This window comes from Paenibacillus sp. UNC217MF, from assembly GCF_000686865.1.
Lineage (GTDB): Bacteria > Bacillota > Bacilli > Paenibacillales > Paenibacillaceae > Paenibacillus_B > Paenibacillus_B suaedae.
Window position 1 is genome coordinate 57,366 of record NZ_KK366030.1, and the last position, 115,343, is coordinate 172,708.

100 protein-coding genes and 2 riboswitches (2 of these 102 cut by a window edge) are annotated in these 115,343 nt (G+C 48.5%); of the genes, 73 read left to right on the top strand and 27 right to left on the bottom strand.

The annotated features are described in order from the left end of the window. The 22 genes from BP95_RS0127180 to BP95_RS0127290 all read left to right on the top strand — a co-directional run. Positions 1-283 carry the 3' end of a metal ABC transporter permease gene (locus BP95_RS0127180; RefSeq protein WP_028533703.1) on the top strand. Its footprint begins 599 nt before the window's first position, so 283 of the gene's 882 nt are visible here — the last part of the coding sequence; its start codon lies beyond the left edge, outside the window; it ends in the stop codon at positions 281-283. Between the two features lie 256 nt (positions 284-539). After that, positions 540-1,274 (top strand): Cof-type HAD-IIB family hydrolase, encoded by a 735-nt coding sequence (locus BP95_RS0127185; protein ID WP_028533704.1) that lies wholly within the window; start codon positions 540-542, stop codon positions 1,272-1,274. 45 nt (positions 1,275-1,319) lie between these two features. After that, a complete protein-coding gene (locus BP95_RS0127190; protein ID WP_028533705.1) occupies positions 1,320-1,796 on the top strand; it encodes a DUF456 domain-containing protein in 477 nt (158 codons plus the stop codon). Between the two features lie 134 nt (positions 1,797-1,930). After that, positions 1,931-3,601 carry a putative polysaccharide biosynthesis protein gene (locus BP95_RS0127195; protein WP_051240322.1) on the top strand — a complete coding sequence of 557 codons (1,671 nt, stop codon included), beginning with the start codon at positions 1,931-1,933 and terminating at the stop codon, positions 3,599-3,601. Positions 3,602-3,870: 269 nt separating this feature from the next. Further along, positions 3,871-5,850: a methyl-accepting chemotaxis protein gene (locus tag BP95_RS0127205; protein WP_028533706.1), complete on the top strand. Its 1,980-nt coding sequence runs from the start codon at positions 3,871-3,873 to the stop codon at positions 5,848-5,850. 340 nt (positions 5,851-6,190) lie between these two features. Beyond that, on the top strand, positions 6,191-7,372 hold the full coding sequence (locus tag BP95_RS0127210; RefSeq protein WP_028533707.1) for an acetyl-CoA C-acetyltransferase: 1,182 nt from the start codon (positions 6,191-6,193) through the stop codon (positions 7,370-7,372). Next, positions 7,341-9,005 carry a class I adenylate-forming enzyme family protein gene (locus BP95_RS0127215; protein WP_028533708.1) on the top strand — a complete coding sequence of 555 codons (1,665 nt, stop codon included), beginning with the start codon at positions 7,341-7,343 and terminating at the stop codon, positions 9,003-9,005. The genes BP95_RS0127210 and BP95_RS0127215 overlap by 32 nt, the downstream gene beginning before the upstream one ends. 103 nt (positions 9,006-9,108) lie before the next feature. Next, positions 9,109-12,465 carry an AfsR/SARP family transcriptional regulator gene (locus tag BP95_RS0127220; protein ID WP_028533709.1) on the top strand — a complete coding sequence of 1,119 codons (3,357 nt, stop codon included), beginning with the start codon at positions 9,109-9,111 and terminating at the stop codon, positions 12,463-12,465. A gap of 142 nt (positions 12,466-12,607) precedes the next feature. Further along, positions 12,608-13,987, top strand: a complete 1,380-nt coding sequence (locus tag BP95_RS0127225) for a substrate-binding domain-containing protein (protein ID WP_081819988.1) — start codon at positions 12,608-12,610, stop codon at positions 13,985-13,987. Positions 13,988-14,002: 15 nt separating this feature from the next. Beyond that, entirely contained in the window at positions 14,003-14,869 is an 867-nt protein-coding gene (locus BP95_RS0127230) for an ABC transporter ATP-binding protein (RefSeq protein WP_021252602.1), read from the top strand. Further along, complete coding sequence (locus BP95_RS0127235) at positions 14,847-15,551, top strand: ABC transporter ATP-binding protein (protein ID WP_028533712.1); 705 nt, start codon at positions 14,847-14,849, stop codon at positions 15,549-15,551. The genes BP95_RS0127230 and BP95_RS0127235 overlap by 23 nt, the downstream gene beginning before the upstream one ends. A 29-nt stretch (positions 15,552-15,580) precedes the next feature. Continuing rightward, positions 15,581-16,447: a branched-chain amino acid ABC transporter permease gene (locus BP95_RS0127240; protein WP_021252604.1), complete on the top strand. Its 867-nt coding sequence runs from the start codon at positions 15,581-15,583 to the stop codon at positions 16,445-16,447. Next, positions 16,447-17,463, top strand: a complete 1,017-nt coding sequence (locus BP95_RS0127245; protein ID WP_028533713.1) for a branched-chain amino acid ABC transporter permease — start codon at positions 16,447-16,449, stop codon at positions 17,461-17,463. The genes BP95_RS0127240 and BP95_RS0127245 overlap by 1 nt, the downstream gene beginning before the upstream one ends. Next, a complete protein-coding gene (locus BP95_RS0127250; protein WP_028533714.1) occupies positions 17,460-17,768 on the top strand; it encodes a hypothetical protein in 309 nt (102 codons plus the stop codon). Before BP95_RS0127245 ends, BP95_RS0127250 begins: the two co-directional genes overlap by 4 nt. Next, complete coding sequence (locus BP95_RS0127255; protein WP_081819989.1) at positions 17,746-18,807, top strand: 3-oxoacyl-ACP synthase; 1,062 nt, start codon at positions 17,746-17,748, stop codon at positions 18,805-18,807. Before BP95_RS0127250 ends, BP95_RS0127255 begins: the two co-directional genes overlap by 23 nt. Continuing rightward, the gene (gene phaZ, locus BP95_RS31500) at positions 18,804-19,748 is read left to right on the top strand and encodes an intracellular short-chain-length polyhydroxyalkanoate depolymerase (protein ID WP_036667647.1); all 945 of its coding nucleotides are present in this window, start codon (positions 18,804-18,806) and stop codon (positions 19,746-19,748) included. The genes BP95_RS0127255 and phaZ overlap by 4 nt, the downstream gene beginning before the upstream one ends. Positions 19,749-19,773: 25 nt before the next feature. Next, a complete protein-coding gene (gene fabG, locus BP95_RS0127265) occupies positions 19,774-20,517 on the top strand; it encodes a 3-oxoacyl-ACP reductase FabG (protein WP_028533716.1) in 744 nt (247 codons plus the stop codon). Continuing rightward, positions 20,514-22,121 carry an acyl CoA:acetate/3-ketoacid CoA transferase gene (locus tag BP95_RS0127270; protein WP_081819990.1) on the top strand — a complete coding sequence of 536 codons (1,608 nt, stop codon included), beginning with the start codon at positions 20,514-20,516 and terminating at the stop codon, positions 22,119-22,121. Before fabG ends, BP95_RS0127270 begins: the two co-directional genes overlap by 4 nt. Positions 22,122-22,364: 243 nt before the next feature. Continuing rightward, positions 22,365-23,354 (top strand): ABC transporter permease, encoded by a 990-nt coding sequence (locus BP95_RS0127275; protein ID WP_231515213.1) that lies wholly within the window; start codon positions 22,365-22,367, stop codon positions 23,352-23,354. Positions 23,355-23,365: 11 nt separating this feature from the next. Beyond that, the gene (locus BP95_RS0127280; RefSeq protein ID WP_021252612.1) at positions 23,366-24,274 is read left to right on the top strand and encodes a carbohydrate ABC transporter permease; all 909 of its coding nucleotides are present in this window, start codon (positions 23,366-23,368) and stop codon (positions 24,272-24,274) included. A gap of 196 nt (positions 24,275-24,470) precedes the next feature. After that, a complete protein-coding gene (locus BP95_RS0127285) occupies positions 24,471-26,120 on the top strand; it encodes an extracellular solute-binding protein (RefSeq protein ID WP_021252613.1) in 1,650 nt (549 codons plus the stop codon). A 118-nt stretch (positions 26,121-26,238) separates the two neighbouring features. Next, positions 26,239-28,476 carry a helix-turn-helix transcriptional regulator gene (locus BP95_RS0127290; protein ID WP_028533718.1) on the top strand — a complete coding sequence of 746 codons (2,238 nt, stop codon included), beginning with the start codon at positions 26,239-26,241 and terminating at the stop codon, positions 28,474-28,476. Positions 28,477-28,549: 73 nt separating this feature from the next. On the opposite strand, the gene BP95_RS0127295 is transcribed toward BP95_RS0127290, so the two are convergent. Next, complete coding sequence (locus BP95_RS0127295) at positions 28,550-29,821, bottom strand: DUF2515 family protein (RefSeq protein ID WP_021252615.1); 1,272 nt, start codon at positions 29,819-29,821, stop codon at positions 28,550-28,552. A 226-nt stretch (positions 29,822-30,047) separates the two neighbouring features. Between BP95_RS0127295 and BP95_RS0127300 the strand changes: the two genes are divergently transcribed. Next, entirely contained in the window at positions 30,048-30,386 is a 339-nt protein-coding gene (locus tag BP95_RS0127300) for a thioredoxin family protein (RefSeq protein WP_021252616.1), read from the top strand. Between the two features lie 281 nt (positions 30,387-30,667). After that, positions 30,668-31,594: a COX15/CtaA family protein gene (locus BP95_RS0127305; RefSeq protein ID WP_028533719.1), complete on the top strand. Its 927-nt coding sequence runs from the start codon at positions 30,668-30,670 to the stop codon at positions 31,592-31,594. A 176-nt stretch (positions 31,595-31,770) separates the two neighbouring features. Here the strand turns inward: BP95_RS0127305 and BP95_RS34365 are convergent, their stop codons facing one another. Then, entirely contained in the window at positions 31,771-31,905 is a 135-nt protein-coding gene (locus BP95_RS34365) for a hypothetical protein (protein WP_268633095.1), read from the bottom strand. A 306-nt stretch (positions 31,906-32,211) separates the two neighbouring features. On the opposite strand from BP95_RS34365, the gene BP95_RS0127315 reads away from it, so the two are divergent. From BP95_RS0127315 to BP95_RS0127360, 10 genes are all read left to right on the top strand, one after another. Further along, the gene (locus BP95_RS0127315; RefSeq protein ID WP_021252618.1) at positions 32,212-34,005 is read left to right on the top strand and encodes a UbiD family decarboxylase; all 1,794 of its coding nucleotides are present in this window, start codon (positions 32,212-32,214) and stop codon (positions 34,003-34,005) included. A 5-nt stretch (positions 34,006-34,010) separates the two neighbouring features. Then, complete coding sequence (locus tag BP95_RS0127320) at positions 34,011-34,706, top strand: Cthe_2314 family HEPN domain-containing protein (protein ID WP_028533720.1); 696 nt, start codon at positions 34,011-34,013, stop codon at positions 34,704-34,706. Between the two features lie 77 nt (positions 34,707-34,783). Next, positions 34,784-34,926, top strand: a riboswitch (SAM riboswitch). Positions 34,927-35,012: 86 nt separating this feature from the next. Continuing rightward, a complete protein-coding gene (locus tag BP95_RS33380; RefSeq protein WP_155987357.1) occupies positions 35,013-35,156 on the top strand; it encodes a hypothetical protein in 144 nt (47 codons plus the stop codon). 18 nt (positions 35,157-35,174) lie between these two features. Further along, a complete protein-coding gene (locus tag BP95_RS0127330) occupies positions 35,175-36,200 on the top strand; it encodes a methionine ABC transporter ATP-binding protein (RefSeq protein WP_021258552.1) in 1,026 nt (341 codons plus the stop codon). Next, positions 36,200-36,865, top strand: a complete 666-nt coding sequence (locus BP95_RS0127335) for a methionine ABC transporter permease (RefSeq protein ID WP_028533721.1) — start codon at positions 36,200-36,202, stop codon at positions 36,863-36,865. Before BP95_RS0127330 ends, BP95_RS0127335 begins: the two co-directional genes overlap by 1 nt. A 214-nt stretch (positions 36,866-37,079) precedes the next feature. After that, positions 37,080-37,925: a MetQ/NlpA family ABC transporter substrate-binding protein gene (locus BP95_RS0127340; protein ID WP_028533722.1), complete on the top strand. Its 846-nt coding sequence runs from the start codon at positions 37,080-37,082 to the stop codon at positions 37,923-37,925. A gap of 240 nt (positions 37,926-38,165) precedes the next feature. Beyond that, complete coding sequence (locus BP95_RS0127345) at positions 38,166-38,948, top strand: SDR family oxidoreductase (protein WP_028533723.1); 783 nt, start codon at positions 38,166-38,168, stop codon at positions 38,946-38,948. 148 nt (positions 38,949-39,096) lie between these two features. Beyond that, complete coding sequence (locus tag BP95_RS0127350; RefSeq protein WP_028533724.1) at positions 39,097-40,254, top strand: sugar diacid recognition domain-containing protein; 1,158 nt, start codon at positions 39,097-39,099, stop codon at positions 40,252-40,254. A 230-nt stretch (positions 40,255-40,484) separates the two neighbouring features. Continuing rightward, the gene (locus BP95_RS0127355) at positions 40,485-41,753 is read left to right on the top strand and encodes a GntP family permease (protein WP_028533725.1); all 1,269 of its coding nucleotides are present in this window, start codon (positions 40,485-40,487) and stop codon (positions 41,751-41,753) included. A 183-nt stretch (positions 41,754-41,936) separates the two neighbouring features. Next, positions 41,937-43,079, top strand: a complete 1,143-nt coding sequence (locus BP95_RS0127360) for a glycerate kinase (RefSeq protein WP_028533726.1) — start codon at positions 41,937-41,939, stop codon at positions 43,077-43,079. Positions 43,080-43,277: 198 nt separating this feature from the next. On the opposite strand, the gene BP95_RS0127365 is transcribed toward BP95_RS0127360, so the two are convergent. Next, positions 43,278-43,523, bottom strand: a complete 246-nt coding sequence (locus tag BP95_RS0127365; protein WP_021252627.1) for a NifU family protein — start codon at positions 43,521-43,523, stop codon at positions 43,278-43,280. Positions 43,524-43,614: 91 nt separating this feature from the next. Here BP95_RS0127365 and BP95_RS0127370 point away from each other — a divergent pair, with 91 nt between their 5' ends. Further along, positions 43,615-43,869, top strand: coding sequence for a YuzB family protein (locus BP95_RS0127370; RefSeq protein ID WP_021252628.1), 255 nt, complete (start codon positions 43,615-43,617; stop codon positions 43,867-43,869). A gap of 44 nt (positions 43,870-43,913) precedes the next feature. Here BP95_RS0127370 and BP95_RS0127375 read toward each other — a convergent pair whose 3' ends face one another. Both BP95_RS0127375 and mqnE read right to left on the bottom strand, forming a co-directional pair. Continuing rightward, positions 43,914-44,987, bottom strand: a complete 1,074-nt coding sequence (locus tag BP95_RS0127375; RefSeq protein WP_028533727.1) for an NAD(P)/FAD-dependent oxidoreductase — start codon at positions 44,985-44,987, stop codon at positions 43,914-43,916. Between the two features lie 239 nt (positions 44,988-45,226). Next, positions 45,227-46,333 carry an aminofutalosine synthase MqnE gene (gene mqnE / locus BP95_RS0127380; protein ID WP_021252630.1) on the bottom strand — a complete coding sequence of 369 codons (1,107 nt, stop codon included), beginning with the start codon at positions 46,331-46,333 and terminating at the stop codon, positions 45,227-45,229. Between the two features lie 267 nt (positions 46,334-46,600). On the opposite strand from mqnE, the gene BP95_RS0127385 reads away from it, so the two are divergent. Then, positions 46,601-46,960 (top strand): HesB/IscA family protein, encoded by a 360-nt coding sequence (locus tag BP95_RS0127385; RefSeq protein WP_021252631.1) that lies wholly within the window; start codon positions 46,601-46,603, stop codon positions 46,958-46,960. Positions 46,961-47,215: 255 nt separating this feature from the next. Further along, positions 47,216-47,437, top strand: a complete 222-nt coding sequence (locus tag BP95_RS0127390; protein WP_028533728.1) for a hypothetical protein — start codon at positions 47,216-47,218, stop codon at positions 47,435-47,437. 150 nt (positions 47,438-47,587) lie between these two features. On the opposite strand, the gene BP95_RS0127395 is transcribed toward BP95_RS0127390, so the two are convergent. From BP95_RS0127395 to BP95_RS0127410, 4 genes are all read right to left on the bottom strand, one after another. Next, the gene (locus tag BP95_RS0127395) at positions 47,588-47,986 is read right to left on the bottom strand and encodes a DUF2871 domain-containing protein (protein WP_021252633.1); all 399 of its coding nucleotides are present in this window, start codon (positions 47,984-47,986) and stop codon (positions 47,588-47,590) included. A 111-nt stretch (positions 47,987-48,097) separates the two neighbouring features. Further along, positions 48,098-49,492 carry a sensor histidine kinase gene (locus BP95_RS0127400; RefSeq protein ID WP_028533729.1) on the bottom strand — a complete coding sequence of 465 codons (1,395 nt, stop codon included), beginning with the start codon at positions 49,490-49,492 and terminating at the stop codon, positions 48,098-48,100. Beyond that, on the bottom strand, positions 49,489-50,169 hold the full coding sequence (locus BP95_RS0127405) for a response regulator transcription factor (protein ID WP_021252635.1): 681 nt from the start codon (positions 50,167-50,169) through the stop codon (positions 49,489-49,491). Before BP95_RS0127405 ends, BP95_RS0127400 begins: the two co-directional genes overlap by 4 nt. Positions 50,170-50,339: 170 nt before the next feature. Further along, positions 50,340-50,546 (bottom strand): hypothetical protein, encoded by a 207-nt coding sequence (locus BP95_RS0127410; RefSeq protein WP_028533730.1) that lies wholly within the window; start codon positions 50,544-50,546, stop codon positions 50,340-50,342. A 197-nt stretch (positions 50,547-50,743) separates the two neighbouring features. Between BP95_RS0127410 and BP95_RS0127415 the strand changes: the two genes are divergently transcribed. After that, positions 50,744-51,406, top strand: a complete 663-nt coding sequence (locus tag BP95_RS0127415; protein WP_021252637.1) for a YheC/YheD family protein — start codon at positions 50,744-50,746, stop codon at positions 51,404-51,406. A 271-nt stretch (positions 51,407-51,677) separates the two neighbouring features. Then, a complete protein-coding gene (locus BP95_RS0127420) occupies positions 51,678-51,827 on the top strand; it encodes a sporulation histidine kinase inhibitor Sda (protein WP_028533731.1) in 150 nt (49 codons plus the stop codon). A 20-nt stretch (positions 51,828-51,847) separates the two neighbouring features. Here the strand turns inward: BP95_RS0127420 and BP95_RS33385 are convergent, their stop codons facing one another. Together BP95_RS33385 and BP95_RS0127425 are read right to left on the bottom strand one after the other, a co-directional pair. Then, positions 51,848-52,123, bottom strand: a complete 276-nt coding sequence (locus BP95_RS33385; protein WP_139295397.1) for a hypothetical protein — start codon at positions 52,121-52,123, stop codon at positions 51,848-51,850. A 63-nt stretch (positions 52,124-52,186) separates the two neighbouring features. Further along, positions 52,187-53,194 carry an NAD(P)/FAD-dependent oxidoreductase gene (locus BP95_RS0127425; protein WP_028533732.1) on the bottom strand — a complete coding sequence of 336 codons (1,008 nt, stop codon included), beginning with the start codon at positions 53,192-53,194 and terminating at the stop codon, positions 52,187-52,189. A gap of 519 nt (positions 53,195-53,713) precedes the next feature. Between BP95_RS0127425 and BP95_RS0127430 the strand changes: the two genes are divergently transcribed. Beyond that, positions 53,714-54,910, top strand: a complete 1,197-nt coding sequence (locus tag BP95_RS0127430) for an NAD(P)/FAD-dependent oxidoreductase (RefSeq protein ID WP_021252640.1) — start codon at positions 53,714-53,716, stop codon at positions 54,908-54,910. Between the two features lie 206 nt (positions 54,911-55,116). Here the strand turns inward: BP95_RS0127430 and hemQ are convergent, their stop codons facing one another. Beyond that, positions 55,117-55,869, bottom strand: coding sequence for a hydrogen peroxide-dependent heme synthase (hemQ, locus tag BP95_RS0127435; RefSeq protein WP_021252641.1), 753 nt, complete (start codon positions 55,867-55,869; stop codon positions 55,117-55,119). Positions 55,870-56,119: 250 nt separating this feature from the next. On the opposite strand from hemQ, the gene BP95_RS0127440 reads away from it, so the two are divergent. The 6 genes from BP95_RS0127440 to dnaI all read left to right on the top strand — a co-directional run bounded on the left by BP95_RS0127440 (position 56,120) and on the right by dnaI (position 64,334). Then, positions 56,120-56,413, top strand: coding sequence for a YuiB family protein (locus BP95_RS0127440; protein ID WP_028533733.1), 294 nt, complete (start codon positions 56,120-56,122; stop codon positions 56,411-56,413). Positions 56,414-56,892: 479 nt separating this feature from the next. Beyond that, positions 56,893-58,632 carry a ribosomal protection-like ABC-F family protein gene (abc-f, locus tag BP95_RS0127445; RefSeq protein ID WP_036667648.1) on the top strand — a complete coding sequence of 580 codons (1,740 nt, stop codon included), beginning with the start codon at positions 56,893-56,895 and terminating at the stop codon, positions 58,630-58,632. A 198-nt stretch (positions 58,633-58,830) separates the two neighbouring features. Then, positions 58,831-60,675, top strand: coding sequence for a S9 family peptidase (locus BP95_RS31505; protein WP_051249847.1), 1,845 nt, complete (start codon positions 58,831-58,833; stop codon positions 60,673-60,675). 86 nt (positions 60,676-60,761) lie between these two features. After that, on the top strand, positions 60,762-61,568 hold the full coding sequence (locus BP95_RS0127455; protein ID WP_028533735.1) for a phosphotransferase: 807 nt from the start codon (positions 60,762-60,764) through the stop codon (positions 61,566-61,568). 273 nt (positions 61,569-61,841) lie between these two features. Then, positions 61,842-63,356, top strand: coding sequence for a DnaD domain protein (locus BP95_RS0127460; protein ID WP_021252646.1), 1,515 nt, complete (start codon positions 61,842-61,844; stop codon positions 63,354-63,356). 30 nt (positions 63,357-63,386) lie between these two features. Further along, on the top strand, positions 63,387-64,334 hold the full coding sequence (gene dnaI / locus BP95_RS0127465) for a primosomal protein DnaI (protein ID WP_021252647.1): 948 nt from the start codon (positions 63,387-63,389) through the stop codon (positions 64,332-64,334). A 158-nt stretch (positions 64,335-64,492) separates the two neighbouring features. On the opposite strand, the gene BP95_RS33390 is transcribed toward dnaI, so the two are convergent. Continuing rightward, a complete protein-coding gene (locus BP95_RS33390) occupies positions 64,493-64,642 on the bottom strand; it encodes a hypothetical protein (protein ID WP_005551050.1) in 150 nt (49 codons plus the stop codon). Positions 64,643-64,889: 247 nt separating this feature from the next. On the opposite strand from BP95_RS33390, the gene trxA reads away from it, so the two are divergent. Together trxA and uvrC are read left to right on the top strand one after the other, a co-directional pair. Further along, on the top strand, positions 64,890-65,210 hold the full coding sequence (trxA, locus tag BP95_RS0127475; RefSeq protein WP_005551049.1) for a thioredoxin: 321 nt from the start codon (positions 64,890-64,892) through the stop codon (positions 65,208-65,210). A gap of 190 nt (positions 65,211-65,400) precedes the next feature. Continuing rightward, a complete protein-coding gene (gene uvrC / locus BP95_RS31510; RefSeq protein ID WP_051614208.1) occupies positions 65,401-67,560 on the top strand; it encodes an excinuclease ABC subunit UvrC in 2,160 nt (719 codons plus the stop codon). Between the two features lie 137 nt (positions 67,561-67,697). Here the strand turns inward: uvrC and BP95_RS0127485 are convergent, their stop codons facing one another. After that, positions 67,698-68,099: a GNAT family N-acetyltransferase gene (locus BP95_RS0127485; protein ID WP_021252649.1), complete on the bottom strand. Its 402-nt coding sequence runs from the start codon at positions 68,097-68,099 to the stop codon at positions 67,698-67,700. A 402-nt stretch (positions 68,100-68,501) separates the two neighbouring features. Between BP95_RS0127485 and BP95_RS0127490 the strand changes: the two genes are divergently transcribed. From BP95_RS0127490 to BP95_RS0127530, 9 genes are all read left to right on the top strand, one after another. Next, positions 68,502-69,422 (top strand): carbohydrate ABC transporter permease, encoded by a 921-nt coding sequence (locus BP95_RS0127490; RefSeq protein ID WP_231515214.1) that lies wholly within the window; start codon positions 68,502-68,504, stop codon positions 69,420-69,422. 16 nt (positions 69,423-69,438) lie between these two features. Then, complete coding sequence (locus BP95_RS0127495; RefSeq protein WP_021252651.1) at positions 69,439-70,251, top strand: carbohydrate ABC transporter permease; 813 nt, start codon at positions 69,439-69,441, stop codon at positions 70,249-70,251. Positions 70,252-70,290: 39 nt separating this feature from the next. Continuing rightward, entirely contained in the window at positions 70,291-71,073 is a 783-nt protein-coding gene (locus tag BP95_RS0127500; RefSeq protein ID WP_028533737.1) for an SDR family NAD(P)-dependent oxidoreductase, read from the top strand. A 36-nt stretch (positions 71,074-71,109) separates the two neighbouring features. After that, positions 71,110-72,585 carry an aminomethyl-transferring glycine dehydrogenase subunit GcvPA gene (gene gcvPA / locus BP95_RS0127505; RefSeq protein ID WP_028533738.1) on the top strand — a complete coding sequence of 492 codons (1,476 nt, stop codon included), beginning with the start codon at positions 71,110-71,112 and terminating at the stop codon, positions 72,583-72,585. Positions 72,586-72,591: 6 nt separating this feature from the next. Next, on the top strand, positions 72,592-74,175 hold the full coding sequence (gene gcvPB, locus BP95_RS0127510) for an aminomethyl-transferring glycine dehydrogenase subunit GcvPB (RefSeq protein ID WP_028533739.1): 1,584 nt from the start codon (positions 72,592-72,594) through the stop codon (positions 74,173-74,175). 3 nt (positions 74,176-74,178) lie between these two features. Then, complete coding sequence (locus tag BP95_RS0127515; protein ID WP_175460813.1) at positions 74,179-75,933, top strand: amylo-alpha-1,6-glucosidase; 1,755 nt, start codon at positions 74,179-74,181, stop codon at positions 75,931-75,933. Between the two features lie 246 nt (positions 75,934-76,179). Next, a complete protein-coding gene (locus tag BP95_RS0127520; protein ID WP_231515215.1) occupies positions 76,180-77,934 on the top strand; it encodes a cache domain-containing sensor histidine kinase in 1,755 nt (584 codons plus the stop codon). Continuing rightward, the gene (locus BP95_RS0127525) at positions 77,915-79,159 is read left to right on the top strand and encodes a response regulator transcription factor (RefSeq protein WP_021252657.1); all 1,245 of its coding nucleotides are present in this window, start codon (positions 77,915-77,917) and stop codon (positions 79,157-79,159) included. Before BP95_RS0127520 ends, BP95_RS0127525 begins: the two co-directional genes overlap by 20 nt. A 138-nt stretch (positions 79,160-79,297) precedes the next feature. Continuing rightward, a complete protein-coding gene (locus BP95_RS0127530; protein ID WP_036667649.1) occupies positions 79,298-80,569 on the top strand; it encodes an ABC transporter substrate-binding protein in 1,272 nt (423 codons plus the stop codon). A 174-nt stretch (positions 80,570-80,743) separates the two neighbouring features. On the opposite strand, the gene BP95_RS0127535 is transcribed toward BP95_RS0127530, so the two are convergent. Then, complete coding sequence (locus BP95_RS0127535) at positions 80,744-82,444, bottom strand: CPBP family intramembrane glutamic endopeptidase (protein WP_028533743.1); 1,701 nt, start codon at positions 82,442-82,444, stop codon at positions 80,744-80,746. A gap of 248 nt (positions 82,445-82,692) precedes the next feature. Beyond that, positions 82,693-82,851: riboswitch (cyclic di-AMP (ydaO/yuaA leader) on the top strand. Positions 82,852-82,910: 59 nt separating this feature from the next. Here BP95_RS0127535 and BP95_RS0127540 point away from each other — a divergent pair. Both BP95_RS0127540 and BP95_RS0127545 read left to right on the top strand, forming a co-directional pair. Further along, complete coding sequence (locus BP95_RS0127540; RefSeq protein ID WP_028533744.1) at positions 82,911-84,269, top strand: TrkH family potassium uptake protein; 1,359 nt, start codon at positions 82,911-82,913, stop codon at positions 84,267-84,269. A 39-nt stretch (positions 84,270-84,308) separates the two neighbouring features. Then, on the top strand, positions 84,309-84,992 hold the full coding sequence (locus BP95_RS0127545) for a potassium channel family protein (protein WP_021252661.1): 684 nt from the start codon (positions 84,309-84,311) through the stop codon (positions 84,990-84,992). Positions 84,993-85,084: 92 nt separating this feature from the next. Here BP95_RS0127545 and BP95_RS0127550 read toward each other — a convergent pair whose 3' ends face one another. After that, positions 85,085-85,849, bottom strand: coding sequence for a hypothetical protein (locus tag BP95_RS0127550; RefSeq protein ID WP_021252662.1), 765 nt, complete (start codon positions 85,847-85,849; stop codon positions 85,085-85,087). Between the two features lie 108 nt (positions 85,850-85,957). Next, on the bottom strand, positions 85,958-86,863 hold the full coding sequence (locus BP95_RS0127555) for a LysR family transcriptional regulator (RefSeq protein WP_028533745.1): 906 nt from the start codon (positions 86,861-86,863) through the stop codon (positions 85,958-85,960). A 329-nt stretch (positions 86,864-87,192) separates the two neighbouring features. Between BP95_RS0127555 and BP95_RS0127560 the strand changes: the two genes are divergently transcribed. The 7 genes from BP95_RS0127560 to BP95_RS0127590 all read left to right on the top strand — a co-directional run bounded on the left by BP95_RS0127560 (position 87,193) and on the right by BP95_RS0127590 (position 94,242). After that, a complete protein-coding gene (locus BP95_RS0127560; RefSeq protein ID WP_021252664.1) occupies positions 87,193-87,864 on the top strand; it encodes a succinate dehydrogenase cytochrome b558 subunit in 672 nt (223 codons plus the stop codon). 16 nt (positions 87,865-87,880) lie between these two features. Then, positions 87,881-89,638, top strand: a complete 1,758-nt coding sequence (sdhA, locus tag BP95_RS0127565) for a succinate dehydrogenase flavoprotein subunit (RefSeq protein ID WP_021252665.1) — start codon at positions 87,881-87,883, stop codon at positions 89,636-89,638. Positions 89,639-89,640: 2 nt separating this feature from the next. Next, positions 89,641-90,405: a succinate dehydrogenase iron-sulfur subunit gene (sdhB, locus tag BP95_RS0127570; RefSeq protein ID WP_021252666.1), complete on the top strand. Its 765-nt coding sequence runs from the start codon at positions 89,641-89,643 to the stop codon at positions 90,403-90,405. 210 nt (positions 90,406-90,615) lie between these two features. Beyond that, on the top strand, positions 90,616-90,978 hold the full coding sequence (locus BP95_RS0127575; protein WP_021252667.1) for a hypothetical protein: 363 nt from the start codon (positions 90,616-90,618) through the stop codon (positions 90,976-90,978). Between the two features lie 305 nt (positions 90,979-91,283). After that, positions 91,284-92,174 carry a metallophosphoesterase gene (locus tag BP95_RS0127580; RefSeq protein ID WP_021252668.1) on the top strand — a complete coding sequence of 297 codons (891 nt, stop codon included), beginning with the start codon at positions 91,284-91,286 and terminating at the stop codon, positions 92,172-92,174. A 144-nt stretch (positions 92,175-92,318) separates the two neighbouring features. Next, positions 92,319-93,071 carry a metallophosphoesterase family protein gene (locus BP95_RS0127585; protein WP_028533748.1) on the top strand — a complete coding sequence of 251 codons (753 nt, stop codon included), beginning with the start codon at positions 92,319-92,321 and terminating at the stop codon, positions 93,069-93,071. An 88-nt stretch (positions 93,072-93,159) separates the two neighbouring features. Beyond that, positions 93,160-94,242 (top strand): DMT family transporter, encoded by a 1,083-nt coding sequence (locus BP95_RS0127590; protein ID WP_021252670.1) that lies wholly within the window; start codon positions 93,160-93,162, stop codon positions 94,240-94,242. Between the two features lie 294 nt (positions 94,243-94,536). Here the strand turns inward: BP95_RS0127590 and BP95_RS0127595 are convergent, their stop codons facing one another. Both BP95_RS0127595 and BP95_RS0127600 read right to left on the bottom strand, forming a co-directional pair. Further along, entirely contained in the window at positions 94,537-95,349 is an 813-nt protein-coding gene (locus tag BP95_RS0127595; protein ID WP_021252671.1) for a histidinol-phosphatase, read from the bottom strand. 57 nt (positions 95,350-95,406) lie between these two features. Then, positions 95,407-96,309: a LysR family transcriptional regulator gene (locus BP95_RS0127600; protein ID WP_021252672.1), complete on the bottom strand. Its 903-nt coding sequence runs from the start codon at positions 96,307-96,309 to the stop codon at positions 95,407-95,409. A gap of 324 nt (positions 96,310-96,633) precedes the next feature. Between BP95_RS0127600 and BP95_RS0127605 the strand changes: the two genes are divergently transcribed. Beyond that, a complete protein-coding gene (locus tag BP95_RS0127605) occupies positions 96,634-97,947 on the top strand; it encodes an MFS transporter (protein ID WP_021252673.1) in 1,314 nt (437 codons plus the stop codon). A 314-nt stretch (positions 97,948-98,261) separates the two neighbouring features. Here BP95_RS0127605 and BP95_RS31515 read toward each other — a convergent pair whose 3' ends face one another. Both BP95_RS31515 and BP95_RS0127615 read right to left on the bottom strand, forming a co-directional pair. Then, complete coding sequence (locus BP95_RS31515; protein ID WP_081819991.1) at positions 98,262-100,391, bottom strand: RNA degradosome polyphosphate kinase; 2,130 nt, start codon at positions 100,389-100,391, stop codon at positions 98,262-98,264. A gap of 78 nt (positions 100,392-100,469) precedes the next feature. Next, entirely contained in the window at positions 100,470-102,017 is a 1,548-nt protein-coding gene (locus tag BP95_RS0127615; RefSeq protein ID WP_028533750.1) for a Ppx/GppA phosphatase family protein, read from the bottom strand. 399 nt (positions 102,018-102,416) lie between these two features. Between BP95_RS0127615 and BP95_RS0127620 the strand changes: the two genes are divergently transcribed. Beyond that, complete coding sequence (locus BP95_RS0127620; RefSeq protein WP_028533751.1) at positions 102,417-103,985, top strand: Ppx/GppA phosphatase family protein; 1,569 nt, start codon at positions 102,417-102,419, stop codon at positions 103,983-103,985. A 62-nt stretch (positions 103,986-104,047) separates the two neighbouring features. On the opposite strand, the gene BP95_RS0127625 is transcribed toward BP95_RS0127620, so the two are convergent. Continuing rightward, positions 104,048-105,007 (bottom strand): zinc dependent phospholipase C family protein, encoded by a 960-nt coding sequence (locus BP95_RS0127625; protein WP_028533752.1) that lies wholly within the window; start codon positions 105,005-105,007, stop codon positions 104,048-104,050. A gap of 313 nt (positions 105,008-105,320) precedes the next feature. On the opposite strand from BP95_RS0127625, the gene BP95_RS0127630 reads away from it, so the two are divergent. Next, the gene (locus tag BP95_RS0127630) at positions 105,321-106,646 is read left to right on the top strand and encodes a glycoside hydrolase family 125 protein (protein WP_021252678.1); all 1,326 of its coding nucleotides are present in this window, start codon (positions 105,321-105,323) and stop codon (positions 106,644-106,646) included. A 103-nt stretch (positions 106,647-106,749) separates the two neighbouring features. On the opposite strand, the gene bluB is transcribed toward BP95_RS0127630, so the two are convergent. Both bluB and BP95_RS31520 read right to left on the bottom strand, forming a co-directional pair. After that, positions 106,750-107,412, bottom strand: a complete 663-nt coding sequence (bluB, locus tag BP95_RS0127635) for a 5,6-dimethylbenzimidazole synthase (protein WP_028533753.1) — start codon at positions 107,410-107,412, stop codon at positions 106,750-106,752. Between the two features lie 283 nt (positions 107,413-107,695). Beyond that, positions 107,696-109,801 carry an acyltransferase family protein gene (locus tag BP95_RS31520; RefSeq protein ID WP_081819992.1) on the bottom strand — a complete coding sequence of 702 codons (2,106 nt, stop codon included), beginning with the start codon at positions 109,799-109,801 and terminating at the stop codon, positions 107,696-107,698. A 466-nt stretch (positions 109,802-110,267) separates the two neighbouring features. On the opposite strand from BP95_RS31520, the gene BP95_RS0127645 reads away from it, so the two are divergent. From BP95_RS0127645 to BP95_RS0127655, 3 genes are all read left to right on the top strand, one after another. Continuing rightward, the gene (locus tag BP95_RS0127645) at positions 110,268-110,642 is read left to right on the top strand and encodes a zinc-binding dehydrogenase (protein ID WP_021252681.1); all 375 of its coding nucleotides are present in this window, start codon (positions 110,268-110,270) and stop codon (positions 110,640-110,642) included. 188 nt (positions 110,643-110,830) lie between these two features. Next, positions 110,831-111,283, top strand: coding sequence for a chemotaxis protein CheX (locus tag BP95_RS0127650; protein WP_021252682.1), 453 nt, complete (start codon positions 110,831-110,833; stop codon positions 111,281-111,283). 111 nt (positions 111,284-111,394) lie between these two features. Beyond that, complete coding sequence (locus tag BP95_RS0127655) at positions 111,395-112,171, top strand: SDR family NAD(P)-dependent oxidoreductase (RefSeq protein WP_028533754.1); 777 nt, start codon at positions 111,395-111,397, stop codon at positions 112,169-112,171. Between the two features lie 147 nt (positions 112,172-112,318). Here BP95_RS0127655 and BP95_RS0127660 read toward each other — a convergent pair whose 3' ends face one another. After that, positions 112,319-112,576 carry a DUF2573 family protein gene (locus BP95_RS0127660; RefSeq protein WP_021252684.1) on the bottom strand — a complete coding sequence of 86 codons (258 nt, stop codon included), beginning with the start codon at positions 112,574-112,576 and terminating at the stop codon, positions 112,319-112,321. 172 nt (positions 112,577-112,748) lie between these two features. Here BP95_RS0127660 and BP95_RS0127665 point away from each other — a divergent pair, with 172 nt between their 5' ends. After that, positions 112,749-114,035, top strand: coding sequence for a DEAD/DEAH box helicase (locus tag BP95_RS0127665; RefSeq protein ID WP_021252685.1), 1,287 nt, complete (start codon positions 112,749-112,751; stop codon positions 114,033-114,035). Between the two features lie 76 nt (positions 114,036-114,111). On the opposite strand, the gene BP95_RS0127670 is transcribed toward BP95_RS0127665, so the two are convergent. Together BP95_RS0127670 and BP95_RS0127675 are read right to left on the bottom strand one after the other, a co-directional pair. Then, entirely contained in the window at positions 114,112-115,110 is a 999-nt protein-coding gene (locus tag BP95_RS0127670; RefSeq protein WP_028533755.1) for an NADP-dependent oxidoreductase, read from the bottom strand. Positions 115,111-115,157: 47 nt separating this feature from the next. Then, a protein-coding gene (locus tag BP95_RS0127675; protein WP_021252687.1) for an ArsR/SmtB family transcription factor crosses the window boundary here: on the bottom strand, positions 115,158-115,343 show its 3' portion. 150 nt of this gene lie beyond the right edge of the window; 186 of the gene's 336 nt are visible here — the last part of the coding sequence; the start codon falls outside the window, past its right edge; its stop codon occupies positions 115,158-115,160.

Here is a 115,343-nt window from a genome sequence, read left to right on the forward strand (position 1 = left end):
AAGTGTAGGAGCTATCCTTGTCGTCGGCATGCTTATCGTTCCAGCTTCCACCGCCTACTTGCTAACGGAGCGCTTGAGTCTCATGATTGTGTACAGTGTGGCCATTGGAATTGGATGTGCAATAACTGGCTACTACCTGTCCTCCTTATTGGATGCGTCAATAGCGGGAATGATGGTCACGGTAGCGGGCGCATTGTTCATACTTGCCTTTCTGTTGTCCCCGACTCATGGAATGCTGGCACGCGTGTTGAAGCGTCGTCGGATTGCAGAGATGACTGCTTAGAAGCAGCTTAGGAACACCCTTTGCTCCTGATTATGGAGAGGGGTGTTTTTTTGTTATTGCCAGATAGGAACCATTGCGTAAGCGGCCTCTTTGTAAAGGAAAGGAATTCTTTGTTGTAAATGCCTGCATATGATACAATGGCGTTATGCAAATTTGTGCACGACAATGATTGACAATGAGTGTTACAAGCTTCGACAAATAACGAATCACAACTCGTCTGAAGCGGAACGCATCAGAGACAGGAGTGACGGATGAGATGAGTAAATATAAGTTGTTGGCTCTCGATATGGATGGAACGGTATTGGATGATGATCAGCGCATTTCCAAGGAAAATGCTGATGCCATCCGCAGTGCTTGCGATGAGGGAATTACGGTTATCTTCTCCACTGGCCGCGCGTTCGTCAATGCACTTCCTTATGCGGAAGAACTAGGATTGAATGCTCCAATGATAACAGTCAATGGGAGTGAAGTGTGGAAGAATACACGTGAGCTGCACTTGCGTCATCTCTTGGATCGCGAGGCAGTGAAGCGCATGCACGCGATGTCCGAGGAGCATAATGTGTGGTTCTGGGCTTATTCGACGGAACGATTGTACAACAAAGAGAATTGGGGAGCCGATATCGAGGCTGAGGAATGGCTGAAGTTCGGCTACTTTACGAAGGATGATCGTGTGCGCGAAATTCTGTGGCGCGAACTGCGCGCCATGGGCGGATTGGAATTGACCAATTCCTCGCCACATAATATTGAGATTAATCCTGGAGGAGTCAACAAGGCAACGGGAATACAAACTGTATGCGAGCTTATTGGCTGCGAGATGTCGCAAGTGGTTGCTGTAGGCGACAGCTTGAATGATATGGCCGCGATTCAAGCGGCAGGGCTTGGTGTAGCTATGGGGAATGCGCAGGACGAAGTGAAGCAGGTTGCGGACATCGTCGTACGAACGAACAACGAGCATGGTGTTGCCCAAGTCATTAGGGAGTATATGCTGTAATCGATTGTTCACGAGCGTTTATTCTCGTGCAAGGTGGTGGAACGGATGGTTATTTTCGGTTGGATTAGTGTGATAGTCCTGTTTCTTGTCGGTATGGCAGGGGCTATCTATCCGATTTTACCAGGTGCGTTGGCAATCTATGCAGCTTTCTTTGTGTATGGATTATGCATTAGCTTTGAACCCTTCGGGTTCTGGTTCTGGGCGATTCAGACGATTATTGTAGCTGTGCTGTTTATTGCCGATTACGTGGTCAATGCCTGGGGCGTCAAGCGATTCGGAGGCTCTAAGGCTTCGATTATCGGGAGTACAATAGGGGTCATCATCGGCCCGTTCGTCATTCCGGCGTTCGGTCTTATACTTGGGCCTCTCTTAGGCGCGTTTATCGGGGAACTTATGACAGGAGCGAGTATGGATAAATCGACAAAATCGGCCATTGGTGCGGTTGTCGGACTATTTACGAGCATTGTCGTAAAATTTGCGCTGCAAATCGTGATGATTGTCCTGTTCTTCCTTTGGTTGTAAATGTTTTAATAGAAAAGGTGTCCATAAGACGGTCTGACGGTCTGATATAGACTAGGGCTGTCTTATGGAGCGGCTTCCTGCTCTTTGGAGAAAATACGGTGGCTTTTGCCATGATGAATAGAATTGAATGTAGTATGTTCGGACGGGATATTAGGATACGGGCTAGCATACAGAAAGAAGGGAAACGTTTGGCAAAGGAATCATTTATTAAAGGAACGCTCATTATTGCAGCGGCTACCCTCGTCGCTCGCGTCTTAGGGCTCTTTCAGCGCGTTCCGCTTGAGCATATGCTCGGTTCTGTGGGTAATGCCTCTTTTGCTGCCTCACAGACAGTCTATTTGATGATACTTGCAATAGCGACAGCAGGTATTCCGAGTACATTAAGCAAGATGGTATCCGAACGCTACGCGCTGAATAAGGTGCGCGAAGCGGAGCGGGTCTATTATGCTGCGCTGCTGTTCGGACTCATATCCGGTGTGATTACAACCTTGCTGCTCATCGCGTTCGCAGGTGTGTATGCGGATATGATTCAGCTGCCTGAGGCTGCACTTGCTATTCGTGCATTAGCACCTGCGCTGCTGTTGTTCCCAGTCATTGCCATGATGCGCGGGTATACGCAAGGGCGCAATATGATGCAGGCAAGCGGTGTATCGCAGATCGTAGAGCAGGTTTTACGTGTTCTTACGGCGATCGGACTTGCCTATATCTTGATGAGCACGGGGCAGAACCAAGAGTGGATCGCAGCAGGTGCTTCCTTCGGCGGTGTGCTAGGGAGTGTCGGCGCATTCATTATTATGATCTATTACTTGCGCAAGCTGCGTCAGGCAGATCGGGAAGCTGGAGTACGCGCACGCCGCAGAGGTGCGAAGAAAGTACCGCTTAGCGATATTTTCCGTTCTATTTTCGCGATGTCCGTACCGATTGTATTGTCTTCACTTGCCGTACCGGCTGTTAACTTTATTGATACGTCCATCACGATTCCACTTCTCTCACCGGAAGTTGGGGTAGATGAGGCGAAGCATCTGTATGGTATCCTTGGTCAGCGTGCACAATCGATCGCTGGCATTCCGCCAATTCTGGCGATTGCGTTAAGCACGTCGCTCATCCCGGTCATTTCCGCTGCCTTTGCGAAGCGGGATATGGTTCACTTGAAGCGGCAGACTACAATGGCAATGCGTATTTCCGTATTGAGTGGCATGCCGATCGTATTGGCTCTAGCGGTTGCAGCATATTCCGTGAACGGTTTCTTGTTCAGTACGTTGGACGGTGCAGGCATTATTGCAGCGTTGACGCTCGGTACGATATTCCAAATTACGATGATGACGTCAAGCTCGATTCTAATTGGACTTGGCAAGCCTTATATTGCCATGATCAGTGTAACATTAGGTATTATTATTAAGCTTATTGCCAGCTTCTCGCTTGTTCACTTCTTTGGTATTTACGGCATTATTGGAGGAACAGCATTAAGCTTCCTGCTTATTACATGGCTCAATCTTCGTGTCATGAAGAAGGTTGTTCCGTTCTCGGTACTAGGCAATCGCTGGATAGGCTTCCTGATGACCATCGTGCTGTCGGGTGGCGTAGGATATGGCTGCGAATGGTTGGGCGAGCAATTAGTGGGCATCTTGCCGGCCAAGCTTGCCTTCATGTTCACGGCAGGTGTTGTAGGCGTGGGGGTAGTAGCTCTGTTCGTTGTTGGGCTGGTTGCTTTCCGCGTTATTCGATATGATGAGCTTTCGGGTTATCCGCGTGCGGTTCAGAAGGTACTGCGTCCATTGATGCGATTGCAGGGAGAACGTGGTTAATTCACATACGCGCTATTTATAGCGTAGTGAGAATAAAAAAATTGACAAGCTCCACGAAGGAAGCGCAAGCGATGCACTTCCTTCATGGAGCTTTTTTTGTCGTACACCAGGGTGCACAAGGGAAAGGAAGCGATACGGGAGGATACAAGGATGATATGGTGTTAATTACCATATGTTGATTTTGTAACAATGTATAAACTTTTACCGTTTTATACCGATATACCAAACGTATTTTGGCAACGAGACTTGGCAAGCAAAGGGGTGTCAACATGAAGAGGTTTATTCAGTGGACTACAGGAATACAACAATCCTTACAAAAGAAAATAATATGCTTACTTGCGTTATTTATTGTCGTTCCTACGATTATTCTTATCATTATCCTGACAGGTACGGCAGCAAGCAATACGAAAGACATGGTCTACAATCAAGTGAATGGGGCTACCCAATCCATTGTCGGTATGCTGGATGACATGTATGATTCAAATGCCTATACGGTAAACAGCCTGGCTGACAGCATTAGTAAGAATTCGCAACAAAAGGACTGGATCCATGATCGGATGCTGGAGATTGCCAAAGATATTGAGAATATATATGCGGCATATGTCTTTGTAGATAATCAATACATACACAGTTCTAATGACAGTGATGAGACGATTGATGCGATGAAGCGGGACTGGTATCAGCAGGCAAAGAAAAGTGCTGGGAAAGTAATTGTGACGAAGCCGTATCGCGATGCGATAACGAATGATTTGGTAGTTACGTTCGCTAAAGAGCTCCCAGGGAAGAATGGAGTTGTTGCCATTGATGTGGCAATCGATCGGATTAACAAGGCTGTAGAGAAATACAAAGTAGGGAAAAGCGGTTATATCAGCCTGGTTGACAAGGATAATCAGGTCGTAACGCATCCGGTGTACAAGCAGGGGACGGTTCTGGACGAAGCTACGTACGGAGAGCTTGCCACAGCGAAAGACAACGGCTCATATAAGTCGAATGCGGCAGGAAGAAATGAGTTCGTCAGTTACGACAAACGCAACAAAATGGGACTGAACATCGTCTCGGTCATCGCCTTGTCGGAAATCAACAGCCAAGCCAACTACATTTTTATTGTCGCATCCATCTTCCTAGTCGTTCTTATCGCATTAATGGGACTATTTTTATGGCGGTTTGTAAAGAGTATTATTCGTCCCGTTCTCCGCGTGCAGCAGCTGACGGAACGGATTGCTGCGGGTGACTTCACAGAACGGATTCCGGAGTCGGATCGCAGCGATGAGATTGGACGCTTGGAGAAAAACTCCAACACGATGGCACAGTCCTTGACTGATGTTCTGCTTCGCATTCGCGAAGTGTCCGAGACGGTTGCAGCTTCTGCTGAAGAGCTCTCCGCTAATACAGAAGAGAATGTAGCGTCCCTGCAGCAGGTTGCTGCCTCTTATCAGGAGGTGTCTGCACAATCATCCCTCCTTAATGATCGTCTCAAAGCGGTTCGCTCTGATGCGCATCAGTCAGGCCGCCAGTTGAAGGAAGTTACCGAACTGGTTAATCTGTCCTCTGAGGCTGCTAATGATATGAGTGAATGGGCAGTACGAGGAGAGCAGGCGTTGAGCAGTGTACGCTCGCAAATGAATGCAATTACAGAACATACAGAGTTGGCGACCAAGGAAACGGAGCAGTTGATTGAGCAGTCTCAGCATATTCGCCGTATTGTCGTATTCATTCAAGAGTTGTCTGCACAAACGAAGCTGCTTGCCCTGAATGCGGCGATTGAAGCTGCACATGCGGGCGAGCATGGCCGTGGATTCGCAGTTGTAGCTGATGAGGTTCGCAAGCTGGCAGAGCAGACGAATGAAGCGGCTGGGCAAATTACAGGCATGATTCAGCATATTCATGAACGTTCTGAAGCGGTATGGACAGCAATGCAGAACGGTTCAGCCTCGGTAGAGGAAGGTCAGCAGGTGACGAAGACGGTGACGAGCAGCTTCGCCGACATGTTCGCGGCAGTTGATGAAATGAACGTACAACTGAGTCATATTGCACAAATGAGCACTCAACTCACTAGTGCCAATGGTACGATGATCACTTCGTTCGATGAAGCGAGTGAAATGACTAATACAACGCTGCTTGAAATGGAAAATGTGGCGGCAGCGGGTGAACAGCAAAATGCAGCCATGCAGGAAATGGCTTCGTACGCGAACCACTTGGCTACCATTGCTGATGATTTGCAGCAGTTGTCTGCGAAGTTCAAGGCATAGCTTGCCTTGCTAGGTGCGGCGTTACGGATGCATATAGATATACAAATAACGGAGAGCACTTGAACCGCGCCGCGGTTCGAGTGCTTTTTTTGTTGTCCTATCGGTTCACTTCTTCCCAGCAGCATCCATTTCGAAATAGCCCATGTGCAGAGCAAGGTCATGGAGTGCGTTCATGTCTGTACCGTTATGCAACTGATTTGCAACTGTCATCGCGTTTACTGGAAATGGTGGATATACAGGCTTGCGGGTGAACGGGCATTTGGGGAGGGGGTTAGCCTCTGAACATTGCAGGACATATCTGCAAGCGGCAGCCATAAATCCTGAACGTGGGGTGGAATAGATGAATGAAGTGTGGATAATGGGTGCGGCACGCACGCCAATCGGTTCATTTCAAGGCAATTATCGGGATGTGACTGCAGTGGAACTGGGCACAGCTGCTATTCAAGAGGCCTGCAGCCGCGCTGGCATCATGGGAGAACATGTGGATCAAGTATGGATGGGACAGGTGCTGCAAGCTGGAGTTGGGCAAAATGGGGCACGACAAGCGGCTTTACAGGCGGGCATCCCTATCCATGCACCAGCGACGGGGGTCAACCTAGTCTGTGGATCAGGGCTGCAGGCTGTCATGCTGGGGACACAGAACATCAGGACGGGTGATGCAGATATCGTCGTATCTGGCGGAATGGAGAATATGACCCAATCTCCCTATATACTCAAGCAGGCAAGACAGGGATATAAGTACGGGCACGGGGAGCTGTTGGATACTGTACTGCATGATGGACTGACCTGTGCCTTTCTACAGCAGCCAATGGGCATTACCGCAGAGAAATTAGCGGAACGCTATCATATCACACGTGACATGCAGGACGCATTTGCACTAAAGAGCCAACAACGTGCGGAATCAGCGATGCGTGAAGGAAGATTCGAAGCTGAGCTCGTTCCAATCCGAGTACCTGAACGCAAGGGGGCATTCCGGACGGTGGATACGGATGAGCACCCTCGCCATGGCATGACCATGGACAATTTAAGCAAACTGAAACCTGCCTTCCTTAGCAATGGCACAGTTACAGCGGGCAATTCGTCCGGGATTAATGATGGGGCAGCTGCTGTTATCTTGTGCAGCTCGGAAGCAGCTGTGAAGCGTAATTTATCCCCCCTTGCGGTGGTGCGCGGTTATGCAGCAGTAGGCGTGGAGCCGGAATGGATGGGACTCGGACCTGTATCTGCGCTGCGGAAGGCTGCTGAGAAGGCAGGCCTGCGCATGCAGGATATTGAACTGTTCGAAATCAATGAAGCTTTTGCGGCACAGGCGCTGGCTGTTACCGAGGAACTGGGCATTGATACAGAGATCGTCAATGTGAACGGAGGCGCGATTGCGCTCGGACATCCGATTGGTGCCAGCGGGACAAGAGTGCTTGTGACACTGCTTCACGAGATGGAGCGAAGAAAGGTGAAATACGGCGCGGCTGCGCTCTGTGTAGGAGGCGGTCATGGTGTCGCTGTCATCGTCGAACGGAGCTGAATCGGAACGACAGCATTCATGGCGAAGCTTTGAAACGGTGGACAGTGCTGCATACTGGTTCGAGCATCGCTGCGAGAAGACGCCGGATAAAGTCGCGGTCGTAGACGCTCATACAGGGAATCGATACACGTATCGAGAGCTTGCATGCCGTGCAAGGCAGTTGGCGTTAGTACTGCAGCATCATGGTGTTAGCGCTGGGGATCGGGTTGCTGTACTGCTGCTAAATCAGGCTGAGATGCTGGATGCACTGCTTGCCTGCAGACTGTTGAGCGCGATTGCCGCCCCAATGAATTGGAGGCTCGCGGAAGCAGAGCTGCATGAAATTGTACGGGACTGTTCGCCGAAGGTGCTGCTCTATGATCGAACGGTTCCTTCGCTTGCTGCTCTATCTGAAGCATTACAAGAAAGAAGCGTAGAAGTATTGGATGTGTCTGCGCTGCTGCATGAACAGGCGGAGCTCCAATGTGAACAGCCGGGGAGTTCGACAGTCAATGCAATCGAGGATGCAGCTGCTGAGATTGCAGCCGGGGCAACGGCAGATGAGCTTGCACAACCTCGTGACATATTGGCACAGGAAGCAATCTGCCTCGATGATCCATGGCTCATGATCTATACCGGGGGAACGACAGGGAAACCGAAGGGGGTTGTCCTGTCGCATGGCTCTGTATTCTGGAATGCGGCGAACACGGTAATTAGCTGGCAGTTGAACGAATCGGACGTTACGCCGACGATCTTGCCTATGTTCCATACTGGAGGCATTAATGCACTGACATTCCCTGTACTTATGGCTGGGGGAACGGTCGTGCTCGTGCGCAATTTCCAAGCGGATGACATGATCCGACTCCTTCGGGAAGAACGTTGTACGATTGTGTTAATGGTGCCGACGATGTATCATCTGCTCGTTCAGTGCGATTTATTTAGAAATGATATGTTTCCGGATATGCGAACCTTTCTCTCGGGAGGTGCTCCGTGTCCATTATCCGTATATGAAGCATTTCATGTTAGAGGCTTGCCTTTCAAGGAAGGATACGGCGCGACAGAGTCTGGTCCAAACAATTTCGTAATCGAGCCGGAAGCGGCTAGAATGAAGCCCGGATCGGTAGGTGTGCCGATGCTGCTCGGAGAGGCAAGGATTATTGGATCTGACGGGCGCGTGCTGGCAGCAGGTCAAGTCGGAGAGCTGGTGCTTCGAGGAGGTCATTTGTTCTCTCATTATTGGAACAATCCGCAGGCAACGGAAGAGACGATGCAGGATGGATGGCTGTTGACGGGGGATCTGGCTCGAAGGGATGAGGACGGCTATTACTATATTGTAGGCCGGAAGAAAGATATGATTATTACCGGAGGAGAGAATGTATATCCGCTTGAAGTGGAGCATATTCTCGAGAGTCATCCGAAGGTAATGGAAGCAGCTGTGCTTGGCATAGCAGATTCGAAGTGGGGCGAAGTTGTCGTTGCTGCTGTCAGTACAGGAGAGATCTCCTCCTTGACGGAAGAAGAACTCAAGCAATACTGTCAAGCGAGGATTGGGAAGTATAAAGTGCCCAAGCGCTTTATTCTCACTGAAGAGCTTCCTAAGACAGTAGTGGGCAAGCTGGACAAAAAGGCAATGAAAGCATGGTTTGGCGGTTGACCGAGGTCAGCCGCTCATTTTTTTGTAAAAGTGCTTGAAGCAGGTATAACTGTGATACAATATACAGGACAACATTGGAAAATAGAGGAATTGGAGGTTCTGCATGAAAGAAGGCCGCGTGCTTAAAATGAAATTAATGCCGCCCCCTTTGAAGAAGCAGCTGCTCCACCGTCCTCGTCTTGCTAAAGTGCTAACCCGCATTACAGATTTCCCGCTCACCATATTGACCTCTGGTCCGGGATTCGGCAAGACGACGGCGCTGTCCGCCTATTTGCGCTCCTCGGACATGACGTATGCATGGTACGGAGCATCTCCCCAAGACAATGACTTTATCCCATTTGTATCCCATATCATTTATACGTTGCGGCAATCGGTTCCCGATTTTGGGGAATCGCTGCTTGCTGAGCTGCACAGCGGTGGAAATCGGAACAGCAGTGAAGATATCATTGCCTTGGCAGACTTATTTTTGAATGAGTTGGTATCGCTTTCAGAACGGACGATATTAATCATTGATGATTACCACCTCGTCGAACCGACTACAAGCATTGACGAATGGATGCAGTATGTTGTGTCCTATTTGCCTGATTGCGACAAGATGGGCATCGTCATTTCCTCACGCGCCAAGCCTCAATGGGATGGTCTAGCTGCATTGCGCATTCGAGGCCATGTACTGGAAATTGGCAAGGAAGAGCTTGCATTCAATGAAGAAGAAATTGAAGTGTTGTACAGCGATTATTACGGGTACCCGCTTACGAAGCAGCAGCTTGAGCGTATCTATAAGCAGACGGAAGGCTGGATTATTGCGGTACAGCTTATATGGCAGCGGCTGCTGTCCTCCAATGGCTCGCTAGAAGAACTTCTGCGGGCGCCAAGAGATACGATGGAGGAGTTATTTCAGTTTCTGGCATTGGAGCTGTTCCAGAAGCAATCTTTGTCGATGCGCTACTTCATGTTGGAGACGAGTATCTTTGACGAGCTTACCGGTGACTGGTGTGATGCCGTATGCGGGCGAAGCGGTTCACATGCGCTGTTGTTTGAGCTGTGCGGCAGCGGCTTCTTGTCAGCAGTCGATGACAAGCAGTTCCGCTATCATGCCCTGTTCCGTGAATTCCTGCTCGATCAGTTGAGAAGACAGCATGATCGTTACGTGTCTTTGGCGAAGCAGGCCATTCACATCTTCGCATCGCGCGGCCGCTATGATCTGGCGATGGCACAGGCGATGGTTCTGCAGGATGCCGAAGAGACGGCACTGCTGCTTCAGGATGGGGGCGAGGAGTTGATACAGGGCGGTCATTTGGAATTCGTCCATGCCTCCTTGCTGACGATTCCAGAGCGTACGATGCGCAGATACCCATATTTGCATGTGCTGCATGGGGATATTATGCGTTATCGCTGCCAGTATGAAGAGGCGTCGGCCCAATACCGCATAGCCGAATATGAAGCAGATAGTGCCAGCAATCGCATTGTTCAGATGATGGCCCTTGAAGGGCAAGCTCTCTTATTTCTGGATACGATACAACCTGGCAAGGCAGAGCCTCTGCTGGAGCGTGCGATTGCAATTGCAGAGTCGCTCTATGGAGGCCGGATCATTCATGTAGATCGAATTGAAAGCGTTCACTTGCGGCATTCAAGCTATGAATCAGGTGGAAGGGTTCGAACGGGCGAGCGTGAGCGTCTTGGCCGCTTATATACATTGATGGCTGAAAATATGCTTAATGCGGGCAGAGGAACAGAAGCGCAGCTCTGGTACGATCGGGCTATTCATATTCACGCAGAGGGAAGAGACTGGCTGCTTGAAGCGCGGTTGTTCCTCCGCACCGGCAGACTGCACAAGGCGAAGTCGAAGCTAATGCATGCCCAGATGATGGAACAGGAACAGGGTTCGCTCTTCCGCGGGCTTAGCTACCATTCCAAGACATTATCCCGCTCGCACCGCGAGATTGATCTGCTGCTCTCGCTTATCAGCAGTATGTGCGGAGAGCCAGTTGCGGCGAAGGAGGCGGCAGAAGCGGGAATGATGCAGGGCATTCGCCTCAAGGCGCCCTTCGTAGAGGCTTGCGGATGGATGCGAATGGGGCATGCTGCGCAGTTGACTGGGAAGTATGATGCGAAGGTTGCTGCTGATTGCTATCAGGCGGCGCTGTCAATCATGGAACGGCTGGAAGTGAAGCGCGGCAGCGCTGAGCCATATATGGGACTCTGCTTGCTCTTCGGCAGAGCTCGGTCAACGGATACGGCTCTACGATACGGGCATAGTGCTTGGGAGAAGACGCAATTCGCGAATGATGGCTGGCTCACCTCGCTAATTAGGCTGAGCATGGGCATTGCACTGTTCAACGCGAATCGGTATGCCGAAGCCGAGGATGTTTTCCGTGAATGTAGTGAACGTTTCCTCGCTTGCGGTGATGGCTTCGGCAGCGCTGCTGTTGAGATGTGGCTCGCATTATGCGCCTATCGGACAGAGCAGGACAGCAAGTTCGCGGTTGCGATGGAGCGCTTTTTGGCGCGGACGGAGCGGGAAGGCTACTCGTTCCTGATCACGCGGCGTACATTGTTCGGGCCGAGCGACACGCAGCAGCTCATTCCGCTGCTTATTGAAGCGGTACGACTTGATATTTGCCGTTCCTACGCATCGACGATGCTTACGGAATTAGGACTAGATCAGCTTACGTACCACCCTGGATATACCTTGTATATACATACGCTTGGGAATTTTGTCGTCCAGCTTGGCGATATTGAGTTGTCGGACAAAGACTGGCAGCGTGGCAAGGCAAAAGAGCTGTTCCAGCTTCTGGTGACTAGACGGACTCGTTCGTTGACGAAGGAAGAACTGCTGGATTCTCTGTTTCCTCAATCAGAGGAGAAGGCGGCCAATCGAGACTTCAAGGTGGCGCTAAATGCCTTGAATACGGCCTTGGAACCGCATCGTCGTGTTCGTTCGAACCCTTATTACATCATTAGACGGGGAACCACCTATCAATTGAATCCGACTGCGGGCTGGGTGCTCGACGCCAATCGCTTCGAGATGGCGATCGAACAAGGGCTTGAAGCTGGCGATGTGGAGCAGGCAATAAAACTGCTGGAAGAAGGGCTCCTTATCTATGAAGGCGACTATATGCCTGAACGGCGTTACGAGGATTGGTGCATTGAGGAACGGGAACGCTTGCAAGTGTTGTTCATGCGTGGAGCAGAGAGATTGTCTTGCCACTATGCGGCTATGAATACCTTCGACAAGGCGATCCGCTGGGCGGAATCGATTGTAGCGAAAGATCGCTGCTGGGAAGAGGCGTACCGAATTCTGATTGCTTGTCATCTTCAAATGAACAATCGCAATCAAGCTTTGCGCTGGTACAACAAATGCCGAAAGGCGTTGGAGGAAGAGCTAGGGATCGAGCCGATGAAGGATATCCGAGAACTTGTTCGGGACATATCGAGTGTAATACTGAGTGATGACGAGTAAGAGGGTACTGCTGCGGAATGTTGCTTGCTTATCTGTTGATTAAGCTGGCAGTATGTCGTGCTGCGGTTTCCTAACCGATGCAACTCATTTGTAACTATACCCTCTTATGATGAATGGGAAATGATTCGTAGGGGGGTTTTTGGTGTCTATGACACAGTTATTTATTCGTGAAACAAGCAATCAGAAGCAACAATTGCATCGCAGCCATGATAAGCAACAGGCGGTTCGCATACAGATGTCAAGACTATTGCTGCTCAGCTTCATGTCCTTGCTCCTGCTGCTGATAGCTGCTTGTGGAAGCAGTGGAAGTGATGCGGGAGGGAACTCCGCGAAGCAAGAGAACAATGGTGCAGCATTGACAGAGAACAAGAATAATCAAACGGAAGAGAAGAAATCGTCCGATGGAGATAAGACGCCAATCAAGATCGGAGTGCTTGCTTCCATGTCGGGGGCGCTTGAAAGTTACGGCAAACAGACGGTTCGCGGATTCGAGCTTGGCATCGACTATGCCACACAAGGTACGAAGACGATTGATGGACGGCCAGTTGAGTTCATTGTAGAAGATACAGAAACGAAGCCGGACGTAGCTGTTAAGAAGGCAACCAAGCTGCTTGAAACCGATAAGGTTGATTTCCTTGTTGGTTCATCCAGCTCAGGGGATACATTAGCGGTTCTTCCGCTTGCTGAGGAATACGAGAAGGTTATGGTTGTCGAGCCGGCTGTTGCGGATAGCATTACAGGCGAGTTGTGGAACAAATACGTATTCCGCACTGCACGCAATTCCTCGCAGGATGCGGTTGCAGGCGCGGCGGCGATAGCGAAGCAGGGTGTTAAGATTGCAACGTTCGCACCGGATGGTGCGTTCGGCCGCGATGGCATTAAGGCGTTCAAGGAAGCAGCGATCAAGCTTGGTGCGGAAATTGTAGAAGAGCAGTACGCGGACGCTACTGCAACAGATTTTACCGCGAACATTCAGAAAATTGTAAGTGCAAAACCGGATTACTTGTTCGTAGTATGGGCGGGAGCGAATACGCCGTGGAAGCAGCTTAAGGATATGAAGGTAACGGAGCAAGGCATCAAACTGTCTACTGGAGCTCCAGATATCGCGGCTCTGAAGACAATGCAGGAGCTGGAGGGGATGGAAGGCTTCTCGGTGTACTACCATTCACTTCCGAGCAATGATGTGAATAAATGGCTCGTAGAAGAACATACGAAGCGATTCAATGGAGATTTGCCAGATTTGTTCACACCTGGAGGCATGTCAGCAGCGATCGCGATCGTGGAAGCGGTGAAGAAGACGGGCGGGGATACGACTGCCGACAAGCTGATTGCAGCGATGGAAGGAATGACATTTGATGCGCCGAAGGGCAAGATGACGTTCCGAGCGGAGGATCACCAAGCACTGCAGACGATGTATGCGGTGAAGCTGGAGAAGAAGGATGGTACCGATTATCCGGTTCCTGTACTTATCCGTGAACTGTCGCCAGAAGAGACGGCACCGCCGATTCACAACAAACGTTAACTAGGAGGTCGGGACATGAGCGGAGCGGAGAACAACCTCAGGACGGCCGAGTCGCTGCCGATTGAACAGGGGACGAATAGAGCTCGCCGCTCCCATTCGTCCCAAGCGGTGGATAAGATTTTGAGCACAACAGATTTGACGATTGCGTTCGGCGGACATATCGCAGTACAGGAAGTGAACCTCACCGTTGAGCGTAATCGCTTCAAGTCAATCATTGGCCCAAATGGTGCAGGTAAGACGACCTTGTTCAACTTGTTAAGCGGCGAGCTGCGGCCAACTTCTGGCCAGGTCCAATTCGAGGGGCGCGACGTGACGTTGCTGCCCCCATTCGAACGGACAAGGCTTGGGATGGGGCGATCCTTTCAGATCACGAATGTATTCCCCAATCTGACGGTGATGGAGAATGTACGGCTTGCTGTCCAATCCAGACATGGTGTTCGCATGAATTGGTATCGATCACTACGAGCGTATCGTCAGTTTGAAGAAGAAGCGGAGCATTGGCTCGAAATGGTGCTGCTTGGAGGAAGAGGCGGTGCTACAGCGAAGCATTTGGCGCATGGAGAGAAGCGCAAGCTGGAGCTAGCGATGCTGCTAGCGCTCCAGCCGTCGCTTCTACTGCTCGATGAACCGACGGCTGGCATATCGGTGGAAGAGGTTCCGGCGATTATGGAAGTGATCCGTCGGGTGAAGGATGCCAAAGATCGAACGATATTACTGATTGAGCACAAGATGGAGATGGTTCTGGATTTATCCGATACGATCGCCGTTCTGTTTAATGGGAAGCTGCTTGCAGATGGTCATCCGGATGAGATTATGAATAATGAATTGGTACAGTCTGCTTACTTGGGAGGGTTGTATGATGACGCTGCTGCAGGTGAATGAAATTGAGACGTATATCGGACAGTTTCACATTTTGCAAGGGGTCACCTTCCAAGTGAAGGCTGGTGGGATTACCGTACTGCTTGGCCGCAATGGGGCGGGCAAGACGACGACACTGCGTTCCATTATGGGATTGAATCCGGCATCCAAGGGAGAAATCCACTATAAGGGAGAACGATTGGATCAGCTTCCGACACATCTTATTGCTCGCAAAGGGGTCGGGTATGTTCCAGAGGATCAGGGAATCTTCACGGATCTAACGGTAGGAGAAACGATGCGTATTGCGATGAGAGGGAATAGCAAAGAGGCTGCTGCTCGGCTGGAATGGACCATGGAGCTGTTCCCAGATCTGCGCCGCTTCTGGAACCGCAAGAGTGGGCTCTTGAGCGGAGGGCAGAAGCAGATGCTGGCGATCTCTCGGGCATATGTGAACGACAATGAATTGCTCCTCATCGATGAACCTAGCAAAGGGCTTGCCCCGATTATGGTGGAGAAGCTGATGGAAGCTATCCAGCAGATGAAGGAGAAGACGACCGTGCTCCTAGTTGAGCAGAACTTCCTTATGGCAAGCCGCATTGGAAGCGCGTACTACATGATGGACGAAGGGCGCGTCGTGAAGGCAGGAACGATGGATGAACTGCGTTACGACGAGGAGACACGGCGGAAGTATTTGGGCATTGCGTAACCGATGCGCCAAAGAGGAGGGAGTATGTATTGAACGGGTTCATCAATCTGATTGTTAATGGGCTTGCGACCGGAATGCTCGTCTTCCTGCTCGCGTCGGGGCTGACACTTATATTCGGACTTATGAGCGTGCTCAACTTCGCGCACGGCGGCTTGTTTGCCTGGGGTGCCTATAGCGGGGTGTGGTTGTATGCGGCAACGGGCTCATTCGTCTTGGCGATTGTGGGGGCAATTCTTGTTGGAATGCTGCTTGGCTTCATGATGGAACGCATTGTCATTCGGCCCGTGTACGGCAATCATGTGCAGCAGATTCTGGTCACGCTAGGCGTTATGCTCGTGTTAAGTGAATTGCTCAAAGTTGTATTCGGCCCGAATCCACTTAAGGCGGATGCCCCGCCTATACTCAGCGGAAGCTGGGAAGTTGGCGGAGTGATTCTAATTAAATACCGAATCTTCATCATCGTAATTGGTGTGCTCGTGTACGGCGGATTATTGTTCATATTGAAGCGTACGAAGATTGGTCTAATCGTGCGCGCAGGCGTTATGAATCCGGAAATGGTTCAAGCGCTAGGCATTCCGATTCGGCGTGTATTCACGCTTGTATTTATGGTTGGGGCAGGTCTGGCGGCACTGGGAGGCGTACTGCTTGCTCCATACTCAGGAGTGATCTTTGCCGAAATGGGCATGCAATTTGCCATTCTTGCCTTCATCGTCGTTGTCATTGGCGGCATGGGGAGCATCCAAGGCTCTGCACTGGCTGCACTGTTAGTTGGCTTGTCGGGAGCATTTATGGCCTATTATGTGCCGGACTTGTCGCTTGCAGGCAATATGCTGTTGATGGTGGTCGTCCTTCTCATTAAGCCTTCAGGCTTGTTCGGGGCGAAGGGGGGAGCGTAATGAGACATATAAACATCGGAACGAAATGGTTCCTTCTGCTCGTCATTGGACTTGCCGTGCTGCCGTGGATCAATGACTCGCGCAGCTTCCTCATTATTATGACGCAAATTTGCATCTTCGCCGTCTTTGCGATGAGTTACGACATCTTGCTCGGTTATACAGGCATTGTCTCATTCGGTCATTGTATGTTCTTCGGTATTGGCGCGTACGCAACTGGTGTCATGCTTGATCGGATGGGGGCCAACATCGGAGTCTTGCTGCTGTCGATTGCAGCAGGTGTGATTTTGTCGGCGCTGCTCAGCTATCTGGTAGGCATGTTGTCTTTGCGTTTGAAGAATCACTTTTACGCAATGCTTACGTTGGCCTTTTCCGGATTGCTGCTTGTCTTGGCGGAGAAGTGGAGGTCTCTGACGCGAGGAAATGACGGCTTCACGTTCCCGATTCCCTCGGAGCTAAAGGATCGGACGGTGCTGTACATGGTATCGCTCGCTGTGATGGTTGTCATCTATATGCTGCTCAGAAGGTTCACGCAATCCCCCGTCGGTCGTGTGTTGATGGCGATACGTGAAAATGAGCAGCGAACCGCTTCGCTCGGCTATGAGATCATCCACTACAAGGTGTTTGCAAGTGTAGTCGCAGGTGTAGTCGCCAGCATTAGCGGATCCATGTATGTGCTGACACTGCGATTCGTCAATACGACGGTGTTCGCGATGGATATGACCTTGAACGCGCTTCTGATGACGATTATTGGCGGCGTTGGGACGCTATTTGGGGCGATTATTGGCTCAGCGATTATTGAATGGGCGCACCATGGCCTAACTGAGCTGGCTAAGTTCCACCCCATATTCGAGAGATGGATTATTTTCTTTGGCCTTCTCTACATTGTCGTCGTGCTCATCTTCCCAGCAGGCATAACCGGAACGCTCCGAATGTGGTGGATGAAGCGGAGAGGAAGGAGAGCCTCTTCGTCTCCTACGGAAACAGCATCACGGCATGGGAAGGAGGAGGCAGGATGACTTCTCGCAGGCAGAAGGACTCGGCTGCGGAGCACTTGGAAGAGGATGTGCACTTGGAGGCTCATGACAGTCGAAATCAGGACAATCGACATCATTTGGTTGAGGATACCTCTGTGGTCGGTTCCTTTGTCGTCCGCTGCCGGATACGGCAGGAGACCGAGGGATTGGACGATTGGCGAATCCGAATTACCTATGTACAGGGCCAGGAAGAGCAGACCGTTGCTTCATGGGAGGAAGCGGTTGGCTATATGCAGCTGATGATGAAGCGGGGGAATGACGCGCATGAACGAGAACGGAATGAATGAAAGAGAAAAGAATGAACAGTCGATCGTCCGTCTGTTGTCCGTAGGAACTTACATCCCTGATCAGAAAATGACTAGCGGCGATATTGCAGAAGCGTCAGGCATTCCTCAGCATATTGTGGAGTCGAAGCTGGGCATCCGGCAGAAGCCTGTCCCAGGGCCTGATGATCATCCCTGCGCGATGGGGGTTGCAGCAGCGAAGGAAGCGATTCGTCGTGCCCAGATCGCGCCTGAGGAAATTGATCTCATTATATATATCGGTGAAGAATACAAGGAATACCCGGTATGGACGGCGGCTCTTCAACTGCAGCATGAGATTGGAGCTGTAAATGCGTGGGGCTTCGATATGGGCTCCCGATGCTGTACGGCAATTATGGCTGTTCGGACAGCGAAGTCGATGATGTTGGGGGATTCTCGTATTCGCACTGTGCTGCTTGCTGGCGGCTATCGCAACGGCGACCTGATTGACTTAACGGATCCGAACACTCGCTTCATGGCGAACTTGGGTGCTGGCGGCGGAGCGATGCTGCTCCAGCGTGGGGCTGGCCCTTCGTATCCAGAGGTGCTGGATTCAGCAATTATTACGGATGGATCATTTGCGCAGGATGTCATCATTCAAGCAGGGGGAACGAAGCAGCCATTGACGGCAGAGCTATTGGCGCAAGGTCAGGCTTGCTTCCGAGTCCCAGATCCAGAACGGATGAAGTCGCGACTGGATGCGGTGTCGATGCAGCGATTCTCTCAGGTGGTGGAACAAGCCATTCAGGGTAGTGGATATACGGTCTCGAATATTGGTTTTATCGGCTTGCTTCATATGAAGCGATCCGCACATGAATTCGTGCTGCGCTCCTTAGGGATTACTGAAGAACGTTCCGTTTATTTAGAGGACTATGGTCATATCGGTCAATTCGATCCGATTCTATGTCTGGAATTAGGCGTAAGACGGAAGTTGATTCAACCGGGCAGCATTGTTGTATTAGCAGCTGCGGGCATCGGGTATGCGTGGGGCGCACTCACCTTAAGATGGGGGGACGAAGCATGAAGATTCATTTAAAATCCGTTGAATTGCCAAATGGGGAAACACTCGGATACCGTGAACGTGATGGCGGCGCTGAGGTAGTTGTGCTGATACATGGCAACATGAATTCGTCCTGTCATTGGGACGTCGTGCTGGAACAGATGGATGCTCGGTATAAGCTGTATGCGGTCGACCTGCGTGGATTTGGTATTTCTACCTATCATACGCCGATTGAGTCCTTGTCTGATTTCACTGCAGATGTGAAACAATGGGTCGATTTACTCGGTCTAACTCGTTTCACCCTCATCGGCTGGTCGACTGGCGGCGGGGTGGCAATGGAGTATGCTGCCGCTTATCCTGATGAGGTAACGCGGCTAGTGCTGCTGGCAAGCGTCTCGACTCGTGGTTACCCATTTTATGAGGACGGATCGAACGGCCTGCCAGATGTTACGCGCCGGATTACGACCATCGAAGGTATTCGATCATTGGCTCGCAATACCCTCATCGAATCTGCAAACATACGTCGGGATCGCCGATTTATGAAGCAATTGTATGAGGCCGTTATCTATGATCGGAATCAACCGGAAGAGGCAAAATACGAAACCTATATAGACGATATTTTGACGCAGCGTAATCTGATGGACGTGTATCATGCGCTGAACACGTTTAACGTGAGTGTATTTGATCATGAAGCATCTCCGGGAAGCGGGGCTGTGAAACGAATAACAGCCCCCGTTTTGGTTCTGCGGGGCATGCAGGATTTAGTTATTACTGAGGCGATGACGAGAGAGACGCTGGCTGATCTGGGAGACATTGCGGAGTTCGTTCCATTGACAGGATGCGGTCACTCACCGTTAGTTGACGATCTTCCGCAGCTGCTGCATGCAATCGAGTCCTTCTTGGGGAGAGATTCATCAGAAGCGGCTCCTAGCGGGTCAACTGCATCGGCCGGCCATACAGATTGAAGGGAGACAGGGGAAGACGATGACGATGAAGCTTACAGGGAAAACGGCAATCATTACAGGCGGAGCAAGCGGCATAGGGCTTGCAGCGGTACACTTATTTCTTGAGGCAGAGGCGAATGTTGTCATCGCTGACTTCAATGAGACGGCGGGACAGCAAGTGATCGATGAGCTGGCAAATGAACAGCGTGATCGCACGTTATTCGTGAAGACGAATGTAGCGGATGAAGAAAGCGTGCGGCAACTGATGGAGCAGACGGTTGCAGCATTTAGCGGTATCGACATTCTGATCAACAATGCAGGAATTACACGTGATGCAATGCTGCTGAAGATGACCCCAGAGCAATGGCAGGATGTAATCAATGTGAACTTGAATGGAGTGTTTCTATGCACGCGTCTTGCAGCTCCTTATATGGCGGCGCAAGGCAAGGGTAAAATCATTAATACTTCATCGATTGTTGGCGTTCAAGGCAATATTGGACAGACGAACTATGCTGCGACCAAAGCAGGCGTCATTGGCATGACGCGTACATGGGCTCGGGAGCTAGGATATAAGGGGATCTGTGTGAACGCGGTTGCCCCAGGCTTCATCGCAACAGAGATGGTGGCCAAGATGCCGGACAAGATTATTGACAGCATGCGTGAAAAAGTACCGCTGCGCCGATTAGGACGGCCGGATGAAGTTGCACAAGCATATTTATTCCTCGCTTCGGATGCAGCTGATTATATAAATGGAACAGTGCTGGAAGTGAACGGAGGGTTGTCCATTTGAATGGACTAGATGCTCGTCACAGCACTGTGGATAGCCGATTCGATCAGCGGCTGAATCAACCGCTTGTCCCGCGCCGCTGCGCTCAGGTTATGAGCGCGGATGAAGCGGTGGCGCTTATTGCGAATGATGCAACGGTTGCTGTGGGAGGCTTCGTTGGATGTGCTCACCCAGAAGCACTTACGTCAGCGTTGGAGCGCCGTTTCTTGAAAGAGGCGGCGCCGACAGGGCTTACAGTTGTGTATGCAGCCGGACAAGGGGATGGCGTTGTTCGCGGCGTGAACCATCTTGCACATGAAGGCATGGTGAAGCGAGTCATTGGAGGGCATTGGGGACTTGCTCCGCGTTTGGGCGCGCTTGCGCTCGATAACCGGATTGAAGCCTACAACTTTCCGCAGGGTGTGATTGTACATCTCTATCGTGATATTGCTGCAGGCCGATCGGGGACATTGACCCATGTCGGCCTTCATACCTTTGTCGATCCGAGGAATGGAGGGGGCAGGCTGAATGCAAGCACGGTGGAAGAGCTTGTAGAGCTGGTGCAGCTTGGAGGCCGAGAGCAGCTCTATTATCGAGCTTTTCCGATTCATTGCGCTTTCGTGCGCGGCACGACTGCTGATGGGCGCGGCAATATCTCCATGGAGCGAGAGGCAGTAACGTTAGAAATGCTGGCACTTGCTCAAGCAGCGAGGAACAGTGGAGGAATTGTGATTGCGCAGGTAGAGCGCATATTGCCGCACGGAACCATGCATTCGAAGCAGGTAGTCATCCCAGGCATGCTGGTCGATGCTGTCGTTGTCGCTAGGCCAGAGGAGCATACGATGACGTTCGCTGAGGCATACAATCCAGCATATGCAGGGGAGATACAGCAGGAAGCGTCCGCCGCATATGTGCCTCCAATGGCAAGAGATGAGCGGCTAATCATTGCACGGCGAGCTCTCATGGAAATCCCTTCCCACAGTGTTGTGAATCTCGGCATCGGACTGCCTGAGGGGGTTGGATATGCAGCACTTGAAGCGGGACGAACAGATATGACGCTGCTGCTTGAATCCGGCCCTGTTGGTGGTATACCTGCACGAGGGTTAAGCTTCGGCGCATCTGCGTTTGCGGAGGCCATTCTTGATCAGCCTGCTCAATTCGACTTCTTCGATGGAGGAGGGATTGATGTTGCTTGTCTGGGGATGGCAGAGGCAGACGGCAGAGGAGACGTGAATGTGAGTCTGTACGGCGGCAAGCTGACAGGCTGCGGCGGCTTCATTAATATAAGCCAAAATGCGAAGAAGCTTGTCTTCTGCTCCACCTTTACGGCTGGCGGTCTGAAGATGGAGATGGCTGATGGGGGCCTTCGTATCCTTCAAGAGGGACGCTTCCGGAAGTTCGTTCGGCAGGTAGAGCAACTTACCTTCTGCGCAGATTATGCACAGCGACGTGGCATCGAAGTGCTGTATGTGACAGAGCGCGCAGTATTCCGGCTGTATGCAGGGGAACTTGAACTTATCGAGATGGCACAGGGACTATCGCTGGAAGCAGACATTCTAGCCAATATGGACATCGTGCCTCGCATTAGTCCACAGCTGAAATGGATGGGAGAGGATCTGTTCCGATAGGGACTGTCATAGAGACTGTCTCATAAGCTGAGGCTGATTTACTGCCTGTAAGATGATAACTGGTAATGTGAAAGGTCGAGTAAGGGGGACGTTGGTACCCTAACTCGACCTTTTGTTTTATTGCTGCTTCGCCTCCATCACCTGCGTCTGCAATGGCTGTTCGAGGTGATTTTCAAGGCAGCGAAAATATTGTGAGCGCTATCAAAAAATGTTGCTTGCCTTACAAAACCGGGCGAGATTATCATGAAATTGCGGAAGGGGCCCAAAAATTACCGCAATCGATATGGAAAGGGGAAGATCATGAAGACGAACAGTCAACCGGGGGGGCGCCGATCATTTCACTTGCGTGAAAATGCTCAACTCTACCTTATAATGCTTCCCGTTCTACTTCATATTTTTATCTTCAGTTATATTCCGATGTACGGGATAATCATCGCATTTCAAGATTATTTCCCGGGAAAACCTTTTTTCTCATTTACAGATACGAATTGGGTAGGCTTTAAACACTTTATTGAATTTTTTAATGGTCCGTATTTTGGAAGATTGATGCGTAATACGTTCTCGCTCAGCTTTTATTTTCTGGTGTTTGGCTTCTGGGTGCCCATTCTGTTTGCGGTACTGCTTAACGAACTGAAGAGTGGCATCTTCAAGAAGTACGTACAGACCGCAAGCTACTTGCCTCACTTTATTTCGAACGTCGTCGTTGCGGGCATGGTGTTGTCATTCATCAATACAGATGGAATCATTAATACCATCGTGAAGATGTTCGGCGGGACACCGGTCGCGATAAACACGGAAGCGGGGTATTTTCCGGCCATTTATACGATTACGAGCATATGGAAATCATTTGGCTGGAGCAGTATTTTGTATTTGGCAGCCATGTCCTCTGTTGATCCTCATTTATATGAAGCTGCCAAGATGGACGGAGCCAACCGCCTTAAACAAATCCTCCATATTTCGTTGCCATCCATTCGTCCGACCATCTTATTCCTGCTTATATTCGCGATTGGCAGTTTGTTTTCAGCGAACAGCGAGTTTATTTTGTTGATCTATAATCCAATGGTATATGAAACGGCGGATGTCATTGGCACCTATTTGTACCGCGATGGCTTGCTTGGCGGACAATTCAGCTTAGGGACTGCAGTTGGGCTGTTCATATCGGTCATCAACTTCACGCTGCTGTATTTCGCAAATACGCTAAGCCGTAAATATTCAGATTATGCCTTGTGGTAAGGAGGAGTACAATGGCCTCGGTCAGGAAAAATCCGAACAAGATCAGGGAAGGCTCTGTCGTGGTTGACATTATCTTGTACGCGATCGCACTTGTCATTTGCTTAATCACCCTGTATCCGTTTTATTTCGTCATCATCATGTCGATCAGTTCGCCTTCGGAAGTAGCCGCCATGAATGTTGTTTGGTTTCCGAAAGGCTTTAACCTAAGCTCATATGAATTGATTGTGAGAGATGCGAAAATGTGGTGGGCGTATTCGAACACTTTGATTTACGTCGCCGCAGGCACGCTTTTAAACTGCTTAATGGCTGTATTGGGTGCATACCCGTTAACGGTACGCAATCTGAAGGGACGAAAATGGATCGTTGTATTTTTACTAATTCCGATGTATTTCGGGGGTGGATTAATTCCCTCCTACCTGCTCGTGAATAAGCTCGGGATGTACAATACCATGTTTGCAGTTATTATCCCCGGGATGGTTAGTATTTGGAATATTATCCTCGTCAGGACGTTTTTTATGACGATTCCAGATGGTCTGAAGGAATCGGCTTTTATCGACGGGGCTTCCCATCTGCAGCTGTTGTTTAAGATTATATTGCCGATTTCCAAGCCGATTCTTGCCGTTATTGCGATTTATTCGATTGTCGGCATTTGGAACAGCTGGTTCGACGCGCTTGTCTATCTGCCGAACGAAAAGCTTCATCCGCTGCAAATGTATCTATACCGTGTGGTCGTTCAACAGTCGGTGGATCTAAAGATGTTATCGCTTGAAGATACCAAAAATGCGGTGGCGAACATGTTGACCAACATCCAGTTAAAATACGCGATTATCGTTTTTACGGCATTGCCTGTCATATTTACGTATCCATTTTTTCAAAAGTATTTCATCAAAGGAGCGCTTCTGGGTTCTTTAAAAGAGTAGGACTATACTCTTTGAGGGAACAGATCGAATTAACGTCGAAGGGAATTGCGGTATGGACTAGAAAAAATGTTTTTGACAATTTGAAAGCGTTTGCAACATATCTTGGGATAAGATTTTAGCATTTCGGCTACAAGGGCCAGATTTTGGTGAAATCATTTTGAAATTCGTTTTTATCGATTCGAGGGGGAATCTAAAAATGAAACAATGGAAAAGAACAATGATCTCCGTATTAACGGCAATTCTCGTGATTGGGTCGATCACGGCATGCAGCACCTCCAGCAACAACGCCAACAGCGGCGATAACAAGAAGGAGGAAGCAGGAGGATCTGCTTCTACCGAAGTCAAAAAGTTAAAACTGCTTGGGCCGCAAGGTTCGAACAAATATATCAAATTCGATGAGAGAGAAAAATATCCGGTGTGGAAAGAAGTCGATAAGATGCTCACAGATGCCGGTTTGCAATTGGACTACGAGATGGTTCCAGGCGAGCAATATAAAGTGGTCGTTCAAACCAGAATGGCGTCCGGTTCCTCGCTTCCAGACATCGTGAACATTTCGGCTCTAGATAATACGACAGTGTTGAATTTGGCGAAGCAGGGCGTCCTGCTTGATCTGAATCCACTGATCGAGAAGTACAGCAACGGCAACATTAAGAAAATGTACAATGAAGAATTCCCATACGCCAAAAAGACGACAACATCGCCTGACGGCAAAATGTACTGGTTCAGCAATCTTCACAAAAAAACATATCAGGGTAAAACGCCAGCACCGGTTGCATTGACGATGCTCCTTCGTAAAGACTGGCTTGATAAGCTGAAGCTCCCGGTTCCAAACACAGCTGCAGAATATTTGCAAACATTGAAGACGTTCCGGGAGAAGGATGCCAACGGAGATGGCAAGCAAAACGAAGTGCTCGTATACGATCCAAGCAAATTTGAAGGCGCTATCGCGCAATGGTTCGGGCTTGGTACAGATATCACAGCAGTAGATGTTGAGAACAAAAAGGTAGTATCCCCTTGGTATCAAGATGGAATTAAAGATTACTTCCGCTACTTGCAGCAGTTAACAAAAGAGGGCATTCTCGACACAAGCCTGATTGGGGCGACAGGGGAGCAAAAGCAACAAAAAATGACCGAAAACCAGGTTGCTTCATTGAGTGATTATAATCTGGAGACCTATCAGGAGCCTACCATTAACGGTGGAGGGGAGTTCTTCCCATTGATGCCGCTCAAGGCGGTCGACGGCATCACTCCGGCAGCACAGTTGGAACCTCCTTTCCTTGTGTGGCAGAAGTATGCAATTACAAAAGATTGCAAAGATGTGGAAGCAGCCATCAAGTTTTTCGATACGATTTACTCAGAAAAATATGCAGATCTTCTGTATTGGGGAATCGAAGGGCAAACTTACAAGAAGGACAGCAACAGCGCGAAGGTGTTTATTAATAATGGCACAGACGAAGAGTTGGCTAAATCGGGTCAAATTACTGGGCGTCCGTTATTTGGGGACACGGTTTTTCCGCGTGTTCAATTCGCCAATCTGGAATTCGAGCTCTCTGGTGTGCCCAAAGCAAAAGCCGATCATGAGCTGAATATTTTAAATTACAAACCATATTTTGTGAATATGAACCTGAACTATTTGGCCATTCCTGATGATCAGCAGCTCGAGAAGAAAACAAAAATTTTAACTAACTTGAACACGTACTCTCAGGAACTTGCGACCAAGCTTGCTCTAGGCCAAAAATCTCTTGACGATTGGGATCAATATATCTCCGAGCTGAAAAAGCTTGGGCTCGATGAATTAATGAAGATTGATCAGCAGCTGCTGGATAGATACAACAGCATCCAGTAACATTGCACCAATAATCTGGAAAATTGGCGTTCTCCTCGGCTTCCTTAGAGGAGTTCGCCGTTTTCTTCATATTGCTTCATCATGCGAAGCGGTCTTCAAAACGAAGGAGGTGCGGACTATGCGACATTGGAGCTTTGGGAGCGGCACGTTTCGAAAGATCTTTCTGTCCTATACTGCGATTTTGATCATCCCCATCATCGTGTTCAGCACCTTAAATGTACAGCGGAACATAACGGAGGAACGTCAGAAGCTGCATGAGAAGCATGTATCGGATGCAAATCGGATTGCGGCGGTTGTGGACAATAAATTGAACGAGCTCAAAAATATAGCGAAGATGATTAGCATTGAATCATGGCTTCGGAAGATGATGCAGAATACGGATGTTTATGATGATGAATTTGATTTGTTGAAGATGCTCGAAATCCGAAGAAATTTCGAAAATTCAATTAATTCTACAAATGTGCTATCTTTCGGCACAGTCATTTTTCCAGATAAACAACAGATGTTATCAACTTGGGGGACATTTTCGGAAGACCACTTCTTCTCTAATATTGCTGTATTTGATGGAGATACACGGCAAATGATGCAAAGCGCTCTTCGGGAGCAACAGTATTTCAAAGTAATGGCACCAGCAACGGTCAATTTGTGGGGTAGCAGTAAGAGGGTTATTCCTGTCCTTCAAAGTCTGGAGGTGGTCAATCACCCGCGGGCGGTACTGGCTCTATTTATTGACAGCGATTACTTCTCGGAATACATGCGTCGTTTCGGGAGTGTGGAATCCAAAGACATCTTAATTACGACACATGAGACGCCTATTTTCAAGCAGAGCCGGAATCCGGATAACGGGGTTCAGGAAAATGAGCAGACCTATGAGCTTGTTGTGCCTTCCCAAGAGAGCAGTCTGCAATATAAAATCTCTTACTTCGATAACAGTGTCATCGGTATCAATAACTTATTCAGTTCACTGCTGGCTATCTTGATCTCCATTGCGGTCGGCACGTTGTCGGCTTTTCTGTTGGCCAAGGTCAGTTACCGACCTCTAGGAACCTTGCTTCACAAGCTCTCCGCAGGGATTCGTTACGAGGAGGGTAAAAATAGTCCCGTATCCGGCTCTGAATACAATTACATTGAGGAATCGTTCGACCGGCTGTTGAGTGAAAATCAGGTGCTTCAGCAATCTATGCAGGACTACGAAAAAGCGGCGAAGTCGAATTTGTTCCTCCAGCTGCTTAAAGGGTATTTCGCCGATGATCAGCACTTGAACGGGTTGAAGAAATTCGGTATCGGCTATACCGAGGAAATGCATTATTGCACGATGTTGATCAGCTTTCATGCCATCCGTGATTTTTCCGATCTGGATAAGATCCGGAAAATCGAAATGATGACGATGGTAATTATCGAAAAAGTAATGAGTTGTCATCGGCTGGACTATGAGCTATTCGAAGTGACGAATGCGGACAAAGCGTTGATCCTATCCTCCACAAACCGATTTGGAGAAGATGGCATGATGGAACAAATTGCGACCGGAATTACGGAAGAAATTGAACATACATGTGGTTTCCAGCCTTTTGTCCTGTATGGAACGATGGAGAAGGGGCTCGTTGGCATTAGTAAGTCGTACTATACGGCTAATGAAAGTTTGCAGTATACGTTGTTCTCACGGGAACATCTACGGGTCGCGCCGGAGGAGGCCATTCCAAGCATCGTTGACTATTATTATCCGACAGATTGGGAGGTTCAGTTGATTAATAACTTGAAAATAGGGAATCTAGATACCTCGATGCAGATTCTTTACGAAATCAGCACGGAAAACGGGAAACGAAACCTGTCTGAAGCAAGTACGATCAAGCTTGTTTCATTATTGATGGAAACGCTGCTAAGAGTGCTGCATGAGCTCAATCTCGATACGGGCATTTACGCGAAACAATTTGCCAATAGAGCAAAGGGCAAAAATACGGAGGAAATGTGGGGCTATGTGTTTGAAGTGGGAACGTTACTATGCGAGCGAAATCGGTACTCCAATACGTCATCGACGATTGAAGCTGGAAGTCAGTTGCTGCAGTACGTAAACCAAAATTATACGAGTGCCGACGTATCCTTAAAACAGCTTGCTGAAATCTTCCAGATGTCGGTCTCCAAGGCGTCTAAACTATTTAAGGAAGTTACCGGAATCAATTTCTACGATTATTTATGCCGGCTTCGTATTGAAATGGCTAAGGAATTGCTGCGAGAAAAGAAATGCGGCATTGATGACATCGCACGCCGAGTGGGTTACGAAAACGTATATTCGTTCAAACGTGCGTTTACACGATATGAAGGCATTAAGCCGGATGAATACATGGAATCGACAGGCTGAATGAAGAAGGACTCTAAGGACACTTACTGGAGAAGTGTCCTTTTTTGACTGCAATCCTATAAAATCTGCTTCGTTATCCTTTGCTCGGGTGAATGAACCCAGCGAGCGAGGCAGTCTCCCGCCACAACCGATCATGAGAGCTGGTCATGTCAGCCTGCAGCGGAGCTGAAATCGGTTGGAGATGCCGATACATTCGCTCATCTATGAACCAATCGCCTTCTTCAATTTGCCGTGCCGGCTCGTCCTTCCAGACATCGGTCAAGGCCGGACTATAAGCGCGGTATGAAACAGATAGTTCGGTTCGATCGGGCGGGATCGCCTGCTTCACAAAGCGGTGCGGCCAATAGTCTGCTCTCGATCCCGTATGAGGGGCCGCGCGCATGAAACGAATAGCATGATTATAAATATGGGGCGTATGGAATAACAGCGCATACAGCTTCTCCCCGAACGCTATGCGTTCATCTAAGTCAGTAAAGTTCTCTAAATTAAGCCCAACGAGCGGAATCGCTTCTTCCTCTCGTAGAGATGGAACGCCAAGCGGGAAAATGACTTGATTCATCTGCAGCCAACCATGCAATTGGAAATCCCATTCATTAAGCACATGTGCCTGGTAGGTGGGATTGCGCATAACTCTGCCTTCAATGACGTTCTGTTCGTTAATAATAAGTGCTGTCGTGAGCAGCGAACTTGTCTGCTGTACCCAGAAGCCGTCCCAGAATGGGGTCATGAAGGCAGATACGCCAAAGGCAGGAAGCAGATGGAACAGGCTCTTGCCGGCTCGGCGGCTGGCTGCATACAGCAGCAGCTGTGGATAGGCATCATGGAATATGAGTGCATTCGATCGTTCCAGCACTCGGTAGGTCCACAATCTATGGTTCGCACTCATAATGCGGGGCAGCCATTCTCCCTGCAAATCAGTCATACTCCAGCCGCCATTACGTGAGACCATATGCGCGAGCAGGGCCCAATGCAGCTCTGGGTAAGACTGATAGATTCGCGCATAGGCTGCGGTGCGTGTAATATTGTTGCGATTGGCTGTACGAACAGAGCTCTGAATTTGCCGGATGATCCGCCATTCCTCCGCTGAGAATTCCGTATCTCCTCGCTCTCGAAAGCTGCTGGCTGTTCCTTGCTGACGTACTTTCTCATTCAGCAGTCGGCTGGCCTGCTCTTCCGCACGTTTGGCTGCGGCGCGATTCCAATCAAACGACGGGCGTTCCCGCCATTGTAAGAGTTGTTGATAAAGTTCATTCCAAGTTGAACGGACGACACTATATGCCGTATCGAACGAGTGACGCATCAGCTGTATCGCGTGGCGCATGCGCTTGGACAGATTGGACAGCATCGATTGTTCCCCTCCATTTCGAGACGACGATACGTGACCGAATTCATTGATTTTCTTCATAGTATGCCCAAAAACAGCCGTAGACGTTCATGTGTGGGGTTTGACTTTTCCATTCTCCAAATGTTATAAGTTCAAGAAAGCAGAAGTATCATAATACATCTGTTGGATGTTGGATAAGAGAAGTTCCATGTTAGATTTTGTGAACTTAGTAGGGAGTGAAGCGTGTATGGAAAGAATAGAAACTGTTGAGCGGTTCAATGAGATCATTGCACAAGAGGAGCCAGTTGTAGCGATATTTAAGACATCCTGGTGCCCAGATTGCCACTTCATCGATCCTTTCATGCCTGAATTGGAGACGAATTATGCAGGTAAGGTGACATTCGTTGAAATCGATTCGGAGAAACTCCTTGATGTTGCACAGCAATACCACATTCTTGGTATTCCAAGCTTCGTAGCCTTCAAGGGCGGCAAGGAAACCATTCGCTTCGTGAACAAGCTGCGTAAGACTCGTCCTGAAATCGAGCAGTTCGTTGATCGGGCAATTGCAGTATCTGCAGCTGTATAATAAGATGCACATATGAGAACCGTCCCGCTGGTGGGGCGGTTTTTTTATTGCCTTGAAAGGGAGTGCAGAACGATGTACATCCGAAGCAAGCCGATATTATCTGAAGTCAATCTTGTACATGAGGTAAGGGGGCTGATGCATCGAATTGGAAGTGAAAGATGTAATATTTGTCACAAATTAGCCGTACACTCAGCTAGGAAATCTTGTATAATGGAGGACGATTGGAACTGTTTTCATAATTTGTAATGGCAAAAAATTGAACAACGGGTCAGGTGAAACTAGTGAACGCGAACATCTACCGGATATTGAGGCGGTTATCTTACGCGGTTTGCATCGGTATGTTTATCGTAGTGTTAAACGGGGCGCTTGTAACGAAGACAGGCTCCGGAAGTGGCTGCGGCACGGATTGGCCACTATGCAATGGCAAGTTTGTTCCGGCATATACGATCGAATCCATGATCGAATATTCTCATCGATCTGTGACGGGTGTTGTAGGATTGCTTGTTCTGGCCTTGTTCATCTACGTTCTTCGCTATGCGAAGCATCATCGTGAGGCTCTATATTACTCTTCTCTCACCTTATTATTTACTATTATACAAGCAATTATGGGAGCGCTTGCGGTAGTCTTTACCCAGTCTCCGCCTGTTATGGCGCTTCACTTCGGATTCTCGCTGCTGGCGTTCGCTTCTTCCTTCATGATGAGTGTAGTGGCAAGGCGCTACGAACGCGGCATCGATTCTACATCTGTTGTAAACTCCGTTCGTGCAGAATTTAGGTATGGGGTATGGTTCACACTTCTATATACGTATATCGTAATATACGTAGGGGCATTTGTTAGGCACACGGACTCTTCAGGGGCATGCATGGGCTGGCCGCTGTGCAACGGGGAGTTGATTCCGGAGCTGTCGGGGGGGACGGGAATTGCCTTCATGCATCGTGTGGCAGCAGCACTATTATTTGTTGTAATCGCGATTATGTCACATTTTGCTTACCACAACCACAAGGACAATCGCGAGATTCAGTTGTGCGGCATTTGGGCGCTTATCCTATGTGCAGCACAGATTGCAAGCGGCGCGGTCGTTGCGAGTACGATCACGAATCCTGACTTATTCCTATTTGCAAGCTTATTACATACGGTATTGATTTGTGGACTGTTCAGTGTACTCTGTTATATGAGCATCCGTGTCTGGCAGCTGCGGCAAAAATAAGGATCGCTTCTCTTGGCTGTGATGGTGGTAAGAAGAACCGAAGAAGATTGAGTTTGAGTTATAGAATGGATTCAGTGGTTATAAATAAAGAAGCAGATCGCTTACTGTTGGACAATGGAGATTGTCAACGAGAGGCAAGCGAGCTGCTTCTTTTTCTCTGAGAAACATTCATTGGATTAGGCGCCTTCCTTTACTTGCTGTGTTTCATTCGAGTGCGCACCGAGCAATACGATAGATGCGGCAGCCTTTGCTGCTGCCAACCAGCGAACATTCCACGGCTTGCGTACGATAACTTGATTGTTGCTTTTCATACCATTCTACCTCCAATTATTTTTGATGTGTTCCCTTTGATGACCTCATTATACCTGTAGACATTCTGCTCGTACCATGTAATCGGCTTACGGCTATCTTACAATGTCGTAATAATGTCGTAAGTTGTCTGCTCGGTCAGGCTTTAGGTTCATCAAAAAAACAGCTATACTACAGAAGAGGAAGTTTTCGTTTGTCATCAATGCCCGCTTGTGAACGCAAATTATTGCAGACATCCTGCGGCATCCATGTAACTGTTCATGTACAGCAACACAGATACGCTTATTTTTTTCAAGGAGGGCTCGTAGTTGTCATTTACGAATATACGCGACTTTGTCGACACGCTGAAGCGTGAGAATGACCTCGTCGTTATTGAAGCGGAAGTTGATCCGTATTTGGAAATTGCAGAAATTCATCGACGCGTCATTGAAGAGGGAGGTCCTGCGCTTCTATTCACCAATGTGAAGGGCAGCCCCTTTGCAGTGACGACGAACCTGTTCGGTACGATGCGCCGGGTGGATATGGCCTTCGGAACGCGTCCTGAGCAGCTCGCGAATAAGTGCGTAGAGGCCGTAAACCGTCTAATGCCTCCATCGCCGAAGAAGCTGTGGCAAGAGCGTTCGACGGTGAAAGAGCTCCTTAGCCTTATGAAGGTTGGCATGAAGGATGTATCTTCTTCGCAAGCTCCAATTATGCAGGTGAAGCGTACAGACAAGCCGATGCAGGGCTTGCCGGCATTGACGAGCTGGCAGCTGGACGGAGGTCCATTTATTACGCTTCCACTGGTCTATACCGAACATCCGGAGCTGAAGAGCGCTGATCACAATCTCGGTATGTACCGAATTCAAATTTACGATGACAGCACGACAGGTGTGCATTGGCAAATTCAAAAGGGCGGCGGCCTCCATCATCATGAGGCTGAGCTGCGCAATGAAGCGCTTCCGGTATCCGTCATCGTGGGCGGGCCGCCAGCGCTGATCGCGGCTGCGATCGCTCCACTGCCGGAGAAGCTCCCTGAGCTGTTGATGGCATCATTCGTCATGGGTGAGCGTCTTCCAGTGGTAGATAGCGGATTCGAAGGACATCGCATCCCAGCGGAAGCAGAATTCGTTATCCAAGGGTACGTTCCACCACATGAGCGCCGCATGGAAGGGCCATTTGGCGACCACTACGGATATTACTCATGGGCGCATGAGTTCCCGTTCCTGAATGTGAAGCACATGTACCACCGCAAGAATGCAATCTACCCAGCTACAATCGTGGGCAAGCCGCGTCAGGAAGACTACTATTTGGGCGAGTACCTGGTTAGATTGTTGTCGCCAGCGTTCCCGATGGTGATGCCGGCGGTACGCAAGGTACATCCATATCCAGAAACAGGCGTTCACTCGCTTGCAGCAGCTGTTGTACGTGAGAGCTACTCTCGTGAGGCGCTTCTGTCTGGTTTCCGTATTCTTGGCGAAGGGCAGCTTAGCTTGACGAAGTTCTTGATGTTGACGGATCAGCCGGTTGACTTAGAGAACTTTGCAGAGCTTACGGAAGCGGTGCTAGAGCGCTTCAAGCCAGAGACGGATCTGTACGTGATTAATAATACGTCCCATGACACACTTGACTATACGGGGCATAAGCTGAACCATGGCAGCAAGGGGATATTGCTCGGTGTGGGCGATGTAGTCCGTGAATTGCCTGGCGTGTACGAAGAAGGCCCGATCGATGAGATTAACGATGTGGCTGTATTTTGCCGTGGCTGCTTGACAATGTCAGGTGCTTCGTATGAAGCAGAACCACAGCTGGCGGAACGATTGCTACATCGTCTTGCTGCACAAGAGACGAAGTGGCCGCTCGTCTTCCTCGTTGACGACGCTCAGGTTGCCAATACGCAGTTGTCGTTCTTGTGGACGGTGTTTACGCGATTTAACCCCGCATCAGATATATACGCGGCAATGGAAGTCCGTAATCACCATCTCTCGTATAAATTGCCAATTGTTATCGATGCCCGCATGAAGCCAGGCTACCCAGATGAGTTATTCCCGCGTGAGGATATTGTGGAATTGGTCGACCGCCGTTGGAAAGACTATTTCCCAAACGGAATTAAGCGGGGGTGAGTTCCATGCTGCGCAGCTTGTTCGGGGAGCCGCCCCGTGTTGACAGCGGAACGTTGAAGGATGCAATGGCGGGGATGGACAATTATTTGGAAGCAATACGCAGTCGCATGGAGGGAACAGGCGATCCCGATCACTTCTGGCGCAAGATAGAAGTATGGACAGTCGGACTGAAGACCTCCTTGGATGAACTGGAACAAAGCGTATATGCGTCTGACAAGTTCGCCGATCGTGTGTCGAAGCATTATGAGGCCGAGATGTCTGAATCGGAGCAGGATGATTATTACCGGTACGTCTATTTTTATAAAAATGGATTTATTCGCGTGTTCTCGATCTTGGACAAGCTTGGAACGCTGCTGAATACAGTGCTGTCCTTGGAGACCGAGAGGGTGAAGCATCATTTCTCTTACTTTACGGTGCTTCGCCAATTGCGCTTCAAGGGACAGCATCCTGAATTGGAACATGCCCTGCTGGCATTGAAGGAGCAGCATGAAGATGCGCTTCAGCGGCTGCGCAGGCGACGCAATATGGAGATTCATCATATGAACCCAGAAATGCAGGATGATTTATGGCAGCGGCATCGCAGCTTGAATGACAAAATTAAGCTTGAGGATATTCAGGCCAATGTGGCAGATTTGCAGCATGGTCTGGAGATGGTGTGTGGTGCATTAATCCATGTGTTTCGACTGCTTCCCATCAAGTAATGGAATTGAAAAGGGAATAAAAGTTAATTGACAACTTTCACCTGCTGCATTATACTCAACTTAATTTCATAACTGTTTTCTTATCAAGAGTGGCGGAGGGACAGGCCCTGCGAAGCCCGGCAACCGATCTTGCAACCCGGATGCATAACAATAAGTTATGTGATTGCAAGATGTCAATGGTGCTAATTCCTTCAGAACGTAATGTTCTGGCAGATAAGAAAGGGAGAGTCGATTTTTCATCTGGTTTCTTCACAGAATACCGAACGTTCGCCCCCTTTTGGCATCTGCCAAGAGGGGGCTTTTTGCATGAACGAGCGTCCCCAAAATGGAGAAGTGAAGGCAGCCAAGGCAATGTGGTATATTTGGCGACAGTTATTGAGAGGATACAGCATACGAATAGATGAAGATAAGGCTGTAGCGCCTATCTATTCTAGAATGTGGCTAGCATGAAGGAAGGTGACGATTCCGTTGATTCGGTTGGAACATATAAGTAAGCAATATGGTGCTAACGGTAAGGTGCAAGGGCTGCTGGCACTGGATGATGTGAGTCTGTCGGTTGAATCTGGCGAGATTTATGGCATTATCGGCCATTCAGGTGCAGGGAAGAGTACGCTGCTGCGCAGCATTAACCTGCTCGAGCGGCCTACGGCAGGCGTAGTTGAGGTAGACGGCGTTAACTTAACGAAGCTGTCGAAGTCGGCGCTGCAGCAGCAGCGGCGCAAAATCGGGATGATTTTTCAGCATTTTAACCTGCTCAGTTCAGCAACGGTATATGACAATATTGCATTTCCGATGCGCCTGGCGGGAACATCCAAGGATAAAGTAGAGAAGAAAGTAAATGAGTTGATTAGGCTTGTTGGTTTGGAAGAACACAAGCATAAATACCCGGCTCAATTGTCCGGTGGACAAAAGCAGCGCGTAGGGATTGCGCGTGCGCTTGCGAATGATCCGAAGGTGCTGCTCTGTGATGAAGCAACCTCGGCGCTAGATCCGCAGACGACGAATGCGATCTTGGAGCTGCTGCTCGATATTAACCGCAAGTTCGGAATTACGATCGTGCTAATCACCCATGAGATGCACGTCATCCAAGCGATATGCGACAAAGTTGCCGTTATTCATGGCGGGAAGATTGCTGAGGCAGGCAAGGTTGTAGACGTGTTCTTGAAGCCTCAGCATCCGGTAACGCGCGAATTCATTCTTGAAGAGCGCAGCGATGCGGATATTCAGCCTTGGGCGGCATTCAAGAGCCAGGCTGCTGAGCATTCCCGTGTTGTGAAGATCAACTATTTGGGTGATGTCACGTATGAGCCGGTGCTGCATCGTGTCCTTACGGAAGCGGGCGTCAGCTTCGCAATACTGCAGGGAACGATCTCTCGGATGAAGGATACTCCTTACGGCCAATTGGTCGTTCGTCTAGATGGCGACACAAGTGCTGTAGAGCAATCATTATCTTCTCTCCGGGCGCAGGGTCTTGAAGTGGAGGTGATTGCGTGATGCATTTCGATTTCTCTACTGTCAATTGGAGCGATGTGTCTTCGGCTACTGGAGAAACATTGCAGATGATGCTGTTCTCTGTACTATTCACCTTCCTTGTTGGCTTGCCGCTAGGCGTGCTCTTGTATTTAACTGGGCGCACGGGTAGCAGAGCTGGGAAGATCGTATATAGTATCTTGTCATTCATTGTGAACGTGCTGCGTTCAGTACCGTTCGTTATTCTAATGATTGCGATCATACCGATTACACGAATTGTAGTAGGCACATCTATCGGTGTAGAAGGAACAATCCCGCCGCTCGTTATCGCGGCTGCACCATTCTTCGCTCGTCTCGTGGAGACGTCATTGCGTGAGGTTGATCGGGGCGTTATTGAGGCAGCACAGGCAATGGGAGCATCCACTTGGCAGATTGTATATAAGGTTCTGCTGCCCGAAGCGATGCCAGGCTTGATTGCAGGGACGACGATAACGGCAGTTACGCTCGTATCGTATACAGCGATGTCAGGTCTTATTGGCGGCGGCGGTCTCGGTGACCTAGCGATTCGCTACGGATACCATCGCTATGAGATTGAAATGATGATCGTGGCGATCGTTATTATGGTTATACTCGTACAGGTGCTGCAATGGATTGGCGATGCATTTGTTCGCCGCTATACAAGGAAATAAAAAATATTGTGCTGAGTCGGTCATTCCATGGTTGACGGCAGCACAAAATATGATATAATCCCAGTAATTCAATTGGAATTATCGGTAGTTACGGGCTGGATGAAATGATCATTTGAATCAAAACCTAATAGTCATAGGAAGCACGCTCTTAGGAGCTTCAACTTACAAATATTCATCAATTAAAATGGGGATCTTGGAAGGAGTAGTGAATGACATGAAAAAGTGGACTTTTGTATTAACGCTTATTACACTCGTAGCGGTGCTCGCTGCTTGCGGCAACAAAAATACTGCAGGCGATAACACGAACGCATCTGGTGAGGCAGGCAAGTCTGGCACAGAAAAAGTGAAGCTTGTCGTAGGTGCAACACCGGTACCTCATGCAGAAATACTGAATCATATTAAGCCGAAGCTGGCTGAGCAAGGGATTGAGTTGGAAGTTAAGGAGTTCACGGATTATGTTCAGCCGAACGTACAAGTACATGAGAAGCAGCTTGATGCGAACTTCTTCCAACATAAGCCGTATTTGGACAATGAAGTGAAGACGAAGGGATACAACCTTGTAACTGTAGGCAATATTCACGTTGAGCCTTTCGGAGGTTACTCCAAGAAGATTAAGTCGGTTAGTGAAATTGCAGATGGCGCAACGGTATCGATTCCGAACGATGCAACAAATGGCGGACGTGCGCTGCTCTTGCTGGAGAAGCAAGGCATTATTAAGTTGAAGGATGGCGTAGGTCTGGAAGCAACGGTTAATGACATTGCTGAGAATCCGAAGAACTTGAAGTTCAAAGAGTTGGAAGCTGCAATGCTGCCTCGTACGCTGGATGAAGTAGATTTCTCGCTTATCAACACGAACTATGCACTGCAAGCGAACTTGAATCCTACGAAGGATGCGTTGTTCATTGAAGATAAGGATTCTCCGTATGCGAACATCTTGACTGCTCGCGAGGACAACAAGGATAGTGACGCTGTGAAAAAGTTGGTAGCAGCTTTGCAGTCTGATGATGTGAAGAAGTTTATTGAAGATAAATACCAAGGTTCGATCGTACCTGCATTCTAATTGCAGACTACGCTCCAATGAGAGAAGCCCTAGACGCGAGCTTCCTTTCGATAAGAAAGGTGGAGCTTGCCGCTAGGGCTTTTTTTCTTTGTAACCTAGGTGGAGGAGATTCAAGTACGTTGCATTGCGGAGATGGACAGTTTGTCTACATCAGTGTCCAATGCAAAGTTGTTCTGCCAAGGCAAATATCTTATACTGAACGTGGAAGTTCTTTGAAGCGCTCAAAAGGAGGATTACGACGTGGAACAGCAGCGTAAAATTGCTCTTATTACGGGGAGCGCCAAAGGCCTCGGGAAGATGACAGCTATGACATTGGCCGAAACCGGGCATGATATTGTCTTAAATTATGTACATAGCGAGGCAGAGGCTGAAGCACTGCGGCTCCAGCTCGAGAAGACGGGAATACGATGTATTGCCATTCGCGCGGATATTTCCAAGCCGGAGGAAGTAAAGCGGCTCGTTACTGAAATGAATGGACGCATCGGTATGGCTGATATTGTGGTAAACAATGCTGGGCCGTTCATCAGAGAGCGGAGATTGTTCGCGGATTACTCGGAAGAGGACATTATGTATTTATTGAATGGAAATCTAAGTGGTGTCATTCTGCTCGATCATTTGCTGCTCGGATCGATGCGGAAGAAGGGGTGGGGGCGCATTATCCATTATGGCTTCGGCCATGCGTCTGAGGCGCGTTCTTGGCCGCATCGGGCGGTGTATGCCGCAGCCAAGGTGGGACTAGTGTCCTTCACGAAGACACTGGCGGTAGAGGAAGCACAGAATGGCATTACGGTGAATATGATTTGCCCTGGCGATATTCGTGGTGACAACAAGGAGCGTAAGATCGAGGATGTACTTCATCTCACCGATGACGAGACGCCGCGCGGCCGTCCCGGCAGTGGTGAAGATGTGACACGAGTCATTCGCTTCTTATGTGAGGATGCTTCTGACTTTATAACTGGTAATATTATTAATGTTTCAGGCGGTCTCGATCCTATTCGTACAACGATTAGCTCGAAATCCTAATGCTGCATGTACGCCCGTCGGCTTACAGACACAGCGGTTGCTGTGCCCTGTTGGAACGAGGGCGTTTTCATATTTTGGGGAAGAAGGATGGACGGGATGCGGGATGTCCTAAACTCTTTTGATTTCGCGTGATAGGTGGTATGAAGATATGAGTTGGATGACCAAGCAATTAGCGCAAGCAATCGTCTCACGGACGATGCAGGTCATTGGGTACAATGTAAATGTGATGGATGAGCGTGGGCGGATTATTGGCTCGGGTGACCTGTCCCGTATTAATCAAAAGCATGAAGGGGCACTCATTGCCATTGAGCGCAAGGGAAGGTTCGAGATCGATGAGGAGAGTGCACGCAATCTTCATGGTGTTATGCCAGGGACGAATCTCGTTATTCAATTTCGCGGAGAAGTTGTCGGCGTTATCGGGATTACGGGAGATCCTGCTGAAGTGACGAAGTATGGGGAACTTGTCAAGATGACAGCTGAGATGTATTTGGAGCAGGCGGATTTGTTGGAAAAGGCGCGCTGGGATAAGCGGATGAAGGAGGATTTTCTCTTATCGGTCATTCATGCGGAACCGGGAGATCAAGCCATGCTTCGCCTGCAGGCGGAACGAATTGGCCTGAAGCCGGACAAGCCTCGTGTTGCTTGTATTCTGGAGCTTACGGATGAACAGGATGCGGATTCGGTACCTACACTGCGCAGAGTTGTAGAACTGTTGGAAGGGCGGCCGACAATTGATCTTATCGCGATTCGGAATACGCGGCAAATCGTCCTATTCAAGCCGCATTTGCACCCACGGAAGCCGAATATGGATATATGCGAGGGAATACGGCAAATTCGGAAGTTGCTGGAAGAGAAGCAGATTGCACCTCTTCGTATCGCGGTGGGCAAGGCTTATTCAGGAATCGATGGGCTCATAGCATCCTATCGCTCTGCTCAAGATACGATGCGCGCGGGTCAAGCGATCCTGCCTGAGCATACGGTCTATTATAGTGAGGATATGCCAAATGAGACGGTGTTGGCGAATGTGGGCCGCAGCTGGGTTACGGATGAAATGGAGCAGATGTGGCAGCGATTCATCCAAGAGGATCGAAGCGGGGAATTGAGGCAGACTCTGCAGGTGTATTATGAGGAAAGCGGCGAGCAGCAGCGGATTGCACAGCGGCTGGCCATCCATCGCAACACGCTCCGTTATCGTCTTCAGCGGATTGCGGATGTGACAGGCAAGGATCCCAAGAGCTTTCGCGATTTGTTTACGTTAATGTCGGCGTGGTGGATTCACGCGATGCTGCGCAGTAATGAGTATTAGCCAGTAAACAAGGGAAAAGCTGAGCATGACTATTTCATGTATCCTATTTCACATACCGGCCTGATAGCAGTATGAAAAAAGGTTGATTAATCTTGTATTGTGCATTTGAACAAAAAACATACTTTTTAAAGCGCTTCATTTCATGTTTATGCATGATGAAGCGCTTTCATATTGGAGGTAAAGTAAAGGTACAACAACGAAACACTGCATCTTCAAGGAGGATGGGGACTATGACAGTAACGGTATCTGTACTTGGTGCACTGGCGGCTTTAGTGGTTGCTATCGTGCTTATTTTACGAAAGGTCCCACCGGCGTACGGTATGATGATTGGCGCGCTGGTAGGCGGCGTAGTCGGAGGAATTGGCTTAGTTGACTCCGTAACGTTGATGATGGACGGAGCCAAGACGATGATTCCAGCAGTGCTGCGAATATTAGCAGCAGGTGTTCTTGCAGGCGTATTGATTGAATCAGGCGGAGCGAAGACCATTGCAGAGACATTAGTACGCAAGGTAGGCGAGACTCGCGCATTGTTCGCACTAGCTTTTGCAACGATGGTATTGACAGCCGTTGGTGTATTTATCGACGTGGCGGTCATTACAGTAGCTCCAATCGCACTTGCAATTGCGCAGCGTGCAGACTTGTCCCGTATGGCGATATTGCTCGCTATGATTGGGGGAGGCAAGGCGGGTAACATTATGTCGCCGAACCCGAATGCGATTTCTGCGGCGGATGCTTTCCATATCCCGTTGACTTCGATAATGGCAGCAGGAATTATCCCAGCATTGATTGGTTTGTTCGTAACGTATTGGATTGCAAAAAAGTTGTCTCATAAAGGAACGAAGGTAGCAGGTGTAGAGCAGGTGGAAGATAGCAAGGAGCAGCTTCCTAGCTTCCTTGCCGCAATGATGGCGCCAATAACAGCAATTGCTTTGCTGGCCTTGCGCCCGATTGCAGGCATCGCCATTGACCCCATTATCGCTCTCCCTGTTGGTGGTTTAGTAGGGGCACTCTGTATGGGACGCATTACACAGATTAACCGATATGCAACCTCTGGACTTGGCAAAATGACGGGTGTTGCCGTCATGCTAATCGGGACGGGGACACTTGCCGGAATTATTTCGAACTCACAATTGAAGGATGTTATTATCGATGGCTTGACGGCTTCAGGCTTGCCAGCCTATTTACTTGCACCAATCAGTGGTGCCTTGATGTCTCTGGCGACAGCGTCCACAACTGCAGGTACTGCTGTAGCCAGCTCGGTATTCGGCTCGACCATTATGGAGCTTGGCGTCGCATCCTTAGGGGCAGCAGCCATGATACATGCGGGTGCTACGGTGTTCGACCATATGCCGCATGGCAGCTTCTTCCACGCCACTGGCGGCAGCGTGAATATGGCGATGAAGGAACGTCTACGTCTTATCCCCTATGAAACGCTAATTGGTCTCGTGCTTGCTATCGTATCTACGCTCGTATTCGGTGTCTTCGGCTGGTTCTTGTAAGCCAAGGACGATACAATGTGCTGGGACAAGGCGGTAACCTCGCAAGTGCAGGTATAACTGAGAAACTTGCTGGTTCGTAATGAGAGACAGGTAAAGGAATAGAAACAGAAAAAGAAATGTAGATAAACAGCTAATGTACAACTCGGAGAGAAAGTCAGATTGCATGGATAGGAGTGGATCAGTATGAAATTCGTAATTGCTCCAGACTCTTTTAAAGAAAGTTTGTCTGCCTGGGAAGCATGTCAGGCGATTGGCCGCGGCTTGGGGCGGGTATTCCCGGAGGCGGAACTCGTATATGTACCGATGGCAGATGGCGGAGAAGGAACCGTGCAGTCGCTTGTAGATGCGACAAGCGGCCGAATTGTACGGACAACAGTAACAGGGCCGCTTGGAACACCTGTGGAAGGATTCTATGGCGTCTTGGGCGATGGCAAGTCCGCAGTTATTGAGATGGCTGCGGCATCGGGACTGGCGCTTGTTCCACAGGCACAGCGGAATCCACTCGTTACGACGACGCGGGGGATGGGAGAGCTGATCCTATCCGCATTGAATGAGGGAGTAGAGACGATTATCCTGGGGCTTGGAGGCAGCGCTACAAATGATGGCGGCGCTGGGATGGCTCAAGCGCTTGGTGTACGGCTGTTAGCTGAGGATGGGACTGAAATTGGTGATGGAGGCGGAGAAGTCGGTCGTATTGCACACATCGATTTGAGCGGTGTTGACCCTCGGCTTGCGAAGGTGAAATTCGTAGCGGCCTGCGATGTTGACAACCCGCTTATCGGAGAGCGGGGAGCATCGGCAGTATTTGGCCCCCAGAAGGGAGCTACGCCGGAGATGGTGAAGCAACTGGATGCGAACTTGGCGCACTACGCGGCGAAGATGCGGGAGGACGTCGGTTGTGATGTCGCCCATATGCCAGGCGCGGGGGCGGCCGGAGGGCTTGGGGCAGGCGTGGTGGCTTTTCTGCAAGCTGAATTGAAGCGAGGAGTAGATATTGTCATCGACGCAACCGGCTTAGCAGATCATGCAGTTGATGCTGATGTGGTCATTACCGGTGAAGGCAAGATTGATGGACAGACCATTTATGGCAAGACGCCAATCGGCGTAGCGAAGACCGCGAAGCTGCATGGAGTTCCTGTCATTGGTATTGCGGGTACGCTTGCAGCTGGACATGAAGTGGTTCATGAGCATGGTATCGATATGGTGTTCACGATTGTTCCGGGAGTTACGACATTGGAGGAGGCCTTAGGACAAGCTGCTGACAATATGGAACGTACTGCTTATAATATTGGCATGGCCTTGAAGCTTGGAATTCAGTTGAAATAACGGAAGAATGATGGGGAACAAGCTGCAGTTAAGCGAAGCAGCCGCAGCAGTAGCAGCTATCCAGCAATGTCGCTGTACCTATTATTTAGCAGTGATAAGTTAACGCAATGATATGATTCGGGATTGAAAAAAGGCTGTCCCCGGCAGATTCAACTGCTGGTGGACAGCCTTCCTTCTTATGAAGTCCAATTATTCAATTTAGAATACTTGTACGACTTCTGTAATGCCTTCCACTTCTTCCACCAAAGCGCGCTCAATACCCGCTTTCAATGTGATCGTGGAGCTTGGGCAGCTGCCGCAAGCGCCCATCAGGCGAAGCTTAACGATGCCGTCTTCAACATCAACCAATTCAACGTCGCCGCCATCGCGCTGCAAGAACGGGCGCAGTTTATCCAACACTTCCAGCACTTCATCGTAAACTGTGCTTTGTGCATTTTCACTCATCTATGACAACTCCTTTCATCCATGCTGATTTTATTATATTATAAAGCTATCCGAATTCAAAGGCGCAACATGAAAGCGGGGGATAATGTCAATGCGGCCAATCATAGAGTTTTGTGTGAATAATATGCATCACGGGACAGATAATGTCATGAAGCGCCTAGAAGGCAACCCGGAGTATGACGTGCTGGAGTATGGCTGTCTAGGGAATTGCGGGGAGTGCTACATGTTTCCGTTTGCATTAGTAAATGGTGAAATCGTTGCTGGGGAAACGGCAGATGAGTTATATGACAAAATTATGATCAAAATAGAGGAAATAAAAGCATGGGAGCAGCTGGACATCGATTGATGTCGCTGCTCCCATGTTTTGTTAATCATAGAATGTTGCAGGTATTATCCGAAATGGTTCTTAGACATCCATAATACACCGCTCTTAATGACGCGAGGCACATACCCTACAACGGCACGCTTGCCAACAACGCCGAAGCCGGATTTTTTGCCTAATGCACCAAGCACGCCCTTCAGCTTAATTTTACCTAAGCGAGGAGTTTCCCCGTTCCATCTCGCCCGAATGACATCCGCAATCTGCTCCCCTTGGGCGCCTGCTGCTTGTGCGCTAGGCGAGAACGGGAGGCTTGCGCAATCTCCTACAACGAAAACATTCGGATATTCGGGAATGTGATGATATTCGTTAATGATGACACGGCCCTGTGGATCCTTCGCAACTTGGAGCTGCTGTACCGGAGCAACAGGCTGAATGCCGGCAGTCCATACGGTAACGTCCGACAAAATCTCTTCTTCAATGTCTTCTTTCCGGTTATAGATGACTCCATCCTCGAGGTGGCTCACATTCACAAAAGAACGAAGCTCAATATGGTGCTCAAGGAACCAGCCAGAGACAAAGTGAGAGAGCTTCTCCGGGAACGCAGATAGCACGCGCGATCCCCGATCCAGAATCCGGATATTGAGATCAGGTCGGCTCTCACGCAGCTCTGCCGCCATTTCAACACCGCTAAGCCCACCGCCCACAATGCTTACGTGTCCGTATGGACGGATGTCATTTAGCAATTGATAGGTGCGTCTTGTACTGGCGAGTGATTGAATGCTGTTGCCGAACTGCTTGGCGCCTGGAATGCCATGATACTTATCCGTGCAACCCAGACCGATGACTAGATGATCATAGGCGAGTGCATCTCCATCTGTGAAGTGGACAATCTGCCCGTCCAAATCAATGGATTGTACATTCCCATAATGAAGGTGCACGCGCGGATCATCCGGGAAGGACACGCGAATGTCCATATCAGACACCGTTCCGGCTGCTAGTGCATAATATTCCGTCTTGAGGCCTTGATAAGGCATGCGGTCAACTAATACAAGTTGTACATCGGAAGGCAGCTCGCCCTCCAACAACCGACTAATGATGGCCAATCCTCCGTAGCCGCCACCGAGTATGACGTATCGTTTCATCTGTTCGACTCCCCCCATGTTGCCGAAAAATTAAGATGGTAGGTGCTGCGCCGCAAGCGGCGATTACGTCGTATGGCTCCACTCATTTGCCTGGGACGCGATTCCGTGAAGCCAGCTGGAAGCCATGTCTTCGGTGTTATGAATCGTGCCCGCGGTTGCTGATTCTCTGTTGTATTATCCAATAGGGTCATGCATTACCTCTATCTCTCTAATATGCTCAATGATCAATTACATCGACATTACTCATATATCTTTATCGGATTGTAGAACGTATCGCGTTCGATTGGCGTACGGCCTGCTCCCTTAATGAGCCATACGAGTTCATCGCGCGTCAAACCTTCCGGTGTAAGCGCGCCGGCTGCATGACTAATGCGTTCCTTCACAAGCGTGCCGTGCACGTCGGAAGCACCGAACGTAAGTGCAACTTGTGTCAACTGGGTTCCGATATTGATGAAGTACGCTTTAATATGTTGAATGTTGTCCAGCATAAGGCGGCTGATCGCAATTGTCTTCAAGTCTTCATACGCGGAGTTGCGGCGCTTGATGCTGGCTTTAGGACTCTTCGGCTGCATAGACAATGGGATGAATACTTGGAAGCCATTCGTCTCATCTTGAAGTTCGCGGATCGAGATCATATGGCGAATACGATCCTCATGCGATTCGATTGCGCCGTACAGCATCGTTGTATGTGTCTTCATGCCAAGTTGATGTGCTGTACGGTGAACTTCGAGATAGCGCTCAACGCCAGCTTTCTCGACACGCATCTTCTTCCGATATTCATCGGATAGAATTTCTGCTCCTCCACCTGTCAGAGATTCCAGTCCGGCATTCATTAGCTCTTTAAGCACCTCTTCAATGCTCAAGCCGCTGATGCGTGTGAAGAAATCAATTTCAGCTGCTGTGTACGCCTTAAGTGTGACGTCCGGATACTTCTCGTTCAGTGCACGAAGCGAATCTACATAATAAGAGAACGGTACATGCGGGTTGTGTCCGCCAACGATATGGAACTCGCGTACGCCCGGATGGATGTGCTGATCTACGAAGTCAATCATTTCTTGACCGGATAATGTATAAGCACCTTCGTCTCCTTGATCTTTACGGAAGTTGCAGAATGCGCAGTGCGCTTCGCATACATTCGTGAAGTATAGGGACATATTTTCAATAAAATAAACATTTTTGCCGTTCTTGCGCATGTTCGCAAGATTTGCCAATTGACCCAAGGTCAACAGGTCGTCCGTTTCATACAAGTAAACGCCATCCTCAAGCGTCAGGCGCTCACCGCGTTCGACTTTATCTGCGATTTCGGCCATACGTGGATCGGCATGACGCGTCATGACTGTAGTCATACACAGGCCCCCTTCAGGTAAGGTATCTTTTTACAATTCAGCACAATATGCTGTTGTTGACAAATAAAAAACTCCGCGGCGGATAAGTTCCGTCGGAGATTGCAGTGAAACGAATCACATTAATTGATGTCAGTTCCATTATACATTCGCATAAGAGGTGGGGCAATACGTCTACAGGAAGTAAAGGTGCAAATTACCAGCAGCGATGTTCTCTTGTATATGCCGAAGGGGATGGTTATACTTAGTAATACGAGGAGGGTGATTAGAATGATTACAATCAGCGATGAAGCGATTGAGAAGATAAAGGAAATGATTGCGCAAGAGGAAAATGAAAATATGTTCCTGCGCGTCGGTGTTCGTCCAGGCGGTTGCAGTGGATTCTCTTATGGTATGGGATTTGACGATGAAGAGACTGAGGAAGATGTGAATTTGGAGATTGGCGGCATGAAGGTCGTCATCGATAAGGAAAGTGTTCCTCATCTGAGTGGACTTACAATCGACTACAAGGAATCCGGCATGTCTGGCGGCTTCACGATCGACAACCCGAATGCGGTAGCAACTTGCGGCTGCGGCTCCAGTTTCCGTACAGCAACAAATGAGGGAAAAGCGGAGAAGTGCGACGACTAGTCTCCACCTATTTGCATGATACCTTATATATAGATGAATGATACATTCTGATTCCATTCGATTCGATAATTGCGATTAGACTTCGTGATTAGATGATAATGAAATATAGAAGACCTCTTATTACGGTAGAGTTGAGCATCGCTACCTTGTAAGAGGTTTTTTTGCTGTTTTTGGCTCTATAGCGCTAATCCTAATATTTCTAATCATACTGCAAATTGTTTCGGCGAACCTTATAACGAGCAGGAGGTGATACCTATGAATGAACATCATGATGCACATCAAGTACAGCAATCCACTGATGTAGACCGTACACTGCTGGTGTCTTATAGAGCGTATTGCTCGGAATGTCCAGGAGGGTGGCATGGGACTTGCTATGATTCCCGTCAAGATTCAACGAGGGATGCCCAGAATCACAACAATACGTACCATGCTGGAACCACGGGAGCTACCGTTATTGAGAGTTCAGGCAGCTGTTAATTTGCGTGGGGATAGAACGAATTGAACACAGAACACAGATCACAGATCACAGAAGCTGTGCAGCCATCTATTCTGCTCAACTGAAGAAGGCTGCCCTTACTCTTATAAGAAGAGCAGGTGCAGCCTTCGGATATGCCTGTTAGGGTCAGTTTATTCCTTCACTCGTTTGCCTAGCAAGATCATGAACCAAATGATGCTTGCTCCGAGGATTGCATGACCAAGACCTGCCATGTGGCTCAAGCCTTTCATATCTGTTCCGTTAACCTGAAGGATGCCGCGAACCGTCATCGCTGCAAGACTTAGCATCAGACCGATATTATATACATAGTACCAACCTTTGAATGAACGGACTTCATGCACGCGGAACTGCTTCGCAAGCAAGGTGAGAAGCAGGAAGAACAGGAAGCCGAGAACGAGAATATGGGTGTGCAGCGGTTTTAATGCTGTGTAAGCTGTGAAATCATTTATTTTGGTGAACTCCCGGTAAAAGATACCCGATATGAGGCCAAGAATGGCATAGAAGAACGAAGTGTAATACAGTTTTTTCACAGTAAACTCTCTCCTTTGTTTCGTCATTCGCATGGATGATAGGAGTGTACCGCAGTTGTATGAACCCAATATGAACAGAACATGACAACGGGGTCATGTTCTGCTTATACGCTATTTAGGGAATCGGATCGTAAATATGGTTCCTTGTCTTACTTCGCTAGACACGCGGATCGTTCCGTTGTGCAATTCAATGATTCGCTTTACGATGGCTAAGCCAAGCCCTGTTCCATGCTGGCTCTGTCCTGGTTCAGCAAGCTCACTGTATTTGTAAAATCGCTCAAAGATATGTGGCAGTACATCCTCTGGAATACCTCTCCCTGTGTCAGATACAACTACGATAATGTCTTCTCCTTGTTGTTTGCATTGTATCCCGATGGTTCCTTGCGACGCAGTGAATTTAATCGCATTCGTTAGCAGATTTGTCCATGCTTGATACAGCAATCCTGTATCTCCCGTTAACATCACGCTATCAAGCTGAAGATCCAGTTCGATGTCTTTCACGTTCCATTGCGGCTCAAGTAGGATGATGACTTCTCGCAGTTGTTCATCCAGTCGGATAGAGGCTTGCTTCATCATCTCGCTTCCTCGTTCCAAGGAGGCGAGCGTCAGCAATTGCCGACTTATCCCGGATAACCGCCGCGACTCATCCGCAATGATGTGCAAATAGCGTCGTTCTTGTTCGGGCGGCAGCGGGTGATCCATGAGCTGCTGCGCTAATCCTTGGATCGAAGTCAAGGGAGATTGAATCTCATGGGACACATTCGCGACGAACTGCTTCTGTACGGCGTCCAGTTGCCCAAGAGCTTCAGCCATTACGGTGAATCGTCTTGCAAGCTCACCAATTTCATCATTGCGGTGGAGATCCAGCTTAACTTCGTAATTGCCTTTTTCCAGTTCCATAGTGGCTCGGGTTAACCGCTGCAGCGGCTTAACGAGATAACGTGTCTTCACGGAAATGAGCACTAGGCTGATAACGAAGGTAGAGACGAGTAGTACCGCAATGAGAACACGCACTTCTTCAGTCTGCTGCACCATATCTGGGCGAATGAACAGAGCGTGCTGCACGCCATTAACTGTGAGCGGGATACCGTGGCTCAAGGCAAGTCGATTCTCGAATATAGCGGGGACGAAGAAGCTGCTCCATGCTCTTTGCTGAAGCATGCCGCGATACGTATTCCCTTGAAGAACGCTGTCAATCGCTTCAGGAGCAAGATCAGCATGCTTGAATGGTCTGCCGAATGTCTTCACATGATGATCAGGAGCGATAAGGTACAGCTGATAGCCCAGTTCAGCGAGATTCGTTAACGCCTCGTCAGCCGTGTCTTCACCAGACGATAACATGTTGTTCATGCGTACCAGCGCTTGCCCAACCTTCTCCATCTTCTGCTCGTAATGACTGGAGATCGCTTGATTGTGCGCGATATTCGCCAGAAAGACGCCGCATACGAAGCTGATAGATACGATTACAGCTGAGAAAAACACGATACGGGTATACAGTGTCTTCAAGGTTCAAGAACCTCCAATTTGTAGCCAAGGCCTCGGATTGTAGTAATTCGGAATCCACTTGCATTCTCAGGAAAACGCTCCCGAAGACGCTTAATATGCACGTCAATGGTTCGGCTGTCCCCTTCGTAGTCAGTACCCCATATCCAAGCCAGCAGCTGTTCGCGTGTGAAGATGCGCCCTGGATAGGAAGCAAGCTGCGCTAATAGCTCAAACTCCTTGCGGGGAAGAGTCAGTTCTTCGCCGGAGGCTGCAACGGTATAGCTCTTGCGGTCGATAGTTGTTGCACCAAGGCGTATGAGGCTGTCAGATACGATCTGATACCTCCGAAGCAACGCCTTCATGCGGAATAGCAGCTCCTTCGGCTCGAAGGGCTTCACCATATAGTCATCGGTGCCGGCTGCGAAGCCTTGCTCCTTATCTTCAAGTTCGCCGAGCGCGGTGAGCATAATCACCGGGATATCATATTGCTGTCTAATTTCGGCGCATAATGTCCAGCCATCCTTCAGCGGCATCATGACATCTACGATCGCAATATGAATGGTTTCCTGCTCCAATAGTTGTGCTGCAGCTTGTCCATCACTCGCGTCGAACACATGATACTGCTCAGATTCGAGCACAAGCCGCAGCATCGTTACAATATTCGGGTCATCATCCGCAACGAGTACATGAATGATCAATGCGATTTACCTCCATTCCAAGGTGGGGAGTGATCAGGTCTAATTATGAGGGGAGAAGCACAAAAACAAAAATCCCTGGAGCAGTCGCCAAGCGCGAAGTCCAAGGATTTTGCCCCATTGTCCGTCTTGCGGGAGTCGATCAAGTCTTCCTAGATGATCAGAACTGACAATTATAAGAACGTCTTGTTGATCATGATGGAGATCAAATAAAAACAAAATACTGAAAACAGCCAACATGCTGTTCCAAGTACCCGTCTATGCTTTCTCCAAAATTGAAAACCGATCGCAAGTATACCTACATTGGCAAGCACGAGTACGACAGACATAGATACGATCGCAATCCAGTACAACGCTTCATATACAGCTGCAGTTGACATGACGGTCGCTCCCATCCTTTATATCCATCCATTATTATCCCTTATACGATACCATCCCAATCTTGAAAAAGACAAGCACTATGCGTCCAACTTGATCTAGTCTTGTGCAAATCAGGCACATGCCATGGACAATCATACAAGAATCGGATGGGAGCCATGAGTATGTATAAGTATTAAGGACGAAAGGGGAGTGGCGAATGGAAGGCAGACAGTTAGCCAGCAAATGGTTGAAAACCGCGGCGCTAATATCGGATTCACGTGTAGCAGGGCATATTCCGGCAACGCGTATATACAATACGTCTAATCTCCATGAAATGTTAAACATACACGGCTTCGTCGTCATCAAGCCTGTCGTTGGTTCTGGCGGTGCCGGTGTTATTAAAGTAACGAAGAGCGGATCGACTTATCGATATACGTATCAGGCCAATACACGCAGCTTTGGAGATTTCGATGCCATGGTGCGATCATTGTCCAGTACGAAAAAGAAGCGTACCTACCTGATTCAACGGGGAATTCATCTAGCTACGATTAATGGAAGACCGATCGATTACCGGGTTAAAGTAGTGAAGTCAAATGGCAAATGGGGTGTACGCTCGATGGTTGGGCGCTTGGCGAGAAGAGGCTTGTTCGTGACGAACTTGTGCAAAGGAGGTACGATGGTAACCGCAGCACAAGGAATTGCAAGATCGCTCTCTGGACAGAGCGTCCGCGCCAAGAAGAGTAAGATGAGATATTTGACACGGATCTGCACATCGCTATTAGAGAGGAAATATCCGGGGATTGGCCAGTTAGGCTTCGATTATGGCATTGATCGCTCCGGTCATATCTGGATATTCGAGGTGAACACAAGACCGCAGTAAGGGGCAATCTGCGTTGGAAGTGGGATTTGATAGATTAGATTTACTAGAGATTGGAAAATGATTAAACATTTTTATTAAAAAAACAATCCAAAAAGATGTGAATAAGTATATCCACATCATCCCCACTGATAGATAGCGTTTTTTGACGCTTATCAACAAATTATTCACAATTTTTCCACAAACGCCTGTGGATATTGGAACGCTTGTTCTGCTTTCTGAGGCCGTGATATGATGAATGCGGCAGGAAAGTTTAGGAAAGGTTGTGATGCAGATGGCTTTGCTTTCCGATGAACTGCTTATTGATTCCTATGAGCAGGCAATCAGGCTCCGATTGGATGAAGAATTCATCGCGTTGCTGCTTGAGGAAATGAAAAGGCGCTGCCTTTGTCCGACCCTCTTCCGAATACCGGTGTGCACATAGATGACCGGCATGCCGAGGCTTTACTCCCAAGCCAGTCCGTTCACATAAGTGGTTGCGTGGCAGTGCTCACAATAGATTATATGCAGGCACTGCATGGATACAGAACTAGATACAGAACTAGATACAGAACTATCATCCAGCATCGTTTGATGGGATACGGAATCGTCTGGCTGATATGGGGCGTAAGGTCCAACATAATCTTCCAGTTTGCCGCTGTCAGTGGTTGGGTTCAAACAGTTCGGACATTGAAATTCGGGACTGATCATGCCGTTGCATAGTGGACAAACATGAAACAAGGGTATCCTCCTCCGTTAGATAAAGATGTTGGAGATAGGATACCCTTTCTTTCGTTTATTTAGTTACATTTTCATGCTGCTGCTGTGTCCAGGAGACAGCTTAGCTGATGGATCAATATACACCTTAGCGTTATTGATAGCAGTTGGTGCCTCGCCAAAACCGACAGCGATGAGCTTCAGCTTGCCTGGGTAAGTCGTAATGTCGCCAGCAGCGAACAAGCCTGGAATGTTCGTCTCCATACGAGAATCAACAACGATGGAACCGCCCTCGATGTTAAGGCCCCATTCAGATATTGGTCCGAGGGAGGACACGAAGCCGAAGTTGACGATAACTGCATCGACATCGATATCCTTTGCTTCTTTGGATTTGGTGTTAGTTAGTGTTACGCGCTCAATTCGACTAGCATCACCATGCAAAGCGGTAATTTCTGTAGGCGTAATCACTTGAACCTTGGAATTCATCAATTGCTCAACACTATGTTCATGCGCGCGGAATTTGTCGCGGCGATGAATAAGTGTAACTTGATCAGCAATAGGCTCCAGCATGAGTGCCCAATCGACAGCAGAGTCTCCGCCGCCGCTGATCAGCACGCGCTGGCCTTTGAACTGCTGCAGATCGCTAACGAAGTAGTGCAGGTTCGATTTCTCGTATTGGGCTGCTTCAGGCAGCTCCAAGCGGCGTGGTTCGAATGCACCTACACCAGCTGTTACGATAACGGATTTTGCGTGATGAACACTTTTATCTGTAGTAACGGCGAATAGACGCTCGTCGAGCTTCTCTACTCCCTGAACCTTCTCTTCCAAGCGAACATCAGGATTGAAATGTTCCATTTGCTTTTTCAAGGAATCAACAAGTTCTTGCGCTGTTACTTTCGGGAATCCGGCAACGTCATAGATGTACTTTTCCGGGTATAATGCTGCTAATTGGCCTCCTAATTGAGGCATGCTTTCAATAAGACGAACGGAAGCTTGTCGCATGCCGCCATAGAATGCAGCGAACATGCCGGCAGGCCCGCCCCCAATAATTAAAATATCTACTACATCTTGTTGTGATACAAGTTGTGAATTCAAGGCTGAGCACCTCCAATGGCGATGTCTGACCATGTGATCATGGTCATTGTGTGTTTTGGCACATCTATCATTATAAACGGTGCTCGACAAGAAGGAAACCGTACATTTTCCAGGGATTTCGATATAAATGTGAAAATTATCAAAATTAAACGCTTTCATACATTGTTCTACAAAAAAGGTGCTTGTAATTTAATTGGAAACTCGATATCATTGCAGTTGAATTGTTTGTAAATTGTCGACAATTTGTCGATGTTGGGCATAATGCGATGTGCACGTGATTATGGCTCTATCTGAATGAGTTACTTTCAATCATTTAGACCATAATAAAAATGATTACCAGTTGTATAATGTATAGGTACCTAGATTTCGTTTGTTGTTTTTTGTGGGGTTTTTCACAACTTCACAAGATTGATGTATATACGCGGGTTTCTAGAACAAAGGTATTCATATTCAAGTTGTAACATGTTATTACCAACCTACACAAAATGATTGACCCGATTTGGAAGGAGCTAATGAAAGATGAGTAACATTCCTAAAATCGTAATCCTAGGCGCAGGTTACGGCGGCATCATGGCAGCGCAACGTCTTCAGAAAGAATTAAACTATAATGAAGCAGACGTAACATTAGTCAGCAAACATGACTATCATTACTTCACAACTCATTTGCATATGCCTGCTGCTGGTACGGATTCCTATGAGAATGCTCGAGTGTCTATCTCGAAGTTGATCGATGAGTTCAAAATTGACTTTGTGAAGTCTTCGGTGAAGGAAATTCGTATTCAAGATAAGAAAGTCATTCTTGAGGACGGAACTTTGTCTTATGATTACTTGGTGATTGGTGTTGGTGGGGAGCCTGAAACATTCGGTATTCCTGGACTTGGCGAGTATGCGTTCAGCATTCGCAGCATCAACTCTGTTCGCGTAATCCGTGAGCATATCGAACATCAATTTGCTCTATATAAGCAAGATGAGACTCGTGCTGATCGTCTGAATTTCGTTGTAGGTGGCGCAGGCTTCACAGGCATTGAGTTCATCGGTGAATTGTCCGATCGCATTCCTATGCTGTGCAAGCAGTTTGATGTCGATCCAAAATTGGTCAATATTTATAACGTGGAAGCGGCGCCAACAGCACTTCCAGGCTTCGATCCTGAGCTTGTTGAATATGCAATGAATGTATTGAAGAAAAAAGGCGTTACATTCAAGCTGGCAACAGCGATCAAGGAATGCACACCTGAAGGTGTTCTACTTGCAACTGGAGAAGAAATCAAGTCTTCTACGGTTGTATGGACAGGTGGTATTCGTGGTAATCGTCTCATCGAGCAAGCAGGCTTCGAGGCAATGCGCGGTCGTGTGAAGGTTGATGAATTCTTGAGAGCGCCAGGTCATGATAATGTCTTCATTATTGGGGACAACTCGCTCATGATTAATCCGGCAATTGATCGTCCATATCCGCCTACAGCGCAAATGGCGATGCAGCAAGGTCCGGTATGCGCGAGCAACATCGTTGCTTCAATTCGCAACCAGCCGCTTAAGAAGTTCGAGTACCACAACAAAGGTACAGTTGCTTCCTTGGGTAAAGGCGAAGCGATCGGCGTAGTGGGTAAGAAGAAGTTGAAAGGCTTCTGGGCTGCTCAATTGAAAAAAGTCATCGATATCCGTTGGTTGTTCATCATTGGCGGAATTTCTCTTGCTCTTCGCAAAGGTAAATTCCTGTAAGAAGAATGTGACCAGTTTTACGGTTGATTGGTTAAGATCATAGTGTTAAATCAAATATATGCCGCTGCATCTTCGTTCTTTAATCGGGGATACCAGCGGCTTTTTTTTTGCTGCCATATGACAAGCAGAGACGAAAAAGGCCTGTATGATCGCAATCATACAGGCCTTTTGATGCCAGAATTGGCATTCCATACGGATGAATCTCATTAAATTTTCATCATATCATTCAGGGTATCTGGTGTAAGCAGGTTGCCTACATAGAAGGAGCCGAACTCGCCGAAGCGGGCGCTCACTTCGTCGAAGCGCATTTCATAAATGAGCTTCTTGAACTGAAGCGGATCGTCACTGAATAACGTAACGCCCCATTCCCAATCATCCAGACCTACCGAGCCTGTGATGATTTGCTTCACTTTACCCGCATAGCCTCGGCCGATCATGCCATGGCTGCGCATCATATTGCGGCGCTCCTCCATGGACAGCATGTACCAATTGTCGGCCAAGTCACGCTTCTTGTTCATTGGATAGAAGCAGATGTGCTTGCTCTGCGGCAAGGTTGGCTTCAGACGCGCGATAATTTCCGGATTCTCCATTGGATCTTCGGTCGATCCTGGCTTCGTCATATAATTGCTTAATTCAACGATGCTGACATAGGAATAAGTTGGTGTTGTAAATTGAGCGAAAGACGTTTTATTCAGCGCATTTTCAAGCGCGTTAAGCTCTTCGAGTGTTTCACGAAGGTGGAAAATGACAAAGTCGGCTTTTTGGCCTACGATGCTGTATACGACAGTGCTGCCCTTCTTATCTGCTTCCGTTTCGGACCATTCCGACCATAACGTTTGCAATTCCTCAAGCGCATGCGCACGCTCTTCATCGTCCGCTTTTTTCCATTGAGCCCAGTTGATCGTGCGGAAATCATGGAGTGCATACCAACCGTCGAGCGTTAAAGCTGCTTCATTCATATCGCGTTATCCTCCGTTATCGTAAAAGATTGTGTACCACAACCACTTTTGTGTAAATCGCCATACTAAAGTCATTGTAGCTATTATTTGCAGTGCATTCAACTAAGAGGTGATAAATGTCACTGAATGTTCGTTGATTTTTGGCCCTGGTACAAGTACACTAAGACTATTCAGGAATTAGCGAAATATGGATATTTAATTGGATAATAATAGATTGTACGAAGCGAAGCAGGAGGCGGGTTGCAACATGTTGGGCTGGATAATGGTCTTCATTTTAATGGTGCTATTCTTCGTGATGATGTTCGGCATTGGCTTTATTTTGAACATGCTGATGAAGACAACGTGGTTCCCGATCGGCATCTATTTAGTCGTATTGCTGCCAGCAATGGTCATTATGCTGTGGAAGCAGGGTGTATCGATTATGGACAATTTGGCGGGCATTGGCTTGCAGGGATATTTAACGGCGATAGCTGGACTTGCAGGGGCATATATTAGCGGAAAGACGATTCATTTCTTGCGCAAGAGCGGATATCAGATGTTCTAATGTCAAATTGTACTTGATAAATCTGAGTAAATTGGCATACAATGATACAGATCGCATCAGAACTTTTCTATGCGTAAGATTTTATTCGAATGAAAGGGCAAGGTATCTACTGCGATGGAGAACTAATCTGATCTGATAGAAGTCATTTTGACAGCTTTATATTTCAAAATGTACGTTCAGAGAGGATAGGTCTGCCCATTTTCGCAGATTGATATCGGCCGTTATATTTTAGCTTGCATCATTCATCACTTATTTTGTAATGGAATAACGCACGGTGCTGCACTTGTACTCATTACCTCTGTGTCAATTTTGAATGAGGAGAATTGGGGAGAGACGCATCGCTGCTTAGGACGGTTTGCTGTGGCATATGTGTATAGGCACGTGCATAGCATACTTGTTCGATTCCATATCATAAGTGAAGCGCAAGCTTGCAGCCGTATGCACACTATCCTCTCTGGGTTACCCAGGGAGGTTTTTTTATGACTAACAACCATATAGCACAATTCAAACATAAATCGGGCCATCTTGTATTGGAAGCCCACCAATTGGCAGCCTATGTAGCTGATCGCCGCTTGTTCCGCACGGACGGTTCTCTTCGCATTTATGCAGGAGATCGAATCGGACTTATTGGCGCCAACGGAGTCGGGAAGACAACATTGCAGCGTATATTGGCTGGCATGGTAGAGCCAGATGAAGGAAACGTAGTCTGCAATGTAGTAACATCTTTCGTGCCACAACTAGATGATGTGCGGGAGGAAGAAGCAGAGGAAGTAACATTAAGTGGCGGCGAACGGACGAAGCGTCGATTGAATGAGGCCATGAACGCAGGTGCAGGACTGTTGATGCTCGATGAACCGACAAGCCATTTGGATGTGGAAGGAATGGAGTGGCTTGAGGATCGAATGATCGAATATTCCAGGACAGGCGCGTTATTGTTCATTTCACATGACCGAACGCTGCTCAATCATGTGGCAACGAGAATCTGGGAAGTGGAGAACGAACAGATTCATGTCTTTACTGGCGGATATGAGGATTATCGCAGGGAAAAGGAACGACTGCGGCTGGAGCACCAACGCTCGTATGACAATTATGTCGCGGAGAGAGGCCGATTGCAGGAAGCGATTGTAGAGAAGAAAGAACATGCAAGTAAGGTCGGCAAGCCTAAAAAAGGATTGACCAGTAAGGAAATGAGGCTTGCGCGTCCACACTTCAATCGCAAGCAGGCGAAGGTAGAGAAGACGGTTAAGGCGATAGAGAAGCGTCTTGATCAGCTGGAGGTCGTGGAAAAGCCATTTGAGCAGGTGCAGGTGTTGTTCAATGCGGAATGCCATGCCCCGATTCGCAGCAAGCAGGCTGTGGAGGTTCAAGGGCTTGCGCTACGTGCAGGCGACCGTGAGTTGTTACAGAGCAGTTCCTTCAGCATTCGGCCGAATATGCGTGTCGCCTTAGTCGGTTCGAATGGAGCTGGGAAGACAACCTTACTCCGTCGATTGGTGGAGGCCTATGAGCTGAGATCTGCAGGAGATCGAGATGTGACGATGGGGGAAGGACGAATTCGCTTCTCTCCTAGTGCGCGAATGGCATATTTCGATCAGAAGCTGTATGCCTTAGATCTGCAGGCCAGTGTACTGGACAATGTATTGAAGTCGAGCGTCTATGATCAGACGATGGTGCGGACGGTATTGGCTCGGCTTAGACTGCGCCGGGATGAGGCGTTGAAGCCGGTATGGCAGCTAAGTGGGGGCGAGAAGGTGAAGACACAGCTCGCCAAACTGTTCATGAGCGAAGCAAATATGCTGCTGCTTGATGAGCCGACGAACTATTTGGATATCGACACGCGTGAGGAGCTGGAGCGTGTACTGCTTGAGTATCCGGGGACGATCCTGTTCGCGACGCATGATCGCATGCTGCTGAATCGAACGGCTACCCATACGATTGTGTTCCGTGACGGCGAGCTGGAATGGATGACGATTGAAGCATTTCGTGAGCGACAGCGCCCTCGACCTGCTGAGGCAGGAGGCTCTTCAGAATTTGTACTTGCACAGGAAGCTCTAAAAAATGAACAATCGCTCACATCGATGTCGGCTGAGGAGCGATTGAAGCTGGATCTGGAATGGGCAGACTTGATTGGACGTTTGTCTGCTCCGCGCAAGGGAGACAACATCGAAGAGTTGGAGCGGCAATATACGGAGCTGCTTAAGCGGCGCAAGCAGCAATAAGCAAGGAGCTTAACAATTCAGCGGAGCATACACAACCCCAACCGCCGCAGCATTTGCAAGGAGGTGCTGCGGTTTGTGTGTGCAAGGTAGGGGGCTTTACCTCGATCTATGAACACGTTATGATGGAACTATTATACATCTTGGATATTCATATACCACTTAACCCAATGTTTGGGCATATAAGGAGGAAGAAGCATGTTGTTGCAATTTCCAACACCTGATGTTGAACAATATTTTCAATCGACAGTCATCCGCCAGTTCACGGTGAGCCTGGACGAGACAAGGCTTATATTCAGCAGTAACTTGAATGGTCATAACAACTTGTGGGCCATAGATTTGAACCAAGACAAGCCATCTTTCCCATATCCATTAACTTATAACAATCAAGTAAGCAATTTTATCTCGATTGATCCGCAGCAGCGCCATATCCTCTGCAGCTTCGACAGAGACGGCGATGAGAACTATCATATGTATGCGCTTCCGACACAGGGAGGAAATCCGCTGCCGTTGCTTGAGGCAGATGAAAAAGATAAGTTCTATTTTGCACATTTGTCTGATGACGGGGAGCGTATCTATTATTGCACGAGCCGGAATAACCCGTCCTTTTTGAATGCTCGTGTATACAATCTCCGTACGAAGCAGGATGAACTGCTTATTGAGGGGCAGGGTGCTCTGCATCAGCTGGAGGCAGTAAGTCCGAGTGAGAAGCAGTTCGTGTATGCCAAATCTTACGGCAACACCTATCAAGTTTGCTACGTACGCACGGAAGAGGGGGATTTCCCTCTTATTCCTCAAGCTGGGGCGGATGAGGTGCATCTGAGCTTGAGTGCGGTCTTTGTCGATGAGGATACGGTCGCCTTCTTGACAGACTACAAGGCAGAGTTCGCTTATGTGGCTACCTACCATATTCCTACCCAGCAATATGCTGAATTGTGCCGAATTGAGCATGAGAGCGGCATGGAACTCAAGTGGCATAAGGATACACGGACGCTTTATCTCGTGACAGAGGTCGGAGTAGAGGATAGATTGTACCGTATTCCTCTTGATACAGGCACGCCAGAAGCAATCGAGATGCCGACGCCAATCTTGAACCAGCTTCACGTTGCTAAGTCGGGAGCCTTGTACATCCTTAATCGTGGTGCGGTTACACCGACCAATATCTATAAGCTGGAGGAAGGCACAGCTTGGGTTCAGCTTACGCAAAATATGCCGGTTGGTCTGACATCTGAGCAATTAGTTGATCCTGAGGTAGTGACCTATCCGTCCTTCGATGGGATGGAAATCGAGGCACTGCTGTTCCGTGCAAAGGATGAACTGGCGAACGGTTATACGATCTTTTGGCCGCATGGCGGGCCTCAGTCCGCGGAACGCCGCTTTTTCCGCAGTATGTTCCAATACTTCCTTGCACAAGGGTACCATGTATTCGCACCGAACTTCCGCGGCAGCACAGGCTATGGCAGCTCCTTCGTCAAGCTTGTCGAAGGCGACTGGGGTGAAGGGCCGCGTCTCGATTGTGTGGCAGGGATGGAGTGGTTGTTCGAGCAGGGCATCTCTTCGAAAGAGCGCCTCTTCGTGGTAGGTGGCAGCTATGGAGGTTATATGACGCTTCTGCTTGCTGGAAGACATGCCGATTACTTCCGAGCTGCTGTCGATATTTTCGGTGTCAGCAACTTATTCACGTTCTATCATTCCGTACCGGATCATTGGAAGCCTATTATGAAGCAATGGGTAGGGGATCCGGAACAGGATAAGGAACGCTTCATCACGGATTCTCCGATTACGTACTTGGAGAGCATGACGAATCCGATGCTGGTTATTCAAGGGGCGAATGATCCTCGCGTTGTGAAGGAAGAGTCTGATCAGATTGTTGAGAAACTTCGCCAGCTTGGGCGCGAGGTGGAATATATTGTACTGGATGATGAAGGACATGGATTCTCTAAGAAAGAGAATGAGATGCGTGTCTATCGAGGCATCGTCGAATTCCTGAAGCGACATCATGAACAAGAAGCGGTGTCAGCAGTTGCGGCAGAACATGTCGATTAGCAGAACGTGAATAGCGGTCATTGCCATCTATTAAAACGGATGGATCACATCAATGTGCAGCGTACAAGAAATGAGGTAAGAAGCAAGTGACGCAGGAGGAAGTATTAACAGGCGGCAATGTGAATCATATTGTGCGCATGGCGAACACGGTTCGCCGCCCCACAGGCTATTGGAGTCCGTTTGTACATGAACTGCTGCTACATTTGGAGCAGCAAGGTTTTGAGGGGGCGCCTAGATTTCTCGGAATCGATGACTCTGATCGTGAAATCTTGTCATTTATTTCTGGAGAAGCTCCAGGGAACAACTACCCTGACCTTGAACCATACATGTGGTCGGGCGAGACGCTTGTAGGCTTGGCGCGTCTTCAGCGCCGGTTCCATGATGCGACAGAAGGGTTCGCTTTCCTAAGAGGGGGAAAATGGCAGCTTAGCTATCCTGATGAAGGCGAGCATGAAGTAATCTGTCATAATGATGCTGCATTGTATAATGTAGTCTTTCAACAAGAGGCGCCTGTGGCGCTAATTGATTTTGACATGGCCGGCCCTGGTCCGCGTATGTGGGACATTGCGTATTCTCTATACACATCGGTTCCGCTTTCCAGTTTCGCACCGGATCATAGTGTTGGTAATACAGTAGCATACCGAGCAGATATGCACGCTGTAGAGCGCCGTCGGCGAATTCATTTGTTTTTTGAAGCGTATGGTATTCCGGTGCCTAACGATTTGCGGCGGTGGATTATTGAGCGTTTGACTGCGCTGTGCCATACATTGAGAACGGGTGCCGCTGATGGAAATCCTGCCTTTCAAAAAATGGTGGAAGAAGGACATTTAGCGCATTATGAAAGCGAAATTCAGTTTGTATCTGATCATTTCGATGAGTGGATATCGGATTGAATAAAGTATTACACAATTCAGGAGCGTTCATTGAAAGCGATCGATCGCCTTGTAGCGTGATTTTGTTTGAGCAGACAATCATAAATCATGAATAGAATATATTCATATTTCGACCTGCGCAGATGAGCATATAAATTGCTCTCTGCGCTTTTTTTGATGCTGTTTGCGATCGGTATAGCGTGTCTTTTTTACCACGATTTTGTCGGACGAGCGAACCCCATTTATGTTACAATAGGTGGACTGATAAGAGCGGAAGGAGAGAAAGATACGACGATGCGGATGTCGAATATGCACCATTTTACAGAACATCATCGTTATGTGACTTACCGAGAATTTAGCTTAAGCGAGTTGGATCAGAAGATGCTGTCCCATGTGTATCAGCCAATGGTGGGGGCATTTGCGATCGGCATGTATCAGCTTCTCTGCCAGCATGTAGCACCGGACAAGACGGGGTATTCCGCTATAGATGCGCAGCGCCGGTTGTTCCTGCTTCTTGGATTGGAGCCAAGTGAGAAGGGGCGTACGTATTTCATAGAGCAAGCCTCCAAGCTTGAAGCTGTAGGTTTGTTGAACACGTCAAGAGTGATGCTGCCAGATATGGATGATTGTATGTATGAGTATGAGATGCAGTGTCCGCTGTCTCCGAAGGAATTTTTCGAGACACAGCATTTGACGCTTCTCTTACGGGATAAGGTCGGCAAATATGCGGTGCTATCCTTGCGCCAGCAGTTTACGACGGATGATCCCTATGAAGGAGTCGCCTCCAATATGCAGCGGGAGAACATATCTGTTCCTTTCTATGAACTGTTCCGACTAAATACGCATGTCATTGATTTCGAGCTGGAACAGGCGCTCCAGGAAGTAGCCCCGAGCCGAACGACAATTTCAGATTCCGATCCAGAATCCGTTGACATCAATTATGCAGATATTATTATGCGGTTCCCGAAGCAATCCTATAATCGGAAGTTCGTAGAACAACTTCGATACAATAAAGAAAGTATGGGCACAATTAATTACGTTGTCCGCAAGTTCGAGCTGACTCTTCAGGAACTGTGCCGCTTGCTGGATGAAGACGGTGTCTTCTCGCAGGATGGGGTAGTTGCACTGGAGGAACTTCAGCACCGGGCCCACCTTCACTTCCGTCAGAACAAGCGAAGAAGCGAACATCGCGAGCGAGTGCAGCATCGGATTGAGCAGAAGGATCAAGTGAAGGAAGATCATGAAGAGGAAGTCGCGGTGCAAATGGAATTCTATGTAGAAGTGCCGCCGCAATTCCGTGATAAATGCGATATTCATCAATACAATATGCTGCTTCGCAATACACCGTATACGCAGCTGCTTGAGAAGTTCTTCCCGGGTGCTGTTCCGGACTCATTCCTTGATATGTTTACCAAGATGGACTTGAATTATAAGATGCCTGATGAGGTTATCAATGTTCTTATTCATTATTTGATGACGATGCTGGTAAGCGGATCGGAGCACAGATTGAACCGGAACTTCGTTGAGGCGATTGTGTCCAATATGCTGGTCAAGCAGATTCGTACGTATGAACAAGCAGTTACGTATACGCGTGAGCAGACGCAGGTGAATGGAGCAGGCCGAACACAAGCCTCTCGTGCAGATGCAAGCAGACAGCCTCGTTCGCGTGGCCGCTATAATAACAAAGCAGCCAAGCCTTCGATTCCGGTCGTGCAGCCTAGTGGAGCGGGAGCTGGATCAGGGTTGTCACCCGAGGAGTTGGAGCGCGCACGTGAGTTAGCGCGACGTTTGGACGAAGGGCGCGTATAATAGAGCTAGATCAGAATGGAGGTGCGAAGTATGGAATCAATCGGAGATATATTGAAGCAATTGCCGGTTAATGCCCGCAGAGCTCATGCGGAACAAAAAATTGAAAAGCTGCTTACTGATCCGCAGATCATGCAATTTCGCTCCAAGTATCCAGAGCTGACGGAACGCGACCTTCGCATCAATATGAACAAGCTGTATCAGTATGTAACGGAATATGATCATTGTTCCCATTGTCCGGGCTTGGATCAATGCCCAAATGACTTCCATGGACATTACACGATGTTGAGCGCTGACAACTTGAATGGGCACAATTATATCTATGATCGGAAGGTGCCCTGCAAGAAGCTGCTGGCAAGTGAACGCCAGCAGGCGATTCATAATCGAGTACGCTCCTTCTATGTGGACGAGACTGCATTGAAGCGGGGGTATTCGGCATCTGAAATACTTGAGAATGATATTGAACGGACGCCTGCTGTTTTAAGCATCATTGAATATATTGAGAAGACGAAGAGCGAAGGCTTAATGTCAGAGGGATTGTATCTCGTAGGATCGTTCGGAACCGGCAAGACCTTCTTGATGAGCTATGTATTGTATGAGCTTGCCCGTGCCAACTATACGGGGGTTATCGTGTATATGCCTGAGTTCGTAGAAGAGCTCAAGTCGATGTTCCAGGAGCCGCAAAGGCTGCGGGAGACCATTGAGATGATGAAGGAAACCGATCTGCTCGTGTTCGATGATATTGGTGCTGAGAATATAACGCCATGGGTTCGGGATCATGTGCTTGGCTCGATCTTGAATTATCGGATGAACCGCAAACCTACGTTCTATACGTCGAATTATGATATGGAAGCCTTGCAGAAGCACTTTAGCTTCACGCGTGAAGGTGAGGATGTCCATAAGGCCGAGCGACTGATGAATCGGATCGCTCCATTTGTCAAAGAGGTGCACGTACAAGGTCGGAACAAGCGTGGAAAGTAAAGTTGAATATCCAATGAGTGTTGTATACGAGCCTTGTTTCAGTGGCTCCATACAAATTACAATAAAGCCCGGTCGCATCTAGTGCGAACCGGGCTTATTTCACGAGCTGTGGATACCACTGTGGTGCGTTCCACGAAGGGAACGCACCGTAGCCAGGGTTAGGAGATGATGAACTTCACGATAACCATGCCGAAGAAGACAACCGTCATAAATCCGGCCATTGCACCGAACCCGAACATCAGATCGGAGAAATCGTTGCGCGGTTCCTCGTTCACATGCTCACGCGGATCAATTGCTCTCGCTTCCATCAAGGGGCCTCCTATCTTACATGTCTGTTGCAATGACGTATGTCATGGCAGTGACAGGTATTTTCACCCAATTTCTTATCGTTTTTAGTATACCGAACTGCGTCGTTACTGTAAAGACAGCGCTCTCTTAGGATGTGACAAATTGGATGCAAAAATGAGGTGCGAATTTCACATAAAACCTTGAACTGTGGTATACTTTACATGTTGACTCAAATTGTAAGCTTCTCACATAAAGGAGGAACCAAATATGGCTATCGTTAACGTATCCGACCAAACGTTCAAGACTGAAGTTGAAGGTCAGCAAGGCGTTGTATTGGTCGATTTTTGGGCGCCATGGTGCGGCCCTTGTAAAATGCTTGCTCCTATTCTTGATGAATTGGAAAGCGAAGTAAACGGTCAAGCGACTGTTGCAAAAGTAAACGTGGATGAGAATCCTGAATCCGCATCTCGCTTTGGCGTAATGAGCATCCCTACAATCATCGTGTTCAAGGACGGCCAACCTGTTGATAAGGTTGTAGGCTTGAACTCCAAGGATGCATTGAAGAACTTGATCAGCAAGCATCAATAATCGAGATTGTCCACAGAGGACAACCTATAGAAGGTCTGTTCTGTTGCGGAACAGCTTGAATGAGCTTGATGTGGTCGAAGCGCAAGCTATAGATTGCCAGCCCTTCCCGTTGTGGGAGGGCTTTTTCTTATGTCTCCGCTCGTATACAATAGGATCATATATTCGTATTATAGAAGAAAGGGGGAGGACGATGAGCGAAATAGACAACAACCAATCCAATTGGCGGGCAGTTCGCTGGAAGGAGCGTTGGAACGAACGTTATTCTACGGACGAGCAGCAGGAGCTGTCGCCAGAGGAACTTGCAGAACGGGAACAGGCATTGGAACGAATACGCAATAAGCTGGCTTTGCTTCCTGATTCGCCAGGATGCTATCTTATGAAGAACCATGAGGGAACCATTATTTATGTCGGTAAGGCCAAAGTGTTGAAGAACCGAGTGCGTTCTTATTTCAATGGCAGCCATGATGGCAAGACACAGCGGCTGGTCTCGGAAATTCGCGACTTTGAATATATCGTCACTTCCAGTAACATGGAAGCCCTCATTTTGGAATGTAATCTAATTAAGCAGCATCATCCTAGATATAATGTGCTGCTCAAGGATGATAAGACGTTCCCATATATTAAAATTACGAATGAACGCCATCCACGGCTTGAGGTTACACGTCGTGTGCTGAAGGACAAAGCGAAGTATTTCGGCCCATACCCGAACTCCTTCGCTGCAACGCAGACGAAGAAGCTGCTTGATCGCTTATATCCGCTACGCAAGTGCAATACATTGCCGGATCGAGTGTGCTTGTACCACCATATTGGACAATGCCTTGCGCCTTGTGTATACGAGGTAACAGAGGCACAGTATGAAGAGATGGTGCAGGAAATCGCGAAGTTCTTAAGCGGTGGACATGAGGAGATTAAGAAGGAACTGCAGCGGAAGATGGAAGAAGCCGCTGAAGAGATGCAATTCGAGCGTGCTAAGGAATATCGGGATCAGTTGATCGCGATTCGTGCCATTATGGAAAAGCAGAACATTAATACGGCTGATCAGCTTGATCGCGACGTATTTGGCTTTGCCGTAGATAAAGGCTGGATGTGCGTTCAAATTCTATATGTTCGACAAGGCAAAATGATCGAACGGCATGCAACCAAATTCCCATTCTATGGGGAACCTTATGCAGACTTCATGTCGTTCGTTACCCAATTTTATAGTGAGAATCCTGCGCTGCCGAAGGAAATACTGCTCCCTAATTCGGATCGCCTTGGACTATTCACTCGCGAGGAAGATGGAGGAGAGAAGGACGCGGGCAGCGTAGATCCTGATGCTGATGAGCATGCACAAGATGCTGCAATTCAGGATGAGCATGAGCCTACGCAGGCGGAGTCTATCGATGAGGAAGCGGATGGCGGCTCGGATGGCAGTATAGCGGGTGCCGAGGAGCTTCAGCAGTGGCTGAACGTCAAAGTGCACATTCCGAAGCGCGGGCTGAAGAAGCAGATGATTTCGATGGCGATGGAAAATGCGCGTGTTGCGCTCGATGAGAAGTTCAAGATGCAGGAACGCAATGAGGATCGTACGTTGCGTGCTGCTGAACGACTCGGAGAAGCGCTTGGCATCGACAATGCCCGCCGTATTGAGGCTTTTGACAACTCGAATATTCAAGGCTCAGACCCGGTATCGGCTATGGTGGTCTTTATCGATGGCAAACCCGCGAAGAAAGAATACCGGAAGTACAAGGTACGCACAGTGCAAGGGCCGGATGATTATGAAACGATGCGCGAGGTCATCCGCAGACGGTATGAGCGGGTCTTGAAAGAACAGCTCGACATGCCTGATCTGATTATTGTGGACGGTGGGAAAGGCCAGATGTCCGCTGCCCTTGATGTGCTGGAGAATGAGCTTGGCTTGACGATACCAGTGTGCGGTCTCGTGAAGGACAATAAGCATAAGACAGCGCAATTGATGGCCGGTGATCCGCCTGAAATTGTGGCACTTGGACGAGACAGCCAAGAATTCTATATGCTACAGCGCATTCAGGAGGAAGTTCACCGCTTCGCAATCTCGTTCCATCGGGAGCGGCGTGCGAAGTCTATGGTCGCGTCAGCGCTCGATTCAATTCCAGGTATAGGCGAGAAGCGGCGCAAGCATCTGTTGAAGCATTTCGGATCATTGAAGAAGATTCGGGAAGCATCGATCGAACAATTGCGCGAGGCAGGGATCGGAGAGAAACTTGCTCAAACGATTCTGGATGCCTTGCGATCAGATAGTGCTCAGCTTACACCTGATGGACTCCTTGATACAGAGGATCAGCCGGATGGAAGCGAGCGTGAGCATGAACCGAACAATAGCGCCGATTAGCCTCGGTGGTATGTGCTGAATGCTCTAATAAGATCGACGATATAAGAAGTATGAAACATGACTGAGGCCTTGGCTCACTGGCTGCCTCAGTCATGTTTTTTTGTAGAGGGCTCTCCGAACGAAGCACCCACTGCGCATTATCTCTTATTCGCAGGCTTCATCCCCACGGCAAATACGGTAGAGCCTAATTTTTCATAGTATGGAACGAGTTCTTCTTCACAGAAAAACTGAAGATGCAGGTTTTGATTGCTGCACTGCTCCATTAGCAACCGACTGATTGCAGTCCCAATCCCTTGGCCTCGATAGTCTGGATGAACGCCCAGCCCACACAAGTACGCATTTATTATCCCATCTGAAATAATTCTTCCCGTGCCGATCAACTGCTCCTCATGATAGGCGTAAATAGCGCAGTAGCTTTGCTGCATCGCCTTTAGCAGCTTTTCTTGTGACAGCCCCAAATAAGTGTTCCATTGAAGATATTCATACAACTCATATATCTCCTCTGGTGTTGGAAGTTCCGATTCATATCGAATTTCCATAGTACAACCTACACTCCCTATCTCAACATAGCTAAATGATGCACTTCCCGCACGTTTCCCGCAAGTGATTCAAGTGTGATCTTGTTGATAGTGAAACATGAGTGAATTGATCTTCCTCATACCAATCTTCTTGCAATCGAACAAAAAGACGTCACTTAGCGAACAAATACACCCCCATACCTGGATGAGCGAGAGGATGTTCAAACAAAGTCCCCCCCAATGAGAAACAGCCTTCCGTGTAAAAACGCTTACATCTCATCTACAATGATACCTACGATGTGCCCATCAATTCGAGCTGTGCTATAGAAAGAGCCGATCATCCAGTCTCAACATTATCGTACGGCAGCGCCTGTTGCACTGCAACCTATGATGACGAACAACAAAGAAAGGAACGAAGCCCCTATGGAAATAAGAAAAAAACGATCGTTTTCGCTTCGCATGCATTCTGCCGTGCCTTATTTATTCATTCTGCCATGGATTATTGGCTTTCTCGCATTTACGCTCGGCCCACTCATTTTTTCTTTCATTATCAGCTTCTTTGATTGGCCAATTGTTGGGGAGAAGACGTTTGTCGGCTTGGATAACTTTATGAACATGTTCACGGATGATCCGTTATTCTGGACATCACTGACGGTTACGGTGAAGTTCGCCATTATATTTGTGCCCGTTAACATTCTAATTGCGCTTGGACTTGCGATACTGCTGAACCGCAACGTGCGGGGCAGTGGATTTTTCCGTACAGCGTTCTATGTACCTTCCGTTATTTCCGGTGTCGCGCTGGCGATGATTTGGTCGTGGGTGTACGACGGAGAATATGGAATTTTGAACTATGCCTTATCGCTGATTGGAGTAGAAGGGCCGAACTGGCTGAACGATCCGAAATGGTCTCTCGTAGCGATGGTGTTCGCCAGCCTGTGGGGACAGGGTTCCATGATGCTCATTTTCTTGGCGGGGCTTAAGAACATCCCTCGTGAGCTGTATGAGGCTTCCGCCATTGATGGTGCAGGGACGGTATCGCAATTTTTCCGGATTACGCTGCCTATGCTTAGTCCGACCATCTTATTTAACTTGATTACAACGATTATTTCTGCGTTCCAGCAGTTGACGCTCGCCTTGGTGTTAACGGGTGGAGGCCCGCTTAATTCCACGTATTTCTATGCGATGTATATGTACGAAAATGCCTTCAAATATTCCAAGATGGGCTACGCTTCTGCGAATGCATGGTTCATGTTCGCGATTGTGCTTGTTCTGACGATGCTCGTGTTCCGCTCTTCGTCGGCATGGGTGTATTACGAAGGTGAAATGAAGGGCGGCAAAGGCTGAGGAGGGGGAGATTCTGATGAAAAAAATAATAACTTACGCACTGCTCATCTTTTTTACCGTGTTGTTCTTGGCGCCCTTCTATTGGATGCTCTCAACATCATTGAAGTCGCCCGAAGAATTGTTCTTGTTCCCACCGCAATGGATTCCGAGCACTTTGAATTTCGGCAACTTTGCAAAAGCATGGAATTCACAGCCGTTTGACGTGTTTTTACAAAATTCATTGATTGTATCGGTTATGTCACTTATTGGTCAGGTTGTATCCTCAGCACTGGTTGCTTATGGATTCGCCAGATTCCGGTTCAAGGGCAGCAAAGTATTATTTATTATTTTGCTAGCATCCATGATGATTCCTTGGGAAGTAACGATGATTCCGCTGTATATGGAGTTTAACGCACTTGGTTGGATCAATACGTTGAAGCCGTTGATTGTTCCTTCTTTCTTCGGCTCAGCATTCTATATTTTCCTGCTTCGTCAGTTCATTATGACGATTCCGCCGGAACTAGAGGAAGCAGCACGCATCGATGGCGCTAATCCGCTGCAATCGTTCATACGTCTCATTGTGCCGCTCATGGCTCCAGCATTGATTCTGGTTGCGGTGTTCAACTTCCTCGGCACATGGAACGACTATTTGGGTCCGCTCATTTTCTTGAACGATCAGAGCAAGTACACGCTGACGCTGGGCTTGTCGCAGTTCAAAGGGATGTATGAGGTGAAGATGGATGCGATTATGGCCGTAACGAGTATGATTTGCTTGCCGCCGCTTGCAATCTTCTTCGCAGCACAGCGTTATATCGTTACGGGAATTGCAACAACAGGCATGAAGGGCTAACAACTTGAGCACATAACGCAGATAACGGAGGGATTATGAATGACGCAGCAGATAGATGTATTTGGCCTGAAAGGCAAGACAGCGATCATTACAGGAGGAGCATCCGGTATTGGACGTGCTACGGCACAATGCTTGGCGCGCTTCGGAGCGAATGTAGTCATCGCTGATATTGGAGAAAAGCAAGGGCAGGAGACAGTCGAAGAGATTCGGAATGCTGGCGGAGAAGCACAGTTTGTGTCCTGCAATGTAACGAAGGCCGAAGACTGTGAGCGTGCAGCTCGCATGACGCAGGAATGGTATGGAGGCATTGATATTCTGTTTAATAATGCAGGCGTCATTCGCCGCAAGACGGTCGTTGAGCTGGAGGAACAGGATTGGGATTTGGTCATAGACGTCTCCCTGAAGGGGGCATACCTGCTGTCTAAATACGCGATTCCGGTAATGGCTGCTGGAGGAGGCGGTAGCATTATTAATACAGGTTCCGGATGGGGCTTGAAGGGCGGCGACCAAGCTGCGGCGTATTGTGCTGCGAAGGCAGGGGTTGTGAACTTGACCAAGGCGATGGCAATTGATTTCGGCAAGGACAATATTCGTGTCAACTGCGTATGTCCGGGCGATACAGATACGCCGCTGCTGCGTGAAGAGGCGGTTCAGCTTGCTGTTGAAGAAGGAGCATTCCTTGCTTCCTCTGCGGTAGGCAGACCTTTGGAGAGAATCGGCACACCGCAGGATATTGCGAACGCTGTATTGTTCTTGGCTAGTGATCTGTCCCAGTGGGTTAGCGGCAGTGTGTTGGTCGTGGATGGCGGAGGACTGGCGTAACACTTGATCTGAATAATGAAGGAGAGAGCATAGGTCATGAAGGAACGTCAATCGAATGTGCACCCTTATATTCCGAACACGGTTCCGAAAGTCAAAGCGCAGATGATGCAGGAGATAGGCATTGCGAATATCGACGAGCTGTATCGGGATATTCCGAAGCATTTGCGGATGCAGTCAGAGATGGAGCTACCACCTGCATTGAATGAATTCGAGCTGAAGCGTCATATTGAACGACTGCTTGCTGCGAATGTGAGTACTTCGCAGGCAACGAGTTTCTTGGGTGGAGGCTGCTGGCAGCACTTTGTGCCTGCTGTATGCGATGAGATCAATCAACGGTCGGAATTCGTGACAGCCTACGCGGGAGAGCCTTACGAGGATCATGGACGATTCCAGGCCTTGTTCGAATACCAGAGTCTTGTCGCTGAAATAGTTGATATGGATGTCGTCAACGTACCGACATTCGACTGGCCGCAGGCAGCTTCGACCGCACTGCGGATGGCTGCCCGAATGACAGGGCGTACAGAGGTACTCGTGCCGGAGATTCTCTGCCCTGATAAGCGCATGATTATTGAGAACTATTTGCATCCACAAATCCAAGTCATCACGGTTCAAGCCGAGTCGGATAGCGGGCTTCTGGATTTGAACGATTTGAAGAGCAAGCTGTCTGATCAGACAGCAGCTGTCTATATTGAAAATCCGAATTATTTCGGTGTCATTGAGCAGCAAGGCGAGGAAATTAGCCGCTTAGCTCATGAATATGGGGCCATCAGCGTAGTAGGCGTTGATCCGATATCACTAGGGGTTCTGACGCCGCCAAGCGGCTATGGCGCAGATATCGTATGTGGCGATTTGCAGCCGCTCGGTATTCGTATGAACTACGGCGGTGGTCAGTCAGGCTTTATCGCAACTCATGATGACGAGCGGTTCGTCATGGAATACCCATCCCGCCTGTTCGGCATTGTGCCGACCGTTGTAGAAGGCGAGTATGGCTTCGGTGACGTTGCCTATGAACGTACCTCCTTCGCACAGCGCGAGCAGGGCAAGGAGTCTGTAGGCACACAGACGGCACTATGGGGGATTACGGCAGGCGTATATTTGGCCCTGCTTGGCCCACATGGCATGCGCGAAGTTGGCGAGACGATTATGCAGAAATCCCGCTATGCAGCGAATGCATTGAACGCATTGCCTGGCGTAAATCTGCGTTATGCAAATTCCTTTTTCAAGGAGTTCGTCATTGACTTTACCGCAACAGGCCGGACGGTGAGTGAGATCAATGAATACTTGCTTACCAAGCACATCTTTGGCGGTCTGGATTTGTCCAGAACGTTCCCTGAACTTGGACAGAGCGCGTTGTTCTGTGTCACTGAGGTCATGTCGAAGGAACAGATCGATCATCTGGTGGAAGAGCTTCGAGCTGTACTGAGTACGGATGCTGAGCAGGACAATGGTTCGCTTGCAGGAGTAGCTGCAGCAGGGGTTTCGGAGACAGTGAATATGGCAGAGGGGGTGTGACAAGCGATGCAACAAATCGTTCGGAAGGATCGTACAGTCAGACAATTTCATCAAGCGAAATGGGATGAACCGGTAATATTTGAACTGCATCGAGAAGGAGAGCGCGGCGTTCTCGTTCCAGAAGCGGAGCAGGAGCTTGTCGAAGCTGTTGGTGACGTCGTATCAAGCATACCAGCCTCGATGCAGCGAGCCAGTGCGCCGCAGCTGCCTGAGATCGGTCAGGCCAAGGTGCTTCGCCATTACTTGCGCTTGTCGCAGGAGACACTCGGCAGTGATCTAAATGTAGAAATCGGTCAGGGAACCTGCACGATGAAATATATTCCGCGCGTCAATGAGCTGCTCGTTCGCAATCCGCAGCTGACGGAGCTGCATCCGTTGCAGGATGTAAGCACGGTACAGGGAATGCTGGAAATCACCTATCGACTGGATGAGGCGATGCGTGAGATTTCGGGCATGGACGCCTTCTCCTTCCAGCCTGGAAGCGGAACACAAGCATTGTTCGCAATGGCCTCCATCGTACGTGCGTATCATGAGGCGAATGGAGAAGGCGAGCAGCGCGATGAGATTATTACAACGATCTTCTCTCATCCTTCTCAAGCCGCAACCGCAGCGGTGAAGGGATATAAGATCATTACCCTGCATCCGGACGAGGATGGATTCCCGGATATTGAGAAGCTCAAGCAGGCGGTATCGAATCGAACAGCAGGCTTCGTGGTAGCGAATCCTGAAGATACAGGGATCTTTAATTCACGCATTAAAGAGTTCACGGACATTGTACATGCGGCAGGAGGCATTTGCTATTACGACCAAGCTAACGCGAACGGACTTCTTGGCATCGCTCGTGCGAAGGAAGCGGGATATGATATGTGCTTCTTCAATCTGCACAAGACGTTCGCGGCGCCTCATATGTGCGGTGGCCCTGCGGCAGGCGCTCTGGGCGTTACGGAGCAGCTAAAGCCATTTTTGCCCGGCCCAATTGTTGAACGTGTTGGCGAACAATTCGTGCTTCGCTCGAATCAAGAGCTGAGTATTGGCAAGGTCAGAAGCTTCCATGGCGTTGCGCAGACGATTGTTCGGGCGTACGCTTGGATTCGCAGCTTGGGGGCAAGAGGGCTGCGGGATGTTGCGGAAATTGCGGTATTGAACAATAACTATTTGTACCATAAAATATTACAGATTTCTGGCGCAAGCGCTCCATATGTCAAAGGTGGACGGCTTGAGCAGGTACGCTATAGCTGGGAGCAGCTGACGCGTGAGACAGGAGTAACGACCGAAGACATTCAGCGCAGAATGTGTGATTTCGGCTTGCATTACTGGACGAGTCATCATCCTTATATTGTACCTCAGCCATTCACCTTGGAACCAACGGAATCATACTCCAAGGATGACTTGGATGAATATATTCAAGCGTTAGCCCATATTGCAGAAGAAGCTCGCAGCGTACCGGAGATCGTCAAGTCAGCACCACATCACAGCACGGTACATCGGAATATCGAGGAATCGCTGGATGAACCGGCTGAATGGTGCATTACATGGCGAGCTTACTTGAAAAAGACGGGACAGGCGAATGGCCTGCCGGATAAGGAGTAAAGGATGTCGGCAATGATTACATTTGATATTCAGCACATTCCATTTAGCCGATTTGGATCTTTTCTGACGGTATCGCATTTGCCGCAGAATGGCAAGCGAGAGGAAGGCTTGTATTTGCGCACCGTTCGTGGTGGTGACGAGACGAGCGGTGCAGTATTCCGCCTAGAGCTGGTAGCTGGCGGCGAGGTTGTACCTTATTCGGTTCATAGCGCGCCATCCTCCTTAACCCTTATTGGAGAAGGTGGACAAGGGAGGGCAGAACTATGCCTGCCGGAGCCGGGAGCGATACGGATACGTGTGCGTGAAACGGGAATCCGTCTGACATTAGTTGCGGGTACTTATGATTATGTGCTTCCACGTCAGGATGGACGTTACGAGGTGAATCATTTTACTACGGAAATGCGCTTTATGTTGACTTCGCTTCAAGGGAAGCTTACGGTCGATGCTCCATGGGAACGTTCCAGATGCAAATATGCGGTGGTGGAATGCTTCCCAGGTGGGGATAATCAAGACAAAGCAGCTGAAGGAGAACTCATGCTTGAAGAGTATCGGATAGAGCCGCCATCCATTCGTCCATTCGAGTCGCTGGTTTCCTTTGACGAGGCTGCTGCCAGCGTGGAGCAGGAATTTGCTGTATGGCTCGATAAGAGTCTGCCTGCTGCCTTGGAAGAGTTGGAACAGGCGCGCATCTTGGCTGCATACATCACATGGTCCTGTGTGGTGCCTGAGGCCGGTCATTTGTCTCGTCCCGCGATGTACATGTCGAAAAATTGGATGACGAACATTTGGAGCTGGGATCATTGCTTTAATGCAATGGCGCTCGCGGCGAATCAGCCAGAGCTGGCTTGGGATCAGTTCATGATCATGTTCGACAAGCAGGATGAATCTGGTCAGCTTCCGGACTTCGTCAATGACAAGTACGCCTTGTGGAATTGCTGCAAGCCGCCTATCCATGGCTGGACGCTGCGCTGGATGATGGAGCGTAATGAGTGGTTCTGCCATGCCGATCGCTTGCGTGAAATCTATGGACCGCTTGCACGGTGGAGCAAATGGTGGATGAATTGCCGTGATGATGATCGGGACGGGATACCTCAGTACAATCATGGCAATGACAGCGGCTGGGATAATAGCACGATTTTCCGCAGTGTGGGACCTATTGAGAGTCCGGATTTATCTGCTTATTTAACTATCCAATTCGAGGTTCTTGCGGAGATTGCCGATCAATTGGGCAAGCCATACGAGGCGCAGGAATGGCGCAATGCTGCGGATAGCCTGCTCGGACGCATGCTGGAGCATTTCTGGCATGACGGCCAGTTCAGGGCGGTTCGTTCAGGCACACATGAGCCGGCGCAAGGAGACAGCTTGATTCCGTTTATGCCGATCTTACTAGGTGATCGTCTGCCGGAATCGGTGCGCCAAGCGCTTGTGAAGGCAGTTGCCGATGAAGAGCGGTTCTTCAGTCCGAATGGATTCGCCACAGAAAGCCTGAAAAGTCCGTTCTATGAACCGGACGGCTATTGGCTTGGGCCAATCTGGGCTCCAGTCATGATGCTGCTGATCGACGGATTGCAGCGCAGTGGGGAGCGGGGAGTGGCGCAAGAAGCAGCGACGCGATTCTGCCGCATGGCTGCTCGCAGCGGCATGGCAGAGAATTTTGATGCACAGACGGGGTGCGGACTTCGCGATCGGGCATTTACGTGGACGTCGAGTGTGTTCCTCATACTAGCGAATGAATATGTAATGCAGCCAGCTCAATAGACGAGGTGAAACAAGCTCCCTGCCGCTTAGCGCGTAAGGGAGCTGTTTTGTTATCTTTGTGATCTTCCCGCCTAATCGATGTCTCGATGAGGACAAATCGGTGCTTCCGTCTCCATTGTCAGATTAAAATTGGTTATGTTACACTTCTGATACATCAACGCTTCGCAGCATCATGACTAGTCCAATAAGCAACAGGGGATGATTCCTATCGCACCGCCACGTGAAACTTTTACTGGATTAACCCATGTGACACAATCGGGTGTCTTGCATCGGCTACAGCAATGGATGGCCAATATGCCGCCCAATCCGAGGCGAAGCCTTCGCTTAAAGCTCGTGCTGTTCTTCTTGGCAGCATCACTGCTTCCGCTCATGATTCAGGGCGTGCTATCCTATCAACAATCCTCACGCCTTCTGCAAGAGCAGTTCGGCAAATACGGTCAGAACAGTGTTAATCAGCTGCAGTATCAGCTGGATACGGAATTAAATCAGATGAGCATGATTGCGGGTTATATTTATTCATATTTGCTTAATCCATATAAGAGTGTCATCAATGCGGAGATTCCAAAGACGTATTCGCAAGTGCAGGATAAGAACAACATGGAAGATTTCTTGAAAGCGCTTAAAAGGCTGCATGATCGCGGGATATTCATAATTACGAAATCTGGATATTATTACGGGGACAGCATCTTGAATGTGGATGTTCTGGTTGAACAGCCATGGTGGAAGCGGATACCTGCCGATCATGCAGGAGAGTATTGGGCAGGATTCTACCCTCCACTGCATTATCGCGATGAGAAGGATACACCGGATCAGAAGCTGCTTGGCTTGGTTGTGCCGATCCGCAATCAGGCAGGGCCCTTGCAGGACAGCAAAATCCTTATTGAAATGAAGGCAGATAAGCTGATCGAACTGTTCCGTATGTTCGAACAGGATACGAAGTCGATTGTGACGGTGCAAAGTGCAAGTGGTCAGACGATCTATCACTCGCCGGGCAATTATACTGCGCAAGAAAATGATATCGTGTGGAAGCAGAACTTGAAAATAAATGATTGGACGATAGAAGCTAGACTGCCCTATGAATATTTTAATCAACCATCAAGTGTTATCAAGTCTTATACCTTACTTGGTTTAGGCTTGTCAGGCTTTCTCGCTCTTCTGCTCGCCTACTTGTTCTCCACTCGTGTAACGGGCAGGATTAAGCGGATCAAGGAATCGATGAACTCCGCAGGAGCTGGTCGCTTGAAGACACGAATCCAAGTTCAGGATGAGGATGAGCTGGGAACGCTTGCGAATAGCTTCAATAAGATGATCGGACAGATCGAAGAGCTTGTGAAGGAAATAGCGGCTAAGGAGCAGCTCAAGAAGGAAGCCGAATTGCGAGCATTTCATTATCAGATCAATCCCCATTTATTGTTCAATACGTTGAACTCCATACAGTGGAAGGCTAGGCTGCAGGGCAATGATGATATAAGGAAAATGCTCGCTCACTTAACGATCGTGTTAGAAGCCAACTTAGACGTGACGCGTGAACTGGTTCCGATATCGAAAGAGCTGGAGCTTATTGATCATTTTCTGCAAATCCAGCAGGTTCGTTATGAAGGTGAATTTATATATGAGTCTGAAATTGCTCCAAGTGCGCTGGCAGCAGTCATCCCGCGTATGAGCTTGCAGCCACTGTTTGAGAATATCTTTTTCTACGCCTTCGAGGATGGGTATGGCACAATTGCACTCCGCCTAGTAGATACAGGGTCAGAGCTGCATTTAACCTTATCGGACAATGGTAAAGGGATGAGCGAAGAGCGTCGAATCTCTCTGCTGCAAGCTCCGAAAGACCACAATCAGAGACATGGTCTCGGGATGTACAATGTGGATCAGAAGTTCAAGCTGCACTTTGGTTCCGAATATGGATTAAGCATCGAATCCCAGTTAGGAAGCGGTACAACGATTGCGATACGCTGGCCCAAAAAGGAGGAGGAATCCGATGACAGACAACCCTATTAAAGTACTGATCGCGGATGATGAGAGCATTGTTCGCAGAGGCTTGATGGCAACGGTAAATTGGAGCAGATTCAACATGGTAGTCGTAGCCGATGCCCCAAATGGTCAGAAGGCATGGGAAGCATTCCTTCTCCATGAGCCGGAGGTTGTCATTACAGATATCGTGATGCCGGAGATGGATGGAATTGAACTCGCCAAGCGAGTGAAGGAAAAGTCGCCGCATACTCGGGTCTTGCTGCTGAGCTGTCATCGAGATTTCGAATATGCACAAAAGGGAATGATGCTTGGGGCTTCCGGCTATTTGTTGAAAACGGCTTTCGAAGATGAGGAACTGGATTATTATCTTCAAAAGTTCGGGGAGGAGCTGGCTGGGAATTCGGAGTCTCCTCCAGCGGTTCGCACTGCAAATTCTAACGAAGAGGATGCACAGTGGAATGCGGCGTTCTATGCCTGGTTATGCGGCTTCCGCAACAACTTCCAAGGCGAGCTGAAGCTGCGCTGGGAGACGCAATGGTATTGGTTGAATGAACCTCATGAGATTATATTGGTTAAAATATTCGACAGTTCCGAGCAATCGCTCCCTGCCGCTATCAAATCATCCAACCGTGGAGGGGAGTACTGGAAGTATCTTGGCGATAAGCTGCTGCAAGAAACGGAAGGCCCGTGCGCCTATATTCCCTGCGGTGTAGAACGATGTTTCTATTTCTATCGTCCTACAGCTCGCCTGAAGGTGGAACGGCTGTTGAAAGAGAGCAAAGCATCTTGTCCGCAGCTGCATTGGAGCAGTCGTGGCCCGTTAAAGGGCATGGACGGCTGGCTGGAGGCGGTTCAGGAGCTGCACCGAGCGGCGGAGTTGGAACGCAAATTTGAGCTGCGAGTCAATTCATGGCCGGAAACGGTGATGCGATCGGTGCTCTTGGTAGCAGAGAATGTGAGTGAGCCTTGGTCCGTCAGTGATGTAGCACATCGAGTTGGATTGAGTCGAAGTCATTTCAGTACTTTATTTAAGAAGGTAACCGGAGAGAATTTTGTCTCCTTCTTATACCGTATGCGGCTTAAGACAGCGCAGGATTTGCTTCTGAATACAACGATGACGCTGCAGGATATCGCAGAACGGATCGGTATGGTGGATGGAAAATATGTTAGCAAATGGTTCAAACGCTGCTGTGGAATGACACCGAGTCAATACCGAAGCGGACAAAAGGGAGAACATTTTGCTCAAAAATGACGAGGGGCGTACGATATTACGCCCTTTCACCGAACAAAATCACCCCATATTCGGAACAATTCGCCGTTTTGAAAACGCTTTATTGTCTTTAAAGTGAAGGTATGTTTGAGATGCAACCATTTGGGGGGAATGAGCAAGATGAAGAGAACGTCAAGATTGGTTATTCTGTTAACGGTCTTTGCACTTATGCTTGCTGGCTGTGGCGGAGGATCTGGAGAACAAGGTTCCTCCTCCGGAGGAGACAAGGGAAAACAAACCGTTTTGCGTTTTGCAACATGGGATACTGGTGAGAAGCTGAAGGTTCAAGAAAATATCGCGAAGGCGTTCGAAAAATCGCATCAAGGTGTCAAAGTACAAATTGAACCTTATGCAGACGGTTTCGATCAGAAGCTGGCGGCATCGTTCGGTGCGAGCAATCCGCCGGATGTGATGTTGATGTGGGATTTCCCAACATACCATTCGAACTTGGAGCCGCTGGATGCCTTTACAGAGAAGGATGCAAGCCTGAAATTAGACGATATATACGAAGGCTTGTTCAACTACGTGAAGGTAGATGGCAAGACGTTTGGTATGCCTGCGGGCTTCACGACACGGGCTATGTATTACAACAAGAAGGTGTTCGACGCAATGGGCGTCCCATATCCGAAGGATGGCTGGACGTGGGATGACTTCAAGGATATTGCAACGAAGCTGACAGATAAATCGAAGAAGCAGTATGGATTCGGTGTCCGTGCTGAGAACGACCCGTATGACCTGCAAGGATTCATCTGGAGTAATGGGGGCAGCTTCATCAGCGAAGACGGCAAGACGATTGAAGGCATTATGAACGGGCCGGATACGGTAGCGGCTGTTCAAATGTTCGGGAATATGGTGAAGGACGGATACGGGGTCCTCGTAGGAGGAAAAACGCAGCTTGGCGGTAACGACATCTTCAAAGCTGGTAAAATCGGAATGTGGGAGAGCGGTGTATGGCCGCTAGACGGGTTTAAGGAAGCGAAGGTTGATTTCGGTACTGTTGAAATGCCAGCGTTCCCTGGCAAGCCTGTGAAAGGCGTAATTTCGGTAAGTGCAGTATCGATTGCGAAGCAATCGAAGCAGAAGGATCTGGCATGGGAGTTCGTGAAGTTCTTTATTTCGGAAGAAGCCGTCAAGATGAAGAGCGATGCTGACCTGCCGATACGTAAGAGCGTCGTGCAGGAAATGAAGCTGGATACATCCGAGCTGTATGCACCGTTCTATCGCATGCTGGAGCGTTCCGACAACACGCCAGCCTTCTTGCTTAACAGCAACTGGAACCAGATGAACCGTCACCTGTCTACTGCAGTTGATTCAGTCATGCTGGGTGAAGATGCACAGAAAGCGTTAGATACGGCAGTAAAGGAAGCGAAAAAATTTATTGAGAAGAAATAAGAAATAATGTGAAATAAGCGGGGCCGTTCCTTCGAAGAGGTGCATTACGTACATGCATCCTTCGATATGAACGGCTCTTGGTTTTCCAAAATGAAAGGGTATGAGATGTGCTCATGTGCTCGTTTTATTTCTGTACGAACAAATGGATTCAACTGCATTCAACGGTGTTAATGTTTATGTCCATGTCGTGATCGCTCTAGCGTGTTCTTGGTTGCGATGAATCTTCGCGAGCGCATATACAATCCCAATTGGAGAAAGGAGGTACACAAGACCGATTAGGAAACCGACTATTGTTCCATCAAGCATGAATGACAGGGACATTAAGAAGTTGTCGAGCATAAGGTGAGCGAACATGGCCGTCCACCAGCCATGCTTCAGCATAATGAACAGGAAGAACATGCCGATAAACAAGAGCTCTACCGGACGAGAGTAATACGGATAGATCGGATAGGTGACATGTCCGAATGCCCATACAAGGGTGGGGATAATCCCGGCTAACCATGGGTTGCGGAACAATCGGTTCAGCAGTCCAACCCCGAACAAGCGGTATATCCCTTCCTCCGAAATAGCTGCAACCCAAGCTAGAAGAGGGAACAGTGGTGCAATTCGCAGGTTGAGCGGAGATTGTGAGGCATCGGTCGATGACCACGCATGAAACCCTGATTCCAAAATGAAAAATATAACCGTTTGCATGCCGAGCAATACGCCTGTGTACGCGATTCCGATCCATAATGCTTGTATGAGCTTGCCGCCAAATGCGCGATCACTCCAGGTAGGCAGAACATCTCTGTACGCAGACAACTCCCATGCTCGCTTTCCCGCATGGAGAGAGAAGTAGAGGATAACGCCTTGAATTACTGTAATTGCGCCTTGAATGGCAAAGGGCAGCCCCATATTCACCCCGTCTACAGGGGTACGGAGTTCCAGAGCGAAGAGGCCCGGAAGCACGTTCCATAGATGCAGCAGAGAAATTCCGCATGAGACGGCAGTAAGGGCGAACAATGTCTTCGATCCGAACTTCAGGCCATGACGGTAGACGATGCAAGCGATCAGTGAACATGCACTTAGTAGGATCGTCATCCACATATAGCCGATATTGTAAATGGACGATGCAGTCTTCGTTTGATGTAGTTCTTCAGCTAGATAGCTGTTCGGGATAACCCAGTAGGGCTTCAGCATGACAATGCGATCTTGGGAGAAGACGGCCTTCACGTTCAATGCGGCTTCACCAAGTCGTGCTTCAGGCACGTTATACTCTACCGTGTCTAGCTCCGCCGATGATGCGATTAGTTTTAATTGGGTAGGATTCCATCCCATGTGCTTCAAGAGTGTATCAGCAAGCTTCTTGCGGTTCACTGGATCCAAGGCAGTCTCCGCATCTTCTGCTGACGCCATATCCACATGATTTCCCGTAACCCCGCTAATGTAGGAGGTGATAGGAGGCTTTTCCTCCCATTCGAATCCAATAATACGACCGCTTGTCATGTGAACGTCAATGCGCATGACACCGGATTTTCCAGCCCGATTCATATTCAATAATACCTGAAAAGTATCATAGGGACTGGATGATTCCCATTTCTGAAATGAAGCGGTCAGCTTCTCCTTGCTCATGTAGCCGGAAACCGTTGATTGACTGCGATAAATGACGGTTGGAGCAGTATCTTCTTCAGGTGTAATTGAAATATGGAACTTTTTTAAGTCCTGTACAAATGTGAGTGCCTTTTGCGCTGCTTTCTCTTTGGTTAAGAGGGATTGGCTGGCTGCTGATTCCATCATGGCTTCTGTCTGCTGAAAGGGAATGAATACCTGAACAATGAGGAATAATAGAAATCCGGCCACAGAAGAAAGCAGAAGCGGCTTGGATACATAGGACATGTTGGAACCTCCATTCCATCACACATTTAGCGTATGGTTGCTTATTTGTTCATTTTATCTACTTCAACTTTGTAAAGTCCAGCAGAGAAAATGAAGAAACACCTAGCGAAAATGAGTGTTTTGAATACAATTGAAGAAAATGGGGGATTGTAAGCGCTATTTCTTCAAGTTTTTCGTCTTATTCTGGTTAATTTGTTCATTCCTTGACTTTGTATGCTGCAGGGGAAACGTATATAATCTCGTTATGAATTGCATACAAGCCGAGTTTCGTGAATGAACGAAAGCGGGGGACCCGATAAATGGGGTGAATATCGCAGTTGTGGATGCATAGAATCCACTTGCGATTAGGGCAGCCTGAACGTGCCCGAATCCGACAGCTAACCTCGTAGGCATGTACGTCAGGATACCAGCGATAGCATTGGATTTCCAGTGCTTTTTTTCGTGGGGAAAAAAAGAGGTGACTCCCGTGGAGGGAACAAAAAAGGCCATTCGATTTAATCTGACACCACCGCGAATTCTGGTTGTAGGGTTTGCAGCAATTGTATTATTGGGTGCATTTCTACTCATGCTTCCGATATCAAATGCGGATGGGATTCCGCTGCCATTCCTCGATGCATTGTTCACGTCAACGTCAGCAACTTGTGTGACGGGGCTCATTGTGGTGGATACGGGCACTCATTTTACCGTATTCGGGCAGGTGGTCATCATGCTGCTCATCCAAATTGGCGGGCTTGGATTCATGACAATGGCAACGCTGTTCGCATTAGCACTGAAGAAGAAGATATCGCTGAAGGAAAGGCTTATATTGCAAGAAGCGCTTAATCAGGGCAGCATGGAAGGCATCGTGCGCCTTATCCGTAAAGTGATCTTGTTTGCGGTATGTATCGAGGGGACGGCAGCTGTACTGTTCTCCGTGCGATGGGCATTTGATCTTCCGCTAGGCAAGGCCATTTATTTCGGTTTCTTCCATGCTGTTTCTTTTTTCAATAACGCAGGCTTTGATTTATTCGGCTCTGTCAGTGGGCCGTTTTCGAGCTTAACCAGCTATGTCGGAGACCCTATTATTAACCTGGTATCGATGCTGCTTATTATCCTTGGCGGGATTGGATTTATCGTCTTGTCCGATTTGGTGGAATATAAGCGTACTCGCAAGTTGTCTCTGCATACGAAGATCGTGTTAACGATGACGGGATTGCTCATTGTAATCGGAACGGTCGTTATATTTATATTTGAATTTACCAATACACGCACGTTAGGCAGTTTGAATGGTTGGGAGAAGTTCTGGGCATCCCTGTTCCAATCTGTCAGCCCGCGTACCGCTGGAGCGAATACGATTGACATCGGAGCCATGCGCCAAGCCTCGCAATTTTTTATGGTTCTTTTGATGTTCATCGGGGCATCACCAGGATCCACTGGTGGTGGTATTAAGACGACGACGTTCGCCATTCTCATTGGAGCTGTATTTGCTATGATTCGCGGGAAAGAAGATATCGTCATTTACCGGTATCGACTCGCCAAGGATCGTATCTTCAAAGCAGTTACGCTAACGTTGCTGTCATTGTTCTTGGTCATTATCGTATCGATGATATTGTCGACAACAGAAGATCATAGCTTCCTGATGATATTATTCGATACAACATCGGCCTTCGGAACGGTAGGGTTATCAATGGGATTGACGGCGGATTTATCAGATATCGGAAAAGTGCTGCTGAGCCTGACGATGTTTGCAGGCCGTCTTGGGCCATTAACGTTGGCTTATGCGTTAGGCCCGAAAAATGAGCGGGAATTATACCGACACCCAGAAGGAAAAATAACGATAGGATAAGCAAGTTAGATTGTAACGGACGAAGGAGTATACAGGGATATGGAGTTGCAGCAGTTTGCAGTGATCGGGATGGGCCGTTTCGGTTCGAGTCTCGCGAAGGAGTTAGTCAAGCTCGGACATCAGGTGCTAGGCATTGATAAAGATGAGGAAGTAATCGGGGATGTTATGGGCTTCGTAACCCATGCAGTTGTAGCGGACGCATCAGATGAAGAGGTGCTGCGCTCACTCGGCATACGTAACTTCGATTGCGCGATCGTAGCCATTGGTGACGATATTCAGACGAGCATTCTGGTCAGTATTCAAATGAAGGAACTTGGCGTGAAGAAGGTTGTCGCCAAAGCACTTTCCGAATTGCATGGACGTGTTCTGGAGCGGATTGGTGTGGACAGGGTTATTTACCCGGAGCGGGATATGGGCATTCGCGTAGCTCATCAACTTGTATCACCGAACTTGCTGGATTACATTGAATTGTCCAAAGAATATACCATTGCAGAGCTGAGCGTGCCTGGCTGCATGCAAGGAATGGCGCTCAAGGATGTCAATCCAAGAGCTAAGTTCGGGTGCAGCATCGTGGCGCTGAATAAGCCGAAAGGCATTATTATTGCACCATCAGCCGAAGATGTGCTTGATGAGAAAGATATTATGGTTATGATTGGTACGAATACGCAAATCGAAGATTTTGAAGAAGCATTTATGTTGAAGGGGAACGATAAAAAATCGTAAAGAATCCCTTGCTGTAGAAGGTCATAAATAAGCCTGCAGTTGTCGCTTGTATAGAGAAGCGAGCTGCAGGCTTATTGCTTATGTAAATGGCTTTACATGACTACAATTTTGAATACGATATAAGTCAGGAAGAAGTAGGCACCCATGCTTGCTGTGATGAATAGAAAGCGATTCGGACGTGCTACTTCAGTCTGCTCCATTGCTTCGGTCGTGACCAGAATAACGGATACGAACCAAGTGAAAGCTGCTACTGCAACAGATAAAGAACTGAATCCAATGATCGCGAGAAGGAATGCGAGCACAAATCCTAAGCCAAAAGGCATTTGCATAGCAGCCAATTGGACAAATGTCGTCTTCAAGTCAAGCGGCTTGCTGCCCTTCCAGCGGCTAATGAACCAAGTACTAATAAAGAGTGCGGCCAATCCAATAATCTGATAGATAAACAATTGAATGAAAAAGCTAAATGGCGGGGTCAGTGAACTTGAACCGCCTAATAAGCTAAGTGGACTCATTAGTGAAGCGAACAAGCTTCCAAAGAGCGTGTAGCCGAACAAGGCAAAGCCCAGTGCGGAGACTAACGCGGCAATGACCGCATACACCCAATCGGAGACAGTAAGATTGCGAGCACTTGCCGGATTCTTCAGCAGTTGAAGGATATTCTTGCTGTCAATTGACTTGGCCCATTCAGGCACTGTGCTGCCTGGTGTCTTGTGAGACGCTGTCTCAGCAGTGGCGGATACTTGCTGTACAGATGCCTCTGCTGCGGAACCAGCATGCTGCGGTGGGACAGACCCTGTACTGCATTGATGGGATTCATTGTCGTTGATTGGCTTGCCACAACGATTACATACAACCATGGTTTCCATTTCCTCCTTATTCTCCCCTAGTTGAGAATGTTTTTTGTCTAAGCTTACTTTATTCGACAGCAAACGAGTGTAATCCTTCTTTTTCCTTTCTATCCATGACTATTTCCCTAGCTGTGATAATGATGCTGCTTCCATAATTTCCTCAATAAACTGCGTAGCAACAGGACTCAGCAGTGCTTGCTCCCCATATACAATGGAAGTTACACGTTCGGTTTGCTTCAATTCCTTCAGGGGAACGGCAATCAGATCGTTATCCTTGAGCCATTCCAACCGAAGATAGGAGCGTGGCAGCAAAGCAGCCGCATGACAGGTCGTGAGCAAGCGAACTATCGCTTCGAAGGAATCGATCTCCATGTGAATATCAGGCATGATGCGATATCGGCGGAATAGATCATCGATAAGCTTGCGATACCAGGTTCCCTTAGAGAAGAGAAGCATAGGCAGACCGTCCAAGCGGGACATCGTCCAATTGCGGATGCTGGCAAGTGGATGACGGCGTGGCAGCACCAGCTGAAGATGATCCGCGAACAATGGAATGCACATCAGTCCAGGCTCACGAATCGCATCGGCGACGATGCCAAGATCAATGGATTGTTCGCGGACAAGCGAGATGATTTCATGCGTCTTGCCGGTCACAGCCTTGAGTCTTGCGTCCGGATGCTTCTCGACGAAGGAGGAGATGAACAGCGGCAGTGTCGTCTGCAGTGTGGTTAAGCTGGCCCCTATGGTGATGGACGATTGACCTTCCGCCTTGAAGGACGCAATGGACTTCAAGAAACCGAGCTGGCGATTGCGAATATCGATTGCAAATTCGTACGTGAGCTGGCCAACGCGAGTTAGCTCCAGCCGCTTGCCATTCCGGATAAACAGCTCTACACCCAGTTCTTCCTCAAGCTTCGCTACTTGCCTGGATAGGGCCGGCTGAGAGATATTCAACCGCTTTGCTGCTTGATTCAAGCTCGTCAGTTCCACAACCGCTGCGAATGATTCTAACAAATCGAGCATATTTCATAGCCTCCTACGATATGAATGATGAGCTAAGCGTAAAATGAATGGCTTCTTATGCGTTTTAGTTATAAAAGATATAAAAACATTGCAATTCCATTATAAGGGGATTCGGAGTAACATGGTAGTGTCACAAGTTGTTCACATAACTACAGAAGAGCGGTTTGCAGGAAGAACCGCGAATGTTGTCGAAAGCGGTAACAACTGCGTCATGGCAGTGGTTTTTCGTTGTGACAAATTATTGACGCTTTCGACATGCACAGGTAAAATGAGGATGTTTATTACCAAAATCTACTGGGACACAAATGGAAAGGGGAACCGGCACGCTTATGAAACGAGGATATTTTTACTCGCGCAAGCTGCACTCGCTTCTTGGAATTATTCCGCTCGGATTCTTCATTGTCGAGCACATGCTTACGAACTACGCTGCGTTCGAAGGCGGGAAGGAAGCATTTCAGGGCAGTGTCAAATTTTTGAATGAATTGCCGCTTATATTTTTCCTAGAATTGTTCGGCATCTGGCTTCCGCTTCTGTATCACGGCGTATACGGGTTGTACATTGCGTACACATCCAAGAACAACGTAGGCAATTATAATTACGGCCGCAACGTAGCTTTCTTGATGCAGCGGATAACAGGGGTCATTACATTCGTATTTGTCACATGGCATGTGTACGAAACGCGTGTTCAAATTGCGACTGGCAATATTACGCATGAGCAGCTAGGCACATACATGCACGACATAATTACTTCTCCAGTTATGTTTATCATATATTTGGTCGGTGCGATTTCTGCATCCTATCATTTTACGAACGGATTGTGGGCTTTCCTCGTAAGCTGGGGCATTACGGTTGGACCACGCGCACAAAATGTATCCGCAAAAATCTGCATGGGCTTGTTCATTATTATGGCAGTCATGTTCACATTGTCGTTAATCGGATTCCGCTCTGCAGAGTTCCAAGCAGCGGAAGCAGTTCAATCTATTATTCCATTCATCGGTTAAGGGAGGGTGACGCATTATGGCAAAACAGAACATTATCGTCGTTGGCGGAGGACTTGCTGGTCTTATGGCAACGATCAAAGCAGCGGAAGCAGGCGTTCACGTCGACCTTTTTTCTTTAGTTCCTGTGAAACGTTCTCACTCCGTCTGTGCTCAGGGCGGAATTAACGGCGCGGTAAATACAAAGGGTGAAGGGGATTCCCCTTGGGAGCACTTCGATGACACGGTATATGGGGGAGACTTCCTGGCGAACCAGCCTCCTGTAAAAGCGATGTGTGAAGCAGCGCCTGGCATCATCCACTTGATGGATCGTATGGGCGTTATGTTCAGCCGTACGCCAGAGGGCTTGCTTGACTTCCGCCGCTTCGGCGGGACGCAATATCACCGCACAGCTTTTGCTGGAGCTACAACGGGCCAGCAGCTGCTGTATGCGCTTGATGAGCAAGTGCGACGCTGGGAAGCAGAGGGACTTGTAACGAAGTATGAGCACTGGGAATTCCTCTCTGCCATCGTGGATGATGAAGGCGTATGCCGAGGCATTACAGCGCAGGACTTGCGCAGCATGAACATTACGCACTTCGCTGCGGATGCTGTTATTTTGGCGACAGGCGGACCAGGGATTGTCTTCGGCAAAACAACGAACTCGGTTATTAATACCGGGACTGCGGCCAGCGCAGTGTATCAACAAGGCGTTCGTTATGCGAATGGGGAATTCATTCAAATTCACCCGACAGCCATCCCGGGAGATGACAAGCTCCGTCTTATGTCTGAGTCGGCTCGCGGTGAGGGAGGACGTATTTGGACGTATAAGGACGGCAAGCCATGGTACTTCCTTGAAGAGAAATATCCGGCTTACGGGAACCTCGTTCCGCGTGATATTGCGACTCGCGAAATCTTCCATGTGTGCGTAGATGAGAAGCTGGGCATCAATGGCGAGAACATGGTCTATCTCGATCTGTCGCATAAAGATCCGAAGGAGCTGGACGTGAAGCTCGGTGGCATTATTGAAATTTATGAAAAATTCATGGGTGACGACCCGCGCAAGATACCAATGAAAATCTTCCCTGCGGTGCATTACTCAATGGGCGGCATGTGGGTCGACTACAACCAGATGACAAATATCAAGGGCTTGTTCGCAGCAGGTGAGTGTGAATACCAGTACCACGGAGCGAACCGTCTTGGAGCGAACTCGCTGTTGTCAGCGATCTTCGGCGGCATGGTGTCCGGACCTAAAGCAGTAGAGTATGTCCGTGGCTTGAGCAAAGCGACAGAGGATGTATCGGCAAGCGTATTTGAACGTGAAGCAAAGCTGAGAACGTCCCAGTATGAGGACTTGCTCAAGATGGACGGTACGGAAAATGCGTACGTCATCCATAAGGAACTGGGCGAATGGATGACCAACAATATGACTGTCGTTCGCTACAATAACAAGCTGGAAGATACAATCAACAAGATTAAGGAATTGAAGCAGCGTTACAGCAAAATCAACATGACGGATACGGCTCGCTGGAGCAACCAAGGGGTAGCCTTCACTCGTCAGTTGTGGAATATGCTGGAGCTGTCGGAAGCCATGACGAAGAGTGCGCTGCTTCGCAACGAAAGCCGTGGGGCACATTACAAGCCTGATTTCCCGGATCGCAATGATGAGCAGTTCCTGAAGACGACAATTGCGTCATGGTCCCCAGAGGGGCCTGAAATTTCATACGAAGACGTGGATGTATCGCTTATCAAACCGCGCAAGCGTGACTATACGGCGAACAAGAAGAAAGGGGAATAACGATGGCGGAAGCTGTGGCACAATCCAAAAAAGTCAAGTTGATCGTGACGCGTCAGGATGCGCCGGACGCGCAGCCGTACACGGAAGAATTCGAGATCCCATATCGCCCGAATATGAACGTCATTAGCGCACTAATGGAAATCCAACGAAATCCTGTGGATGCAGCCGGTAAATCAACTGCTCCGGTATGCTGGGAATCGAACTGTCTTGAAGAAGTGTGCGGAGCTTGTTCTATGGTCATTAACGGCAAGCCGAGACAGGCTTGCTCCGCGTTAATCGATAAGCTCGAACAGCCGATTCGAATTGCTCCAATGAAGACGTTCCCAGTTGTTCGTGACCTCGTGATCAACCGTCAGCGTATGTTCGATGCGTTGAAGAAAGTCAAGGCATGGATTCCGATTGACGGTACGTATGACCTCGGGCCTGGGCCTCGTATGGCAGAGACGAAGCGACAATGGGCGTATGAATTGTCGAAGTGTATGACCTGTGGTGTCTGCCTGGAAGCCTGTCCGAATGTAAATGAGAAGACGAGCTTCATAGGGCCTGCTCCGATCTCGCAGGTTCGACTGTTCAATGCGCATCCGACAGGAGAAATGAATAAGGACGAGCGCTTGGAACAATTGCTTGAGGACGGCGGTATTGAAGGGTGCGGCAATTCCCAGAACTGTGTCCGTTCTTGTCCGAAGGAAATTCCGCTTACGACATCTATTGCTGAGATGAATAAAGACACAACGAAGCTGATGTTCAAACGCTGGTTTATGCAATAAAGTAAGGTAGGAGCGCCCCGAATAGGGGCGCTTTTTTGTACCAGATAATTCGGATATCCACGTATGGCGTTATGAGCGTGAAACAAGTCAAAGCGAAGCAAAAAATTTTTAAGAAAAATTTGTATTCCACAACTGAATTTTCGATTATAGTATTGGTTAACAACTTGAATGTGCGCTGGAAGCTTGTGAAGATGACTAGGGGGTGCCGAGTTGATAGTCCATTTGCCAATACAGGACACGAACAGCTGGTACGAGAACAGCCTCTTCAGTAAGGTGAAACTGCTGGTGGACGAGTGGGATCCACTAGGACTGCGGGCGCTTGGGGCGCCGGACGATGAATACGATTGCCTTACCGCGTACATAGTCAAGCTTAGTGCTGCCAACTCGGACATGAAGATGACGGAAGAGGCGCTGGAACAATGCATGGAGGAGCATTTCGGAATTGGGCCTTCCATCATGGAGAGGGAAAGGCTTCAGCGTTGGAGAACGAGTGTTTCAATGTTTTGTAAGCGTTTAGATTCACTAATTGAGCATGCAGCTCAGCCGTATGTGGAGTATTATTCACCAGGATAATGGAAGCGCAATCAATTCGTGGAGATCGATACAGGCAATGGACTGCCGACCCTATTATAGTGGTCGGCAGTTGTTGTATAGAAGAAGCGAAATAGGAATAGTGTGATGTGACACAATACGCTCTGATAGCCAAACAGGCTCTTTACTCCAAACGAATGGGAACATGGATAAATCGACCCTCACTAGGATTTGCATTGAATACCGAGCTGATTCATAATAAAAGGACGAGACAGGATAGTCATACATAGGAATCGGCGTTTACTGAATGCATGAGGTAAAGGTAGGGGATAGCTATAAAATCTCCAATGACGAGAGACACGAATCCGAATTCAGTTGCGAATCCGGGAAGACGGCGTTTACTGCGCATGATGGTAGGGGCAGTAATAACAATGCCTATGGCGGTTGGGGGCTATGCCAGATTCATTGAGCCTAATAATATTCGGCAGCGTAAGCTTGAGCTGGATATTCACGGACTGCCGGCTTCCTTCAATGGGCTGACCATAGCGCATATATCAGATATCCATTACGGACATCATCTAAGTGAATCGAAGCTTGCGAGCATTGTCCAAGATGTACAAGCCAATCAACCGGATGTGATATGCATTACAGGAGATATCGTTGATAATGGGGATGTGGTTCCAGCCGAGATTGTACCAATCCTGCGCCAACTGCGTGCACCATATGGTTCCTATGCTGTGCTTGGCAATCATGACTATCGGGGAAGAGGCGCAAAAGCTGTGGAGAATGCGCTGCAAACGGCAGGAATCCGCGTGCTGCGGAATGACAATGTGATACTCAGGCGGAATCATGAAGTGCTCGCTCTGGCGGGAATCGACGACGCATTGGAAGGGATTCCTGATATGACGCGTGCTATGCAAGGGATATCGGGTAAGATGTGTTGTATTCTGCTCGCCCATGAACCGGATTGGGGAACGGTTGCCCTTAACTATCAAGTTGATCTTCAATTGTCTGGTCATAGTCATGGGGGTCAGGTTCGTGTGCCACTGGTGGGACCCTTGTTCCTTCCAACTTTAGGTGAGCGGTACCCAGATGGATTATACATGCTAGAGCGTGTAGATAGACCGGATCGCCCACTTCACATTTATACGAGCAGAGGATTGGGGACGACGTTTCTGCCCGTTCGCTTGCTGTGCCCGCCGGAATGGACCTTGCTTACCTTGCGATCAATTGGATAAGGTTTATGCATAAGTAGCCCGTTTGAGGCATAGCAAAGATATATTAGTAGGAGTAGGGTCACATGGCTATTCGTGATGATCAGTAGTATTCGGCTTATCCCCTTAGGGTGTATAATGCTGATATTAGGGAGGAGACGAAGCGACATGCAGTCTATAGCTATCATTTCCGATATACATGGGAATTTACAGGCGCTAGAAGCCGTGCTTAATGATATTCAGCGACAAGGCGCTGATAAAATATACTGCCTAGGCGATTTAGTGGGGAAAGGGCCAAACCCCGTAGAAGTTGTTGATATGTTGTTTGAATATTGCGATGTAATCGTCAAAGGGAATTGGGATGAGCTTGTTCGGCAGATTGAAGATGACGAGCAATTCCGCTGGCATGCACAGCGGCTTGGTTCAGAGCGGTTAGCCCGTCTGGAACGGCTCCCCTTCTCTTATGACTTCAATATGAGTGGGCGTCATATTCGCCTGTTCCATGCTTCCCCACAGAGTGTGTTCACTCGTATGCAACCATGGGATGCTCCGGAAAAGCGTCTGGCCATGTTCGATTTCACTGCATCATTGACGGAACCGCTCCATCCATGCCAATCACCAGATGTGGTCATCTATGGGGACATTCATAATGCTTTCTTGCAGCATTTTAGAGGGAATACGTTAGTGAATTGCGGTAGTGTTGGCAACCCGCTGGACATGACGCAAGCCTCTTATGTGATGCTGGAGGGCTATTTCGGGCAAGTTCAGCAAAGTGAGTTCTCTATACATTTCCACCGAGTTCCCTATGATATTGAGCAGGCTGTTCGAGCTGCGGAAATGAGTGATATGCCTGGAGTGAAGCCATACGTGCGAGAGCTTCGTACCGGGGTATATCGCGGGCTGCACCAGAGCGAAGAATAATTGATGGAAATGATTGTTGTCAGCGTACATTCATGCTAGGATAGAATAGGTCAATGACGATGCCGCCCTAATTAGGGCGGCATTATTGTTGCACATTCAACTAGAACTTAATGTGAGCGTAGCGGATCAGAGCATGATCGACTCGCAGCATTATGGACAAGAGGCGGCGGAAGCCGCACGAAAGGTGGATACATCAGTGACAGCGCAGAAATGGTTCACCCACCCTGTAGGCATGACCGTAAGTGCGATCATTGCTACATTGTTGTGGGGAAGCGCGATGCCGGCGATTAAGCTTGGGTATGAAGCACTCAAGATTGGCTCGGACGCGGCTTATGAACAATGGGTATTTGCAGGATATCGATTTGCTTTGGCTGGACTTATGCTCATTCTATTGACTGCTTGCATGAATCGTGGAACGCGAGCTGATGGGGTTCATTACGGTCAGTCTCGGCGTGTTGGCTGGCGAGTCACACGTCTTGCAGTCATACAGACTTTTTTGCAGTATATTTTCTTCTATATAGGCCTAAGTTTAAGTACCGGAATGAAAGGCGCGATTATTACTGGCGCAACCTCCTTCTTCCAAATGGTCATTGCCCGAATGGTTGATCGCAGTGAAAGCTTCACATTCGGCAAGATACTCGGATTAAGCTTGGGATTCGCGGGCGTTATTATTGTAACCTTCAGTAATACAGGCGGCGCAGGTATGTCATTTGGCATTGGTGATGTGTGCCTGATATTATCGGCATTGTTCGGTGCGATAGGGAATGTGCTGGCGCGCCATGAGTCGCGTGATTTGCCGGTATTGTGGCTGACTGGACGCCAGATGGCCCTAGGGGGAATTGGGCTTATTCTGGTAGGTGCATGGCGTGCAGGTTTCGCTCCCTTTCAATGGGATGTCTCATCCTTGCTGCTGCTCCTCTATCTGGCCTTCTTGTCGGCAGCGGGATTCAGCTTGTGGAATTTGATTATGAAATATAATCAGGTAGGGAAAGTATCGATGTTCCTCTTCCTCATTCCGTTGTTTGGAGTACTATTATCCGCATGGCTGTTGAATGAATCTTGGAATGGTGGGACATTGGCAGCACTTGGCCTTGTTGTTGCAGGGATCATTGTGGTGAATCGATCTTCTGCAGAGAAGTCTGCTCGCAAGGCAGTTCAGAGGGCGGTTTAACACAGGCTTAATAATTTGTTACACAATGGTAATATTCCTGTTAACGTTGGTTAATGTACAGAGGGTATATTAATAGCAAGACCCCCTTTTGATGAATATATATCCCTTGAGACGGATCTGTGAGATACAGGTCCCTTTTTTTTGTCCTTAACTCCGTATCATAAAAGAAAGATGCAGCTAGAGCACTGCATGAACTTCGTATCCCGATGAAGTTCCTTATGCCCCAGAAGCATCTTTATGTTGCGCGTGATATATAACTATAATAATCGAACTATGGTCGTGCCTCCTGACAAGTTATTCAATGGGCACGACCTGTTTCTGCTTCTCTTTATAATACACCCAGTACGTAAATCCGATGTCCTTCAGCCGAGAGCGGACTTCCTCCCAGTCCTCGCCGACGCGGGAAGGCTTATGCGCATCCGAGCCAAAGCTAACTTCGACTCCGAAATGAAGGGCACGTTCCAAGATGGCGTCCGCTGGATACCAGCCGCCGCTCAGCTTTGTTTTCCCGGATGTATTGATTTCGATGGCAACGCCGCATTCTGCAATGACCTTCAAGGTATCGTCGATAATGTCAGGGGCTTGAATGTCCGAGAACGGGGGATAGTTGCCCTTCATGGCGTCAATATGGCCTAAAATTTGAAACATGCCTGTGCGAGCAGAGTCACGAATCATTTCATAATAGGTCCGTTTTTCAGCAATTTGCTGCTCAGCGTTTAGCTTCTTCCATCTGTTTTTATTGAAAATGCTGACGCCATTTGTGCTGTGAACGGAGCCAATAATGTAGTCGAATGGATATTGTGCTAACGTCTTACGATAGGTCTCCGCATGTTCAGGGAAATAATCTGACTCGATGCCCAGCAGCACGTCGATGCGGCCTTCGTATTCCTTTTTGAGGCGCAGCACCTCGTCTACATAGTTGTGAAAATCGCTTTTGGCCATCGTAATATTCGGATGCGGATGATCTTCATCCTGGCCGAAATAGGGCGTGTGATCGGATATGCCAATGACCTGAAGTCCATGGGCGATCCCTGCCTCAATATACTCACGGATGTTGCCATCTGCATGACCGCAGCGAAAATGATGAGTGTGCAAATCGAATTTCATAGCTTCCCCTCCTGTTCATTGAGTGGTAGTGTCAAATCTACGAAGTGAGCGGAATCGTTACTCGGAACCGATGAACTGGGTTTCAGGCATGCCCTTCACATCATTTAAAAATTGCTGCATGGCAGAATTCAAGTAACGGCCTGAGCGATACATAACCCCAACAGGATGCGCGGTTTCGAGCTCATGAATTTGAACGATCTTCAGCGTGCCGCGCCGCAATTCACTGCTGACCGATAGCTTGGAGATGATGCCCGCCCCAAGATTCAACTCGGCCATCCGCTTCACTTCCTCACTGCTGGATAACTCCATAACGATATGAGGAGTGATATTGTATTGGCGGAAGGTTTCTTCGGCGAACCTGCGGCCTACAGTATCAGGCGACAATAGAATGAGCGGAACTTCCTTCAGCATATCAACCGTAGCATGCTCATGCTTGGCCAGCGGATGGTCTGGACAGACGACGAGTTCGAACGAATCGTAGTAGAGCACAGACGTATTCAGATTCGGATTCGGTTCGTTCAAATATCCGATGCCAATATCAACGGTGCCATTCTCGATATGGGCCATGATCTGTGAAGATGACATGGACATAATGGTCGTCTTAATGAGTGGAAATTGATCCTGAAAATAGGAAAGAATCCGCGGCAGGATTTGAATAGCAATCGAAGTCGTTGTACCTAGAACAATATGCCCTTGCGGAATTTGGTTCAAATCACTCAGCTTCTGTTTAACTTCGTCGACGATATCTAAGATGCGCGTTGCATGCTCCAAAAATACTTTGCCGCTGTCTGTCAGGGTGACAGGCTGGTTGCGGTCAATAAGCACCGTTTTGAACTCATCCTCCAAGCTTTTGATCTGAGCGGACACGGCAGGTTGAGTCAGGTTAAGCAATTCGCCTGCCTTGCGGAAGCTCATCGTCTTGGAAATGGTGATTAGTGTTTCCAACTGGCTTAAATTCATGACTGTTTCCCCCTTTCTTGCCTATTTTGACATAGGACTAAAATATGGTGTGAGATGTGTACACGGTGGTGAATATGTAAAATCCGAAATAGGGTGTGAGAACGGAGCTTCAATACAATTTATCGCTTTTGTTGTACTAATAAAATGTTTTTCTCATTATACATTAGATTAGTTAAGGAAGCTATGCCGATGAGCAATGTTTACCAATGCGGCAGCTTATATGAAAACTTAATAATTGAAATAGTTGACCGCCGCGCAGGCCATGCCGCACAATGAAATGAAGACGTTCTCAACAACGTTACGTTATAGCTTAGGGGGAAAACAATGCGTTCGAAACAGGTTCGCAGTTGGATGATGTATGATTGGGCGAATTCCGCTTTTGCGACAACAATGTTGGCGGCAGTTCTCCCTATCTTTTATCAGTCTGTGGCTGCTTCAGGACTTCCGAATCATGAGGCGACGAGCTATTGGGCTTTTACACAGACAATCGGCATGATCCTTGTCGCACTGCTGTCTCCGATATTGGGAGCAATGGCTGATCTATCACGCCGCAAGATGGCATTTTTGCGCGTCTTTGCGATTTGCGGCTCGGTGGCTTGTATGCTTCTGTTCTTCGCGGGAAATGGGGATTGGCTGTATGTGTCAGTACTGTTTATTTTGGCGACGATAGGCTTTTCTGGAGGCAATACGTTTTATGACTCTCTTCTGCCCGAGATTGCAGCACCAGATGAGCGGGACGAAATATCTGCCAAAGGGTACATGTACGGATACATCGGTGGCGGTGTGCTGCTGGCGGTCAACATTGTCATGCTTGAGAAATGGGAGATGCTAGGGTTTCCGAATAAGCTCGTTGCCACGCAGACCGTATTTTTGTCCGTAGGAATATGGTGGCTGCTCTTCTCATTGCCAATATTCCGCCACTTGCAGGATCCTGCCCGTACAGATCGGCAATCAGTGTCTTATTACACGAAGCAAGGCTTCGGCCGGCTAGCTCAAACGATTAAGCGGGTGAAGCATTACCCTGAGCTATTGAAGTATATGGTGTCCTTCTGGTTTTTCAATGACGGCATCTCCACGATTATCGGAATGGCGGCGATATATGGTGCTGGGATGGGCATTCAGACGAGCCATCTCATTATTGCGCTGCTTATTACCCAATTCGTCGGAATCCCGTTCACCTACTTGTTTGCGAAGTTCGCCCGCAGGTTAGGTTCTAAGCGTTCCTTGTACGTATCACTCAGTACGTATATCGTCATCGTGTTCTTTGGTTATTTTATGACAACAGCGATTCATTTCTACATCCTGGCCTTCCTTGTTGGCATGGTGCAAGGGGGAAGTCAGGCAGTAGCGCGTTCTGTCTACAGTCAGATGGTGCCGATTAGCCGCGCATCTGAATTTTTCGGGTTCCTCAGTTTATCGAGCAAAGTGTCTGCTTCCATCGGTCCGGCCGTCTTTGGCATGGTGGGCTTAATGACCGGTTCTACACGCCTGGCAATCTTGTCTATCCTGGGCTTCTTCATTATCGGTATTATTTTGCTTGCATTCGTAGATATTGAGAAAGGGCGCAAGGAAGCGGCGATGGAGGAGGACACTTGGAATACAGATGCTTCTGGGGGTAAGGAGATACCTGTACATTAATAGAAAGACCCTAATCCGTATGTTCGTACTGCTTTACGCAGAGGGGAATCACGGATAGGGTCTTCTCTTTTCGTTATCTCGGTGTTAGAGACTACGTATTCATCGGATAAAGGATTACCCGTTCAATTGAAGGGGTCGTGCTTACGTTGTCATAATCATCCACCATTGCTTGTCATACGCTTCCAACTCAGCCTCTTTCAGTCCCAAGTTCGACTCACACCATTACTCGATCGAAATGCATACTCGTTCGATAAAAAAGGAGAGCGCCCGACATAAGCTCGTGGGATGCTCTCCAATACAAATAGCCCTTTTTTCTAGAATTGTGACGTTGCGGCTACTTCATTCATTGCCTGCTCGTCTGTTGAATGTGTTCGCGGCTGAAAGGGAAGGGTGGCCGGGCTCATTGATTTCTCAGCTCGATCCCCAGCTCGCTTCAGCAGTTGTTCCTGCGCGTGCATTTTCTGCATGCCTTTGGCGGCTTTCTTGCGGTACGTGCCGTCAGGCTGCAGGAATCGACTTTTCGCTTGATCTGCCAAATAGCAATGAAGGATTTGAATAATCTGCTGCTTCAGCTCCGAATGCTCAATTGGGAACATGGCCTCGACACGGCGATCGAGGTTGCGCGGCATCCAGTCCGCACTGCTCAGCAGTACCTTGTTCTTGCCGCCATGCTCGAAGTAGAAGATGCGGGTATGCTCCAGAAATCGCCCAACTATGCTTCGTACCGTTATATTCTCACTCATATTCGGCACACCTGGGCGGAGGCAGCATACGCCTCGTACGATGAGCTCAATGCGTACGCTGGCTTTCGAAGCCTTATACAGCAGTGAAATGAGCTTTTCATCCACCAGCGCATTCATTTTGAGAATGATGTGCGCTTTTCGGCCTTTCCGCGCAGCCTCAATCTCATATTCGATATATTGCTCCAGCTTATGGCGCAAAAACAAAGGAGCAACGCATAATTGATTTAAGCTGGATGGCACGGTGAAGCCAGAGAGCATATTGAACAGCACTGAGGCGTCGCTGCCAATCTGGGGATTGACGGTCAGCAGCCCCATATCCGTGTACAGCTTGGCTGTCACATCATTATAATTGCCTGTGCCCAGATGAACGTATCTGCGGATACCGTCCTCTTCGCGTCGAACGATGAGCAGTGTTTTCAAGTGGGTCTTCAATCCTATCAATCCATAGATAACATGGCAGCCGGCTTGCTCCAGCCGCTTCGCCCAGTGAATATTGTTCTCCTCATCGAAGCGGGCCTTCAGCTCCACGAGTACCGTAACCTGTTTTTTATTCTCTGCAGCTGCGATTAAAGCTTCAATGATCGGGGAATTGCCAGATACCCGATACAGCGTTTGCTTAATGGCCAATACGTCTTGATCCTGTGCGGCTGCTCTTACAAGCTGAACGACAGTATCGAAGCTGTCGAAGGGATGATGCAGCAGACGATCTTGATGGCGAATCCAGGTGAATACATCCTCCCCGTCCTGAAGGGGCTGATGCGGCTGATGGCTTGGATAGAGAAGCCCTGGCTTCTGAACGAGCTGGATCAGCTTGAACAGGAATGTATAGTCGATAGGGCCGGCGATTTCGTATACGCCGCCGAGCGGCTCGTCTTCTCCATCCTGTGTGATCATTTGAAGGAGTTCATGACTAATGCCTTCCTCCGCCTCAATCCGAACCACATTCCCCCATTTCCGCATTTTGAGCGATTCCTCAATCTCCTTGAGCAGATCCTCTGCGCCTTCCTCATCTATGTCCAGATCCGCATTGCGCGTTATGCGGTAAGCCTTCATATCGACAATGTCATAGCCATGGAACAAGATGTCCATATGCAGCTTGATGACGTCTTCGAGCAGGATGAACTCCTGCTTGTCCGTGCCTGTCGGTAGCCGTACGAGTCTAGGCAATACTTCAGGCACTGCTACTGTCGCGAACACATCTTCCTCCTCGTCCGTATTGCGGACGATCAATCCAATATTCAAGCTCTTGTTCTGGATGAGCGGGAACGGCCGGCTTTGATCCACGACCATCGGAGTGAGCACAGGGAATAACTGCTCCATAAAGTAGCTGCGAAGATAGTGCTTCTCATTCATCGACAATCGATGCGGCCGCTTGATTATAATGTTGTGCTGGCGCAGCTTCCTTCGAAGCTGACCGTATATGTAGGCTTGCTTCTCGACCATTGCGGCAGCGCCAGACTTGATGCCTTCGAGCGTATCATGCGGTGTGCAGCCTGATCGGTCGCGCTTGTCGTAACCTGCGATCATTTGGTCAATGACGGACGCAGCACGCACCATGAACAATTCGTCCATATTGGAGCTGCTTATGGCTAGAAACTTCAGTCTTTCTAACAACGGGTTCGTTTTGTCATACGCTTCTTCAAGAACTCTTCGATGAAAAGCCAATAGGCTCCATTCGCGGTTAATAAATGTTCGAGCCATCACGAAACCTCTCCTTTTCTACACAATGAACGATTGCAGCTCAGCATGATATGGTCATTGGGGGAGATGAGAGGGATGCTATCCTTTTAGTAGGATAGGATACCCGCTCACTTGCTCGAAGAATGAGCTTTCATGTTGGAAGGCCCACCGTTCCAGCTCCAAGCTGCCCTCATAGGTAGGAATCATCGTAATGTAAGTGCCTTTTTTTATATGGATGGTGAAATCTTTAACTTTCTGCTGGTGGGCAATATCGAGCGCATCGGCTAGCTTGAGGATAGAGGTGAGCTTGGATAGTACCAACTGCTCCTGTTCACTCATATCCGGTCTCAGGGGCACTTGAGCACTGCGCGGATGGTATAGTGCCATACTTGCGACAAGCTCCTTGTCCTTCTCAGACAGACCCAGCCAGTCCATCGCTTTAATCATATGGTAGGAATTGGCGGCATGGCCCTCCTGGGATATGGTCTTGCCGATATCATGCAAGATAGCGGCCAGCTCCAAGCATAGTTTGCGAGACGGATCCATGCGAAATAAGCTGTTCAAGCGATCAAAGAGCTTGCTAGCGAGTCTTCGAACCTGTCTGGAGTGCTCCATATCAAGCTGAACGCGTTCGGCAGCATGGAAGGCGGACGCCGTCATATCTTCGATATACAACGCTTGCAGCGAAGCAGACTTATCATGTGCTGAGAGTAACATCTCATGAAGGACGCCGTGCCGTAAGGAAACATCCGGCAGAAGCAATCGCTCTGCTGCCGTTGCTTTGAGCAGCTCTGACATAATAATAGCTGTTGGGATGAGCTGAGAGGCGCGTTCTTCATCAATATGGAATTTGTGCGATAGCTCTGCAGTGCCTGCTTGCATCCATTCGAACAAATGGCGCTGGAGTGTTGTTCTTGCGATGGATCGCAGTGGTAAGCTGCCGACTGAGCTTGTCCCTCGCTCTCCATATTTGTTCGCCAAGGTGGAGGCTTCTCCGCCGAGGACAATTAGATGATTGATGGTATAGGAAGACATACGGCGACGCAGCATGTCCAGTTGACTTTCAATATATTGCTGAAGAACGTTGGAATAATGCAGCGACTCGCCCCGCAAGGACTCAAGCACTTCCTTCAGCTTCAAAATACCGATGCGAACATATTCGGAAAATTGCAATCTTCCAGATGCATATACACTTAGCTGGACACCGGCGCTGCCAATTTCGACGACCAGCAGTCCTTCCTCACGCAGCTGCGGCATTTGTTCAACGCCGATATTCAGTCCGACATAGGTCAAATATCGTTCGACAGAGCTATCAACCAGCTCGATGTCCATGTCCGTGTAACGGCGAAGGTTATCTAGAAAGTACCCGCGATTGCTTGCCTCTCTAACCCCGCTCGTCGCACAGGCGCGATACGTTTTCACTTTGTAATCTTTCATGAGCTGCGACATTTGCTTCATCGCGCGGCATACTTCGAACGTGGCTTTAGAATGGATCTGACCATGGGTGAAGGTGTCGTCGCCGATCGGGGATGTAAGCTTAACATCCTCAAGAATGCGAAGCTGCCCTGGTCCGGCAAGCTCGGCAATAAGCATTTTAATTGCATTCGAACCAATGTCGATGCCTGCGGCAATAAGCGGTTTGTCCATAATATCCCCTGTCTTTCGTTACAAGTGAATGAAATAGACGGCATGTATGCCTTCACACCTATATCGCTCGCGATTTACGGGCAGGAATGAACACAGCTTATGGTGTGAATACTGCTTCCAATAGACTGGGCATTGCTGTCTACTGCTAGAGTAATGGATTTGACAGGTACAGGTCATAGATTTACAAAAGATTAACATTATGTTACGCGCTTTCGGATGGAGTTTTCATACAGGGCATGGCAAAATGAAAAGATATTGCAAGCATTTCAAGAGATGTCACTCTTTTTTTTGAAATGTAAGCAATGATAAGCTCAGCAGGCCGTTCTTCGTGGACGTAGGTGGATGATGGATGCTGTGCACACAACGTATTGCGATGAGTAAGGAAGGAGAGTATGCCATATGATGCGACCTAAGAAGCCGCTAGAAACCAAGGTTCCGACTCAGAATCGCCATCAGGGCATTGTAGATATCGGTTCCAATTCGGTACGTCTTATGATTGCGGAAATTCGCGAGGATCTGACATTTCAAATTGTAGATCAATGGAAGGAAGTCGTTCGTCTTGGTGATGAGTACGATGAAGATGGAGCGATTCCGGAATATAAAATTGATAAATTAATTTCAACGCTCTTATTATTTAAGCAGTTGTGCAGCCGTTATGAGTCATGTGAGATCATCGCGGTTGCCACGGCTGCACTGCGCAAAGCGACGAACCGGGCATTAATCCTAAGCCGCATTCTAGGTGCAACACAATTGTCTGTGCGAGTAATTAGCGGAGAGTCGGAGGCTTATTTGGACTATCTGGCAGTCGTATCGACCATGAATGTCAAGGATGCGCTGCTGGTCGACATCGGAGGCGGCTCCTTGGAGATGGTGCTCATTCAGGATCGGACCTTGAAGGAGAGCATCAGCATTCCGATTGGAGCGCTAACGCTGGCAGGCCAATATCATGTCAGAGAGGCGCTTGAAGTAGAGGAGGGGCAGCGGCTTGCTGCCGATATGGGGAAGCTTCTGGGGCAGATTGAGTGGCTGCAGCAAGCAGAGGGATATCCGCTTATTGGTGTGGGCGGAACGATACGGACAATTGCGAAGATGGATAAGGCTCAGGCCAAGGTTCCACTTGCTTCGCTCCATCATTACGTGCTGAGCCGGGAACATGTCGAACAGTGGCATGAGAAGCTGAGACCGTTGTCGCTGGAGGAAAGAGAGAAGATTCAAGGGTTATCCAAGGAGCGGGCGGACATCTTTATGGGAGCCTTTACGTTCATTACGTATGTGATGGAACGCTTGGATATGCCTATATTGACGGTAAGCGCCAAGGGTGTTCGGGAAGGTGTTCTATTCGATTTGCTTCAGGGGGAAGGGCTGATGATCGATGATCCTCTGTCTTTGTCCATCTCGAATATGATGCGGCGGTTTCGGTTGCAGCGAGATCATGCCAAGCGAGTCCATGTCCTATTCAATCGACTGGTGGAAGATATGGGAGCCCTAATGGATCTGGGAGGGGACTGGTCGCAGATCATGCATACGAGCGCGATGCTGCATGATTGTGGAGTCGTCATCTCTCCGCTTGAACGAGAGCGGCATGCGCTATATATGCTGCTCCATTCAGACTTGTACGGTCTGACTCCTCGCGAGCTCGTGCTAAGTGCGTTCATCGCCTCAGCTGATCAGAAGCTGAAGGCAGGCGAAGCATGGAGTGAATATGAGGCGCTATTCCTTCCCGGAGACAAAGAAGGTGTGCGTACACTTAGCCTATTGCTGCGGCTTGCGATAAGCTTCAATCGCGGAGCAGCCTCAGATGTAGAATTGGTGGCCTGTGATATTGAAGAGCAGGAGGTCGTATTTCACGTGCGTGCCTCGACACCACCGCTGCTTGAAGTATCGGAAGCCTATGCGGTTCGCACGGCATTTCGCAAGCGTTTCAAGCGGGATCTTGTCATTGTCGCGAATGTTACGCAATCCCGATAACGAATGGAAAAGGCTCTCTGAGGCAGAGGACATCGCTGTTCTGCTTCAGAGAGCCTTGTTATTTACGTATCCCAAATTGGGTCTTCGATGATGATAGGTCGATCCTGCTCCAGAGGAAGGCCCGTCTCATAAGAACGGTTGCCAATTGCTGCCCGAAGAGTCTCGTACGCGTTAGCAACTGAACGCGGATCTTGATTCGCTTCCTCCTTGATGTTCCAGTAGGCGGCGGCAGCCGATACAGCACGCGCCGCATCTTCACGGGCTTCTTCCCACATATCCCATATACTCGTGGATCGAATTTCTCCTGTGCCCGTCGGATCTGGCCATGGTCTTCGTGCTTCATTCAACACATCATAGGCTGGTGGTGTCTGCTTGTAAACAAACGGTTCGATTTGTTTGAATGTCAGAAGCTGTTTCATCCCAGACGGGTCATGGAATAGCTTCTGTGCGCGCACCATAGCTCGATTGGCGTCGTTCCAATAGCGTGTATCCACTCGTTTGGACAGCTCAGGGTAGTATCGGCCCGTTAAGGCATGCAGTGCACTGACCATTGCTTTCGGGAACTGTCCGCCCGTATGGATTTCTTTCCATACCGGTGTATTCCATGTCGCGATATTGCGCTTGGCGCGCAGCACATGGGTATCCATCAACACCTCGAACCGCTGGTGATCCCATTTGCGGAATCCTGAACGCACAAATACATAAGGATGCATGTTCCGATCAAGGATATGATGCAGTAGAAATCCGAGAGCGTATACGCGAGATAGCATATCTCCCTTGGGCGCGGAATCGATCAAGTCGAGCAGGAATGGACCACATTGCTTATTGTGCATGGCGCTTCCAAGCTCGTTCATTACTTTATTGCGCTGCCATGGCAGAAATTGATGATAGAATAGAAAATCCGGCCCTTGGCACCCCATATTGAACATGCGTTTCTGGGAGTCGGGCGATATCCAATGGGCGATGCCAGCGTCGTCAAGCGCCTCTTGGCCGAATAGTAAATGCGTCCATACGTTGGGCATTGTTCCCCTCCTCGTTACGGAGCATCTCTTATGCAGCTGCATGGGAAGCTGCCGCAATTGAGATGCCTATCTACCAGTTCACCTGAAATAAAGAGGAATGTCAATCCTTTATGAGTATGAAATGGGAGCTCATTTGCTATCTTGATGTGGAACATTTTTGTGCAACATGATAAAGTTTCTCGATCTGTCTAGCAAGATGAAGCGTTTGCATGTACACTGTAAGGAGCCACGGGGGACAAGCCCACAACGGGCCTGCCGAAGTGTGACAAGAGAGATAATTACATCATGTGGAGAACAGGTGGAGGATAATAACATGGAACAATTTCGTTTGCCTAAAATCGATGTACCTGCATTTGACTTGCCAAAAGCAGTCGTCCGCGTTATGGAAGAAGCGGAACAGAAGCTGGCGCATCGTCCTAAGTTGTTGAAGCTGTTCAAGAACTGCTTCCCGAACACGTTGGAAACAACGACTAAACTGCTGGATGACGGGACAACATTCGTCTTGACCGGAGATATTCCCGCAATGTGGCTGCGCGACTCGGTGGAACAGGTGATTCATTACGTTCCTTTCGCGAAGAATGACAAGGACTTGCAGCGCATTATCGGTGGTTTGATCAAGCGTCACATGTTCTATATTAATATTGACCCATATGCAAACGCGTTCAACGAGACTGCGAATGACTGGCACTGGGATGCGAATGACCAGACTGAGATGTCCCCATGGGTATGGGAACGCAAGTATGAGCTGGATTCGATGTGCTTCTCGATTCGCCTCGCATATATGTATTGGAAAGAGACAGGACGTACCGATATTTTCGATACGAACTTCAAGTCCGCAATGCGCAAAATTGTGGATGTGTGGAAGACAGAACAGCATCACTTCGAACAATCGCAATACCGCTTCACACGTGTGAACTGTCCAGCGATTGATACAATCCGCAACGAGGGCAAGGGAATGCCTGTAAATTACACAGGAATGACTTGGTCCGGATTCCGTCCAAGTGATGATGCATGCGACTTCCACTACAGCATTCCTTCTAATATGTTCGCGGTTGTCAGCTTGCGTCAAATGCAGGAAATTGCAAAGTACGGCTTCCGTGACGAAGAGTTCGTTAGCGAAATGGCGAAGCTGGAAGAGGAAATCAATCACGGCATCCAGTTGTACGGGGTTCACAACCATCCGACATACGGCAAGATTTATGTGTATGAAACAGATGGCTTCGGCAACTACTGTCTCTTGGATGATGCAGGAACGCCAAGCTTGCTGTCCATCCCTTATATTGGATATGCGGACGCAAGTGATCCGATTTATGAAAATACACGTAAATTTATTTTGAGCAAAGAAAATCCGTACTACTTCGAAGGCAAGGTTGCAAAAGGAATCGGCAGCCCACATACACCAGACGGCTATGTATGGCACATGGCGTTGTCCATGCAAGGATTAACGGCAGCAAGCGATGAAGAAATGCTCGCAATGATTGATATGCTGGAAGCTACAGATGCGGATACAGGCTTCATGCATGAGGGCTTCCTCGCGGATGATCCGAATGTATTTACACGTCCATGGTTCGCTTGGTCGAACAGTCTGTTCTCGCAGCTTGTGTGGAAGGCCATGCATCGCGGGCTGTTGGATAAATAAAGGTAGATCCATTACGAAGAGCGATGATGAGAAGCAGCCGTCCATCTCCCTAGGGGAGTGGACGGCTTTGTTGTTGAGTTTGGGAAGCTTGCTTGTCGTAGATTTACAGCAGATTGGAAGAAGTGCCCCATGTATTGTCATAGACGAGCTGGCTTAATACTTTCCGCTTCTCCCAGTTGTAGGCTTCGAGCAGCGGTCGCTCCGGATAATCCTCTGTATAACCGATAGAGATGAGGGCTGTTGGATCAATATGAAGCGGGATGTTCAGAATCCGCCGGATATCCGGCTTCTTATAGAAGCTAACCCAGCCCATTGCCAAGCCCTCAGCGTAAGCGGCGAGCCACATATTTTGAATTGCGCAGCTGACAGACATAATATCGGTCTCGGGAATGGAGTTGCGACCGAGAACATGGTCGCCGCCACGCGAAGGATCGCATGTAATGCAAATCGTAACAGGGGCCTCCAGAATGCCTTGAATTTTAATCTCCATAAACTTGGTGTCGCGATCTGTGCCTTCATAGTGAATCGCCAGCGCACGACGCTCGCGATCTACCACTTCTGCCAACTTCGCCTTGGTCTCCGCGTCTTTGATGACGATAAAGTTCCACGGCTGCATAAAGCCCACCGATGGCCCGTGATGGGCAGCCTCCAGCAGTTTGACCAGCAGCTCATCAGACACGGGCTGTTGAAGGAATGTACGAATATCGCGGCGATTGTATATCGCCTTGTAAACGCCTTCTTTTTCTTGTTCGGTTAGTTTATTCATTGTCATGAGTTACACTCCTTTTTCTTGTATTTCAAAGGCATGTCATACTATTGACTGTTTCCCTCATATGTTTATTATAACGTACAAGTTATTCATGCTGCGAATCGGGGTAAGGTATGAAGGGATCTCTTGTTGGGAAAGAAAAAGGGCCTGCCCTACATACATGTGGCAAGACCCTGCAGCAATCGTAATAGGTAATATTACAGATGATAGTAAATAATTGGCTTAAGTATTAGATAAAACAATTAGAACAATTTTTATATAGGATCAAGCATGTTTTTCGTTATGAATGTTTTGTTGCGGGTGTTTTCCCACTAGGTGGTGGTGTCACAGACTCCTTGCCAGAACTGTGTTCTGATCCTGGTTGACGAGCAGGCTGCTCTTTTTTAACTTCAGATAGAGACTGAACAGCATCTGCCACTAGGGCGGCATATGCTTTGGCGCCCTTAGGTACGAGATGAGTGCCATCCGGCTCGAAATAATCGTCATGGTCTTCAGTGGCGTTGTACCAATCGACCAATGTAATGTTGGAATGGGCAGCAGCCGTTTTCGCTAACAACGCATTGACCTTGCCTTCCCATTTCTCTGGCATGCGCGTATTGACGAAAATAATATGCTCAACATCAGAAAGGGATTCGATCAGTTTGTTTAACTGCTTTTCACCAAATATGCCGTTTGTTCCAAGTGCGATGATGACATATCTGCCGAGCTTGCCGTTCTGCTTCAACCCCTGAATAATATCGCTGGCTGCGGACATCTGCCTTCCAATCTTCGCATCGACAACAGTACCAGGGAGCTGCTTGCTCAGATAGGGAGCAACATCGAGCATGACTGAATCACCAATTGCAGAAATAGACCAGTTCTGCTTCTTGTCGGATGCGGGGTCTGTGTGAGACGGCTGATTCGGCTGTTGTGTCTGCTTGCCTTTAGGCTGCCCGCCTCCCTTGGCAGTTGAGCTAGATTCTAACGGGTTATCGGCACCTGAACTGCCGGGCTTCTTGATGGGATCAGAAGCAGCATCAGAGCGCTTCGGCTTCTTAGGTGTCGTATCCTTGACTGTATGTGATCCGGTATGTTCCGTTTGGTGAGCCTTAGATGCAGCTCCCAGATTGTCATGCGTAATGACTATCCGCTTGTTATCTGCAGATTCCTCGGATTGAGCTTGGGCGGCATCCACTAATGAACGACCGCTCATGCCAGCGTAGAACAGAGTAAGCAGCAGGACACAGCAGGCAGAAATGGACCAGTACTTCCATGACAGCCGATGCCAAGAATAGGGATCACGTAGCTTGAGCCAAAGATAAGAAAGACAGCCGCGCTGGATGGGCTGTTCGATATATCGCCACGACAAGGCGGCGAGCAGCACGCTCGCGGTGACCTGCAGCATGGCGCGCGTCCCATCGAATCCACTTGTATTGACTTCAGGATTAGTGAGAATTATGACCGGATAATGCCACAAATAAATGCCATATGATCGCTTGCCGATCCATACGAGCGGCCCCCAGCTGAGCAGCTTACTCAAGCGGCTTGCTGGATGTGCAAGCGCCGCAATCGTAAGTGCGCTCACAATAGAGAGCAGCACGAATCCCCCTTGATATAGAAAATCATCGTATTCACTTACTTCTACAATCATATAGAGCATAGCGCCTAATCCAAGAGCCCCTATTAGATCAAGGCTTAAGCCTGCCTTATGATCTGTGTTTGAGACAAGACGTCTGCTGGGCCATACGACTGCAAGTGCAGCTCCAATGAGAAGAGCGAATACCCGCGTGTCTGTGCCGTAATATACACGGCTTGGATCAGTGCCTGGCTCATACAGCCATGCCATTGCCAATGCAGAAGCAGCAGCTGCCGCTGCAATTCCGAGCAGAAGCTGACCTCGCCTTGGTGCAAGCTTTAATCCAATCATGAGTAGTACAGGCCACACCAGATAAAATTGCCCTTCAACGGCAAGAGACCATAAATGAAGGTAGGGTGAGGGCGAACCAAAGCTGTCAAAGTAAGAAACATTGTGAAAAATGAGATACCAGTTGTTCCCGTACACGAAGGTTGACCATATATCCCCTCGTAGTTTGGTCAAGCGCGCAGGATCGAAAATGGTTAGCCAAGCAACGCTGAACAGCAGCATAACGAGAATGGCGGGAACTAGCCTGCGCACCCTGTGTACCCAGAACGTATACAGATCAATTGCACCTCGCTGCTGCCTTGTGGCAAGCAGTAAATCCGTTACAAGGTAACCGGACAAGACGAAGAAAATGCCGACACCTAAAAATCCTCCTTGAGCCCAGCCAAGATTCAGGTGATAGGCGATGACGGCCAGAACAGCAATTGCTCTCAGGCCATCCAGGGCGGGCATGTAGCGTCTATTGTTGCGTCGAAGCTCATGCATATTGGACGCCCCCTATATGTGGTGTGACCACGACGAATAACCGTACTACTGAATCGTTATTCGGATGAAGTCTCATGCATAACCATTTCATTGTAGTCTTGATGTCCTTTCTTGAGATGTAGGGGAACATGATTGATTTGGATAATAAACTGGTAAAGGTTTCAGGTGAGTCCTGCTTGCGTTGAACCGTGTTCGTAGCGAAGAGGATGAAGGGGTGTGAGTGTCAGATATTCTCTTACTCGTTCCTTGTGCCTATATCTCCTAACCGTGTATACAAATATCAAAGTTCGAATAACCTCTCTTACTATATCGAAAAAGCACATATGTACTCGTTACAGATCTATTACATATTTTATTCAATTTTGTAATTTTTCGGATTCATGGTAAGGTTACAGCAATCTGTCCCAACACTTGTTACGCAAGCTAGTGACTAGAGTTGTTGCAAGCGACAGTGGAAATGTTTTCAATGTCTGTTCCGGTCAATGATCCGGTATGCATTTACGTTCATTTGTCGATAATTCAAGTTTCAGGGGCCTTACATGTACTCGATCACATCACAGAAGCTTTTATGGATAAAATTATGTCTTTGACACACGAGAGAGGATCCGATGTAATCATCGAATTTTTGGCGAATGTGAATTTGGAGACTGATCTAGAAATAATCGCACCTTATGGCCGCATCGTCGTAGTTGGTAACCGGGGCAGTTTGGAAAGATCATATTATCCATTGATTAAGGATCAAATAATCCGAAGAAAAGGCAGACTACCTACTAATAGAAAAGAGCTGTTTCCTGCAGCAGGCAATGCAAAGAAGAAAAAAAGGAGAAAAATGTCGAATTAAACCCAAAGAAGTAGTTCTTTATACTCAAAAACTTAATTTGGATATGTTTTTCTTGTGAAAATGATAAATCATATAGTGCTTGGCTGAACCGTTTTCAGTATAATAGGCATAGAAAAGTGGAAGTATAGGACGTTCGGAATATGTCGAATATACTCCATTAATGTCGGAAAGGGGAAAAGATAGCTGAGATGAGAGCCGAATGGATTCAACCTTTTTTGCAATCGGCAAGCACAGTTATTGAACAAATTGTGCAAGTCCGTCCCAGTCGGGGAGAGCTTCAAATGTTAAGTTGGAGCGGTACGCATGATTTTCGCATCCAGGTCGGTCTGACGGGGCAGTTGTCCGGACAGGTGGCATTTGGCTTGAACGAAGACGTGGCGTTGAAAATGGCATCGGCTATGATGGGGGGATCTCCTCTTGCATCCCTTGATGCTATCGGTGAGAGCGCCATTTCAGAGCTAGGCAACATGATTAGTGGCAACGCAACGTCACTGATGTACAATCAGGGAATCAGCGTTGATATAACACCTCCCCAGCTGCTCATATCGGCTGATCATCCTGGTCCTATTCAAGAGGTCTTGGCTGTACCGTTATTATTGGATGGAATCGGTCGATTTGATGTACTTATGCATATCGGCTAAAGTGATAGAGTCGACGTTGTATCCTAATGCGGCGACGCAGTTCTGACCAACTGCACCTGCTTTGTACATAAGTTAGACATGGTGCGGATTGGAGGGTAAAGGAGTAAATCAATGGAACTGAAGGGCAAGATTGTGCTTATCACTGGAGCCTCGAGCGGAATTGGGGCTTGGACAGCTCAAGCAGCTGCTGCGAAGGGAGCCGTTCCGATCTTAACGGCGCGCTCCATAGAGAAGTTGGAAGTCGCGGCTGTCTCAATGACGCCTTCACCTGCCGTCTATACGATGGATGTAACGAAGGATGAGGATGTGACGCGCGGAATTTCCACTGTGATGGAGAAGTATGGGCGTATCGATATCTTGGTGAATAATGCAGGTTTCGGCTTGTTTGAACGGACTGTAGATATGCCATCCTCGCAGTTCGCCGCGATGATGGATGTGAATTACATGGGAACGGTGCGCTGCACGAAGGCGGTTCTGCCTCATATGCTGGCCCGGGGAGAAGGGCATATCATCAATGTAGCTTCTATGGCAGGCAAGGTTGGGTCTCCTAAGTCTGCTGGCTATACGGCAACGAAGCACGCGGTGCTGGGCTTTACGAATGCACTGCGCATGGAGCTGGCAGGGACAGGTGTTGCTGTATCTGCAGTGAATCCAGGACCTGTGAATACACCATTCTTCGATCAGGCGGATCCAAGCGGACAATATGTAAATAATATTCGTTGGTTCATGATGGAGCCAGAGAAGGTCGCGCGGCATATTGTTCGGGTGATGGAGACCCGCAAGCAGGAAGTGGATCTGCCGTGGATTGGTGCGCTCGGAGGGCGGCTGTATGGGTTGTTTCCGAGAATATCGAACCGAATTGCAGCTAAAATGTTGAATAAGAAATAAACATGTGGATGTTGTTAGGATAGGCAACCATTGGCGATTCCGATGGTTGGCATGGCGAAGTCCGCCCACTCCTGTTCGATTGGGATCAGGAGAAGGCGGACTTTTTGTGTGCTGAGCACGATTGGCATGCTTCAAATACTACTCGTCTTACTGCTCGTCGCCTTCATTGGCACGGTGAGCCTCATTCATTTGCTTAATTTCCTCGAACAGTGCACGAACGGCTGCCTTGCTCTCTGGATTGGCATTATTCCAATGACGGGTTAAGTTGGGCATTGTTTTGTGCATATGATTATAGAGCGCCCACATTTTCACTTTTTCTACCGTTGCAGCATCAGTGTGTCCGGTAAGCAGATCGGCATATTTCTCCAGAAGCGCATCGAATGAAGCGGATAGGTTGTCGGTCATTTGCAGATACCTCCTTACTTTTTTGGATGTGCATGTTTAGGCTATCATAACGAGCAATCATTTGGAAAGTTGGAGTGAAGACTTCTTTTCGATATAATGGGTACAGCGAACAATGGGAAGGTATGTTCATTTATCATGAATCAGCGCCTTCCATAGAGAGGAACGATACAAGTTGAGTACAACATTTGACACATTTGCAATACGAGAAGAGCTGAAGCTTCGGCTGGAGGCCAGACATATTACGGAGCCATCACCCGTGCAGGCTGCGGCAATTCCTGCTGCATTGGAAGGACGCGACGTCCTTGCACAATCACAGACGGGTACGGGCAAGACGATTGCGTATTTGCTTCCTGTCCTAACCCGGATTCAGCAAGATGCACGATCAACACAGGCCGTGATTATAGCGCCTACCCAAGAACTTGCGATGCAAATTGTTCGGGAAGCGGAATATTACAGTGAGGGCAGCAGTATTCAAATTGCGTCGCTGATAGGCGGTGCGGCATTGAAGCGCCAGGTAGAGAAGCTGAAGCTTCACCCGCAGCTTGTCATTGGTACTCCGGGCCGGATTCATGAATTGATTGAGATGCGCAAGCTGAAGATGCACGAGGTGCGCACCATCGTCGTGGACGAGGTCGATCATGTACTGCAGAAGGGCGGTGCGAGCGATACTGATTCGATTATGCGCAGCGCGCTGCGTGATCGTCAGCTCCTATTCTTCTCCGCTACCCTGCCTGCTGAGGTGAAGGCTCTTGCAGAACGATGGATGCAAGATCCAGTTAACATTGGCATTGAACCTGAGAAGCGGATAGCGGATACGATTGAGCATCTTGTATTTGTATGCGAGGAGCGCGATAAGATTGATATGCTGCGCCGTCTCGTTCGTCATTGGAATCCGAAGCAGGCAATCGTATTCATCAATGACTCATCTGAGATTGCTGAATGGGAGCAGAAGCTGGGCTATGCGAACTTGTCAGTTGCTTCGTTATATGGAGATGCGCCGAAGCAGGAGCGGGTGAATGTCCTTCGACGCTTCCGTGAGGGACAGTTCCAATTGCTGTTAGCTACTGATGTAGCTGCACGTGGATTAGATATACCGGATCTGCCGTATATCTTCAGTGCTCAGCCTGCATTGAATGCGGAACATTATGTTCATCGTGCAGGGCGAACAGGTCGCATGGGACGTCAAGGTGTGTCCGTCAACCTGATCTCTCATCGTGAGCAGTTCATTATGCGTAAATTCGAACGTGAGCTCGGAATCGTTATCCATGAGCGCGAATTCTACAATGGTCGCATCTTCGAGCCGAATGATGCATCACGTCGTCCGAAGACGAAGCCAGCTGCCAATCATCAGCCGAGCAAGCCGTCGGCTGGGTATCGCCCGCCGTCAAAGGACAAGCGTTCTGGCAAGGACAAGGATAAAGGCGCACCTAAATGGCTGAAAGAGAAGAAGCGCCAGTAATAACAGCAATGGTATGAACTCGAACGAGGAACCGCCGCAGATAATGGATCTGCGGCGGTTTTTTTTTGCGTAATCACTATCTAATTTTTACAATTATTTTGCCTTTGGCTCTTTCTGATTCTGAATATTCCATTGCTTTTTGCACATCTTCAAAAGGAAAAACGCTATCAATAATTGGCTTGATTTTTCCAGATTCAATTAAGTTTGCAATAATACGCAATTGATCTCCACTTGGCTTCATAAACAAAAAGCTATATTGTACATGATGCTTTTTCTCAAGTGCAGTCAGTTTTTTGCTTGCAGCTGAAAACAACAAGGTTCTCCAAAATCCTGAACCGTATTCTTTAGCAAAACGAGCATTTGGCATTCCTGATACCGAAACAATTTTACCCCCGCTTTTTAAGATGCCGAATGATTTCTCAAGTGTTTTGCCCCCAAGTGTATCCAATACGGCATCAACATCTTTCAATACATCTTCAAAGTTTTCTGTCTTGTAATTAATCATTTCATCTGCACCAAGCGATTTTACTAAGTTCGCACCTTTTTCACTGGCAGTCGTTGCAACAGTGGCGCCCATTGCTTTTGCCAATTGAATCGCAAAAGTTCCGACACCTCCAGCACCAGCTTGAATCAATATCTTTTGCCCTTTTTGTAATTGTATGATGTCATGTAAGGCTTGGTATGAAGTTAACCCTACTAGTGGGATTGAAGCTGCTTCCTCAAAGCTCAAATTTTTAGGTTTTAAGGCAATGTCGTCCTCATGAACGGAAATATATTCTGCAAAAGTACCAATATTATTTTTCCGTGGACGGGCATATATTTCATCGCCAACGTTAAAACGGGTTACTTTTGCTCCAACCTTTACTACGACACCAGAAAAATCATTACCTAGGATGAGGGGCATTTTATAGGTGAGCAGCAGCTTCACTTTTCCATCGCGTATTTTAAAATCAATTGGATTAATGCTAGCTGCATGAATTTCTGCGAGTACCTCATATTCATTTATTTCGGGCATGGGCACTTCTGCCATTCGCATAGGGATTCTTCCATATTTATCGATAACCATTGCTCTCATATCCTAATTCCTCCATATAACTCTATATTTATACTTATTCCATAGTTTCAATAAAAGTCATGCATTAGCTCTTCAATATCCAGCACAAGCGTTTTTAATAAACCTATCTTTGTACGTAAATTAATATAATAAAAGTTTTTTGTAGCTTCTTTGCGCATTTCAATAATACCGGCATCCCGCAAAATTTTAAGATGATGGGATACCGCAGGTCGAGAAAGATGCGTTTGTTCCGT

Excerpts from the sequence above, each read along its gene's own strand:
- BP95_RS0127385 (WP_021252631.1), top strand. The coding sequence starts at position 46,601 with ATGATTACAATCAGCGATGAAGCGATTGAGAAGATAAAGGAAATGATT.
- gcvPA (WP_028533738.1), top strand. The coding sequence starts at position 71,110 with ATGAAGGAACGTCAATCGAATGTGCACCCTTATATTCCGAACACGGTT.
- BP95_RS0127490 (WP_231515214.1), top strand. The coding sequence starts at position 68,502 with ATGGAAATAAGAAAAAAACGATCGTTTTCGCTTCGCATGCATTCTGCC.
- sdhB (WP_021252666.1), top strand. The coding sequence starts at position 89,641 with ATGGCGGAAGCTGTGGCACAATCCAAAAAAGTCAAGTTGATCGTGACG.
- BP95_RS0127230 (WP_021252602.1), top strand. The coding sequence starts at position 14,003 with ATGAGCGGAGCGGAGAACAACCTCAGGACGGCCGAGTCGCTGCCGATT.
- fabG (WP_028533716.1), top strand. The coding sequence starts at position 19,774 with ATGAAGCTTACAGGGAAAACGGCAATCATTACAGGCGGAGCAAGCGGC.
- BP95_RS0127360 (WP_028533726.1), top strand. The coding sequence starts at position 41,937 with ATGAAATTCGTAATTGCTCCAGACTCTTTTAAAGAAAGTTTGTCTGCC.
- BP95_RS0127615 (WP_028533750.1), bottom strand. The coding sequence starts at position 102,017 with ATGGACAAACCGCTTATTGCCGCAGGCATCGACATTGGTTCGAATGCA.
- BP95_RS33390 (WP_005551050.1), bottom strand. The coding sequence starts at position 64,642 with ATGGAAGCGAGAGCAATTGATCCGCGTGAGCATGTGAACGAGGAACCG.
- BP95_RS0127350 (WP_028533724.1), top strand. The coding sequence starts at position 39,097 with ATGAGTTGGATGACCAAGCAATTAGCGCAAGCAATCGTCTCACGGACG.
- BP95_RS0127185 (WP_028533704.1), top strand. The coding sequence starts at position 540 with ATGAGTAAATATAAGTTGTTGGCTCTCGATATGGATGGAACGGTATTG.
- BP95_RS0127430 (WP_021252640.1), top strand. The coding sequence starts at position 53,714 with ATGAGTAACATTCCTAAAATCGTAATCCTAGGCGCAGGTTACGGCGGC.
- uvrC (WP_051614208.1), top strand. The coding sequence starts at position 65,401 with ATGAGCGAAATAGACAACAACCAATCCAATTGGCGGGCAGTTCGCTGG.
- BP95_RS0127320 (WP_028533720.1), top strand. The coding sequence starts at position 34,011 with ATGCTGCGCAGCTTGTTCGGGGAGCCGCCCCGTGTTGACAGCGGAACG.
- BP95_RS0127335 (WP_028533721.1), top strand. The coding sequence starts at position 36,200 with ATGCATTTCGATTTCTCTACTGTCAATTGGAGCGATGTGTCTTCGGCT.
- dnaI (WP_021252647.1), top strand. The coding sequence starts at position 63,387 with ATGGAATCAATCGGAGATATATTGAAGCAATTGCCGGTTAATGCCCGC.
- BP95_RS0127650 (WP_021252682.1), top strand. The coding sequence starts at position 110,831 with ATGAGAGCCGAATGGATTCAACCTTTTTTGCAATCGGCAAGCACAGTT.
- hemQ (WP_021252641.1), bottom strand. The coding sequence starts at position 55,869 with ATGAATGAAGCAGCTTTAACGCTCGACGGTTGGTATGCACTCCATGAT.
- BP95_RS0127375 (WP_028533727.1), bottom strand. The coding sequence starts at position 44,987 with ATGAAACGATACGTCATACTCGGTGGCGGCTACGGAGGATTGGCCATC.
- BP95_RS33380 (WP_155987357.1), top strand. The coding sequence starts at position 35,013 with ATGAACGAGCGTCCCCAAAATGGAGAAGTGAAGGCAGCCAAGGCAATG.
- BP95_RS0127460 (WP_021252646.1), top strand. The coding sequence starts at position 61,842 with ATGCGGATGTCGAATATGCACCATTTTACAGAACATCATCGTTATGTG.
- phaZ (WP_036667647.1), top strand. The coding sequence starts at position 18,804 with ATGAAGATTCATTTAAAATCCGTTGAATTGCCAAATGGGGAAACACTC.
- BP95_RS0127205 (WP_028533706.1), top strand. The coding sequence starts at position 3,871 with ATGAAGAGGTTTATTCAGTGGACTACAGGAATACAACAATCCTTACAA.
- BP95_RS0127255 (WP_081819989.1), top strand. The coding sequence starts at position 17,746 with ATGAACGAGAACGGAATGAATGAAAGAGAAAAGAATGAACAGTCGATC.
- gcvPB (WP_028533739.1), top strand. The coding sequence starts at position 72,592 with ATGCAACAAATCGTTCGGAAGGATCGTACAGTCAGACAATTTCATCAA.
- BP95_RS0127670 (WP_028533755.1), bottom strand. The coding sequence starts at position 115,110 with ATGAGAGCAATGGTTATCGATAAATATGGAAGAATCCCTATGCGAATG.
- mqnE (WP_021252630.1), bottom strand. The coding sequence starts at position 46,333 with ATGACTACAGTCATGACGCGTCATGCCGATCCACGTATGGCCGAAATC.
- BP95_RS0127190 (WP_028533705.1), top strand. The coding sequence starts at position 1,320 with ATGGTTATTTTCGGTTGGATTAGTGTGATAGTCCTGTTTCTTGTCGGT.
- BP95_RS0127485 (WP_021252649.1), bottom strand. The coding sequence starts at position 68,099 with ATGGAAATTCGATATGAATCGGAACTTCCAACACCAGAGGAGATATAT.
- BP95_RS0127595 (WP_021252671.1), bottom strand. The coding sequence starts at position 95,349 with ATGAAATTCGATTTGCACACTCATCATTTTCGCTGCGGTCATGCAGAT.
- BP95_RS0127550 (WP_021252662.1), bottom strand. The coding sequence starts at position 85,849 with ATGGTTGTATGTAATCGTTGTGGCAAGCCAATCAACGACAATGAATCC.
- BP95_RS0127560 (WP_021252664.1), top strand. The coding sequence starts at position 87,193 with ATGAAACGAGGATATTTTTACTCGCGCAAGCTGCACTCGCTTCTTGGA.
- bluB (WP_028533753.1), bottom strand. The coding sequence starts at position 107,412 with ATGAATAAACTAACCGAACAAGAAAAAGAAGGCGTTTACAAGGCGATA.
- BP95_RS0127410 (WP_028533730.1), bottom strand. The coding sequence starts at position 50,546 with ATGTCAACTGCAGCTGTATATGAAGCGTTGTACTGGATTGCGATCGTA.
- BP95_RS0127620 (WP_028533751.1), top strand. The coding sequence starts at position 102,417 with ATGATGCGACCTAAGAAGCCGCTAGAAACCAAGGTTCCGACTCAGAAT.
- BP95_RS0127525 (WP_021252657.1), top strand. The coding sequence starts at position 77,915 with ATGACAGACAACCCTATTAAAGTACTGATCGCGGATGATGAGAGCATT.
- BP95_RS34365 (WP_268633095.1), bottom strand. The coding sequence starts at position 31,905 with ATGAAAAGCAACAATCAAGTTATCGTACGCAAGCCGTGGAATGTTCGC.
- BP95_RS0127275 (WP_231515213.1), top strand. The coding sequence starts at position 22,365 with ATGAAATTGCGGAAGGGGCCCAAAAATTACCGCAATCGATATGGAAAG.
- BP95_RS0127195 (WP_051240322.1), top strand. The coding sequence starts at position 1,931 with ATGTTCGGACGGGATATTAGGATACGGGCTAGCATACAGAAAGAAGGG.
- BP95_RS0127655 (WP_028533754.1), top strand. The coding sequence starts at position 111,395 with ATGGAACTGAAGGGCAAGATTGTGCTTATCACTGGAGCCTCGAGCGGA.
- BP95_RS31520 (WP_081819992.1), bottom strand. The coding sequence starts at position 109,801 with ATGCATGAGCTTCGACGCAACAATAGACGCTACATGCCCGCCCTGGAT.
- BP95_RS0127585 (WP_028533748.1), top strand. The coding sequence starts at position 92,319 with ATGCAGTCTATAGCTATCATTTCCGATATACATGGGAATTTACAGGCG.
- BP95_RS0127535 (WP_028533743.1), bottom strand. The coding sequence starts at position 82,444 with ATGTCCTATGTATCCAAGCCGCTTCTGCTTTCTTCTGTGGCCGGATTT.
- BP95_RS0127630 (WP_021252678.1), top strand. The coding sequence starts at position 105,321 with ATGGAACAATTTCGTTTGCCTAAAATCGATGTACCTGCATTTGACTTG.
- BP95_RS0127625 (WP_028533752.1), bottom strand. The coding sequence starts at position 105,007 with ATGCCCAACGTATGGACGCATTTACTATTCGGCCAAGAGGCGCTTGAC.
- sdhA (WP_021252665.1), top strand. The coding sequence starts at position 87,881 with ATGGCAAAACAGAACATTATCGTCGTTGGCGGAGGACTTGCTGGTCTT.
- BP95_RS0127660 (WP_021252684.1), bottom strand. The coding sequence starts at position 112,576 with ATGACCGACAACCTATCCGCTTCATTCGATGCGCTTCTGGAGAAATAT.
- BP95_RS0127645 (WP_021252681.1), top strand. The coding sequence starts at position 110,268 with ATGTCTGTTCCGGTCAATGATCCGGTATGCATTTACGTTCATTTGTCG.
- BP95_RS0127295 (WP_021252615.1), bottom strand. The coding sequence starts at position 29,821 with ATGCTGTCCAATCTGTCCAAGCGCATGCGCCACGCGATACAGCTGATG.
- BP95_RS0127420 (WP_028533731.1), top strand. The coding sequence starts at position 51,678 with ATGGCTTTGCTTTCCGATGAACTGCTTATTGATTCCTATGAGCAGGCA.
- BP95_RS0127390 (WP_028533728.1), top strand. The coding sequence starts at position 47,216 with ATGAATGAACATCATGATGCACATCAAGTACAGCAATCCACTGATGTA.
- BP95_RS0127415 (WP_021252637.1), top strand. The coding sequence starts at position 50,744 with ATGGAAGGCAGACAGTTAGCCAGCAAATGGTTGAAAACCGCGGCGCTA.
- BP95_RS0127600 (WP_021252672.1), bottom strand. The coding sequence starts at position 96,309 with ATGAATTTAAGCCAGTTGGAAACACTAATCACCATTTCCAAGACGATG.
- BP95_RS0127545 (WP_021252661.1), top strand. The coding sequence starts at position 84,309 with ATGGAGTTGCAGCAGTTTGCAGTGATCGGGATGGGCCGTTTCGGTTCG.
- BP95_RS0127515 (WP_175460813.1), top strand. The coding sequence starts at position 74,179 with ATGTCGGCAATGATTACATTTGATATTCAGCACATTCCATTTAGCCGA.
- BP95_RS0127250 (WP_028533714.1), top strand. The coding sequence starts at position 17,460 with ATGACTTCTCGCAGGCAGAAGGACTCGGCTGCGGAGCACTTGGAAGAG.
- BP95_RS0127280 (WP_021252612.1), top strand. The coding sequence starts at position 23,366 with ATGGCCTCGGTCAGGAAAAATCCGAACAAGATCAGGGAAGGCTCTGTC.
- BP95_RS0127500 (WP_028533737.1), top strand. The coding sequence starts at position 70,291 with ATGACGCAGCAGATAGATGTATTTGGCCTGAAAGGCAAGACAGCGATC.
- BP95_RS0127355 (WP_028533725.1), top strand. The coding sequence starts at position 40,485 with ATGACAGTAACGGTATCTGTACTTGGTGCACTGGCGGCTTTAGTGGTT.
- BP95_RS0127220 (WP_028533709.1), top strand. The coding sequence starts at position 9,109 with ATGAAAGAAGGCCGCGTGCTTAAAATGAAATTAATGCCGCCCCCTTTG.
- BP95_RS0127245 (WP_028533713.1), top strand. The coding sequence starts at position 16,447 with ATGAGACATATAAACATCGGAACGAAATGGTTCCTTCTGCTCGTCATT.
- trxA (WP_005551049.1), top strand. The coding sequence starts at position 64,890 with ATGGCTATCGTTAACGTATCCGACCAAACGTTCAAGACTGAAGTTGAA.
- BP95_RS0127300 (WP_021252616.1), top strand. The coding sequence starts at position 30,048 with ATGGAAAGAATAGAAACTGTTGAGCGGTTCAATGAGATCATTGCACAA.
- BP95_RS0127210 (WP_028533707.1), top strand. The coding sequence starts at position 6,191 with ATGAATGAAGTGTGGATAATGGGTGCGGCACGCACGCCAATCGGTTCA.
- BP95_RS0127215 (WP_028533708.1), top strand. The coding sequence starts at position 7,341 with ATGGTGTCGCTGTCATCGTCGAACGGAGCTGAATCGGAACGACAGCAT.
- BP95_RS0127495 (WP_021252651.1), top strand. The coding sequence starts at position 69,439 with ATGAAAAAAATAATAACTTACGCACTGCTCATCTTTTTTACCGTGTTG.
- BP95_RS0127340 (WP_028533722.1), top strand. The coding sequence starts at position 37,080 with ATGAAAAAGTGGACTTTTGTATTAACGCTTATTACACTCGTAGCGGTG.
- BP95_RS0127365 (WP_021252627.1), bottom strand. The coding sequence starts at position 43,523 with ATGAGTGAAAATGCACAAAGCACAGTTTACGATGAAGTGCTGGAAGTG.
- BP95_RS0127555 (WP_028533745.1), bottom strand. The coding sequence starts at position 86,863 with ATGCTCGATTTGTTAGAATCATTCGCAGCGGTTGTGGAACTGACGAGC.
- BP95_RS0127605 (WP_021252673.1), top strand. The coding sequence starts at position 96,634 with ATGCGTTCGAAACAGGTTCGCAGTTGGATGATGTATGATTGGGCGAAT.
- BP95_RS0127235 (WP_028533712.1), top strand. The coding sequence starts at position 14,847 with ATGACGCTGCTGCAGGTGAATGAAATTGAGACGTATATCGGACAGTTT.
- BP95_RS0127290 (WP_028533718.1), top strand. The coding sequence starts at position 26,239 with ATGCGACATTGGAGCTTTGGGAGCGGCACGTTTCGAAAGATCTTTCTG.
- abc-f (WP_036667648.1), top strand. The coding sequence starts at position 56,893 with ATGACTAACAACCATATAGCACAATTCAAACATAAATCGGGCCATCTT.
- BP95_RS0127530 (WP_036667649.1), top strand. The coding sequence starts at position 79,298 with ATGAAGAGAACGTCAAGATTGGTTATTCTGTTAACGGTCTTTGCACTT.
- BP95_RS0127580 (WP_021252668.1), top strand. The coding sequence starts at position 91,284 with ATGACGAGAGACACGAATCCGAATTCAGTTGCGAATCCGGGAAGACGG.
- BP95_RS0127285 (WP_021252613.1), top strand. The coding sequence starts at position 24,471 with ATGAAACAATGGAAAAGAACAATGATCTCCGTATTAACGGCAATTCTC.
- BP95_RS31515 (WP_081819991.1), bottom strand. The coding sequence starts at position 100,391 with ATGGCTCGAACATTTATTAACCGCGAATGGAGCCTATTGGCTTTTCAT.
- BP95_RS0127370 (WP_021252628.1), top strand. The coding sequence starts at position 43,615 with ATGCGGCCAATCATAGAGTTTTGTGTGAATAATATGCATCACGGGACA.